Annotated in this window: 75 protein-coding genes, 1 tRNA gene and 1 pseudogene; 36 read left to right on the top strand and 41 right to left on the bottom strand. The window is 55.9% G+C overall.

Annotated elements, in window-relative coordinates:
- Window positions 1-354 precede the first annotated feature (354 nt).
- The 9 genes from yajC (at window position 355) to CGZ80_RS13755 (ending at window position 12,863) form a co-directional block, all read left to right on the top strand.
- Window positions 355-744 (top strand): preprotein translocase subunit YajC, encoded by a 390-nt coding sequence (yajC, locus tag CGZ80_RS13710; protein WP_094415312.1) that lies wholly within the window; start codon window positions 355-357, stop codon window positions 742-744.
- A gap of 120 nt (window positions 745-864) precedes the next feature.
- Window positions 865-3,981: a protein translocase subunit SecD gene (gene secD / locus CGZ80_RS13715; RefSeq protein ID WP_094415314.1), complete on the top strand. Its 3,117-nt coding sequence runs from the start codon at window positions 865-867 to the stop codon at window positions 3,979-3,981.
- A gap of 300 nt (window positions 3,982-4,281) precedes the next feature.
- Complete coding sequence (locus tag CGZ80_RS13720) at window positions 4,282-6,360, top strand: M28 family peptidase (protein ID WP_143543917.1); 2,079 nt, start codon at window positions 4,282-4,284, stop codon at window positions 6,358-6,360.
- Between the two features lie 181 nt (window positions 6,361-6,541).
- Window positions 6,542-7,174 carry an OmpH family outer membrane protein gene (locus tag CGZ80_RS13725; RefSeq protein ID WP_233148417.1) on the top strand — a complete coding sequence of 211 codons (633 nt, stop codon included), beginning with the start codon at window positions 6,542-6,544 and terminating at the stop codon, window positions 7,172-7,174.
- Window positions 7,175-7,387: 213 nt separating this feature from the next.
- Window positions 7,388-8,281: a UDP-3-O-acyl-N-acetylglucosamine deacetylase gene (lpxC, locus tag CGZ80_RS13730; protein WP_094415320.1), complete on the top strand. Its 894-nt coding sequence runs from the start codon at window positions 7,388-7,390 to the stop codon at window positions 8,279-8,281.
- Between the two features lie 325 nt (window positions 8,282-8,606).
- On the top strand, window positions 8,607-9,422 hold the full coding sequence (gene lpxA, locus CGZ80_RS13735; RefSeq protein ID WP_094415322.1) for an acyl-ACP--UDP-N-acetylglucosamine O-acyltransferase: 816 nt from the start codon (window positions 8,607-8,609) through the stop codon (window positions 9,420-9,422).
- Window positions 9,419-10,504 carry a Gfo/Idh/MocA family oxidoreductase gene (locus CGZ80_RS13740; RefSeq protein WP_094415324.1) on the top strand — a complete coding sequence of 362 codons (1,086 nt, stop codon included), beginning with the start codon at window positions 9,419-9,421 and terminating at the stop codon, window positions 10,502-10,504. The genes lpxA and CGZ80_RS13740 overlap by 4 nt, the downstream gene beginning before the upstream one ends.
- Before the next feature lie 300 nt (window positions 10,505-10,804).
- A complete protein-coding gene (locus CGZ80_RS13750; protein ID WP_094415328.1) occupies window positions 10,805-12,184 on the top strand; it encodes a lactate utilization protein B in 1,380 nt (459 codons plus the stop codon).
- Window positions 12,185-12,242: 58 nt separating this feature from the next.
- Entirely contained in the window at window positions 12,243-12,863 is a 621-nt protein-coding gene (locus CGZ80_RS13755; protein WP_094415330.1) for a lactate utilization protein C, read from the top strand.
- Window positions 12,864-12,867: 4 nt separating this feature from the next.
- On the opposite strand, the gene CGZ80_RS13760 is transcribed toward CGZ80_RS13755, so the two are convergent.
- Window positions 12,868-13,470: a hypothetical protein gene (locus tag CGZ80_RS13760; protein WP_094415332.1), complete on the bottom strand. Its 603-nt coding sequence runs from the start codon at window positions 13,468-13,470 to the stop codon at window positions 12,868-12,870.
- Window positions 13,471-14,167: 697 nt separating this feature from the next.
- Between CGZ80_RS13760 and CGZ80_RS13765 the strand changes: the two genes are divergently transcribed.
- Together CGZ80_RS13765 and CGZ80_RS13770 are read left to right on the top strand one after the other, a co-directional pair.
- A complete protein-coding gene (locus tag CGZ80_RS13765) occupies window positions 14,168-14,416 on the top strand; it encodes a hypothetical protein (RefSeq protein WP_143543918.1) in 249 nt (82 codons plus the stop codon).
- A 457-nt stretch (window positions 14,417-14,873) separates the two neighbouring features.
- Window positions 14,874-16,235 (top strand): methyl-accepting chemotaxis protein, encoded by a 1,362-nt coding sequence (locus tag CGZ80_RS13770; protein WP_094415336.1) that lies wholly within the window; start codon window positions 14,874-14,876, stop codon window positions 16,233-16,235.
- Between the two features lie 108 nt (window positions 16,236-16,343).
- Here CGZ80_RS13770 and CGZ80_RS13775 read toward each other — a convergent pair whose 3' ends face one another.
- From CGZ80_RS13775 to CGZ80_RS13820, 10 genes are all read right to left on the bottom strand, one after another.
- Window positions 16,344-16,730 carry a F0F1 ATP synthase subunit epsilon gene (locus CGZ80_RS13775; protein WP_094415338.1) on the bottom strand — a complete coding sequence of 129 codons (387 nt, stop codon included), beginning with the start codon at window positions 16,728-16,730 and terminating at the stop codon, window positions 16,344-16,346.
- Between the two features lie 3 nt (window positions 16,731-16,733).
- On the bottom strand, window positions 16,734-18,182 hold the full coding sequence (atpD, locus tag CGZ80_RS13780) for a F0F1 ATP synthase subunit beta (protein ID WP_094415340.1): 1,449 nt from the start codon (window positions 18,180-18,182) through the stop codon (window positions 16,734-16,736).
- 80 nt (window positions 18,183-18,262) lie between these two features.
- Window positions 18,263-19,150: an ATP synthase F1 subunit gamma gene (atpG, locus tag CGZ80_RS13785; protein ID WP_094415342.1), complete on the bottom strand. Its 888-nt coding sequence runs from the start codon at window positions 19,148-19,150 to the stop codon at window positions 18,263-18,265.
- A gap of 79 nt (window positions 19,151-19,229) precedes the next feature.
- Window positions 19,230-20,744: a F0F1 ATP synthase subunit alpha gene (atpA, locus tag CGZ80_RS13790; RefSeq protein WP_094415344.1), complete on the bottom strand. Its 1,515-nt coding sequence runs from the start codon at window positions 20,742-20,744 to the stop codon at window positions 19,230-19,232.
- An 82-nt stretch (window positions 20,745-20,826) separates the two neighbouring features.
- Window positions 20,827-21,453 carry an ATP synthase F1 subunit delta gene (atpH, locus tag CGZ80_RS13795; RefSeq protein ID WP_094415346.1) on the bottom strand — a complete coding sequence of 209 codons (627 nt, stop codon included), beginning with the start codon at window positions 21,451-21,453 and terminating at the stop codon, window positions 20,827-20,829.
- Window positions 21,454-21,513: 60 nt separating this feature from the next.
- Window positions 21,514-22,215, bottom strand: coding sequence for a F0F1 ATP synthase subunit B (gene atpF / locus CGZ80_RS13800; protein ID WP_094415348.1), 702 nt, complete (start codon window positions 22,213-22,215; stop codon window positions 21,514-21,516).
- 174 nt (window positions 22,216-22,389) lie between these two features.
- Window positions 22,390-22,632, bottom strand: coding sequence for an ATP synthase F0 subunit C (atpE, locus tag CGZ80_RS13805; protein WP_094415456.1), 243 nt, complete (start codon window positions 22,630-22,632; stop codon window positions 22,390-22,392).
- 88 nt (window positions 22,633-22,720) lie between these two features.
- Entirely contained in the window at window positions 22,721-23,758 is a 1,038-nt protein-coding gene (gene atpB / locus CGZ80_RS13810; RefSeq protein WP_094415350.1) for a F0F1 ATP synthase subunit A, read from the bottom strand.
- A complete protein-coding gene (locus tag CGZ80_RS13815) occupies window positions 23,755-24,276 on the bottom strand; it encodes a hypothetical protein (protein ID WP_146043095.1) in 522 nt (173 codons plus the stop codon). Before CGZ80_RS13815 ends, atpB begins: the two co-directional genes overlap by 4 nt.
- A gap of 102 nt (window positions 24,277-24,378) precedes the next feature.
- A complete protein-coding gene (locus CGZ80_RS13820; protein ID WP_103296694.1) occupies window positions 24,379-24,672 on the bottom strand; it encodes an AtpZ/AtpI family protein in 294 nt (97 codons plus the stop codon).
- A gap of 825 nt (window positions 24,673-25,497) precedes the next feature.
- Between CGZ80_RS13820 and CGZ80_RS13830 the strand changes: the two genes are divergently transcribed.
- Together CGZ80_RS13830 and CGZ80_RS13835 are read left to right on the top strand one after the other, a co-directional pair.
- Window positions 25,498-26,820, top strand: coding sequence for a DUF4912 domain-containing protein (locus tag CGZ80_RS13830; protein ID WP_094415358.1), 1,323 nt, complete (start codon window positions 25,498-25,500; stop codon window positions 26,818-26,820).
- 123 nt (window positions 26,821-26,943) lie between these two features.
- Window positions 26,944-27,750 carry a ThuA domain-containing protein gene (locus tag CGZ80_RS13835; RefSeq protein WP_233148418.1) on the top strand — a complete coding sequence of 269 codons (807 nt, stop codon included), beginning with the start codon at window positions 26,944-26,946 and terminating at the stop codon, window positions 27,748-27,750.
- Window positions 27,751-27,884: 134 nt separating this feature from the next.
- On the opposite strand, the gene CGZ80_RS13840 is transcribed toward CGZ80_RS13835, so the two are convergent.
- Entirely contained in the window at window positions 27,885-28,118 is a 234-nt protein-coding gene (locus tag CGZ80_RS13840) for a carbon storage regulator (RefSeq protein WP_094415360.1), read from the bottom strand.
- Window positions 28,119-28,617: 499 nt separating this feature from the next.
- On the opposite strand from CGZ80_RS13840, the gene CGZ80_RS13845 reads away from it, so the two are divergent.
- Window positions 28,618-29,355 carry a UvrB/UvrC motif-containing protein gene (locus CGZ80_RS13845; protein ID WP_094415362.1) on the top strand — a complete coding sequence of 246 codons (738 nt, stop codon included), beginning with the start codon at window positions 28,618-28,620 and terminating at the stop codon, window positions 29,353-29,355.
- An 80-nt stretch (window positions 29,356-29,435) separates the two neighbouring features.
- Here CGZ80_RS13845 and CGZ80_RS13850 read toward each other — a convergent pair whose 3' ends face one another.
- Together CGZ80_RS13850 and CGZ80_RS13855 are read right to left on the bottom strand one after the other, a co-directional pair.
- A complete protein-coding gene (locus CGZ80_RS13850; protein ID WP_094415364.1) occupies window positions 29,436-30,017 on the bottom strand; it encodes an RNA polymerase sigma factor in 582 nt (193 codons plus the stop codon).
- Window positions 30,014-30,220 carry a hypothetical protein gene (locus tag CGZ80_RS13855; RefSeq protein ID WP_094415366.1) on the bottom strand — a complete coding sequence of 69 codons (207 nt, stop codon included), beginning with the start codon at window positions 30,218-30,220 and terminating at the stop codon, window positions 30,014-30,016. The genes CGZ80_RS13850 and CGZ80_RS13855 overlap by 4 nt, the downstream gene beginning before the upstream one ends.
- A gap of 921 nt (window positions 30,221-31,141) precedes the next feature.
- Between CGZ80_RS13855 and CGZ80_RS13860 the strand changes: the two genes are divergently transcribed.
- The gene (locus CGZ80_RS13860; RefSeq protein WP_255407709.1) at window positions 31,142-32,050 is read left to right on the top strand and encodes a ComF family protein; all 909 of its coding nucleotides are present in this window, start codon (window positions 31,142-31,144) and stop codon (window positions 32,048-32,050) included.
- Between the two features lie 361 nt (window positions 32,051-32,411).
- Window positions 32,412-33,398 (top strand): DUF502 domain-containing protein, encoded by a 987-nt coding sequence (locus CGZ80_RS13870; RefSeq protein ID WP_094415370.1) that lies wholly within the window; start codon window positions 32,412-32,414, stop codon window positions 33,396-33,398.
- Window positions 33,399-33,401: 3 nt separating this feature from the next.
- Here CGZ80_RS13870 and CGZ80_RS13875 read toward each other — a convergent pair whose 3' ends face one another.
- A complete protein-coding gene (locus CGZ80_RS13875) occupies window positions 33,402-36,284 on the bottom strand; it encodes a hypothetical protein (protein ID WP_143543919.1) in 2,883 nt (960 codons plus the stop codon).
- Window positions 36,285-36,477: 193 nt separating this feature from the next.
- Between CGZ80_RS13875 and CGZ80_RS13880 the strand changes: the two genes are divergently transcribed.
- On the top strand, window positions 36,478-37,803 hold the full coding sequence (locus tag CGZ80_RS13880) for a PQQ-binding-like beta-propeller repeat protein (protein ID WP_094415374.1): 1,326 nt from the start codon (window positions 36,478-36,480) through the stop codon (window positions 37,801-37,803).
- 99 nt (window positions 37,804-37,902) lie between these two features.
- Here CGZ80_RS13880 and CGZ80_RS13885 read toward each other — a convergent pair whose 3' ends face one another.
- From CGZ80_RS13885 to CGZ80_RS13910, 6 genes are all read right to left on the bottom strand, one after another.
- Entirely contained in the window at window positions 37,903-39,072 is a 1,170-nt protein-coding gene (locus tag CGZ80_RS13885) for a cysteine desulfurase family protein (protein ID WP_094415376.1), read from the bottom strand.
- A gap of 13 nt (window positions 39,073-39,085) precedes the next feature.
- The gene (locus tag CGZ80_RS13890) at window positions 39,086-39,730 is read right to left on the bottom strand and encodes a phosphoesterase (RefSeq protein ID WP_094415378.1); all 645 of its coding nucleotides are present in this window, start codon (window positions 39,728-39,730) and stop codon (window positions 39,086-39,088) included.
- A 90-nt stretch (window positions 39,731-39,820) separates the two neighbouring features.
- On the bottom strand, window positions 39,821-41,206 hold the full coding sequence (locus CGZ80_RS13895; protein WP_233148419.1) for a PQQ-binding-like beta-propeller repeat protein: 1,386 nt from the start codon (window positions 41,204-41,206) through the stop codon (window positions 39,821-39,823).
- A gap of 96 nt (window positions 41,207-41,302) precedes the next feature.
- Window positions 41,303-43,234, bottom strand: a complete 1,932-nt coding sequence (locus CGZ80_RS13900; RefSeq protein WP_094415380.1) for a cation acetate symporter — start codon at window positions 43,232-43,234, stop codon at window positions 41,303-41,305.
- Window positions 43,231-43,494: a DUF485 domain-containing protein gene (locus tag CGZ80_RS13905; protein WP_094415382.1), complete on the bottom strand. Its 264-nt coding sequence runs from the start codon at window positions 43,492-43,494 to the stop codon at window positions 43,231-43,233. Before CGZ80_RS13905 ends, CGZ80_RS13900 begins: the two co-directional genes overlap by 4 nt.
- A gap of 191 nt (window positions 43,495-43,685) precedes the next feature.
- Window positions 43,686-44,501 carry an MBL fold metallo-hydrolase gene (locus CGZ80_RS13910; protein WP_094415464.1) on the bottom strand — a complete coding sequence of 272 codons (816 nt, stop codon included), beginning with the start codon at window positions 44,499-44,501 and terminating at the stop codon, window positions 43,686-43,688.
- A gap of 549 nt (window positions 44,502-45,050) precedes the next feature.
- On the opposite strand from CGZ80_RS13910, the gene CGZ80_RS13920 reads away from it, so the two are divergent.
- The 6 genes from CGZ80_RS13920 to CGZ80_RS13945 all read left to right on the top strand — a co-directional run bounded on the left by CGZ80_RS13920 (window position 45,051) and on the right by CGZ80_RS13945 (window position 48,165).
- Window positions 45,051-45,632, top strand: a complete 582-nt coding sequence (locus CGZ80_RS13920; RefSeq protein WP_094415386.1) for a 50S ribosomal protein L25 — start codon at window positions 45,051-45,053, stop codon at window positions 45,630-45,632.
- Window positions 45,633-45,656: 24 nt separating this feature from the next.
- Entirely contained in the window at window positions 45,657-46,235 is a 579-nt protein-coding gene (gene pth, locus CGZ80_RS13925; protein ID WP_094415388.1) for an aminoacyl-tRNA hydrolase, read from the top strand.
- Window positions 46,236-46,259: 24 nt separating this feature from the next.
- Window positions 46,260-46,658 carry a 30S ribosomal protein S6 gene (gene rpsF, locus CGZ80_RS13930; protein WP_094415390.1) on the top strand — a complete coding sequence of 133 codons (399 nt, stop codon included), beginning with the start codon at window positions 46,260-46,262 and terminating at the stop codon, window positions 46,656-46,658.
- 190 nt (window positions 46,659-46,848) lie between these two features.
- Entirely contained in the window at window positions 46,849-47,340 is a 492-nt protein-coding gene (ssb, locus tag CGZ80_RS13935; protein WP_094415392.1) for a single-stranded DNA-binding protein, read from the top strand.
- Window positions 47,341-47,420: 80 nt separating this feature from the next.
- Window positions 47,421-47,954 carry a 50S ribosomal protein L9 gene (rplI, locus tag CGZ80_RS13940; RefSeq protein ID WP_094415394.1) on the top strand — a complete coding sequence of 178 codons (534 nt, stop codon included), beginning with the start codon at window positions 47,421-47,423 and terminating at the stop codon, window positions 47,952-47,954.
- Between the two features lie 129 nt (window positions 47,955-48,083).
- Window positions 48,084-48,165, top strand: a tRNA-Leu gene (locus tag CGZ80_RS13945).
- Here CGZ80_RS13945 and CGZ80_RS27615 read toward each other — a convergent pair.
- The 4 genes from CGZ80_RS27615 to CGZ80_RS13965 form a co-directional block, all read right to left on the bottom strand.
- On the bottom strand, window positions 48,163-48,525 hold the full coding sequence (locus CGZ80_RS27615; protein ID WP_143543920.1) for a hypothetical protein: 363 nt from the start codon (window positions 48,523-48,525) through the stop codon (window positions 48,163-48,165). The two genes, CGZ80_RS13945 and CGZ80_RS27615, sit on opposite strands and share 3 nt — an antisense overlap.
- Before the next feature lie 482 nt (window positions 48,526-49,007).
- On the bottom strand, window positions 49,008-49,691 hold the full coding sequence (locus CGZ80_RS13955) for a nitroreductase family protein (RefSeq protein WP_094415398.1): 684 nt from the start codon (window positions 49,689-49,691) through the stop codon (window positions 49,008-49,010).
- A 104-nt stretch (window positions 49,692-49,795) separates the two neighbouring features.
- Window positions 49,796-50,287, bottom strand: coding sequence for an ExbD/TolR family protein (locus tag CGZ80_RS13960; RefSeq protein ID WP_094415400.1), 492 nt, complete (start codon window positions 50,285-50,287; stop codon window positions 49,796-49,798).
- Between the two features lie 21 nt (window positions 50,288-50,308).
- The gene (locus CGZ80_RS13965; RefSeq protein WP_094415402.1) at window positions 50,309-50,839 is read right to left on the bottom strand and encodes a hypothetical protein; all 531 of its coding nucleotides are present in this window, start codon (window positions 50,837-50,839) and stop codon (window positions 50,309-50,311) included.
- A 320-nt stretch (window positions 50,840-51,159) separates the two neighbouring features.
- Here CGZ80_RS13965 and CGZ80_RS13975 point away from each other — a divergent pair, with 320 nt between their 5' ends.
- The 3 genes from CGZ80_RS13975 to CGZ80_RS13985 are packed head-to-tail and all read left to right on the top strand — an operon-like array spanning window position 51,160 to window position 55,670.
- Entirely contained in the window at window positions 51,160-52,215 is a 1,056-nt protein-coding gene (locus CGZ80_RS13975) for a DUF1611 domain-containing protein (protein ID WP_094415406.1), read from the top strand.
- Window positions 52,212-53,273, top strand: a complete 1,062-nt coding sequence (locus tag CGZ80_RS13980; RefSeq protein WP_094415408.1) for a dipeptide epimerase — start codon at window positions 52,212-52,214, stop codon at window positions 53,271-53,273. The genes CGZ80_RS13975 and CGZ80_RS13980 overlap by 4 nt, the downstream gene beginning before the upstream one ends.
- 36 nt (window positions 53,274-53,309) lie before the next feature.
- Entirely contained in the window at window positions 53,310-55,670 is a 2,361-nt protein-coding gene (locus CGZ80_RS13985) for a serine hydrolase (protein ID WP_094415410.1), read from the top strand.
- Between the two features lie 91 nt (window positions 55,671-55,761).
- On the opposite strand, the gene CGZ80_RS13990 is transcribed toward CGZ80_RS13985, so the two are convergent.
- Both CGZ80_RS13990 and CGZ80_RS13995 read right to left on the bottom strand, forming a co-directional pair.
- On the bottom strand, window positions 55,762-57,216 hold the full coding sequence (locus CGZ80_RS13990) for a DUF1501 domain-containing protein (RefSeq protein WP_094415412.1): 1,455 nt from the start codon (window positions 57,214-57,216) through the stop codon (window positions 55,762-55,764).
- 3 nt (window positions 57,217-57,219) lie between these two features.
- Window positions 57,220-59,526, bottom strand: a complete 2,307-nt coding sequence (locus CGZ80_RS13995; protein ID WP_094415414.1) for a PSD1 and planctomycete cytochrome C domain-containing protein — start codon at window positions 59,524-59,526, stop codon at window positions 57,220-57,222.
- Between the two features lie 246 nt (window positions 59,527-59,772).
- On the opposite strand from CGZ80_RS13995, the gene CGZ80_RS14000 reads away from it, so the two are divergent.
- Window positions 59,773-60,453 (top strand): sulfite exporter TauE/SafE family protein, encoded by a 681-nt coding sequence (locus tag CGZ80_RS14000; RefSeq protein ID WP_094415416.1) that lies wholly within the window; start codon window positions 59,773-59,775, stop codon window positions 60,451-60,453.
- 34 nt (window positions 60,454-60,487) lie between these two features.
- Here CGZ80_RS14000 and CGZ80_RS14005 read toward each other — a convergent pair whose 3' ends face one another.
- The 3 genes from CGZ80_RS14005 to CGZ80_RS14015 all read right to left on the bottom strand — a co-directional run bounded on the left by CGZ80_RS14005 (window position 60,488) and on the right by CGZ80_RS14015 (window position 62,965).
- On the bottom strand, window positions 60,488-60,880 hold the full coding sequence (locus tag CGZ80_RS14005; RefSeq protein WP_094415418.1) for a VOC family protein: 393 nt from the start codon (window positions 60,878-60,880) through the stop codon (window positions 60,488-60,490).
- Between the two features lie 35 nt (window positions 60,881-60,915).
- The gene (locus CGZ80_RS14010; protein ID WP_094415420.1) at window positions 60,916-62,379 is read right to left on the bottom strand and encodes a multiheme c-type cytochrome; all 1,464 of its coding nucleotides are present in this window, start codon (window positions 62,377-62,379) and stop codon (window positions 60,916-60,918) included.
- A gap of 136 nt (window positions 62,380-62,515) precedes the next feature.
- Complete coding sequence (locus CGZ80_RS14015; protein WP_143543921.1) at window positions 62,516-62,965, bottom strand: hypothetical protein; 450 nt, start codon at window positions 62,963-62,965, stop codon at window positions 62,516-62,518.
- Window positions 62,966-63,041: 76 nt separating this feature from the next.
- Here CGZ80_RS14015 and CGZ80_RS14020 point away from each other — a divergent pair, with 76 nt between their 5' ends.
- The gene (locus CGZ80_RS14020) at window positions 63,042-63,794 is read left to right on the top strand and encodes a sulfite exporter TauE/SafE family protein (protein WP_094415426.1); all 753 of its coding nucleotides are present in this window, start codon (window positions 63,042-63,044) and stop codon (window positions 63,792-63,794) included.
- Between the two features lie 28 nt (window positions 63,795-63,822).
- Here CGZ80_RS14020 and CGZ80_RS14025 read toward each other — a convergent pair whose 3' ends face one another.
- Complete coding sequence (locus tag CGZ80_RS14025) at window positions 63,823-64,380, bottom strand: DUF4416 family protein (protein ID WP_094415427.1); 558 nt, start codon at window positions 64,378-64,380, stop codon at window positions 63,823-63,825.
- Window positions 64,381-64,451: 71 nt separating this feature from the next.
- Here CGZ80_RS14025 and CGZ80_RS14030 point away from each other — a divergent pair, with 71 nt between their 5' ends.
- From CGZ80_RS14030 to CGZ80_RS14040, 3 genes are all read left to right on the top strand, one after another.
- Window positions 64,452-65,561 carry a pyridoxal phosphate-dependent aminotransferase gene (locus tag CGZ80_RS14030; RefSeq protein WP_094415429.1) on the top strand — a complete coding sequence of 370 codons (1,110 nt, stop codon included), beginning with the start codon at window positions 64,452-64,454 and terminating at the stop codon, window positions 65,559-65,561.
- Between the two features lie 169 nt (window positions 65,562-65,730).
- Complete coding sequence (locus CGZ80_RS14035; protein WP_094415431.1) at window positions 65,731-66,960, top strand: cofactor-independent phosphoglycerate mutase; 1,230 nt, start codon at window positions 65,731-65,733, stop codon at window positions 66,958-66,960.
- A 73-nt stretch (window positions 66,961-67,033) separates the two neighbouring features.
- On the top strand, window positions 67,034-68,824 hold the full coding sequence (locus CGZ80_RS14040) for an aspartate kinase (protein WP_094415433.1): 1,791 nt from the start codon (window positions 67,034-67,036) through the stop codon (window positions 68,822-68,824).
- On the opposite strand, the gene surE is transcribed toward CGZ80_RS14040, so the two are convergent.
- From surE to CGZ80_RS14055, 3 genes are all read right to left on the bottom strand, one after another.
- Window positions 68,821-69,594, bottom strand: a complete 774-nt coding sequence (gene surE / locus CGZ80_RS14045) for a 5'/3'-nucleotidase SurE (RefSeq protein WP_094415435.1) — start codon at window positions 69,592-69,594, stop codon at window positions 68,821-68,823. The genes CGZ80_RS14040 and surE overlap by 4 nt on opposite strands.
- 74 nt (window positions 69,595-69,668) lie before the next feature.
- Window positions 69,669-70,826 carry a (E)-4-hydroxy-3-methylbut-2-enyl-diphosphate synthase gene (gene ispG, locus CGZ80_RS14050; RefSeq protein ID WP_198953693.1) on the bottom strand — a complete coding sequence of 386 codons (1,158 nt, stop codon included), beginning with the start codon at window positions 70,824-70,826 and terminating at the stop codon, window positions 69,669-69,671.
- 188 nt (window positions 70,827-71,014) lie between these two features.
- Entirely contained in the window at window positions 71,015-72,157 is a 1,143-nt protein-coding gene (locus tag CGZ80_RS14055) for a glycosyltransferase family 4 protein (RefSeq protein ID WP_094415439.1), read from the bottom strand.
- A gap of 653 nt (window positions 72,158-72,810) precedes the next feature.
- Here CGZ80_RS14055 and CGZ80_RS14060 point away from each other — a divergent pair.
- Entirely contained in the window at window positions 72,811-73,536 is a 726-nt protein-coding gene (locus tag CGZ80_RS14060) for a class I SAM-dependent methyltransferase (protein WP_094415441.1), read from the top strand.
- Window positions 73,537-73,580: 44 nt separating this feature from the next.
- Here the strand turns inward: CGZ80_RS14060 and CGZ80_RS14065 are convergent, their stop codons facing one another.
- From CGZ80_RS14065 to CGZ80_RS14080, 4 genes are all read right to left on the bottom strand, one after another.
- Window positions 73,581-75,374: a hypothetical protein gene (locus CGZ80_RS14065; RefSeq protein ID WP_233148420.1), complete on the bottom strand. Its 1,794-nt coding sequence runs from the start codon at window positions 75,372-75,374 to the stop codon at window positions 73,581-73,583.
- Window positions 75,361-76,257 (bottom strand): 3-deoxy-8-phosphooctulonate synthase, encoded by an 897-nt coding sequence (gene kdsA, locus CGZ80_RS14070; protein WP_094415468.1) that lies wholly within the window; start codon window positions 76,255-76,257, stop codon window positions 75,361-75,363. Before kdsA ends, CGZ80_RS14065 begins: the two co-directional genes overlap by 14 nt.
- A 90-nt stretch (window positions 76,258-76,347) precedes the next feature.
- Window positions 76,348-76,953: a lysophospholipid acyltransferase family protein gene (locus CGZ80_RS14075; RefSeq protein ID WP_094415443.1), complete on the bottom strand. Its 606-nt coding sequence runs from the start codon at window positions 76,951-76,953 to the stop codon at window positions 76,348-76,350.
- A gap of 61 nt (window positions 76,954-77,014) precedes the next feature.
- Window positions 77,015-78,169 carry a glycosyltransferase gene (locus tag CGZ80_RS14080; RefSeq protein ID WP_094415470.1) on the bottom strand — a complete coding sequence of 385 codons (1,155 nt, stop codon included), beginning with the start codon at window positions 78,167-78,169 and terminating at the stop codon, window positions 77,015-77,017.
- Window positions 78,170-78,517: 348 nt separating this feature from the next.
- On the opposite strand from CGZ80_RS14080, the gene CGZ80_RS14085 reads away from it, so the two are divergent.
- On the top strand, window positions 78,518-79,369 hold the full coding sequence (locus tag CGZ80_RS14085; protein ID WP_094415445.1) for a hypothetical protein: 852 nt from the start codon (window positions 78,518-78,520) through the stop codon (window positions 79,367-79,369).
- A 45-nt stretch (window positions 79,370-79,414) separates the two neighbouring features.
- Here the strand turns inward: CGZ80_RS14085 and CGZ80_RS14090 are convergent, their stop codons facing one another.
- Together CGZ80_RS14090 and CGZ80_RS14095 are read right to left on the bottom strand one after the other, a co-directional pair.
- On the bottom strand, window positions 79,415-80,434 hold the full coding sequence (locus tag CGZ80_RS14090) for a hypothetical protein (RefSeq protein ID WP_094415447.1): 1,020 nt from the start codon (window positions 80,432-80,434) through the stop codon (window positions 79,415-79,417).
- Complete coding sequence (locus CGZ80_RS14095) at window positions 80,404-83,115, bottom strand: protein kinase domain-containing protein (protein WP_143543922.1); 2,712 nt, start codon at window positions 83,113-83,115, stop codon at window positions 80,404-80,406. The genes CGZ80_RS14090 and CGZ80_RS14095 overlap by 31 nt, the downstream gene beginning before the upstream one ends.
- A 411-nt stretch (window positions 83,116-83,526) precedes the next feature.
- Here CGZ80_RS14095 and hemC point away from each other — a divergent pair, with 411 nt between their 5' ends.
- From hemC to CGZ80_RS14115, 3 genes are all read left to right on the top strand, one after another.
- Entirely contained in the window at window positions 83,527-84,453 is a 927-nt protein-coding gene (gene hemC, locus CGZ80_RS14105) for a hydroxymethylbilane synthase (protein WP_255407710.1), read from the top strand.
- 79 nt (window positions 84,454-84,532) lie between these two features.
- The gene (locus CGZ80_RS14110) at window positions 84,533-85,471 is read left to right on the top strand and encodes a sugar phosphate isomerase/epimerase family protein (RefSeq protein ID WP_094415472.1); all 939 of its coding nucleotides are present in this window, start codon (window positions 84,533-84,535) and stop codon (window positions 85,469-85,471) included.
- 450 nt (window positions 85,472-85,921) lie between these two features.
- On the top strand, window positions 85,922-86,239 hold the full coding sequence (locus CGZ80_RS14115; protein ID WP_198953692.1) for a hypothetical protein: 318 nt from the start codon (window positions 85,922-85,924) through the stop codon (window positions 86,237-86,239).
- A gap of 52 nt (window positions 86,240-86,291) precedes the next feature.
- Here CGZ80_RS14115 and CGZ80_RS14120 read toward each other — a convergent pair.
- Window positions 86,292-86,539 (bottom strand): annotated as a pseudogene (locus tag CGZ80_RS14120) (hypothetical protein); the annotation flags it as partial.

Here is an 86,539-nt window from a genome sequence, read left to right on the forward strand (position 1 = left end):
CAGACCCCGCATCGACAGGGACAGACCCCGCATCGACAGGGACAGACCCCGCCGGTGAGTTGCTATCAACACAGGTTGCGGGGTCTGTCCCCGCCAAGGTTCCTAGACGATTTGCTAGCTCGTCGGCTTGTGGGCTGCGGTATTGGCCCCACCAGCCTTGTCGCATCGCGCGCTCGATCGAGGCCTGGATCTCGGGCCAAAGGGGTGGCCAAGCGGGTAAATCGGAGTCGCAAGTGTAAAAGCCGTCAAACTTAGTGGTCGGCTGGGCTTGTGACCGTTTTTGCCCTTCCATATCATGCCGCACTTGTATTTTGCCCGCAAAGCTATCGAAATCTCCCCTCTCCGGTCCGGGTAGTGATCCAAGACGTCGTTGAATTCGTACCGAAACTGATGTTCATCGCCGAAGATGCAGTGGCTGCAGAAGACCAACCTCTGCTCATCCACATGCTGGAGGGGCCGTGGATTTTAGTCATTGGATTCGTCGCGATTTTCTATTTCACGTATGTGATGCCAGAAAAACGTCGCAAAGCGGAGGAAGTCAAACGCTTGGCAGCCATCACAAAGGGCAGTCGGGTTGTGACAGTCGGTGGCATACACGGGACGATCGTCAACGCGAGCCCTGAAAGCGACGTGCTGACGATGAAGCTTGACGAGAGCGGCAATGTACGGGTGAAGGTCAGTCGATGGGCTTTGACGGTTCTCGACGAAAAGAAAGCCAAGGACAGCGAGCCGTCCAAAGATTAAGTACTGAATTCCGAATGGTAGCCGGTGTTCGAGAAGGCAGGAGCCTGACGTCCCGGCGAGTTACACGACATATCTTGGGCCTCACGCCCATCAATTACACATCACTCTAGAACGCCTACTATGGAATCGTTAACTCTCGCCCAATCGCTGATTGCACAGGCTGAACAGCAACAAGGCGTTTCTTGGCAGCAATTGCTGTGGTTGGCTGGCGCCTTCGCCGTCATCATCGTGCCGTTCTTTGTGGGCGGATTTTTTGCCAAGGCGTTGAAATTGCCAAGCCACTCGGTGCGAATCGGGTTTGTGCTCCTTGCCGTCACCGCCAGCATCGCGGTACTGGTCAACCGCTTGCCAGGTCTCGGCGTTGACCTTCGCGGCGGAACGATCCTGGTTTACGAGATCGACCCCAGCAAATCGAATCCAGAAGCGGATGGCGCGAGCAAGGTTAAAAGCCAGGATTTGGTTGGCCCGCTGACCAAGCGGATTAACCCCGCCGGTACACGTGAAATCGTCATTCGCCCCTACGGCGATAGCCAAATCGAAATCATCATCCCCGAAGTCGATCAACGGGAAGTCGCGACGATTGAAGAAGTCCTGCAACAAGCAGGTATCTTGCGTTTTGCAATCGTGGCCAACCGAATCGACCATCAACGCCTGATCGATATGGCGACGGAGCAGGCATCGTCGAACGACCGTGCCGTCCGATTGAGCGAAGTGATTCTCAACGAAAACAATGAAGTCGTCGGCCGCTGGGCCGAAGTCGATCGCGAAACGTCGGCCAAAACCGATGTCAAACCATTGCGTGTTGATGTCGGAAACGCGATTGTCCGAAATCCACAAACCGGCGAACTGATCGACCTGCCCTCCAGCGTTCGTGGCATGGATGGCGAATTCAAACAAGCCCAGTGGATCGACGAGAACGGTCTGAACGGCTTGGAAGTTTTGATGGTCATTGACCCGGCTATCGACGTCAAAGGCGAAGACTTGGCCTTTGCGTCAACGACATTTGACGACAAAGGGGCTCCCGCGGTCGCGTTCAACTTGACCGAATCCGGCAGCCGCAAGTTCCGCGTCCTGACCACCGAGAACTCGCCCAAAGGCACACGCCAACGACAGCTCGGTATCGTCATGGATGACCGTTTGTTGTCCGCACCAAACATTTTGCAACCGATTAGCAAGTCGGGTCGCATCACCGGCAACTTCACCACCGAAGAAGTCCGCTCGCTCGTCGACATTCTGAAAGCCGGCCAATTGCCAGCCGCACTGACGAAGCAGCCGATCGCAAAGAACCAAATCGATGCGACCCTGGGTGCGGATACAATCCGCAAAGGCGTCTACGCGATTGGTACTTCGCTGATCCTGGTCCTGCTGTTCATTCTGTACTACTACCGATTCGCTGGCCTGATTGCCTGTATCGCCCTAATCATGAACTTGGCGATGATTTTGGCAACGATGGTCCTGATCAACCAACCGTTGACCTTGCCAGGTCTGGCCGGTTTGGTTCTGACCGTTGGTATGTCGGTTGACGCCAACGTCCTGATCTTTGAACGGATCCGCGAGGAGATCAACAAAGGCGCCAAGAATCGTATGGCGATCCGCAACGGTTTTGCCAAAGCAACGGTAACGATTGTTGACGCTAACTTGACGACGCTGTTTACCGCGATCGTCCTGTACGCCATCGGTACCGACCAAATCCGCGGCTTTGCCGTGACGTTGATCTTGGGCATCCTGTACTCGATGTTCACCGCAATTTACATGTCGCGGACATTCTTCGACATTGCCGAACGTCACAACAAATTGACCCTCAGCATGTCTGACTCGGTCAACTCGATCCGCAACGCGCTCGCTGGCGGCGGCATGTTCGACTTCATCGGCAAAGGCAAAATCGCTTTAGTCGTTTCGTCGATCCTGATTGTGATCGGTGTCGCTTCGCTGGTCGTCCGCGGAAAAGGCATCCTCGACATCGACTTCGCGGGTGGTTCCTCCGTTCAATTCCGCGTGGCGGAAACAACATCGACCGAAGAAATTCGTCGCATTGTCGGCGATGGAATCGGCGAACAGAACGGCAGCGCAGTCCAGTTCACGGTGAACGGCGTGAAGATGGACGAAGCCGAGCCGGGCACCGTGTTTAAAGTCGACTCTTCCATCGAGTCGGTCGACGAACTGCAATCACGCATTGTCGAATCGTTCGCCAGCAGCCCTGAAGCAAAGCTGGTTACCTATAACGTTACCGTCGTTGACGAAAGCAACTCGACCTCGGCACTTCCGAGTGACGACAATGGCGTGATGCTGACCGCAGCACAAGCCGACGAAAGCGATGCGGAGACAACCGGTGAAGAGGCCGCTCAAGGCGACGTCGCTTCGCAAACCGCCGTACGCCGAATCACCCTCGGTGTTGACGGTTCGGAATCTGCCGCAGCGATCAGCGAACCAGCCCTGATCCAACGCCTTAAACAAGCCAGCGAAGAACTGTCGATCCCATTGAACGATCGAGCGGTTGTCCTGCTTCCCGATGGCGAAGGCTCCGAAGACTGGAAGACCGGCTCAAGCGTTCCGTTCTCGAACTGGAAAATCACGTTGCCAATGGACGACCAAAAGGCCACTCAATTGATGGCTGCGGTTGAACAATCACTTGGTGACGAACCCATTTGGGTCAGCAGCAGCAGCGTCGGTGCACGCGTCGCCGGTCAAATGATCGGTCGTGCTTCGGTCGCGATGTTTGCCAGCCTGATGGTCATCATCCTTTACATCTGGTTCCGATTCCAACGTGTTATCTACGGCTTCGCAGCTGTGGCAGCGTTGATCCACGACGTCTTGATCACCTTGGGTGCGATCGCGATCAGCTTCTACGTCGCTGACGCTCTCAAATTCCTCTACGTCGACCAGTTCAAGATCAGCCTGACGGTCGTGGCAGCACTGCTGACGATCATCGGTTACTCACTGAACGATACGATCGTCGTGTTCGACCGAATCCGTGAAACGAAGGGTAAAGCACCACGTTTGACGGGCGAAATGATCAACACCAGCATCAACCAAACGCTCAGCCGTACCTTGCTGACTTCGATCACAACGCTGATCGTGGTTGTGCTGTTGTATGTGTTCGGTGGCGAAGGCATCCACGCGTTCGCATTCGCCTTGGTCGTTGGTGTTCTGGTCGGTACCTACAGTTCGGTCTTTGTCGCCAGCCCCATCCTGCTGTGGTTGGTGCAACGCGGCGAAGCAAAGACACAATCGAACTAGTCGTCGGTGATCGATCGGCGAAACTGACTGAAGCGTTCAACCGAACGCGCGCCGACCACTGAAAACTTCACTCGCACGGCCGAGTCTTCACACGAAGACTCGGCGTGTTGCGTTTACGATCCGCCATCGCAGAGGATTGAGGTCGGAAAAGTAGACCGGAACGAGGTTGTCGCACCTTCGATAGGTTCCTTTGCTCTCTCACTCGGTTATGCTTCGCCAGTTGCTATTTCGACACTCTTTCCGGTTCCCGATTTGAAGTTTGATTTCGGCGGGGGCGTTGTGACCAAGGTCGGTGAATCGATGTCTGTAATTTCGGCGTGCCATCGCGTCTCGTATCTGCTGTGTGTGATTGTCTCTTTTGGCGTTAACGCAGTCGCCCAAGATCAACTTGGCAACAACCGGCTTGCTGAACGTCGACTTACGGAACACGAAAGCGAAGCACTTCGCACGCACTTGCAAGAAGACATCGAGTTTCTCGCGTCGGATGACCTGCGTGGACGCAGTGTCACCGATGACTCCATCAACCAAGCACGCGACTACATCCAGACGCGCATGGAGAACATCGGATTGCAAATGGATCTGGCCGGCGGCGACGGCTTGCAACCGGTGGATATCGAAGTCGGCAGCCAAGTCCGCAGCGACGACGCCAATGCGCTTGTCCTGACAAATTTCGACGACACCGGCAAAACGGTTAGCGAGCGGGAGCTGAAACTCGGCGACGGAATGTCACCGCTGTCGGTCGGCAACGAACGGTCCATCGTGACTGCTCGATTGGTCTTTGCCGGATATGGCGTCACGAGCGACGAACACGAATACGATGACTATGCGAACATCGACGCCAAAGGCGCGATCGTCATGATGCTTCGTAAAGAGCCTGGGCCAGACGATCCGAACAGCCCTTTTGACGGCGTTCGCAATACGCAAAATGCGTTCTTTGCGATCAAGATTGAAAACGCGATCCGCCACGGCGCAACGGGCGTTCTGATCATTAATGATCCCGCGAGCGTCCAAAAAGCTATTGCCGACGAAGTCGAACGACGCGAACTAGAAGAACGCCGACTCGCAGAACTCGTCACTCTGCAAAATGAATTGCCGCCGGAAGCGGTCCGTAATCTTGCCGCAACCAAAGATAAAATCGAACGCACGAAGAGCCTGATCGAGTCCATCGGTCAGAATATCACGAAGGCGGAACGCGGCGTTTTGAATCTCGCTGACGCGGGTGTCCAAACGGACCGTTCGAAAGCGATCCCTGTCGCGTCCATCGCTCGTGATATCGTCGATGAACTGTTCCAAAACGCCGGTGAAGGATCATTGAACGACGTCGAACGTCAAATCAACGAGACGTATCAGCCGCACAGTTTTTCGATCCCCAGCGTTCGCGCCAAGCTGTCCGTCGACCTCAAACCGGCGGTGATTTCCAGCGACAATGTGATCGGCCACATCCCCGGAAAAGGTCCGCTTGCTAGCCAAACGATCGTTCTCGGGGGTCACTACGACCACGTCGGGATGGGCGGCTACGGCTCACTCGCTCCCGGCACCATCGCGGTGCACAACGGTGCTGATGACAATGCGAGCGGTACGGCGGCAATGCTTTCCTGCGCCGATCTGCTAGCAAAGAAACTAGAGACCAGCGACAACCACCGCGGTGTCGTGTTCATCGCGTTCACGGGCGAAGAGCGTGGATTGCTGGGCAGCCAATACTATGTGGAGCACCCGCAGCTTCCGATCGAGCGAACGACCGCGATGATTAACTTTGACATGGTCGGACGCCTTCGTGACAACGAATTGACGGTGTACGGAATTGGGACGGCGACCGGACTTGAGTCACTGGTCGACGAAGCGAATCAAGCGTTCCGATTCGATTTGTACAAAGTTGCTAGCGGCTATGGGCCGAGCGATCATCAGTCGTTTTACCGTGCAGGAGTACCGGTGCTGTTCTTTTTTACGGGGCTGCACAATGACTATCACCGGCCTTCTGACGATTTCGACAAAATCGATTTCGGTAACCTAGGCCGCATAACCGATATGGTTTCTAACGTGGCTTATCGCTTGGCGGTGATGCCCCGTCGTCCGGTGTATTCTGAAACTGACTCTCGCGTACAAATCCGTCGCCAAATGACGGCCTATTTGGGAGTCAGAGTTTCGTTGAAATCGGAAAGCGTTGAAGTTGTCGAGGTCACTCCGGAAGGTCCGGCGGCCAAGGCAGGGTTGGCGGTCGGCGATCAACTTCGCTCCGTTGGCAGAAAGGAAATCCGGACCACGGAAGATCTATTATCGTGGGTCCGCAACCATTCTGCGGGCGACACATTTGCGATCGAACTGGTCCGCGAAGGCACCTCAAAAACGCTGACGGGAAAGCTTGAAAAACGCCCTGAATAATGGGCTGATCAATCTTTACGCCGGATCGCCGGATTGCCACAATCGAAAAAATGTCACTGAAATCGGTCGACCGACCGGTGTAGCAAGGACACACCCGATCGTTCGCAGGCAATGGATGTCTGTGGGGTTGTGGTTCATGCGACAAAAAGGACGCGCGACTCAAAACGCAAGGAGAGCGAAAGTGCGAACCGTTCGCCACCAAGTCTATGGAATCGCCATCGGATTGGCTGCCGTGTTGGCACCCGGTCTCGTGGCCAATCAAGCTCAGGCGCAAAACACGGAACCGCATCGCATTGCGGTCGTCGATGTTGGCTACATCTTCAAATCCCACACCGGTATTCGCACGCAAGTCGCGAAAATCGAAGCTGATCTAAAAGCTTTCGATGCGGAATTGAAGGACAAACGCGAGCAACTTCGCGTGATGGCTGCCAAGCTAAAAGACCTTAGCCCTGGCACCCCCGATTACGCTGCTCTGGAAGAGCAAATCACCGACATGGATGCTAAGTTGCGATTGGAAATGAATCGCAAACGCAAAGAGTTGGCTGATGCCGAAGCGAAAATCTACTTTGACAACTACCAGCACATCGCTGAAGGCGTCAAGTTCCTGGCAGGTCACTACAAGATCAACCTCGTTCTGCGCTATAACAGCGAAGAGATGAAGGAAGGTGAAGGCCAGTCTGTTATCCGTGGCGTCATGAAAAACATCGTCTACCACGACGAGCAATTGGACATGACCCCAGGCGTGATGCAGTACCTGGACCGAGTGATCAAGACGCAAGTTGCCGGCAAGCCAGCCGCGACTTCGCCTCGCTAAGCAAATTCATAGTCGCAGGCCGCTGATTCAGCGGTCGCGTGGAAGTCACGGGGAGTGAGAGCTCGCCATCAAATGCACTCAAGGACGTGGTGCAGGGCGACCGCGAATCCATCGGAAGGACCCGATGGGCGACTTTTTTGATCCAACTGAAAGCGACGTGTCGGAAACGGCCGTCGCTTTTATTTTTCCATCATCCAAAGGGGAGGGCTCGAGATGAAGTTTTCTCGCAACCAACACACCATCGCATCGACCTGCGTTGTTTCCGGACGCGGCTATTGGTCCGCGAAAGAAGTTTCGGTGGTCATGCACCCCGCCCCTTTGGACACCGGAATCCGACTGGTCCGTTCAGACCTGCCTGGCAACCCGGGATGCGAAGCAACCGTAATCAATCGCAGCGATGCGAACTTACGAACCAATATCGAATCGGGTGACGCGTCGTTCCAGATGATCGAACACCTGATGGCTGCACTGTACGCTTTGGAAATCGACAACTGCATCGTTGAAATCGACGGCGAAGAACTGCCCGGACTCGACGGCAGCAGTAAACCTTATGTTGATGCGCTCTCACACGCCGGATTGATTGTCCAAGCCGCACAGCGAAAGCGTTTGGTCATTCAACAAGTCATCACACTACGCGAAGGATCGTCTTGGATTACCGCTTCGCCAGTCCCAACCGGCATCAGCCACTTCGGGTATCAACTCGCATTTGATTGTGACGGCCCGATCGCCGAGCAGTCGTATGGTTTTAGCTGCACGCCGATCAACTTCACCCGTGAAGTCGCACCGGCACGAACCTTCGTCACACTCGAACAAGCCAACGCTTTGCACCAACGTGGCGTTGCCCGACACGTTGGCTTCAATGAACTGTTGGTTTTCGGTGATGACGGACCAGTTGAGAACGAACTGAAATACCGCAACGAATGCGCACGTCACAAAGCACTGGACCTCGTCGGCGACTTGTCGCTGGTCGGTTGCGAGTTGGTTGGCAAGTTTATCTCGCACCGGGGCGGGCATAGCCTAAATGGACGCATGGCAAAAGCACTTTACGAACTTGCCGTCCAGCAACAGCGTTATGAAAGTGACTCGCGTCAAAAGCAAGCCGCTTGAAGTCGCCGCGATCGATCTTGGCAGACAGTTTTGATGCCGCATAAATAGAATTCAACTAAACAAACGCAGCGACGTGACAACGGACGCTGCGTTTTTGTTTGTTGGTGTTTCTGATTTGCTGCGACGTTGTTTCGCAGAGATCGACGGCTTGCCCGACAGTCTTGCCGAGCGTGAATCCGGTCGTTGGTGGGGTCAAGTGGAACGGAATTGATTTTCATCCAAAATCAATGCAAACCGATCTCGATTTCAAACCGAAGAATCCGTTACTGTCACTTTGCCCGTGCGGCTTAGATACCTTTCTTACCCTTTGAAATGACGTTTAGATATGAGCGTTGTCATCGCACCGACGGCCGTCGTGGATCCGAAAGCCCAACTGGGCAGCAACGTTCGCATCGGACATTTCTCGGTGATTGGGCCGGATGTTCTGATTGGCGACGGAACCGTGATTGACGAACACGCTGTGATCACCGCCCAGACCACGATCGGCGAAAACAATCGCATCTTCGCTGGCAGTATTATCGGCGGCGACCCACAAGACACCAGCTACAAGAACTCGCCGACGAAAGTCATTATCGGCGACAACAACATTTTCCGCGAACACTGCACGGTGAATCGCGCGACCGAAAAAGAAGACGGCATCACCGAAATCGGACATGACAATTACTTCATGGCCGGAACGCACGTCGCCCACGATTGCAAAGTCGGCGACCGTATCGTGATCGCCAACAACGGCATGCTTGGCGGACACGTCCGTGTTGGCAACGACGTCACCATCGCCGGCGGCGTTGGTGTGTCACACTTCGCCAGTATCGGACAGCTGAGCTTCGTCAGCGCGATGAGCCGAGTGCTGCACGACGTGCCTCCTTACACGATCGTCGATGGACAGCCGAGCAAACCCCGCGCGGTCAACACCATCGGACTGAAACGTCACGGTTACACCACCGAAGATGTCGAAGCTCTGACCCAAGCATTTCGTCTGCTTTACCGGGCACGCATCGGCATTGATAAGGCACGACAAGAAGTGTATTCCAATGGTCCGATTCGTCCCGTGATCAAGCACCTATTTGACTCTATCGATCGGTCCTGCTCCGGACGACATGGACGCGGACAAGACCAACGAGGAAAGAAGAAAGCGGCATGACAAGTTTGCGAGTTGCAGTTATCGGTGCCGGACATTTGGGCCGGATTCACAGCAAGTTGCTCGGCAGCGTTGATGGCGCCAAATTGGTCGCGATCAGCGATCCGATCGAAGAAGCCCGATCGCGTGCCGCCGAAATGTTCTCGGTGCCCGTGGTCGACGACTATCGCGAGTTAATCGATTCGATTGACGCCGCCGTCATCGCATCTCCGACCGACTCGCATGCTGAAATCGCGACCGACTTGCTCAAGGCTGGCAAGCATCTGTTTGTCGAGAAGCCGCTCGCTATCTCTTCGACCGACGCTGACCGGTTGGTGATGTTGGCCGCGTCAAAGCGACTGACACTGCAAGTTGGCCACGTCGAACGATTCAACCCCGCGTTCACCGCGCTCGGCAAACTTGGTGTCGATACCAAATACGTCGAAGCCGTTCGCGCGTCGCGTTTCCCAGGACGTTGCCTGGATGTCGGTGTCGTGATGGACCTGATGATCCACGACATTGACCTGGTGTGCTCGATGACCGAAGCCGCCGTCAAGCAAGTCAGTGCCAGCGGATTGGCCGTGGTCAGCGACCACGAAGATCTTGCCGAAGCCCGTATCGAATTCGAATGCGGCTTGGTTGCGAATCTCAAAGCGTCACGCATCAGCCCCACACCGGCTCGATCGATGCAAGTTTACGGGCCGAACGGTTTCGCAGAAATCGATTTCTCCGGCCCAGCACTGCACACCGTTCAAAGCAGCGAAGCGTTGATCGAGCGTGAGTTCGATCTCGAAGATGCTACCGACAATCCGCTCGGGTACGCCGACGAGTTGTTCAGCGATCACCTGCAACTCGGCACACAAAAACTGGAACCTCGAAACGCGATTCTGGATGAGCTGCACGACTTCGTCATCAGCATCCAATCCGGCATCGCCCCCACCGTCAGCGGCGCAGCAGGTGCTCGTGCGGTCGCGATTGCCGAACAGATTTTGGCTTCAATCGAAAGTCGTGCGTGGTACCCCAACGCGACACCCAGCGAAACCGGCTCGCTCGCGTCGGCACGCACTCGAATTGCGACGAAACCGCGTCTACGCAAGGTCGCCTAACCCGTTTCGCCGTTTCCAATCGATACAACGAATGCTTCGTCCAATCGGACGAAGCATTTTTTTTTGCACGATGCCTGTCGCAGAGACCAAGGATTCTTCGCACTCGCGAGGCACGACTGCCGATTCGAAGAGTTTCACCGGGGAGACGAGCAATAAGTTGCCTTTGCTGGTAAACTGGTTTGAGAAAATGCGTCGTCGCACTAAGGTTTCGCCCGCCCAGCAATCGCAATGAAGCTGGCGATTTCTCGATGCAGAACTCTCCCACCTGACAAAGCCCTACCGCTTCTCGCGAATTTCCAGATGCTGCCGATTGTTGAGCACCCGACTGCTGCAAAAGAGTTTGTCACCAACCCGGACCGTTCACGATGGCACGACCGTGCGTTGTGGTTCGTCCGCAGCAAACGTGACCTGCAAGCATCCTCGCTTCCCGAATGGGAATACCTCCGCGAAACCGCCTCGCAAATCAAAACGCATACGATCGCAAATCTTTCGCACTACCTCGAAGAATTCGAACGCAATGCGATCGCCGCTGGCGCAATCGTCCACTGGGCTGAGGACGCCGAACAACACAATCAAATCGTCCTCGAAATCCTTCAAAAGCATCGCACCAAACGGATCGTCAAAAGCAAGTCGATGCTGACCGAGGAGTGCGGGCTCAATCATTACTTAGAAGACAACGGGATCGACGTTGTCGACACTGACCTCGGCGAGCGTATCGTCCAACTTCGCAAAGAAACGCCCAGCCACATTGTCTTGCCTGCCATTCACATTAAGAAAGAAGAGGTCGGCGAGACGTTCCATGAACACCTTGGTACGGAAGAAGGTGCGTCCGATCCGAAGTACCTCACCGAAGCAGCACGCAATCACCTCCGTGACAAATTCCTGGCAGGCCAAATCGGTATCACGGGCGTGAACTTCGCGATTGCCGAAACCGGCGGGATCGTGGTTTGCACGAACGAAGGCAACGCTGACCTTGGAACGTCGATCCCCAAAGTCCACATCGCTTGCATGGGGATCGAAAAACTGGTCCCTCGGCAACGCGACTTGGGTGTGTTCACGCGGCTGTTGGCACGCTCGGCAACCGGACAGCCAATCACCAGTTACACCTCACACTTTATCGGTCCCAAGGACGACAACAGCGAATTGCATATCGTCCTTGTCGACAATGGTCGAACGCGACTGCGAGCGAGCGCGACGTTTCGCGCAGCGATGCACTGCATCCGCTGCGGCGCTTGCATGAATACTTGCCCAGTTTACCGACGCAGCGGCGGACACAGTTATCGTGCAACCGTTCCCGGTCCGATTGGCAGCGTGCTTTCGCCGACACGTGATCCGGATTCTTACAAGAGCTTGCCCTATGCATGCAGCCTGTGCGGTTCTTGCAGTGATGTCTGCCCGGTCAAGATTCCGCTGCATCACCAGCTACTCGCCTGGCGTGGCGAACTGGTTGGCAAAAAGCTCTTGCCCCTGGGTAAGCGGATGGCAATGAAGATGGCGTCCCATCTGTTTCGACATCCACGTTTGTTCTCCACCGCCGGCGCCATCGGACGTCGATCGCTGCGATTACTCCCGCGTTGGGCCACACACAACCGCTTCAATAAATGGACAGTCGCACGGGACTTGCCGAAACCTCCACAAGAAAGCTTTCGCAATTGGCACCGCCGGCATCGTGGCAGTTAACTCCTCTCGCCACTTGTCTTTTCCCACGCAAACCGTTCATCGCCTCGCAAGTCCCACCATGAGTTCAACGTCTTCTGCAAAACGTGCGATCTTGGATCGAATCAAAACGCAACCGGTCCAAGGACCACCGTTACCTGACGTTGATCCCAATGTGGTGATCAAATTTGATGACCCAATCGCAAAGTTTCAAGAGATGCTTGGAGCTGTCGGCGGACAAGCCCACATGGTCCAAACGCTGGGAGATGTTCACAGCACACTACAAACGCTGGAAGAGTTTGCTGACGCGAAGCAAATCGTATCGCTGGTTCCCGATGCCGTTCAAGGAACGGTTTCGACCGAAGCTGCCAGCGACCCGCTGGCCTATTCGAACTTGGACTGGAGTATCGTCGCGGGCGAATTCATGGTCGCTGAAAACGGTGCGATTTGGGTCAACGGGAACACGCTCCCGCATCGCGTGCTGCTGTTTATCGCTCAGTACCTTGCCATCGTGGTTCCGAGGAAACAGATCGTGGCCAACATGCATCAAGCCTACGAGCGAATCGAAGATTTTGGTGCGCGATTCGGCATCTTCGTTTCCGGGCCCAGTAAGACGGCCGATATTGAACAATCACTCGTCCTTGGTGCGCATGGCTGTCGCAAGTTGCAAGTCTTTATTGTCGATGACATGCCTTCGGCATAGACACTCAACCCGCCGCAGCTACGGGCTCTGCTTCTGGTTCTAAGTCGCTCGCTGGTTCCGAAGCCTCGGCCTCGACTGGGCCTGCGGCTTCTTCCATTGGCGGCTTGAACTTGGAAAAGATCTCTTCAAGCTCGAGAGATGATTTTCCTGTTGCGCTCGGACTGACCGTGTAGCGCGGCAGCTTCAATAGCTTGAACCAGAGTGCTGTTACCTTATCGGACAGGTGTTTTTGCATTGCAGAATCGACCTCGGAGTCGATTTCAAATTGGATTGCTCCCGTTTGCTTGTGGCAGGCCTTCCACCGCACCGATGCCCACGGAATCTGCTTTACACAAATCCGCCGGTCTAAAAAACCATGCTCGGAGAACTCCAAAACCGGTTCTTTCAGCAGGAATGTGCGTTTCGAAACCAAGCTCATATCGAGGGCAGACGCGAACAATCCTAGTCCGACCAATGTGACCAACAGCCCGATCACAATGGTTTTGGGGAGCAGCAAGGTCAGCCCAAAAATAGACAGTACCAGTGCGAGCACTCCCATCGTGCACCAAGCTGCAAGATAGATCGTCGCGTGCGATTTATTGACTTCGATTTGAACAGGTTCGCTCATAGATTGGTTCTCCAGTTGGCAAACAAGTCTGGGCCAACTCTCTCTGTCCGTCACGAAGATTCCACGCCCAATGGGGCTTGCCGAGCCGCCGCCGAAAACGGTTGCAACACTTGAAGGATTCTTAGCAGCTAGACGCCTGTTCGATTCCATTCGCACAGGGAAGCTATGCCGGAGAATGAAAACCGACAGCAGAGGGTTAATCCGACGTCGAATAACCTATGAATTCACAACGAGAACTTGCATTCACAATTTGGCTCGAAACGCACATCCAATGTTGCCTGAAAACAACAGTCGCTGAAACGTTTCGAAGTTGCCAAAAACGCTACCGCAACACAACAACTGCAGCCTAGCATCCACGTCTCCGGCAAGATCCGTTTTCGGTTGAACACAATCGGTTGCCTCTGGACAACCTCTTCTTAGCAAGTGGCGAGGCAACAGTTCCTTAGCGACTAATTCAACATCCGAAATCTTCGCTGGTCACTTCGAGACTTCAATCCTCGGTCGCGTCGTGATCGCGCCGCCGCGTGGAGATCATCCCGAATTCACGAATCGCTGCATGTTGTTGCACGGTATGTTTGAGTGCTACTCGAAAGGAGGAACGAAATTGGTGTGTTGAGACCTGAGATGCGAACGAGTGCTTCACCAAATCGCTTGAACGCTTCCATCAGAACTCGGCACATACTGTGACTTCTTGTAAATGGCCACCGCTACTCTTACAGAGGAGATTGCCATGATCACTCCCGTGAATTCGGTACTTGCAAGTTCGATCAATTTAAACCTGAACAATTACGCCAGTGCCTCCGAGAAGCTTGCAGACCCACAACGCTCTGAAGATGTCGATGCTGTCATCAAGATGAAGCGTTCCAAGCAAGCTGCCGAAGCAGCAATGGCTGCGATGGCACGTGTGAATGAAACAGCCGAACACTTACTTGACATTGTCGTCTGATTCTTCAACGCGTCCGTAACCCGTCCATCAACTTCCGCTTACCCTCAGCGATCTTCATCCGGCATCGATTGCCTCCGCAACCGCTCTAGCCTTTATTGGTGCTTGGCATCTTTCTGCCACAGCAACATCGGCTGGTTGAACGAGGCCTCGCCTTTGTCCATTTCACAACGATCGATTGCTTCATTTCATCTGAAGGTTATTCCGCATCCGCGAGTTTTTGAAAGTCGGCAGAACTGTCGGCAGATAACCGCGATCTATGGTTCAGCGGAATTTACCCGCATTGACAGTAACTTTACTGAAAATCGATGCATCTCTTTGACAGGTAGGGACATCAACAACCGTTGATGGCATTCATGCGGCGGCTAGGCATCTGCATTGTCCGCCGCATGATCCTTTAGGCGGCTACCAGCGAGAGACGAAACCAAAGCAAACGCTATTTGCCAACCGATATGGTCGTATGAAATACAACAATCTTTCGATGCGGACGAAGCTGTATCTAATGATCGGCCTCTACGCAGCCGGATTTCTCATATTCGGTGTCTGGTCGTATATGGCACTTTCCGCCTCTAAAGTCCACGGCCCTTTTTACAAACGGATCATCCAGGGCAAGGACTTGATCGCTGATGTGTTGCCGCCGCCAAACTACATTATCGAGTCGTATTTGAACGTTTTACGACTCGCTGATGCGATTGATCGACAAGCACCTGAAAGCGAAATCAAAACGATGCTTGCCAACGCGAAGATGCTTCAGGATGAATACGAAGTCCGCCAGGCTCACTGGGCCAGCGACCTTCCTGAGGGCGAATTAAAAACGACGATGATTGTCGACTCGCGAAAACCGGCCGAGCGTTTTTACCAGATTCGCAACCAACAGTTCATTCCCGCCTGCAAAGCACGGGACCTCGACCAAGTCAAATTGATTGCTCGCGGCCCATTAACCGAAAGCTACAACGAACATCGAGCTGCAATTGATCGCGTGGTTGAAATGGCCACAGCATGGCATCAAGCCGAAGAAGCGGACGTTGCAACGTTGGTCCAAAACCGAACGGTCGGTTCCATCGTGATGGTCGTTGTGATCTTGACCTTCGCGTGTGGTTTCGGCGGCTACACACTAATCAACACCGTCACACCGTTCCGGAAACAAGCTGACTCGACCCGAGTACTGGCACAGACTGTCAAGGATAATGTGAGCGAGCTAACCGGCGCGGTTCAACAACTGGAGTTCAGCATCCAAGAAATATCGGGCAACGCCAGCAACGCAGTCAGTGTTGTCCGCTCTGCTGTCGATGCGGCCGAATCGACCAGTGCGACTCTAGGCAAGCTTGGCGAAAGTAGTACCGAGATCGGCAAGGTGATCAAAACGATTAATTCGATTGCCGAGCAAACCAACCTGCTCGCGTTGAACGCGACCATCGAAGCGGCTCGTGCCGGCGAGGCCGGTAAAGGGTTCGCGGTTGTCGCCAACGAGGTAAAAGACTTGGCGATGGAAACGAGCCATGCGACCGAAGAGATTATCTCACGCATCGACTCAATTCGTACCGAGACTTTGGATGCGGTCAAATCGATCGAAAGCGTCTGCACCGTGATCGCGGAAATCAACTCAACACAGGAAGCCATCGCGGCCGCCGTTGAGCAACAATCGGCAATGACCCGCGAAATCTCTCATACGATCCTAACCGTCGCAAATGACACCGAATCAATCGCGACGGATGTACGGTCACTCGCTGAAGCTGCCAGCTCATTCGAGAGTGAAACTACGATGCCACAACGAGTCAGCAAGTTCTCATTGCCCTCGATGAACCCTGTCACGGCTAGCTAATCCCTGATACCGACGGGTCATCGAAAGACATCAAACGCAAAAAGCCCACCTGCATTCGGTGCAGGTGGGCTTTGCGATTGAAAGGTGCGTGGGGCATCCTTTGTTTGATTAACGGGCCGCTCGCAATTGCCCGCGTGCGCGACGAATCGCGGTTTCGCGAAGCTGAGCTTGCTCGGGAGTTCGGGCCGACATATCGAGCGCTTCCGCCAACGCTTTTTCGGCTTCACCGACGTCCAACAGATCGACAGGAATCGATCGGCTTGTCAGCAGGTTGACCGTGTTGCCTTCGACTTGGGCGAACCCACCGTCGACGAAAAAACGTTGCGGTCCGGCCGAGGTTTCAAGTTCCAATTTGCCATACCCCAGACGTCCGATCATCGGAGCTCGGTTGGGCAGAACGCCCAGCGAGCCGTCGAACATCGGCAACGTGACCGAAGTCGCTTCGGTATCGAGCTCGGTTCGTTCGGGGGTGACAACGATACAGCGAATCGCCATGGCTTACTTTTTCTCCATCTTCTTGGCTTGCGCCTCGGCTTGCTCGATCGAGCCAACATACATGAAGGCTTGCTCGGGCAGGTGATCCCACTTTCCGTCGCAGATTTCTTCGAAGCTGCGGATGGTGTCTTCCAGTGGGGTGATTTCGCCGGCTTTCCCGGTGAAGACTTCCGCGACCAAGAAGGGCTGCGAAAGGAATCGTTCGATACGACGAGCGCGGTGTACGACGGTCTTGTCATCTTCGCTCAATTCATCAACACCCAGAATCGCGATGATGTCTTGCAGTTCGCGGTAACGTTGCAAGATTGTCTGGACGCGGCGAGCGATCGTGTAGTGGCGATCACCGACATACTGTGGGTCAAGAATACGCGAGTTAGATGCCAGAGGATCGATCGCAGGATAAATACCCTTTTCCGAGATCGAACGCTCGAGATAGATAAACGCGTCAAGCTGACCGAACGCGGTCGCAGGGGCAGGGTCGGTCGGGTCGTCTGCAGGAACGTAGACGGCCTGAACCGATGTGATCGCACCTTTCTTGGTCGACGTAATACGTTCTTGCAACGCGCCCATTTCGGTCGCCAGAGTCGGCTGGTATCCCACTGCCGAAGGCATCCGTCCAAGAAGTGCAGACACTTCTGAACCGGCTTGCGAGAAGCGGAAAATGTTATCGACGAACAACAGGGTGTCCGCACCCGTGGTGTCACGGAAGAACTCGGCCATGGTCAGTGCCGACAGAGCGACGCGAAGACGCGACCCTGGTGGCTCATTCATCTGGCCGAAGACCATGCAGGTTTGCTCGATTACCTTACGGCCGGTTTGACCGATTTCGGTTTCTTGCATTTCCAACCAGAGGTCGGTGCCTTCACGCGTACGCTCACCAACACCGGCGAAGACCGAATAACCACCGTGGCTGCTAGCGATACGAGCGATCAACTCGGTCAAAATAACGGTTTTACCCAGACCGGCACCACCGAACAGACCCGCTTTACCACCACGAACGAATGGGGTCAAAAGGTCGACAACTTTGATACCGGTTTCGAACAGTTCGGTGTTCGTCGACAGTTCGTTGACCGGAGGAGCTTGACGGTGAATCGGCCAGTGGTCTTCAGCGGCAACTGGGCCACGGTTGTCGATTGGGTTACCGAGAACGTTGAAGACGCGTCCCAGGGTTTCTTTACCGACAGGAACCGAAACGGGGTTTCCGGTGTCGACGACGCTCATCCCACGCATCATGCCTTCGGTACTACCGAGAGCGATCGCACGGACACGTCCACCACCGAGGTGCTGTTGCACTTCACCGACCAAGTCAATGGTGACTCCCTTGTGCTCGCTCTTGATTTCCAGAGCGTTGTAAATCGCGGGGAGCTGGCCTTCGGGGAACTCGGCGTCGAATGTCGACCCGATGACCTGCGTGACTTTTCCGACGACGCGTGTTTCCGTTGCGGTGGACATGCTTTTCTTACTTCGGGTGTTGGATGTGTTGATGCGGTCGTCGGGACGACCGCTGTGATTGAATTGATTGGGGAGGGAGGTTAGTTTTCCAGAGCTTCAACGCCGCCGATGATTTCCATGATTTCACCGGTAATCTGGCTCTGACGGGCTCGGTTGTAGGTCATGGAAAGTTCTTTGATCATCTCGCCGGCGTTTTCGGTCGCACCCTTCATGGCGACCATTCGAGCGACTTGCTCGCTCACCGCCGCGTCCAAGAAGCACTTGAACAATCGAACCTTGAAGCTGGTCGGGACGACCTCTTCAAGAATGCTTTCGGCTGATGGCAAGAATTCATAGTCGACATTGCTGCCGCCCAATTCTTCTTCTGTCGACTCGTCACCAGCGAGTGATCCCAAGGGCAACAACGTCTCGACCATCGCGACCTGCTTCGACGTGCTGACGAACTTGGTGTAAACAACATCCAGACGATCGATTTCGCCGGTGATGTAGCGTGCCAAGTAAGAACTCGCGATCGCTTCGACTTCGTCGTACTTTGGCTGGTCTTCAAAGTTCAGGTGGCGTTCGTCAGTTGTGACACCGCGGAAACGCAACCCGTCAACACCACGCTTCCCACTGACGTCGACGGTGACGTTGGGAATCGTTTCCTTCATCTGGCGGATCTGGGGCATCGCCTCACGAAGCACTGCCGCGTTGTAGCCGCCGCACAATCCACGGTTGCTGGTCAGGACCAGAACCCGTGCACTCTTGATCTCGTCGCGCTGTTCCAACAACGGGTGTTTAACATCCAGACCGGCCGCAGCCAATCGCGAGACGATCTTCGTGATCTGATCGGTGTAAGCGGTCGCCGCCTGGGCTCGCTCCATCGCTTTCTTATAGCGAGCCGTTGCGATCAATTCCATCGTCCGCGTGATCTTGCGGATGTTCTTGATCGACTTGCGGCGTTTATCAAGCGCTCTTGCGTTGGCCATGAAACGTAAAAGGAATGGTGTTGTTCGTTGTTAAAACAATCGGATCCGGGGACCCGTCCGTGAAGCCGAAAGGCCCGAATTAGGCAGCGGGCTTGTAACCGGCTTTGAAGTCTTTGATTGCGGTTTCCAGCATTCCGACGACTTCTTCGGTCAAATCGCCGACTTCAACGATCTTGGTCAGCAAGCTGCTGTGCTTGTCATGGATGAACTGCAGGTAGTCTTTTTCCCACTGCTGAACCGTCTTGATTTCGACGTCATCCAAGAAGCCTTTGGTGCCGGCGTACAGCGAGCAAACCTGCTCGGCGACGGACAGCGGTTGGTACTGTGGCTGCTTGAGCAACTCGACCATGCGGTAACCGCGGTCCAGCTGAGCTTGGGTCGCGGGGTCCAGGTCGGTACCGAGTTGTGCGAACGCCTCCAAAGCACGGAAGGCTGCCAAGTCAAGACGCAGACCGCCGGCGACTTTCTTCATCGCTTTGATCTGAGCGTTACCGCCTACGCGAGAAACCGAGATACCGGGGTTCATCGCGGGGCGAACACCGGAGAAGAACAAGTCGGGTTGTACGTAGATCTGTCCGTCGGTGATCGAAATCACGTTGGTCGGGATATACGCCGAAACTTCGCCTTCGAGGGTTTCGATGATCGGCAAGCTGGTGATCGATCCGCCGCCCAGTTCATCAGACAGTTTGCTGGAACGTTCCAGCAGACGGCTGTGGCAGTAGAAAACGTCACCGGGGTAAGCTTCACGTCCTGGTGGACGACGCATCAGCAAGCTCATCTGACGATAAGCGGTCGCTTGCTTGCTCAAATCATCATAGACGACCAGTGCATGTCCGCCGTTGAACATAAAGTGCTCGGCCATCGCGGTACCGGCGTACGGTGCAATGTACTGCAACGGGGCAGGGGCACTCGCACCGGCGCTGATGACGGTGGTGTATTCCATCGCACCGTGTTTTTCCAAGACATCGACGACGCTCGCGACCGAGCTATCTTTCTGGCCGATCGCGATGTAGAAGCACTTAACGCCTTTGCCTTTTTGGTTCAGGATCGCGTCAATCGCGATGGCGGTTTTACCCGTTTTTCGGTCACCGATGACGAGTTCACGCTGGCCGCGTCCGATCGGAGTCATCGCGTCGATCGCTTTGATACCGGTCTGCATCGGCTCCATCACGGGCTGACGCTCGGCAACGCCGGTTGCGATGATTTCGACGGGACGAGTCACATCGGTTTGAACAGGACCTTTGCCGTCCAGTGGGTTACCGAGTGGGTCTAGAACGCGACCGACGACAGCGTCACCAGCGGGAACGCTCAATAGCGTACCGAGTGCTTTGACTTCTTCGCCTTCTTGGATGGTCAGGTAATCGCCGAGGATGATCACCCCGACGCTGTTTTCTTCCAAGTTAAATGCCAGACCGATCGAGCCGTTTTCGAACTCGACCATTTCACCGGCCATCACACCGGACAGCCCATAAACGCGAGCGATACCGTCACCGACTTCGAGGACCGAACCGACTTCGCGGACATCGATCTTGCTATCGAAGTTTTCGATCTCTTGCTGCAAGACCGTTGCGATTTCGTCGCTATTGAATTTCATGGCAATCTAGTGCGAATGTTAAAAAGGCTTTTGTATGGTTTGATCGCCACCGCTGGGGAACGCTGGGTGGCATCGTGAAGTGTTAATCAACTAGGTTCGCAAACTTCTCGGAGAGCTTTGCCGAGAAGCCTTGTTTTGCCCGCTTGCCGATCGAGTCGATTCGGCCAGCGACGCTGTTATCGAACACGGTGTCACCGACTCGGATCACCATGCCGCCGATCAGTTTTTGGTCGACAACCTCTTGCAGCCGGACTTGCTTGCCCAACTTGCCACCAAGGCTTTCGATGATCGAGGCACGAAGGGTGTCATCCAATGGCACAGCCGTTTTGACTTTGGCAAGCACACGACCGCTCATCTCGTCAAGCTTTTTCTGTGCACCATCGTAAACGGCACTGACGTAACCGAGACGTCCACGGGAGGCCATCACTTTGAGGAAGTTGACCAGCATCGGATCAAACTCGCCATCAAAGATTTTGGCGATGATTCGCTGCTTTTCTTCGACGTCGATTCGAGGCGAAGCGAACGCTGCCGCCAGCTTTGGGCTACCGGCCAAATATTCATTGACCAGGATGCCAAGTTGATCGACCACCTTTTCGGCGAGACCGGACTTGCTGGCCGCTGCCATCAGTGCCTGAGCGTAGGTTTTGCCCAACTGCTCGGCACCGGTGTCCATCACCGTTTCGTGTTCAACCGCTTGAGAATTTTCCATCGATGCTTCCAAACGTTAGCGACGCCACACGGTCGTGGCATCGCGATCAGTTTTCATTCTTCAGTTCTTACTTGGGATCTGATCGAGCGCGTTGCGGATCAAGTCCGCATGGTCGCTCGGTTGCAATTCACGACCGACGACTTGCTTGGCGACGCTCATCGCGACGGCCGAAGTTTGGTCGGCGATTTCCGCCAACGCAACTTTCTTGGCGGTCTCGATATCGGCTTGAGCACGTTCGCTTTGGCGAGCGGCTTCGGCTTTCGCTTCGTCGACAATTCGGGTGGCGTTTGACTGGGCGTCCTTGCGAGCATCAGCCAGAATCGTTTGAGCTTCGGCGGAGGCTTCGGCCACTTTCTTTTCGTAGTCTGCGAGAATTTGCTGAGCCTTCTCGTTGGCTTCCTGTGCCTGATGCAAGTCGCTGTGGATCTTGTCTTCGCGAGCCTTGAGGCCACCGAGGATGACCGGCCAAACGAACTTTGCCAGAATCAGGAATACGCCCAAGAAGATTGCCAGGTTGGCAACAGCAGCCCCCGGGTCGAACGACAAGATCGGAGGCATCTGGCTACTGTCGTGGCCACCGTGTCCGGCTTCGTCGTGTTCGCCTTCAGCGTCTGCGTGTACTTCATCACCCTCGACCGTGCCGTGGGTTTCGGTCGCCTGCGCCTGACCTGCTTCGGTTTCGTCAGCGGCGCTGGCAAAGTTGCTCGCGGGCACCGTCAAAACGAGAACGCAAGCGAGCAGCAAGGTTTTCAACATCGACATCAACTTACCTTGATGGGTGCATCAGGATCGGCCTGCGTGGGACAGCCGTCGGCACAATCATCACTGTACCGAGCGTCGTTTCACGCAATCCGGAATGGACGAAATGAACTGCGAGCCACACCGGTCTGGCCGAGAGTGATCCCATCGGCCGCCGAGAGACTCGCCAACGTCCACTTATTTCAGGAACATCAGAATCAGAGCGACAACGGTCACCCCTTCGATCAGAGCGGCCGAAATCAGCATCTGGGTGCTGATCGTTCCGCTCGCTTCAGGCTGACGTGCGATCGCTTCAACGGCGTTACCGCCAATTCGACCAATGCCCAAGCTGGCACCGATAATCGCCAAACCCATGGCCAGACCGACACCCATCGTGCCGAAACCTGCGTCCTGTGCCAACAACATTGCGAAGTCAATCATCTCTCGTTTCGCTCCTAGGAAGTCTTTCGTCGCCCGCACCGAGCGGGAAATCAAAAAAGGGGAAAGTCAAAGGGTTAAGTAAACAAAGTTATGCGTCAGCCAAACCGGCCAAGCGGGCCGGATCGGTAAACTTATCCAGGTCCATCTGAGCTTCGTCGCCCAGCGGATCATGTTCGTGTTCGTGGTCATGATCGTGGTGATCGTGCGATACCGTCGCGATGAACAACACCGTCAAGAAGGTGAAGATGAACGCTTGCAGCAAGCAGATGAAAAGCTCCAGCAAGGTCAACGCGATACAGCCGAGCACGACCGCGACCCAGACACCATAACCAAGCAACTGCGAGACGGAAGCGGCCGCGAAGACCAATCCCACAATTGCGGCGACAACCAAGTGACCCGCCATCATCGTGCCAAACAAACGCATGGCCAACACGACGCACTTGATAATCAAGCCCATCCATTCAAGGACGTACAGTGGCAACCCGATCCCATAGGACATCAACTTCGGTCCGTCCCAGCCGATCGGATTGAAGTGCGAGAAAAACGTCTTCGCACCTGTTTCATAAATACCGATGCCGACGATGGCAATGAAACTGCACATCGCCAACATGATGTTGAGCGAAAGGTTACCCGTCGCCGTTCCTCCCCAGTGACCAAAATGCGCGGCGTGGTCCGACATCGGCAACGCTCCCATGTGCAAACCGGCACCAAATGGGATCAGACCGAGGATGTTGGCGAACAAGATAAAGAAGAACACCGTCCAGACATACGGGATGTAGCGGTCGGTCTTTTCATGCAAGTTCGGACGGACGACTTCGTCACGAATGAACCAACAAATTGTCTCGAAAACTTGAGCCAACCGGCCCTTCGTTTGATAGGCGTCTAAGCCCTGGCCTTTGACGCGAACTTTCGTCGCGACATAAGCAAACACCAACATCACAGCGATCGCCGTAACGGCAGTCATCATCAGGTGGTTGGTGATGTAAAAGCTGTACTTGCCGTCTTCGATAAACAGCGCGGGGATATCCCCACCGCCAACATCAATCGTGAATAGCGGCTTCTCGTGCAACCGGTGGGGCACGACGTGCGAGATCGGATTATCGGCAGCGGCTAAAAACAGATTCATTGAACCGATGGATTGACTTTTGAGCGGGTGGAATCCGCGAACTTGTGACCTGGGCTTACCAGCGAATCACGCTTTGACAAGGCGTGGGCAAGCGTGATGACTTCTGTGGCCGTCAAACTGACGTACCAAATCAAGATCGCCGCGGCGATCTGTTCACCAGCGGCGGGCAATTGATACCTGCACAATGCCGCAAGTGCAACAGTCCCAACGAGACGAATCAGCACTCCGACGAAAAAACCTGTGGTGACAGGCGCAACGTTGTTCACAGCAGCCTCAACCGGTCGCTTACGGAACGCCTCAAGCAGCGCACCGGGAAGGCCCGCGGCCAACGCAATCAAGCCGCTACCGACACAAACCGCAACTAACAGTTCACCTGTTTCGGACGCTACCTGAAGGGCAGCGAGTGCGGTCATCCCGGCGCCACACAACCACGTCATCCCAACCGCAACCAACCCACGCAAGGAGATCATCCCTGCGAGGTGACTCGGCTCGATCGGTCGTGCAGTAACAGTGGCCAAAATGAACGTTCGCTTGATGAGATTTGAATGTGAACTTCTGAACGTGAATTTCTAACGCGACCTGGTCGCAATCGCTTCGCAGCACTCGTTTCGCGAGGCTTACTATTTGTCATGTCGCTGCTTGTCGCGCGGCGTCAACTGCTCGTCTGCTTGATCGGAGCGATGCCCCTCGACTCGAACCTCAACTTCACGTTGAGCCTTGGAGGTCTGGGTCGCCAACCGGATGAACCGAATCATCCCCAGCGAGAACCCGACAAGCCCTCCCATTGCGAGCCCCAGTGGACGTTCGGAACCAACGGCCCGGTCCACGACTGCTCCGATGCCACCAAACAGCGTTGCGACAAATGCCAGCTCCAAGCCAGCACCCGTCAGCCGCAACCAAGGCGCGGTTGACATTCGCGGTGACGAACCCACCCGCTGATCCGAGTCCGACAGGGCAGCTCGGCGATGTTCTTGATCCTTGCTCAATATTGACCTCGTACCAGAACAACGCGTTACGCCCGCACGCCTCGTGCGGGGCAGCTTCGTCGGGACAGAGTGTGACTAACTCGATCGAAAGAGATAGGAGGGGCGACCGTTAGCCGCAGTTTTTTGCACACCTGCGTACGCACACATCACGCCCGCTTTCGGCGGGATTGTCTTCCGGTTGAAGAGGCCTGATCGACCTCTCCCACGCCTCATCGCTGGCTGAGTTCGCAGAAACGCAATGATTTTCACAACAGGCAGTCCGTCTTTTCCGTTTAGGGGGTAAAAAAACATCTCCAAAAATTTTCCGACTGGAAACCCGCCCGCCTTAGCAGGACTAACTTGAAAAATCATCCCCGAACCGCAGGATTAAGCCAAACGGAGTCTAGAAGTTTTCCAAACGGCTGGCATAATGGTTGTGGTGTTGATTACTCCTTTAGAGGCTCCTGAGCGGCACGGTGACCCCGCCAAACCCCACTCTTTGGGACCAGTTGCACCCGATTCGGGAGAGCTGGTAGCAATCGACCAAGTTGGCCTGGAATATTTGCGTGTCATCAATTTGTGAACTGCGAGCGCCCCAATGCTGAGCAACGTCAGGACCTTTTCTGAAGTAGTTGACGGCTCTGGTACCTTGGCGTGCATCGCGTCTCGATCGCTCCTGCGGTCGTCGGCTACTCGTCGCTTCACAATCGGCACGTTTCAGCCAATCGCCCCCGCCCCAGCCGCATGACTAAATAAATATCCGGAGATAGAGCTTTGATCACGACTGCAGATCTCAAATCCCAGACACGTCGAGAGCTCGCCACCTTGGCCAAGAACTACGGCATCGAAGGCTGGCACGGGATGAGAAAAGACGAGTTGGTCGACGCGATTAGCAAGACGCAGCGACGACTCCGTCGCAAGGCCAACGCCGCTACCGGAGCCACCACCAAAACCAAGTCTGCGAAGTCCACCTCTCCGCGTTCACAATCTGCCAACGCACGCCCCAACGGCGCATCCGAAAAGAAACCCTCGCGTTCAGCTAGCCCTCGTACACCTGTACGCGAAAGCTCCCCAGCATCAACAACGGCTAAGCGTAGCCGTACGAAAACGAAAGCTCGCGGCGGCAGCGTGTCGCTGAACGACCGCCCACTTCCAGAAATGCGCGGCCCCAAAGTTTCCGCCAAAACTGCTCGCATTCGCGCCCAACTGCGCCGCCAGAAAGAACAAGCCGAACGCCACCGCGATCTCTCGACCGGAACACTGGTCGGCGGCGCGGCAATGCGAAACGGCTCTCACAAGTCCGCCGATCCACACCGCGACCGAATCGTCCTGATGGTCCGGGACTCGTACTGGTTGCAAGCGACCTGGGAAATCACCCGCGCTAGTGTCTCCCGCGCCGAATCATCGCTCGCCGAACGCTGGCACACCGCCACCCCCGTCCTGCGCGTCATGTCGGTTGAAGACGTTTCAAATAACTGCGCCGAAACCGTCCAACGCGATATCGCCATCCACGGCGGCGTTGATACCTGGTACATCGATGTCCAGGATCCGCCCTCGCGATTCCGGGTCGCCATCGGCTACCTCACCTCGGACGATCAATTCCACACGCTCTGCCGCAGCAACATTGTCGAAACGCCTAGCCCCGGCGATTGCGAACGCCTCGACGAACACTGGCAAGACATCGCTGACGACTACGAGCGGATCTATTCGCTGAGCGGCGGATATGACAGCGAGAACAGCGACCTGAAGGAGATCTTCGAAGAGCGTCTTCATCGGTCGATGCCTTCACGAAACGGCAACGCCACTTCGGCCGCCGACCCGACGCTACTTCGTCAATCAAAGCTGCCTTTCGAAGTCGACGCCGAGTTGATCGTCTTCGGCAAAACCTCAGCCGGATCGTCGGTCTCACTTGGCGGTCGCCCCGTCAAATTGCAAAACGACGGAACCTTTACCGTGCGGATGAAACTGCCCGACAAACGCCAAGTCTTGCCAGTGACCGCTGAAAGCCGTGACGGGATGCGTCAACGCACAACCGTCATCGCTGTTGAACGGAACACCAAAGTTCTTGAAGCGGTTGACGTCAAAGACGCGCTGTAAGCTTCACTCGCTGGCAATCCAGATCAGCCCCCGAAAACCGTGTATCATTGCAAGGCATCGGGGCGACAAAGAACCCAAAGTGGTCCTTTGTTGCCTCGGTGCCTTGTTGCTTTTTCCCACCCCATGAATGGCCCACGCCCAACGATGACCTTCAACCGACTCGCCAGCTTCGGCATGACCCTGTTGCTGACACTATCCGCGATTTTCACAGGCCCAGCACAAGCAGAAGAAACGCCCACGAAGGCAAGCGCCAAACCGATTCGCGTCCTTCTGATCACGAGCGGATGCTGCCACGACTACGACTTCCAAACCAAGCTTCTTCAGCTTGCGTTCGAAAAGCACGACGTCCCGGTTCAGTGGACTGTTGTTAACGAGGGCGGCAACGGCACCAAGGCCAAAATCGATTTCTACAAGGACTCAAGTTGGGCCAAGGATTTCGACGTCTGCATTCACAATGAATGCTTCGCCGACACAACAGACCCGGACTACATTCGCAGCATTACCAAACCACACCACGAAGGGCTCAATGCGGTCGTGATCCACTGTGCGATGCACACCTACCGCAGCGCTGACATCGATAACTGGCGGCAGTTGCTCGGTGTGACGAGCCGTCGCCACGACCACCGGAGTGCCTACAAAGTCAATGTGTCCAAGCCAGATCACCCGGCAATGAAATCTTTCCCCGACGGCCACACAATCGCGGACGACGAGCTGTACATCATCGAAAAGGTCTGGCCGTATACGACCGTTCTAGCGACGAGCACCAGCGAAGTCACTGGGAAAGACCACCCAGTCATCTGGACGAACGAATACGGCAAAGCACGAGTCTTCGGAACCACCTATGGTCACTCGAATTCAACCTTCGAGGACAAGGTGTTCTTGGACCTGATCGTTCAAGGAACGGTTTGGGCTGCTGGCCAGTCGAACTGATTGGCGCCTAGAAAAAAATGCAGCGATCGAAAGATTAGCAACAGGCGATGATCTGAAAATGCCCGAGTTGGGGGCGCAACGTTCACAGCGACTGTGAAAGCGAACGCGCCCCGACCAACTCGCGGGCGAATTTGCTATGCCTCCGCTCGACTTGCTACTGCGATTCGAGCATCGCCCATCGGGGCGGTATTCGGTGTCGCCTCGCTGCGATGCAGCTCGGCTTTGTTCAACTCGCCTCGAATGATTCGCACGTCCTTGGGGGCTTCGATGCCGATGGCGACGCGATTTCCAGAGATTCGGTTGATCGTCAAAACAACGTCATCGCCGATCATCAACTTCTCGCCAGCTTTGCGACTCAGTACCAACATGAGCTTTACTTCCTTGAATTCCTTGAGGAATAAATTTTTTGTCAAACGGTTTTGCCAGACCGGTACAAACCGTATGCCAATCCGGTAATAACTACACGCGATGTGGCCATGTTTAACAGCAGACTTGAGCCAAACCGGGAAAAAAGCTGAATTGCCAATTTGCCTTCCTGGTTTCACTTGCTAGCAATCTCAAGCTGAAACGCTCAACATGGAACCATCGTCGCGATTTGAGACACCCTAACTCTCTCGCTCACGACGATGCCTTGTTTATCCACCGGCCGTTGACACCACTGGTCCGGCGTCGATGACAGGGCAACACGGGGTCGATTCCCGAACGGCCGGCACCGAATAAGGCCGACGAAAGAGGGACGCGAAAGCAGACCAAAGGGTGGAAATATGCCGCGATTGAACGGGTTTCGCATGTCGTTCGACCGCACCTGGAGCGATGCTATACTCCTGCTGAGGCGTGCTTCGTGTCCCGCCGCACCAGATTGGACCGATGAAACGAACAATGCATCTAGACGACTTATTGAAGGACTGGGAGTTTGACCCGCACACGTTGAACGTGCGCATGGTCAAGGGGAACGATGGACGGGATGTCATACAGATGCGTGTCGATATGGGCATTTTGCAACTGGAAACCATCGCCAGGCCGGATGGCCAGGTAATCGAGGGATACCCGTCTTACCTGGAGTATCTGCAAGAAACGTTGCTGGCGACTCCGGAACTGGTATTGGATGAGGACCAGTGCATGGAAGTCGACCGCGAGTTCATGCAGTTCTATCACCGACGGATCTGCTGGCTGCGATTGCAGTACTACAATCGTGCGGTGATGGATGCTGACCACACACTTCGATTGATGGATGTCAGCGAACGGGTCAGTCCAGACGAGGATTGGACACGTTCACACGAACAGTACCGTCCGTTTGTACTATTCCACCGGACTCAGGCGGCGGCCTTAGGAGCCCTCGAGGACAACGAGTCGGGCGAAGAAGCGGTTCAGGCGATCAACATTGGCCTGGAAACCATCCGCGAATTCTTCACCAAACACGAAGCAGAAGAACACTTCGACGAAGACGAGTTGGTCGTACGGTTGGTCGAACTTCGTGAAACGCTGCGTAGTGAGTACGAAGTCGGACAAACTCTACGCGAGAAACTCAGCACTGCGGTTGAACAAGAGCAGTATGAGTTGGCGGCAAAACTGCGTGACGAGCTCAATCGCCGAGAGCTTGATTAGTGCGAAGCAACAAAAAAACGGCCGCATAGCCCGCGACAGCGAAGCCATGCGACCGTTCACTCGGTAGCAGCGAGCGGCGGTTAGACCGCTTGCAACAAATCGATTTCCTTTGCCAAACGCTTACGGGCGACGTGCAAACGACGCTTGATCGTCCCGATCGGAGCTTGGAATTCGTCGCTCATTTCAATCAACGTACGGCCGCGGAGGTAAAACGCGGTCAACGTTTCTTGATCAAGTGCTCCCAATCGGTCGATGCCGTTACGGATCGCTTGAGCTTGTTCGCGGCTTTCGGCGACTTCCTCAGGTGCGTCGTCGTTTGCACAAGTGGCTGCCAAGGTTTCCGGATCGCAAGCGACGGCCCCCCGATTTCGGGTCACGCGATTGATCGCCATGCGGTGCACGATCTGGCGCAACCATCCGCCGAATGCTTCTGGGACACGTAATTGGTCGATCTTCTGCATCGCTTGGATGAATACGTCCTGGGCGAGTTCGTCTGCTTCATCGGCATTACGAACTCGGCTCGTCGCCCCGGCAACGATCGCCGGTCGGTAACGATCAAACAGTTCGCCGAATGCGTCTCGGTCGCCGCCTTGAGCTCGCACAACGAGTTCGGCGACGGTCAATTCTCGAAGGTCAAATTGGATCTCAGTATTGATGTTCATTGCTCGGTTCCTTCCGATTCCTGACGGGAACACGGCGTCGTGATGCCGTACGGTTCCTGGGGAGTCAGCGAGATCGGTTTAGGCTTGGCGCCGTCGCCATGACAGGCGAGACCGACGTTCAAACCGCGTACGTGATCGGGATGAAGCAAGCCTGAGCGGGTGGGTGTGACTGGCATCGTTGCCAGACAAAACACGTCACGCATTCAGGGATCTGTATCAATCGCGTTTGCCGCGTGCCTGGTGAGATCGTGGACCACTGCGAGATCGTGAGTAACAGAACGATGCGAGACGCAAATTCTGATCTGACGACTGCGAACGGGCCACGACCGAGAGGCCTGGACACGCTTCGAAACCTAAAAAGGGTCGATCGTGTCCGGCCTACATCCGGGGCTCGGCAAAGCTAAATTTCGAGTTCAGCAGGACTGCTGGGGGCTCGCTTTAGCGATCTCTGCAGGGCAGAGATTGGTGGCCGAGGCCGGGTAGGCTGACTAGCCGTTTCAACAGTGAACGTTTCCGTTTACTGCCGGTGACTGTCGTCGCCGGTGTGGCTGTCGGTGGATTCCAGTTCCAGCCCCAATGACAATGCATTAGATGCATTTCTAGCTGGGAACCCGAATACATCCCGGGTGATACAGACGCCATACAGAGGGGGAGGTTGCCGACGCGTGCAAACGCAACAACGCTCTTGACCTCACGGACACCGGCAATAACCAGGCGACGTGCGACAACTGCGATGATTTGTTCAAAACGCATTTCAAACCTCCCGGCACCTTGTGGGGTGCGGCGTGGAGCAGAGTTATTAATTGGACATTCACGAACCCGCCTCGTCGGCGTCTTCGATCGACTCTGCAAATGGTCAATCAGAAGCCGCGTCCGCCACCGTGGCTGACGCCCGCCGACACAACGGGTAACATACCGCTGCGAAGTGGGCCACTTTGTGGTGGGTTCATTTACCTGCGATAACGGTACCGCAAGTGATCGGTAAAAGCCAGCGAAATTCGCCAGCCCTTCTTTGTAGATGATCGTACAGACTCGACCGTCTGTAAAAGGTTCGCCTGAATTTTTTCTTTTTTCCGACGCAGCGATTCGTTGCCGACGAAAATGCCTCTGGACGAGTGATGAAGATGCGACACCACCGTGCCTGGCAGCCCCTCGAAACGCTAATTTCCGGGGAATGGTGGCAGGACGCCCTCGGATTGTTGCTGCCGCCGACTTGCAAATTTTGCGACCAATGCGTCTGCGTGGGCAAAGACTTTTGCGACCGCTGCGAAAATTTTTTTCAGGCCAGCGAACAAATCATGCGAACCTCATGTGACCGCTGCGGGCGTCCAGGGGCCGCGGCAACAGCCGCTGAAAGCGGTCACTCGTCTAACCATTCTCCGCAGAGTACCGCGACCGACTCACCTCAAGTCGATTCGTCCTCACGATCGGACGCCCGAGAAATAGGCTGCTTGGCCTGCCGAGGGCAACGTCTGCAGTTTGATCGCTGCGTTGCCATGTGGACCTACCAAGACCTGATTCGAGACGTCGTTGTCGCCTCCAAATACGGCAGCCGACTACCGTTGGCAGACGCACTCGGCAGACGATTGGGATCTCTTTTAGAGCGTCAATTCTTACTCTCGCCCTGCCCGGAACTTCCCGACCTGGTCACATCGGTCCCGTCGCACGTCTTTCGGCGGATGGCCCGAGGCGTTGGTGGCAGTCGCATGATCGCTTTGGCGGCACACCAAACCCTGCATAAAACCTGGAACCAGTTGTCGTTTCGTGATTGTTTGACAACGACGCGGCGAATCCAAAAGCAAGCCTGGTTGGGTGAACACGAGCGTGCCGAAAATATCCGCGGTGCCTTTCGCGTGACGACACCGGGGTGGCGAAGTCGAAAACGCCCGTATTTGAGTGGCAAACATGTGTTGCTCGTCGACGACGTGATGACCACCGGTTCGACCGCAAACGAAATCGCAAAGACGCTCAAACAAGCCGGTGCGGAACGTGTCACCGTCGCTGTCCTTGCCCGCGCAGTCGGTTTGGCATGAACGAGACGCGAATGATCTCGGCTTCCAAAGTCGAATTCCAGTCGCCAAACTCAACTGCTGAACACAAATATCGTGCTCGGAAAATTTGCCGGTTTCACGCGCAGTGGGGGACTTGGAAAAATCAGCCGATTGCACGAAAAAGGCTCGATCCAAACAAAACGAATGCAAAGATGTTTGCGAATACGCCGATTGCGCCTAGGGTGAATAACGCACACACGCGGTGCGAGTACTTTTCGAATGGTCCCCTCCGTCAATCGAGGGCTGGAGATTTCGGACCCGAAACGCAAGCTGTAGCGTAGATTTTCCCAGCATTTATGCCCTCGTCAGCCATCTCGGGCTGAATTGATTTTCCAGGTCATCCGTGAACGAGAACTCACAAACTTCCCGATCCGCCCATTTTCGCAGCTTTATCTTCCGCGGCTTAGGCGTTGTCCTTCCACCGCTGTTGACGATTGTGGTGCTGATCTGGGCGTGGAACACGATCGAAAGCTACGTCCTGCGGCCGATGGAATCGACGGTTCGCAAGGGGGTCGTGTGGTACCAGGAAAGCTGGGGCCAAGGGGTTCTTGAAGAGATCCCAGCCAACGCGATCACTCAAGGCGACAATTCGTTCTCCTACGACGGAGTCCCGTATGTCCCAGGGCCAACCGGACGGAAGTACCTGCCGGCGTACGTTGTCGACACGGTTGACGAAAACGCCGATTACTTCGACACCAACTCGCCGCCGCTAAACTCTGCCAACGGATACTGGCATCGATACATCCAAGTCCAATGGATGCCCCGTCGCATTGTGATTCCGATCTTTTTGATCGTGTTCGTCACCGTGCTGTACTTTGTGGGCCGCTTGTTCACGTTCAGCCTCGGTCGCTGGTTCGTACGAGCCTTTGATGCGGCCATCCTGCGCATCCCCGTCGTCAACAAGGTTTACGGCAGCGTGAAGCAGGTCACTGACTTTGCATTTAGCGAACGTGAAATTGAATTCAATAACGTGGTCGCCGTGCAATATCCCAGCAAGGGCATCTGGTCGCTCGGTTTCGTTACCGGCAACAGCATCAAGCAACTCAGTGACGCGATGGGCGAACCGATGTTAAGCGTCCTGATGCCGACCAGCCCGATGCCGATGACAGGGTTCACCGTCACCGTCCGACGGAGCGACACCATTGATGTCGATATGACGGTGGACGAAGCGATCCAGTTTGTCGTCAGCTGCGGTGTGGTTGTACCGCCGAATCAACGTGTCATTCGAAACGCGGCCGGTGAAGAGGCTCGCCCCAAAGCCAAATACCGTGATGGGGCGGTCGTACTGCCAAGCAATTCGACTGCCGAAGGCGATCGTTCGACAGTCTGACAATTACGGCTTCGTCGCCGTTTGCGATTCCACAAGCTCGCGGTACTTTTCAATTTGCGTGTGCAAATGCCAGTCATCCGGATCGTCGATCAGGCATGCCGACTCGATAGCCAAAGCCTGACGATCATCACCTTGACGGTGAAGGACCTCTGCCAGCGTGTCGCGAAAAATCACGCTGTCCGGTTCCAACAGAACAGCTTGGCGGCTCAGTCGCATCGCGTCGTCTAAACGCTTGCCATTCATCGCCGCCGCCCAAGCAAAGTTGTTCAGCGCGGTCGCGTCAAAGGGATAGCTCGACGCGTAGTCGATACCGCGATCCATCAAACGATCCAACGCTTGCTCGGCAATTGTGGCCAGCCCGGCTTCACTTAACTCGGGCAACAACCGTTCGCCGAAATCAATATTCAAAGGGTCGAACTGTTCGATTTGTTCAATCGCGGCTTCGGCCAAACCGGCGTCCTTCGTCTCGATCGCGTGCTGCAGCTTCGTAATCCGAACGCTCAGCGGCATCGCGATAAACGTGCGTTCCAAATAGGGATCGTTGAGGATCCCGAGTACGGCCAAGTCACTCCATTTGACCACGTCTTGGGCATCGAGGCCGGACGCAGCGAAGGCTTGCTGGTCTTCTTCCTGCAAATCGCTTAATGCACTGACATACGAAACGGCAACACTGAATTGGTCAGGGGCATCGGCGCCGGCATAGCTGTTCTCGATCACGAGGTCCTGCAGCACTTCGAGCGCGATTTCGTTTTGCTCATAGTCATGCAGATACTCAGCGAGCTCATGACGGAGCTTTAGCGAAGGCGACATCGCCATCAAACGTATCTGCATCGCGAGATCCCCCGCTTGATCAACGTACCCAAGTCGCTTGGCTGCCAGCCATCGTCCCACAACGGATTTGGCAAAAGCCAATCCGTGATCAAGCGCGACCTGCGTGATAGCCGTTGATTGCTCAGCGATTTCGGTCCACAGATTAAATGATCGATCGAACTGTCCTTCACGATAAGCGGCTTCAGCCAAGCGAATTTTTGCGTCCAAATCACCTTGATTGGAGAGCATTAATTCGCCTTGGCGAGCTAGCTCCAAGTGCCCATGAACGGCGAACATCTGCAAGATTTCTTCGTTCAACGCAAATGACGGAAGCGGTATCTGACGACCTGAAAATCCACGTGTCGGACGAGCACTGCACAATCCCAAAAAGAGTCGCTCAAAGTCCGCCTCGGCATCAAATCCATCCGGCACATTGCCTTGCAGCAAAGCGAATGTCATTTGAAATCGCTCGTAATACGGCTGTCGCGGAAACATCTGCTGGACTTCTCCGGCGACAGCTGCGAACGTTTCGGATTCGACATTCAGAGCCTGCTCCACGACACCTCGCGTCGGTGCCCGTGTGCTGTGGTCATTCGGTTCCACAGCCAGCTTCGCCACCCAGTCAATTTGCTTTCCCCAACGCAGCTCCGTTAACGTCATGTCCAGCAACGAATGCCCGAGCGGCGTAACGATCAGATCCCGATGCTTCAGTCGACTGTAGAGATGAAACGCCGCATCCTTTTGCCCCATACGAATCAACATGCGAGCGAACGCATATAGCCGTTCGACCGAAGGAGCGAGTCGGCCGATGCCTTTGTTCGACAATTCCTGCTGGTCGACCAACGCGAAATCGATCCACTCATCAAGCTTCCAAGACATTTCCTGTGGGTCACAACCGGAATGCAAGATCGCTTGTTCGAAACGCGATGACGCGACAGAGATCTTGGCCGCATTGGCTTTGTCCGCCAGCGCCGCGACTTCGATCGCTTCATCAACTTGATCGTGCATTGCAAGGATTCGCCAACGCAGATCATTAACCCCCGTTGCCTCTTGATCTTCAGAATCCACAAGAAACGTTTTCGCTTCGTCAAACGCCGCTTTGTCGTCGCAACGATAGGCTGCGGCAAGCATCCAAACAGCTGCCTCGACACGGTCTTGAACGTCGAACGCGTCATTGAAGCTCTTGCGTTCGGACTGAAGCAACTGCTCCCAACGACCGAGGATCATCATCGCCATTCGACTGATCGTGGGGTCACCCGCTTGCTCGGCGAAGCTGATCGCTTGTTCTGGATCGTCATGCAGTGCCGCAAACAGAGAACGACAGATCAGCCGCTCGCTCGCAATCCAATTGTGAGCGCCTTCTGGCAAGCAACTTTCTTCATCAATTGGCCTTCCAAGATGTTGTTGCAATTCCCAGTGCGTTACCGCCATCTCGCGATCGATCGCGACCGCATTCACCAATGCGGCAAGGTCGGGCAGCGTGCCATTCTTGATCGCTGCGGAGGCATAGATCGGGAATCGTTCGAGAAGCGACCGAGCAACACGGCGTTTAATTTGTTCCCACTCGATCGTACCGGCGGACTCCTCGACTGCGACCAAGGCGGCGCCAAACTCGCCCCGATCCATCACCGCGGCAAGTGCGGCTGGACCATTTCCGTTGTGACTTGGCAATCCGCCTTCGTTCTCATCTGGCAAGATCCCGCTCCGCCATTGCCGCAAGATCCACTGCGCTCGCTCGGCCACTTCGGGGTCATCGTTTCGTGCCGCATCCTGGACGGCCTGCCGCGAGAGTGTTCGCTTGCGCCACATCTCCAACGTCGCCCGCTGGCGATCAGCGTAGCTGCCAGTCGCAAGCTCGCGTGGAACGAGCAGAGGACGGTCCTGCTTGGCTGCAGGGCCTTCGGCGGCGTCAGTTTGCGCCCATCCATTGGCAACGGGGCCGCAGAGAGGCATTGCGAACAAGGCAAACATTGCCGCTGTAATCCGGCCGCAGCTTGACTGCCGACCACGGGTTAAGTCACGTCGTTTGCCGGCGTCTTTTCCGAGGGTAACGACACGGTGAAGCAGCGTTTTCATTTTTCTCTGTTCGAACAACGGAATGTCCACTGCGGTGTTATCATTCGGGATGATTCATCATACCATAACGGCATCAACCCACCGACCGGTTGCTCAATTGCCCGCTCGACGCCGTGACCTTGCTTTCGGCATCCGCCCATGCGGATCTGCCAGCACGACCACGGCTAGCGAATCACATTGTAGGAATCCCGCCATGCGTCTCACCCGAATTCTTCCTTACGTCTTTTCTTGCCTCTGTTGTGCCTCGGTCTTGCACGCCGATCAACCCGCTTCCTGGCCGCAGTGGCGTGGCCCCCACCAAAATGGCGTCGCCGGCGAAGGCGATTATCCGGCCACTTGGTCCGAAACCGAAAACGTCCGCTGGAAGCAGACGATCGATGGCCGCGGCGGTAGCACCCCCGTCGTCGCGGACAACAAAGCATTCCTGACCTCCGGAATCGACGGCAAAAACGTCTTGCTCGCCTACGACCTGGTCGACGGTGGACAGTTGGTTTGGAAAGCCGACTTGGGTGAGGACACTAAAGGAAAACACAAAAAAGGTAGCGGTGCGAATCCCTCCGCCGTCACCGACGGACAACATGTGTTCGCGTATTACCGCAGTGGCGATTTGGGCTGCGTCGACATGAGCGGCAACGTCGTTTGGCAAGTCAACTTGCAAGACGAGTTCATCAAAGACTTGCTCTGGTGGGACCTCGGTTCGAGCCCAACGCTGATCAACGACTTGGTCGTCATCGCTGTCATGCAATCACCCGAAGAGAACGCCGCAAACGCCCCAAGTGACGTCAGTTACCTGGTCGCGTTCGATCGCAAGTCTGGCGAAAAGGTTTGGAAAGTCAGCCGTAACTTGGAAGCGCCTCGCGAAGCCGGCCAAAGCTACACCACGCCAATCGCGATCCCCGACCGCAACATGATCGCCGTAATGGGCGCTGACCACCTGACCATCCACTCCGCCAAAGATGGCAAGGAGCTCGGACGTGTCGGCGGATTCAACCCGGCCCAAGACCAATTTTTCCGCTCGATCGCGTCGCCAATCGTTAGCGGCGACATTGTCATCTGCCCATACTCGCGTGGTGAAACGATCACCGCTTGCCGCATCAGCGACGTGATCGCCGGAAAAGGCCGCGATAGCATCGTCTGGTTTCGCGACGACATCGGCAGCGACGTTCCCACACCAGCTGTCGACGGAAACACGGTGTACGTCACTGGTGATCGAGGCAGTCGCGGGAACGTGACCGCGGTCGACGTTCAAACCGGCGAGACCATTTGGGAATTCCAACTCGACAAATCGCGTGTCGACTTCAGCAGCTCTCCCTTGGTCGCAAACGATCACCTTTACGTCACCGCCGAAAATGCAACGACGTTTGTCCTTGGCCCGCTGAGTGCCACTGAACCGGCACTCGTCGCAACCAACGAAGTCAGCGACAACGACCAGTTCACCGTCTCCAGTTTAGTTCCGGTCAACGGCAACTCGCTGCTACTGCGCAGCCGCAATTCGCTGTACCTGTTCGGCAAACCCTAAACGCCGCCCAGAAAACCAAGCGATCAAGAAACGCAAAACGCCATTCGCACCAGCCGTGCGAATGGCGTTTTTCATTGCGACTCGACAAGCGACTTTGATTCAAACGCGAAGACGTCGATAGCTGTCGATCAATAACTGCGATGCGTGTGTGATTTCGGATTGCGTGTTGAACTTGCCAATCCCAAAACGAACACTGCGACGGGCTTCGCTTTCGCTTCGCCCCAGCCCCATGATCACGTGACTGGCATCGGCATCCACGCTGCTGCAGGCCGAACCGCTGCTGAACGCGACCTCGCGGCACGCCGCCATCCAAGCTTCACCTTCGATATCCGGCAGCATCAAATTCAGGTTCCCGGCCAACCGCTGCCCCGAATCCAACGCCAGCCCGTTCAACTCGATCCCATCAATCGCACCGGACAAGGTCGCGAAGAATTGGTTCCGCAATCCACGCACCGACGATTCTGTCGACGCAAGTTCTTCCACGGCGAAACCCAGCGCCGTTGCCATCGCGATCACGTTGGCAGGTGACATCGTTCCGCTGCGCAGGTTTCGTTGTTGGCCGCCGCCGACGAACAGCGGTTTCAGCCGGACACGACGACGCTCGGCACCGCCACCAAACGTCAACAGCCCGACGCCTTTGGGTCCGTAGAACTTGTGGGCGGACGCACTGACCAAGTCAACATCCGCCGCGTCAAGCTTCACTTCGATCCGACCGACCGCTTGCGTCGCATCACTGTGCAGCAATGAGCCGAACTGGTGCGTGATTTCGGCGATCTGGGCCATCGGCTGGATCACGCCGATCTCGTTGTTCGCCCAGTGGATTGAAACCAACGCGGTACCTTCGTCGACGACGCGGCTTAGCTCGTCCAAGTTGACCTGGCCGGCCAACTCATGTCCTTGCGGATGCACACCGATGAAGCTGACTCGATAACCGTCCCGCTGCAATCGCTTAGCCACATCCAAAATCGAAGGGTGTTCGATCGTTGAGGTAACGAAGTGCTTTCGTTTTTGACGCGGATGCCGACACACGCCATCAATCGCCAAGTTATTGCTCTCGGTCGCACCACTTGTCACCAGCAGGGTTTCCGAAGTAACGCCGAGCGTCATCGCGATCTGCTCCAGCGACGATTCGATCGCATCCGCCGCCTCGCGTCCCATCTCGTGCGACGTACTGTGCGGGTTGCCGAATTGCTCCACCAACCAAGTCATCATGGATTCGGCGACACGACGATCACAAGGCGTCGTCGCATGATTGTCGAGATAAATCAACGGGGCACCTTACTCAAGCGTTCGTTGCCGAATGTGGATTTGCCGATTGCGGATAAAGCGCGTCGAGCGCCAACTGACTCCACGTTTCCAACTGATCACGTTGCTGACGCAGTTCCGATACCGGCACAAAACCACCTTCGGCTAGATCGTCTTCGCGGCTCGACACCTTGGGCTCGGCAAGCCGAAACCGATGCACGACACCGAGGTGAACTTGGCCGACTTCGTTGGACGGGTCATAGATCAATCCTTCTTGGGTTTCGGTGTATTTCGATTCCAAGTGGATCTCTTCCTCTAGCTCCCGACGCATGCCAACTTGATACGCGTCTTCGCTGCCGCTTGCGTCTTCCTGGCTAATGTGTCCGCCAATCCCAATACTGCGTTTAGCGTGCAATCGTTTTTCGCCACCACCGCCTCCGCGAGTGTAAGTAAACACTTGCGGTTCGCCCGACTCCCCCTGCCACTCAAGGACAACATAAGGAATCAGTTGCTTGAAACTCGGGTCGACTTCCATCGCACCACGGGGCTGATATGACAACTGATCGCTGCTCAGAATTTTGTCCAAGTAACGCTCAATATCGGTCTCAAACCCCTCGAACGCTCCGATCGAGTCGATCACCGAAGCGGGGATAACAAGCACATGTTCTTCGTGGGCTGGCATAGCGTCGCGCTGAATAAATGGGTGTGACGGATGCGGCAAAGCCTATCACGATCGGATCGGGCGACGAAGTGGGTGGGCCCCCGCCGGAGATCACGCGTCGGGAAAGGCCAGGCACAAAACACGTCGATCGCCGCGAATCAGGACGCGATTGCCGATCACGACCGGGGCGGCCCAGCACGGAGGGGTTAGCTGATCGCTGAAGTCGAATTCGGCAATCTGCTCGAACTTCGTTGGTGTCGGACGGACGATTTGCAACTTCGCAAACTCGTCCATCACCATCAACAAGTCGCCGACCCGCGTCACCGAGCTGCGTCGTCGCCGCCCGTCTTCCCACATCACTTTGCCGGTTCCAAACTCCACACAACGAAAATCGCTGTCCGGGTTGTTGCGACCGCTGCAGCCATACAAGTACCCGTCGATTAACACGGGCGTCGACCAATGGCATCGCATCGCATGACCGCGCAGGCTGCCCGCCTCGTCATCACGCCAAATCACCGACGCTTCTTCCGAGGTTACGCCCAGCAACACACTGCCGACGTCGTAGCACTCGCTGATGAAGACTTGATTCTGATCGACGATCGGCATCATCGCGTTCACGCTTTCCAGCTTGTCGGCTCGGTGTGCGAACTTCCACAGCACCTTCCCGGCTTGCGGATCGACAGCCAACAAGTGATCCCGGCAGAACGCCAAAACGATCGTCTTGCCGTCGAGCCTCATTGTCCGTGGACTGCTATACCCCGCCAAATCCTCGCCGCATCGCCAGCGTTCTTTGCCATCGGCCAAATCAAACGCGACCAGCGCCGATCCGTTCGGGATCACTCGATCGAGTCGCCCCGGTGCGATCGATTGGTCTTCCGGTGGGCTGCCACCGACAGGCACGATCACCATGCCGTCAACGATCAACGGGGATGCGCCCACGCCAAAGAAGTTCTGCACGACGCCGTAAACTTGATTCGTCGCGACACTCCAAATTTCTTTGCCGTCAGTGCGTGCCCGACAAGTCAGTTCGCCATCGACGCCGAAGGTGACGATGCGATCCGCGTCGATCGCAGGCGTCCCTCGCGGACCACTTTCATAGCCATACAAGTCCGAATAATCGAATGGCTTTTCGACAGACCAGATCGGCTCGCCAGTCTTGAGGTCGATCGCACGCAAACGCTGCACACGCGGTCGACTTTCTCGTGGCGCGTCAAAGTGATAATAGATTTCGTCGGCAACGCTGCCCAAGCCGTATCCTTCGCCGACGGGTAACACCCAAGTGACTTGTGGCGATTGCGTCCAATCCGGGTTCGCCGCCGATGCCGGAGCTACACCGTCGAAGTGACTGCCCAGCAACCTTGGCCAAGCGACCTGCGTCCCCACCATGGGGATGTTTTCAGAGGCTGTCTCTGCGGGCGTGTTGCCTGTCGCCACACTTCCTGGGGGCGCACTGGCTGCTGCCGATGCGTCCGGTCGGTCGGATGCGGTCTGTGCCATGGTCGGCTCGTCGCGATGACAGCCGACAAACACAAGACAAACCAGCGCCAACGACAACCGAAACGAACCCATTGGACACAGCATCGCAAACACCAATCAATCAGTAGACAGTTCTGGGGAACCCGCAGGCTTCGTCAACAACGAAACCACCACCAAAGTGACAAACGCGAGCGGGATCGTAATGATCCCCGGTTGGCTGAACGGGGCGATCGCGGTTTCGGGGTCCCATCCATAAACGGATTTGTAAGTATCGCTGGACAGCAAGATCCAACCAAGCGAGCTGATCATGCCGACCATCACGCTTGCCACGATGCCTTGCTTGCTGGTGCCTTTCCAGAACAACAGCATCACAAGCGCCGGCAAGTTCGCACTGGCCGCAACACTGAACGCCCAGCCGACCAAGTACCCAACGTTCATTTCTTTGAACAAGATCCCGAGCACGATCGCGATCGCACCGACCACCACCGCAGACAGCTTGGCGATCCGGACCTTTTTATCCTCTGACAAGTTGATGCCCATCACGCCAACCAACAGGTCGTGCGCCACCGCGCCACTGCTTGCCAGAATCAACCCGCTGACCGTTCCCAAAACTGTCGTGAAGGCGATCGCAGAAATGATCGCGAACAGCCACGTGCTGATGCTGCGTGCAAGAAGCGGTGCGGCCATGTTGCTGTCGGTTAAATCCATCGAACCGCTCGTCATCGCGCCCAAGCCAATGTACAGCGTCAGCACATAGAAAAAGCCGATACTGGCGATTCCGACGATCGTGCTTTTACGCGCCGCCGCGCCGTCCTTTACTGTGTAGTACCGAATCAAGATGTGCGGCAACGATGCCGTGCCACAGAACAACGCCAACATCAGCGACAGAAAATTCAACTTGCCGATGATCGAATCGCCGCGAATCCCGGCGAACTTGGGGTGCTCCCCTGGCCGCAAAACCTCTTTGCCGTCTGTCAGCTTTTGGAAATGAACCGTGGTCTTGGTGCCGTCTGCATGCGTGACCGTTTTGTTACGCCACAACACCACACGACTGTCGTTCAGCGTCGTAAAGAAACTGACCAGACCTAGTCCGCCCGTTTCTTCTTTGCCCTCCGGTAAAACTTGAATCGTACCGACGGGTTGAATCTGTTTTTGACCTTCGTCGCGTCCTTTGGGTGCACCGTCAATCAGGATCGCATCGTCGGTTTTGCGAATCGCCTGAGCCTTCCGCAGCACGACCAGACCTTCGAGCCTCGCGGGCTGAACTTGGAACAAATCAAACCCGTGTCCATTCGCGTCCGCCAATCGAATCAAATCGGGATGCTCTTCCCAACCATCCTCGGCCGGAAGGACTTGGCGACCGTCGATGATTTCTGCCGACACGTCGGCTTCGGCCATCGGGCCGATCTCTTCGAACGCTTCGGGTTGTGCCTTGAATCCGCGCCCGAGCAACAAGAACACCAGGATCGCGCTAAAGATCACCAACAGCGAGCCTTTCAGGAACTGTACCCACGTTGTCGAAACCATCCCGGCAGTCACAACGATTGTGATCACCACGACACCCACCAGGACAACGCCGACCCAGTGTGGGAATCCCAGTAGCGGCTGGATCAACGAACCGGCACCGACCATCTGCGGGATCAAATAAAACACACTGACAACCAGCGTGCTGATCCCGGCGGCCGCTTTGATCCCGCGTGAATCAAACTTCGAATCCAACGCGTCAGCAAACGTAAATCGCCCCAATCGTTTCATCGGTTCGGCGATCACGAACAGCGCGACGATCCAACCGGCAAGAAACCCGATCGAATAAAGAAATCCGTCATAGCCGTACGACGCGATCATTCCACAAATGCCAAGGAATGACGCGGCGGACAAGTAGTCGCCGGCAAACGCGATCCCGTTGACTGCCCAAGGAATCTGGCCGTGTGCGGCGAAGTAACCTTCCGACGATTTGGCTTTCCGCCCCAGAAAGAAACTCAGGCCGACCGTGGCACCGACAAACCCAAAAAATACAAAGACCGCAACCCAAGAAGGATCGTAAATCACTCGCTGTCTCCCGACGTCCCGGTTGATTCGGTATCGCGTTTACAGAACGCGCCATAGATAAGAGCCATCACCAACGCGCCGATGATCAAACCGAAACCGTACACGATCGCAAGATTCAAGCCCGCCAAGACCGGACGTTCCATCACCGATGCGGCAAACGCACTCAGCAACACAAACCCCAGGTACAGCAGTAAGTAAATCGCGAACAGCCAAAGTCCCAAACGTGCGTTGTAACGACTGGCATCCGGCAGCGATGACATGGAAGCCTCAGGCAGGAAAGAGGGAGGTGGGATGACTTAAAGGTGGGCAACTCATTCAGGTGGGAGGCGTAATATACCAAATGCCATCATTGGCGTGTTGCTTTCCAGAAAAACAACGCGAGGCAAGAAGTGCCTGCCGTAGAGAGTACGCAGTCACGTAAGGGATACGGCGCGTCGCCCCCCATGGAGACCTATGACAAACAGACGTCGACCTGCATGCCGTCGTGTGCCATCTCGACGCCAGCGGGAAGGCTGGCGTTGGTCGCGTGAAACTCCAACTGGTGCCCGGTGTGTGTTAACAGCGTCCGCTGGGCGCCGACCTTTTTTGCAACGTCAATCGCTTCTTCCAGATTGAAGTGCGTCGGGTGCGGCTCATCACGAAGTGCGCCGACGACCAGCGTGCGAACGCCTTGCAACTTTTCGATCGACGAATCGGGGATGAAATTGGTGTCCGTGCAGTACGCAAAGTCGCCGATGCGATAGCCAAACACATGAAAGTGCGGCCCGTGCTTCATTGGGATCGGGGTGATCCGCTGGCCCAAAATCTCCAACGGACTTTCGTCGATACGATGCAGTTGCAATTTCGGCGTCGCGCCAGGGTGCGTGTCCTCACGCTCGGTGAAGGCATAACTGTATGCGGCGCGGATTTGCGTTTCGACGATTTCGGTGCAGTAAAGCGGGATGGCGTGACCAAGCCGAAATGGCATCAATCGCAAGTCATCCAAACCAAAGATATGGTCGGCATGTTCGTGCGTATAAAGAACGGAATGGACCAAGCGAATCCGCTCGCGAAGCAATTGCTGGCGTAGATCCGGCGGGGTATCGATCAGCAGCGTTCCTTGGGGAAGCCGAACGGTGATCGCACAGCGTGACCGACTGTTCTTCGGATCGCTACTTTGACAGACCTCGCAATCACACCCGATCGCCGGGACGCCGACACTCGTTCCCGTGCCAAGAAACGTCACCAGGGCAGTACCGGGATCACTGGTTTCTGGAACAAACGTCATCGCGGTCACTCACCAAAGCTGCCAAAACCAAGATTCGAGCCCGGCGGAACGGCACCCGGCACATGGGACAGAGTACGCAACCCGGTAACGCATGGATACGGGTCGGGAAAACCGTGATGCATCAACGCCCGAACTTCCAAAACGATGACGTCCCAATAAACTGTGCCGGTTGCAGCGGCTCCTACCGCCCAATCGAGCCACTAAATGGGGCGAATAAACGGTTTTACGGAACCTGCGGCGCAGCGAAAAGCGAAGGGCTTGGGAATTCTGACTGGACTTGGCGAATCGACCTTGACGAATGACGGCAATCTCCGTGCCGTTTGGGCTTGCAGAGAATCGCTAGCGTGACATACTTACCCGCTTCGCTGCGAGTTGCGGCGAATGTGAGGGCCCGGCCTGAGCCAAAATGAATGGTTCCCAAAGCCGACAGAGGACAGTATTTGTCCACGCCGGCGGACCACTTCAGCACAAACTGCACTCCACATGAGTCAGTCGCTCAGCTGTGGCATGGAATTAACAGAACAGATCAATTTGTCAGGGTGATCCGCGATGGCGGAAGTGGTACAGGTCCAAAAACGAGAAGGCAAGCTCGGCACCGCAGCTTCGCAACGGCTGCGCCAGTCCGGTCAAATTCCTGCCGTCTTGTACGGGCACAAGCAAGAAAACGAACACCTGTCGATCGATCGCAAGACCGTCGAGTCGATCTTGCGTCATCACAGCAAAATTGTCGAGCTGGAAGGTGCAGTTAAAGAAACAGCACTGGTCAGCGATCTGCAGTTCGATCCATTGGGCATCGAAGTTCTGCACATCGACCTGCAACGTGTCGACATGAACGAACGCGTCACGGTTACCGTGCCGATCCGTTTCAAAGGCGACCCAGCAGGCGGCAAGCAAGGCGGGATCGTCATCGAAAACGCTCACGAAGTCGAAGTCAGCTGCCCAGCCGTAGCGATCCCAGAATCGATTTCGCTGAACGTTACTCCCGTCAAAGCGGGTGAACACCGCAGCGCCGGCGATTTGACACTGCCCGAGAACGTCGAATTGGTCACCCCAGCCGACACCGTGGTCTTCCACATCGAGAAGCCTAAGGGCGCCAAAGCAGCGACCGACGCGGAAGAAGGCGACGAGTAATCTCGCCAGTTTGAGCAGGCTAAGATGAAGTTGATTGTTGGCTTGGGAAACCCAGGTCGAAAATACGAACTGACCCGACACAACGTCGGCTTCATCGTCGCTGACAAAGTCGCGGTACTCACCTCGGCCAGTGCGACAAAAACCAAATTCGAAGGCGAACTCTGCGAGTCGTCGATCGGAGGCGAGAAAGCGGCCATCCTGCAACCGCACACATTCATGAACGCCAGCGGACAAAGCGTCCGTAAAGCCATGGATTTTTATAAGCTGTCACTCGAGGACTTGCTGGTCGTTTGCGACGACCTCAATCTGCCGAGTGGCAAACTGAGATTGCGGCCATCCGGAAGTGCCGGAGGCCAGAATGGTTTGAAAGATATCATTCGGCATCTTGGCTCGGAATCGTTCCCACGATTACGAGTCGGGATTGGACGCCCTCCCGAAGGCTGGGCGGTGAACGACTACGTCTTGGGGAAATTCTCCAAGCAAGAACAAGAGACCTTCGAGGCTGCCACTACGCGAGCCGCTCATGCCACAATCAGCTTCGTCAACCACGGAGTCGGCCAAACCATGAGCGAATTCAACGCGGACCCGGCTGCACCGAAGTAACCTGAACAGTGAAAGAGTAACGTCGTGGCGAAAAACACTTACGAAACCTTGTGCATCCTGGATAGCAACCACTACGCACGGGACCCCGGTGGAGTCAGCAAGCAGATCGAAGACCTGATCACCGAAGCCGGTGGCAAGGTTGAAGTCAACCGCTTGTGGATGGAGCAAAAGCTCGCCTACCCAATCGAAGGACACCAAAAAGGCACCTACTGGTTGACCTACTTCGAAATGGAAGGCCGCGAAGTTCCTAAACTGGATCGCGCATTCCAACTTTGCGAGCCTGTCCTGCGTCAAATGACGATCAAACTGGACCCTCGCTTGGTTGAACCTATCCTGGCGAACGCTCGCGGAGCTTCTCCAGTCGCACCAAGCGGCGAAGCAGCAGCGGCTGGCGACAGCGACGATTCGTCCGACGACAACTAGTCATTTGAACGCTCGGTTCAACTGGGTAAACAGCGGCGAAATTTCGCATTTCGCCTTCCAATGACGCGTGAAACACGTTGTTGGCCCTGTTCATCCGTGAATTGATGCCTAAAATGGCCTGTTCGTTTTGCGGCCGATACGCCGGCGGCATGTTTCCTCGTCCAACTTCGCATGCACAACCAGGATCGAAATGGCAAGCTTCAATCGAGTCATTCTGGTCGGGAACCTGACACGCGATATTGAATTGCGGTACATCCCCAGCGGACAAGCCGTGTCCGACGTCACGATCGCGGTCAACGATCGACGAAAAACAGCAAGCGGCGATTGGGTCGAAGAAGCCTGTTTTGTCGACGTTACCCTTTGGGGACGCAACGCAGAAGTCGCCAGCGAGTACCTTTCCAAAGGTTCGCCGGTCTTGATCGAAGGTCGGCTCAAACTGGACCGCTGGGAAACCGATGGTCAAAAGAGAAGCAAACTGCGAGTCATTTGCGAAAAAATGCAAATGCTCGGAGGGAGGACGGGTGCCGGTGGTCCGGCCGGATCGTCCCGACAAAGCACGGCAGAATACGAAAGCGATTACGATTCGCCACCACCACAATATCAGCAACGCGGCGCTGGTGCCCGTGATGCACAACCGACCGGCGGCGGAGCCGGATACGAAGACCCGAATATTCCATTCTGATCCAACTCTACTGACCAGGCGACAACGCCCGGCTTTCGAGACCACAGAACATCCACCAACCCTCGCCCAGAAATAGAACGATGCCACGTCACGGACGCACCGTCAAACGACCCTTCAAACGGCTTCCCCAAGGTCCTAATGGCGGAATTCAACTGCTCCTCATTCACAATGTAGAGCACCTCGGAAAGCAAGGCGATATCGTCGAAGTCAAAGACGGCTTCGCACGAAACTACCTGCTGCCCCAGGGCATGGCGACGATTGCCACCGACCACCACAAACGCATGGTCGAGAAGCACCGCGAGAAATTGCGTGCGATCGAACTGGAAAAGCTGAAAAGCTACCGCGATTTGGCAGACGAACTGGGCAAGCAATCGATCACGATCGAAGCCAACGCCAACGACGAAGGCCACCTCTACGGCAGCGTCGGCCCGCACGAAATCGTCGGTGCCCTCAAGGAAGCTGGCTTCACCATGGCCAACGATCAAATCCGCCTCGACGGTCCACTCCGCGAATTGGGTCTGTACACGGTGAAAATTCACCTGCACAGCGAAGTCGACGCCAGCTTGAAAGTCTGGGTCGTCCCAACCGCGACCGAAGACGCTCCCACCGCGTAGTATTCGGTGACCACGAGCCGGTGCACACGCACGCCGGCTCACGCACCCTGCGATATCAATCGACGCATGTGAACCTGCCAGTCACATCACATGTCGTCGTAGTGCAGGTGCGTCAGTTAATTCGAACAAGGGGCTGTGGCGGAACTGGCAGACGCGCTGGATTTAGGTTCCAGTTTCTTCGGAAGTGCAGGTTCGACTCCTGTCAGCCCTATGGCCGTTTCCTGATAAGGGAAACGGCTTTTTTTATGCGCGGGGTTACCGATTTCTGATCGATACCGTGCGGAATTGCAGCCGTTCGATCACCTTGCGAACCACAACGTTCTCGCATCACCTTTGCCTTGTCGAGGTTCGATCTTCTTTCGGCCTGGGCGGCTTTGAAATCGTCAGCCTTCGTTCGCTTTTTCAGTTCATCGAGCGTTTGAGTACACCGCCGATGGCGCTCGACGCGATTTTGTGTGTCGAGGATCGATGGCGCACGATATTCGGACGTCGTCGACGTCTTTCGGCCAAAGGCCTGACACAGCGTTGCCTGCGGCAACGCCGTAGGAATTTGATTGGCCCAATCGGTCATTGGCCGAAGGTCAATTTCACCTACTAAACAACGCGAAACCTGCAGTGCCTGTGAACTGGCGCGTTGCCCCAGCCTATGGTGCTTATGGCCTTCGGCCAATTTGCTGCTGCGTCCTATGGCCGAAGGCCTCGCACACCGTAGCCTGCGGCAACGCCGTAGGATTTTGATTGGCCACATCGGTCATTGGCCGAAGGTCAATTTCACCTACTAAGCAACGCGAAACCTGCAGTGCCTGTGAACTGGGGCGTTTCCCCAGCCTATGGTACTCATGGCCTTCGGCCAATCTGCTGATGCGTCCTATGGCCGAAGGCCTCGCACACCGTAGCCTGCGGCAACGCCGTAGGAATTTGGTTGGCCACATCGGTCATTGGCCGAAGGTCAATTTCACCTACTAAGCAACGCGAAACCTGCAGTGCCTGTGAACTGGGGCGTTGCCTCAGCCTATGGTGCTTATGGCCTTCTGCCAATCTGCTGTAGCGTTACTACAGCTTCACCTGCTTGATCCAGCGGTCACTGCGACTGTCACGGTGCTTGCCAGGCTTGCGTTCGATCTCGGCTGACATGGTTTCGGGGTATTCGACGAAGACAACCGCCAACAGCTTTTCGTTCGAACCGATTCCGAATTGCTGCGAGACACTGGGTTGCTTGACCACGCCACCACTGGACCAATACGTTCCCATCCCAGCAGCAGTCAGCAACACAAGCAGGTTTTGCACCATCGCAGACGATGCCGCCAAGTGCTCGTCGTCGACATCGATTTGTTCAGGCTTTGCCGACGGTTGGTCACGAAACTGTGGCAACCATGTGATCAGGACGGCCGCACCGCAAGCGGCGAACATCGCCGGAAGCTTGCCCGCGGACTGTTCTGCACCGATCCATTCAGGCAATCGATTGGCGACGTCTCGGCAACCCGAATTCCAAATCACATGCGCCCGCCAAGGCTCGGCGATCGAGTCGATTGCGCGGTCATAGTGAAACGGAGCCATCCCGGCGACTCGCAAAGCGTCGAGCACCTGAGCATCACGGACCGAAGCGACCTCCGTCGCAATCGCGATCGGATCTGCCGGATCACCGAGCACCTTCAAGGTCTTGCGAGCAGCGATGACTTTTGCGACGCGGTCCAAATCGCTGGACTTGTTGGAAGCGGATTGATCTTGGGCAGACATTGTCGTCCAGTGGTGTGGGGCAGCGAGCGAAGTCGTCAATGTTGTTTTGCGACTTCATCTTTTCCCGACTGGCGAAATCCGGCAATCCCTCATCTCGGTAGCCCCTAGCCTGCCCAGTCCGTTACCTTGATTGCCGATTGAAAAATGCCAACGATACACCCCGCATCGATGACATCGACCAGTGACTGAAGCGGTGCGGATTCATGAGCTCGCACCATCAATCGCATCTCACTTGGCTGACTCGAAACGGCACTGCGCAGCGTCGTCACCAGAGCTTGCTTGCCAACAATTTCGCGTTGCCAACGCTCGGTAACAATCACCACTCCGCCGCGTGGATCGATTTCCGCGATGACTTCACGCAGCGTCTCGACAGGTTCCTGCACACGCTGGCTCGCCCGGTCTGATTGTTGACTTGGCATCGCCAACGCTTTTTGCAGACTGAACGCGGCCGTCACCATAAAGAAGATGAGCAACAAGAACGTGACATCAACCATGGGTGTCATGTCCAGTTCAGATGCAACCGCATTCGCATTGCTACGACGACGTGGTGACGTGTGATCGGTTGGCAGAATACCGCTTTCAATTCGTTGGATCATCGTCACCACATCCGTCAAAGGTTAATCGTTGCTATTGGTTGTTTGCGTCACGCTTGTTCCTTCGTCACTTGCGGCGACCATGATCGTCAGCATGCGTCCGTCTTTCGACAAACCCTGGATCCACATCGAATCACCTTGCTTGCTCACCGACTCTTCCTTCCAACCCTCCTTGGCTGCGGCGGCGGCATAGAAATCGATGACCTCTTGGAATCCGGCGGTGCTGTTGCCTTGAATGACAAAGGTGCCTTGGTCCTTGTTGGCGTGTGACATGTTTAGCTTCAGACCGTCAAAGACAGGAATGTCACTCGGCCAATCGGCAGGCACCTTCGCACTGGCACCGATCGCGTACTGTGCTTTCCCATCAACGCCGTCGACTTCGGCACTGAAACCGTCTTCGGTCAGGTCGAAATCGGCCGTACCGCCGTCCTTTTCCAATTCCGATTCGATTGCTTGCTCGGCCGCCTTCTTCGCGATCTTCCCACACCCGCTAACAAACAGCACGCTCGTGACAACGGCAACCGACACGCAACTGGACCACCACTGCATTTTCATTCCCAAACACTCCGACAATCTTGGTCTTGTGAATTGACAATCAATGACGACCGCTGTGGCTCCAGGCAGGGTGCGATTGAACAGCGGTCGTGATTTTCTAAACCGGCGGAGTGTAGCAATTTCCCGGCAAATTGTCCTTGCTCAGATTCACGGTTTGGACTCGAAATTTGCTGCCACGCACCGTGAAACCAACGCTTCACTAAGGAGGCGTCATCGTGGCGGCGATGCGAACGCATGGACTCTGCTAAAATTCGACTCTGCCAGAATTCACCCTGCCAAAATTCAATCATCAATCCATCACAGGCTTTCGGGAGTCCATCGTGTCGCAACCGGTTTCGCTAACGGGTTACCATCGAATCTTGTTATTGACCGACGGTTATTCGACGCCGTTCCTGGCCAAAACGGCAATTAGCATTTTGCGTTATCGAACGGACGACGTGATCGCGGTGTTTGATCACGAGCACTCCGGGACGGATTGTGGTGAGTTGTTCTCGACAGGGCACGGTATCCCCGTCGTGGACGTGATTCCGGAAGGCACCGACGCGATCTTTATCGGGATCGCACCGCCCGGCGGAAAGCTGCCGGCGACATGGCGTCCGGTGCTGATCGAAGCCTTAGCCAAAGGGATCGACATCATTTCAGGACTTCATGATTTTCTGTCAAACGATACCGAATTGGTCCGCCTGGCTGAACATCACGATTGCCGCCTGATCGATGTCCGTAAGAACGACGAGAAGGAAACGGCGACGGGACAGCCCTTCCGTGATGGATGCCTGCGAATTCATACCATCGGCCAAGACTGCACCGTAGGCAAAATGGTCGCGTCAATTGAGGTTCAGCGCGAGTTGGCGCGACGTGGCCATGACGCAAAATTTCTCGCCACCGGACAAACAGGAATCATGATTTCGGGTGAGGGAATCCCGATCGACTGTGTGGTTTCCGACTTTGTCAACGGCGCCGCAGAACGTCTGGTCCGGCGAAACGATGACCATGAGATCGTGCTGATCGAAGGACAGGGATGTTTGTCGCACCCCAGTTTTTCCGCCGTGACGCTCGGATTGCTGCACGGTTCGGCTCCGCAAGGGTTAATCTTTGTGTACGAAGTCGGCCGGACAGAGGTCAAAGGTTTGGACAACATCCCGCTCCGTTCACTGCGTCAACTGATTTCGGCGTATGAAACGGCAGCCGCGTTACGTCATCCCAGCCGTGTGATCGGGATCGCGATGAATGGTCGCAAAGTCAGCGATGAGGAAGCCGCCAAAGAAAAGGCGCGCGTCGAATCGGAATTCGGTTTGCCAACCTGTGATGTCTATCGCGACGGAGCCGGCGCACTCGCCGATGCCGTCGAGACCTTGCAAAAGGAACTGAGTCTGTGAAAGTTCAACTGCATCCTGTCGAGTTGCCGCTGGAATACGAGTTCACGATCGCTCGCGGTTCGATCAATGTCCAGCGTTCACTGATCGTCGAACTCGAACACGAAGGGGTGCATGGATTTGGTGAAGTCACCGAGAATCCCTATTACGGGCACACGATCGAATCGATGTCGGAATCGATTCAAAAGCAACTGCCCATGATCGAATCTAATACCTTCACCGCACCGGATCAGCTTTGGACACAGCTGTTTCCAAAGTTCAAAAAAGACCTGTTCGCGTTGTCGGCAATCGACCTCGCCGCGTACGACCTTGCCGGCAAACTGAGTGGACGATGGACGTACGAAATCCTTGATCTCTCCTGGGACCAAATCCCTGATTCCAGCTACACCATCGGCATCGATAGCATCGAAACGATGCTCGCCAAGTTAAACGCACACCCCGGCTGGAGCCACTACAAGATCAAGCTGGGGACCGACCATGATGTCGACATTATTCGGGCGCTGCGTGATCACAGCATCGCGACATTTCGGATCGACGCGAACTGCGGTTGGACCGCCAAACAAACCGTCAAGAATTCAGTCGCGTTAAAGGAACTGGGCGTCGAGTTTATCGAACAACCGTTGCCAGCGGACGCTTCGGACGACGACCATCAATTCGTCTACAAGAATGCGGCGCTTCCGATCGTCGCGGACGAGAGTTGCCAAGTCGAAGCGGACGTCGAACGCTGCGCCGGACGATTCCATGGTGTGAACGTCAAACTCTGTAAATGCGGTGGGCTGACTCCGGCCGTTCGGATGCTGAAGCAAGCGAAGTCACTCGGGCTAAAAACGATGGTCGGCTGCATGGTGGAAAGCTCCGTCGGAATCTCCGGCGCCGCGCAGTTAGCGCCGCTGCTCGACTATGCCGACCTGGACGGCGCAGTCCTGATCGCAAAAGACGTTGCCGAAGGCGTTGAGATCGATTGTGGCAAAATCAAGCTTAGCGGCCGATTCGGCAGCGGCATCGAATTCCTGACCGGCCCCAAACCCGGTGCTTGGGAAACTGTCGAAAGCGATGAGTAACTGACCTACGGCGCCTAACTCAGTGAGCAATCTTCAATGGTGTTGACCCGCATGCGATTCTATTGCTTCCTTTTAGTTGGCTTAGTTGCCGGACAAACAACGGCAGCGGCTGTTGACTACACGCCAGCTTTGGAACGGCTGCAATCGGCCGTCCGTCATGAGGTTGAACAAAAAGATCTGCCTGCGTTTTCGATCGCCTTGGTCGACGATGATCACGTCGTTTGGTCAGACGGTTTCGGTTTTCAGGACGCCGAACAGAAAACCGCAGCATCAGCAGACACGGTGTATCGCGTCGGATCGATTTCGAAGCTGTTTACCGACGTTGCGGTGATGCAATTGGTTGAAGCCGACAAGATCGACTTGGACGCACCGGTACAAACCTATGTCCCAACGTTCCAGCCAACCAATCCGTTCGGCGAAACGCAGACCTTGCGTCAAATGATGTCCCACCGATCCGGCTTGGTCCGTGAATCGCCGGTTGGAAATTACTTTGATCCCGAGGAACCGTCTCTCGCCGACACCGTCGCCAGCCTGAATCGAACCAGCTTAGTGTACGCGCCAAGTACACGGACGAAATACTCCAATGCCGCCGTCGCGGTGGTCGGCGCCGCACTGGAAAGTCGACTCGACCAATCACACCCCGACTACGTCCGGCAATCCATTCTCGAACCGCTCGGCATGACGTCCAGCAGCTTTGTGACTGGGCCCGAGATTGAATCGGACTTGGCAACCGGCTGGATGCGAACCTATGACGGACGTCGATTTGAGGCCTCTACGTTTTTATTGGGAACGGGCCCGGCCGGGAACCTCTATTCCAGTGTCACCGATCTGTCGAAGTTCATGGTCGTCCTGTTCGCAAACGGAAAGACCGACTCGGCCCAAATACTGACGGCGGAATCGCTTGCCGAAATGACTTCGCCGATTTTAGACGCGAAGGGCAACGCCACTGGCTTTGGTCTCGGATTTCACATCGACAAACTTGACGGGATGAAACGTGTCGGCCACGGCGGCGCGGTGTATGGCTTTTCGACTCAGCTTGAAGCTCTTCCCAACCGTAAACTGGGCGTCGTCGCGGCCTGTTCGCTGGACGGCACCAACGGAGTCGTCCAACGATTGACCGACTACGCCTTGCGTTTGATGGTGGCAGTCCAAGACGACCAGCCATTGCCAGACTATCGCAAAACGACGGCGATCCCGCCAAGTCGCGGAAAAACGTTGGTTGGACTCTATCAAGATCCCGACAACACAGACCGCTTTGCAAAGATCAACGAACTGGACGGCAATGTATGGATGCAACGTGGTACGTTCATGCATCAGTTGCGAGCCGACGCGACAAACGGCGTGATCATTGTCGACGACGAGATCGGTTTCGGAACCGAGGTTGAACTGGTCGATCAACAGCACTTACGCATCGGAGAAACAGTCTATCAGCGTCAATCAGATCAACCGCCGGCTCCAGCAACGGATTCTTGGAGAGGGCTGATCGGCGAATACGGATGGGACCACAACACACTCTACATCTTGGAAGAAAACGGCCAACTGTACGCGTTGATCGAATGGTTTTATTACTACCCGCTGACACCGATCAACGAGAACGAATTCGCGTTTCCCGACTATGGCTTGTACCACGGCGAAGGGCTGAAATTCGAGCGAGGTGGGGACGGAGTTGCGACCGAAGTCGTTGCCGCAGAGGTTTGTTTTCCGCGACGTGAAATCGGCACCAAAGACGGCGAGACGTTCAAAATCACGCCGGTCAAACCGATCGATCAACTTCGTGACGGGGCATTGGCAGCCTCGCCTCCGAATGAAACCGGCGATTTCTACCCAACCGATCTCGCTGAAGTCGTCGGACTTGATTCGAGCATTCATCTCGACATCCGTTACGCAACCACCAACAACTTCACCGGTGCGGTGTTCTACAAACAGCCGAAGGCGTTCATGCAACGTGACGCGGCGAAGGCGGTCGCACAGGCCAACGGCAAACTTAGCGAGCACGATCTCGGATTGCTGATCCACGATGCGTATCGCCCGTGGCATGTCACCAAGATGTTTTGGGACGCCACACCGGGCGAGTTCAAAGACTTTGTGGCCAACCCGGCCAACGGATCACGTCACAACCGTGGCTGCGCCGTCGACATCACACTGTACGATCTGAACAGCGGCGAACCGATTCAAATGGTCGCGGGATACGATGAGTTCTCGGCACGATCGTTCCCGCTTTATCCCGGCGGTACCTCACAACAACGTTGGTACCGTGACCACCTTCGCCGCACCATGGAATCAGTCGGCTTCACAGTGTACGAATTCGAGTGGTGGCACTTCGATTACCAAGATTGGAAAAAGTACCGCATCGGCAACGCCACCTTCGAAGAACTGCTCGGCGAGGCTTCCCAATAGGCAACTTGCATCCTAGCGGTCCTAGAAATGCGCGAGAGCAGAACGCGAGGTTCGCGGGAGCGAGAAGCGGCATTGGACAACGACCAAGCTGCTAAGCTTGGATGTCGCGGACAACGTTTCCGGCGACGTCGGTCAGACGGAAGTAACGTCCTTGGTATCGATAAGTCAATCGCTCGTGATCGAGCCCGAGTTGGCTGAGGATCGTCGCTTGCAAGTCGTGAACGTGGACCGGATTTTCGGTCACGTTCACGCTGTAGTCGTCCGTTGCACCATAGCTGTATCCGCGTTTGATTCCGCCGCCCGCCAGCCAATACGTGAAGCAACCGGGGTGGTGATCTCGTCCGTAAATCGAATCGGTTAGCTTGCCCTGACAATAGATCGTTCGTCCGAATTCACCGCCCCAGATCACCAGGGTATCTTCCAACATCCCACGTTGCTTCAAATCACGAAGCAAGGCAGCGGTCGCCTGGTCGGTGTCGTTGCACTGGGCGCGAACTTGCTTGGGAGTGTTGTTGTGTGCGTCCCAGCCACGATGGTACAGCTGAATGAACCGAACGCCACGTTCGGCCAAACGTCGGGCCAGCAAGCAGTTGTAGGCGTAGGTTCCAACCTTGGTCGCATCGTCGCCGTACATGGCCAACGTTTTCGCTGACTCGTCCGACAAATCGATCAGCTCGGGGACACTCATCTGCATTCGATACGCCAGTTCATACTGGGCGATACGCGTCACGATCGCTGGGTCGTTGAACTGGTCCGATCGCTGGCCATTCAATTCGGCCAGTGAATCCAGCATGCGTCGCCGCTGCTGCCGTGACACTCCGGCGGGGTCATACAGATCCAGAATCGGATCGCCTTGGCCACGAAACTTGACGCCTTGGTATCGCCCCGGCAAAAACCCGGATCCCCACAAGCGATCGTAAAGCGGCTGTCCTGTTTTGGCGGTACCGTTGGATGTCATTGCGACGAATGACGGCAAGTTCTCGTTTTCGCTGCCGAGACCATAGTCCACCCACGCCCCAAGACTGGGACGACCGGCGATGACAGATCCCGTTTGAAACAATGTCGCCGCGGGATCATGATTGATCGCTTCGGTGAACATGCTTTTGACCAGACAGATCTCGTCGACGACATTGGCAAGGTGCGGTAACGTCTCGCTGATCCATGCGCCGGATTCGCCATGCTGTTTGAACTTGAAGCGTGACGGGGCCACCGGAAACGAAGTTTGCCCCGACGTCATCGTCGTCTTGCGTTCGGCAGGGTAGACCGACGTTGGAACTTCCTGACCGAAGCGTTTCGCTAGCCCCGGTTTGTAATCGAACAAATCCATCTGCGACGGACCGCCCGACTGAAACAGATAGATCACTCGTTTGGCCGGAGGTGCTGCGGTCGTGATCGCGTCCGCCGGGTTCGGCTGATCCGATGCGATCTCAGCCGCCAAGCAGTCGGCATTCAATAGCGTCCCGAGTGCTGCCGATCCCAACCCCAGTGTTCCGGCAAGGAAACTCCGGCGATTCGACTCGGCTAGAAATCGTTTGAGTGGATCCATGATTCAATTCAGCGTGATCGATTCGTCGAGATTGAAGATGGTGTTGCAAACCAATGTCAACGCGGCCAACTGGGCTTTGGGAATCGAATCGTCACAGCAAGACTCGCCGATCGACAACAGTTTTTCGGCTGCGGCCGGATCGGCGGCGAACTCCGCACAATACGTTTCGAAATCCTCGCACAGCAGCGCGACTTCACCTTCACTCGGAAAACGTTTGATCGCAAAGACGAAGGCCCTCGTGATTTGCTCCCGTGGCGTATCGTGCAAAGCGATCGCTTTCGCCGCCAACTGCCGCGCCGCTTCGACAAAGGTCACGTTGTTCATCAACGTCAACGCTTGAAGCGGCGTTGTCGTCTGGTCCGACCTCACGATACAGGTTTCGCGAGCGGCGGCATTGAACGCCATCATCGTTGGCGGTGGCAGGGTCCGTCGCCAATAGGTATAGAGACTTCGCCGATACAGACTCGCACCGTCATCGCGTTTGTATTTTGAATTTGAAATGCTGCTCCAAATCCCGGGCGGCATGTACGGCTTGACCGAAGGACCGCCAAGGATAGGTTCCAGCAATCCGCTCGCTTGCAAGACACTGTCGCGAATCGCAAACGGGGACAATCGTTTCCTTGGACCGCGAGACAAAAAGCGATTTTCGGGGTCGGTTTCAAACGCCGCTGCTGTTGCGATCGACCGTTGGCGATACGTTGCGCTGGTGACAATCAACCGATGCATCGCTTTCATGTCCCAGCCCTGCCGAATGAACTCAGTCGCCAGCCAATCGAGCAGTTCCGGGTGGCTGGGCAAATCGCCTTGGATGCCAAAGTTTTCGCTAGTTTTGACAAGCCCGGTCCCAAAGAAGTGTTGCCAAAAGCGGTTCACGGTCACTCGCGACGTCAGCGGGTGTCGTGCGTCGGTCAGCCAATTCGCGAGTCCCAAGCGGTTCCGAGGCCATGCTTCATCCCAGTTCCCAATGGCCTCTGGAATAGCCGCCGTTTGTTCCTGTGAATGGTCGGGCTGGTCGTATTGGCCGCGACGCAACAGATAGGTTGTGCGTGGCTTGGGCAGTTCGTGCATCACCATGACCGTTTCCGGCGATCCGGCTTGCGGACGCGGCACGTTCCCTTGGACAATCCGAATCTCCATCGGATCGGGAACGACGAATGCCATTTCCTCGTCTGACAATGACGGCCAATTCTGTGGCACCGCGACAAACGGCGGGCTGTTGCCATCGTTGGGCCCCAATCCGGCTTCGTCGATCCCATTGAAGAACGCGAACAGCTTGTAGAACTCTGCCTGGGTGATCGGATCGTACTTGTGATCGTGGCAGCGAGCGCAGTTGATCGTCAGGCCCAGGAACATCGTTCCGGTGGTTTCGACACGGTCGGCAACATATTCGACCAACCATTCCTCCGGGATCGATCCCGCTTCGGAGTTGATGCGATGGTTGCGTTGAAATCCGGTCGCGACTTGCGTCATAAAATTTCGGTCCAGAATCAAGTCGCCGGCCAGTTGCTGCGTCACGAACTGATCAAATGGCAAATTCTGGTTGAGCGAATGGATCACCCAATCACGCCAGACCCACATGTAACGTAGGCGGTCATTCTGGTAGCCGTCGGTGTCGGCGAAGCGTGCGGCTTCCAACCAACCGACGGCCATGTGTTCGCCATAGCGCGGCGATTGCAATAAACGGTCAACGGCGCGTTCATAGGCATCTGGTGATTCGTCCAGAAGAAACCGTTGCAAGTCGTCTTCGCTGGGGGCCAACCCGGTCAAATCGAAACTGAAACGGCGTAGCAATGTTGCTTTGTCCGCTGCAGGCGATGGCTCGAGTTGCTCACGTTCCAAACGATCAAGCACAAATCGATCGATCGGGTTGATCGGCCAATCCGTTCGACTGACATCGGGGACACCGGGTCGCTTTGGAGGGACGAAGGCCCAGTGTCGATCGTCCTCTGGCCAGGGCGCGTCATCACTGGCCCAGTCGGTTAAAATTTGACGGTCGCTTGGACGAAGTGGCCGGTTCGCATTGGGCGGCGGCATCCGCAGTTCTGGATCGTCGCTGGTAAGTCGTGCGAGCAGTTCGCCGGACGAAAGCACGCCGGATGCCATCGCCGCATCCCTTTGATCGAACCGCAGGTCAGCAGCACGTGCGTCAGCGTCAGGCCCATGACAGTGATAACAAGCGTCTGACAGGATCGGACGGACTGTTGTGGCAAAGTCATACGCGAGAATCTGGTGGTTGAAAGCGAAAACGCCGACGGCCAATCCGATCGCAAGGCGGACAAATCTCGGCCACTGGTTCGTTCGAAATCGCATGACTTCGTTTCGGTGGGAAGCGATGATGTGAGGCGGGTCAGGTAACTTTCGCTGTCTCCGATTCTAGTCGATTGTCATGCCACAAGGGTGACATCCGAGTGACGGATTGCTGATCGTTGATATTGCCAAGCTCAGAAAAACAGCCGCAAAGTTGCCGAGGTGCTATTTTCAGCAGGCTTCGAAAGCCACACAATTCGCTTCAATCGAACGTCTTCTTGGTTTAACTTTTTGCCGGTACCTTGTTCCGTGGATAGTGAAGTTAGCTTGTTGGTTGTCACCGCGTTTTCCGTCGGCCTGCTGCATACGTTGATGGGCCCCGATCACTATGTTCCCTTTGTTGCGATGAGCAAAGCGAACGGCTGGTCGCTGCGGAAGACGTTCCTAATCACATCGATTTGCGGGATCGGACACGTTTTGGGATCCGTCGTGATTGGATCGATCGGCTTGGTCTTGGGCACCGCCGTGTTCCATCTGGAATCACTGGAATCGTTTCGCGGCGACGGGGCAGCGTGGCTATTGATTGGGTTCGGACTCGCGTATTTAACTTGGGCAGTTGCGCGGCTCATGCGCGGGATTCCACACACCCACGAACATCATAGCTTTGACCATTCCCATGGCGGGGAAAATGTCGACCAATCAACACGGTCGTCCGTCACCCCATGGGTGTTGTTTCTGATCTTCGTCTTTGGGCCTTGTGAAGTTTTGATCCCGTTGCTGATGTACCCGGCCGCGGAAGCCAACTTCGGTGCGGTGCTGTTGGTCGTTTCCTCATTCACTCTCGCGACGCTCGGCACGATGCTGACTGCGGTGATGGCGTTGACGTATGGACTGCGTCTGGTGAAGTTGCCACACCTGCACAGCTACAGCCATGCGACCGCAGCCATCGCAGTCATCGGCTGCGGAACACTCATGAAGGTCGGACTGTAGCGTCGGCTTGTTAGTCCTGTTGCTAGTCGTGTTGTTAGTCCTGACTGACCGGCTGGTGAAAGTAGTAACATAGCCCGTCGGGAGCGACGACGAAGAAAGCGTGTAGCTTCTTGCCATCACGTTCATCCGTTTTCATCTCGCTGACATTAACGCCGGCGGCTTCCAAGTCGCTGCGTAGTTGCTCGATCTCGCTGACCAGAATCGCTGCGCCGTCTTGCCCCGGATCTTTGCCGGTCATCGCAAAACCGATTTGAACCTGATCACGTTTCATCGTGACCGCAGGCTGCGGTTCGGCCGAACGGGCAATTTCCACCATGCCAAAGTGGTCGGCATACCATGCGGATGCGGCATCAATGTCCGTGACCGGCAAGGTACTAAGACACTCGAGATACGGGAACGCTTCGAGGAAAGTTGGTCGAGTCGACATTTGACACTTGCGCCTTGGTAAAGGATCTGATTTGCTTAACGACCTTGGGCAGTCTGCTTCAATTCGTTTAGGTAAGACTGCGTCGAAAGCGGATCGACACGAATCTTATGGTCACGCAGCGGAGGAAAGACATCACCGCTCGCAGTTTCGATCGACATGTTCTCGGTCGCCCGCTTGGGCATATGACAATCGATACAGTTCGAATCAATCGATTCCCCGATTCGTTCAAACATCCCGCAGTTTGAACGTTCATGACATTCCAAGCAACGCTGCGAAAAGGTGGCCATTTGCCCGCGTTGATTGCGATGGGGATCATGGCAATCAACACATGCCATCGAAGATTGCTTGAAACACTCGCTTTGTGATAGTCGTTCGAGCTGGTTGCTCGTGTGAACCCCGTTAGCACTCGTTTCGTTGCTATCCTGTGCGGCATAGTGATCCTCCAACGTGTCACCAGGCCGGAACTGAAAACCTTTCGGGTCAAGCAGTTCCCTTACCCCGGTGTGACACTGTCCACAGACCTGCATCTGCTGTTGACGGGTCAGCGCCGATGGGACCGTGATGTCATGCGGCTGTGACGAATCCGAATTGGCATGGTGGAAATCGACATGACTTTTTCCGGGGCCATGACACCGTTCGCACGAAACGCCCAAGATCAAGGAACTCGGCGTAAAGTGGGCGTCGTCTTGTCTCGCATCGGCGTACGTCGCATGACACTCTAAACACGCGGTATGAATCTCGCGGGCGAAGATGGCATCCCCATCGACGAAACCTGGGCTGTTGGCCCATTCATCCGGCTCCGTCAAAAACGACGCGTGTAGTTGGTAAAGCTTGTCGCCATGCCAGTAAAGATAGGACTCGCCGAGTAGGTTTGATCCGACGGTGATGTCAAACGGGACTTCGAACATCCAGTCAAAGAACTTCGCGCGTTGAAACGCTTTGCCATCGCGTTGAATCATCTCGAACGATACATCTTCGCTGTGCGTGAGCAGCGTATTATCCGGCGGCGTAAGAGCCCCCGCGATATTGTCCAGCGTCGCCGGCCGAGAGGTTCGATGGTGTGCCGTTTCGATGAACGACTGATAGATCGACTCGTGACACTCGCGGCAGGATTCGGCCCCCAGGAAGCCTGGATTTTGATGGACGGCCTCGACATCAGGTGCCGGATTTGGCAGATGCCCAGGCTGGAACGGAACCTCGACACCGACCTTGAACTTCTCGCGACCGACAAACCACGAATTCGTATCTGGCATCGGACGGGCAACCAAGTTTGCTGGGACCGGCTGACCACGCCCTTCTTCGGCAAGTTGCTCGATCTCCGTCGAGCTCAATCGTTTGTCAATTCGATCGAGTTCTTGTTGACTTTCACGCAACGTTTCTCGGCGCACCAAACGATCTAAGTCAGCCGGATCGGTTCCCCCGTTATTCGCTGTCAACCAATAACCGGCAACCAACAGAACGACGGCCAAACCGACAAATGCGAGAGCAGATTTCGACATGCAGCAGATGACACGTCAGAGGCAAAAAAGGGTGAACCAACAACGCACCATTGTACACGACAAGCTTCTTGTGCTTTCCTGCTCAAGTAGCGGTTCTTGTCAAAGATCCGACCCGTTCGATCCCAAGATCAATCAGCTACGCCGCACGACGTTGAAACAATACTTGTGTCTGGGGCGCGCTCGCGTGCCTTGCGTGCAGGTGTGACTTGATCGCTGACGCGTCTTTTCCACTGGCAAGCGCCAATGGGTTTTCTTGTGCGATGAGGTTCAGGAACCACGACGGCATTGGGAAGCCACGCTTGCGAGCGAGGTCGGCATAGAAAAAACGTTCGTTCGGTTCCAGTTGCCTGAGTTCGGCTTCGCTGAGCGGCTGATTCCCCGACAAGGCTTTGCGATAAAGTTGGAAATGAAACATCGTAAAGCTCGTAAATCCATCGTCAGGGACAAGGCTTGACCACATCTTACCTGTGGCCGCCAGCGTCGTGCCGGCGAAGGTTTCATCGGACCAGCCCCCCGGCGGATCAAGTGATTCCGTGACATTCACCGTGAAACAAGAGCGACCGGTACCACTCGTGCGGGCTGGCATGCCTGTGTTTCACGCCAGCGTTTCGTAGCCTTGTTGCTAGACTGTTCGCGTCTGCTTCCCTTGCCGAGAGAGTTTATTGGAAATCGCCACGTACGCACTATTGGCCACTGCCGGTTTTATCGCCGGAATCATCAACACAATTGCCGGGGGCGGTTCGTTCTTGACGTTGCCAGCGTTAATCTTTTTCGGCCTGGATCCCAAGATTGCGAACGGGACCAATCGCATTGCGGTGCTGTTTTCGAGCGGTTCCGCCGTCGCGACGTTTTACAAACACGGACACCTCGATCGCACCATGGCGTGGCGTCTGACTTGGCCGACGATGTTGGGCGTACCGGTTGGATCATTGGCAGCGGTGTACCTGCCGCCGAATGCGTTCGAGCCGGTCTTCGGTTTGATCTTCCTTGCGATGGCAGTGGTATTGGCGAAGAACCCGAAACGGATCGCAAAATCAATGACACCGGATCCGTCGTCCCATCGTTTCATCACGCCGGTGTTTTTTGCGATTGGGATCTATGTCGGATTCATCCAAGCCGGCATGGGAATTCTGGTCCTCTTGGCGATGAGTTGGACAACGGGTGGTGACCTGCTATCGGGCAACGCGATCAAGAATTGGGTCGCATTCCTAGTTACCCTGACCGCAACGGTCATGTTCGCAATTTACGGCATGATCGATTGGGTTCCCGGACTAGTCATGGCAGCCGGAAATTTGCTGGGCGGCTTCGCAGGTGCAAAGTTGGCGATCAAGAAAGGCAACCAGTTGATCTTTAAATTCCTGATCGTGGTGATGATCGCGACGGGAACCAAGTTGATCGTTTCGGCATTTTGGTAAAGGCAATGTTCAACGATCTGATTGGTGACTATTGCCGCTGACGAAAACCGGTCGAGTCGCGCAAGTGGTCACGCAATCGGTTGCGACAGTCCGTTGCGAATGCGGCGACATCGTCGGTTCGGTAATCCGGATACGTCCAGCGATGGTGTACCCAACGCTTGGCGGTATAGGTCAACGTGATCTCGCCAAAGATCCCATCACGAAGATAGACACGATGGTCGCGGTCTTTTGTAGTGGCGAGCACCAACTTTGCTTGCGTGATGTATCCCGGGTCAAGGTTTAGCGGACGCTCTTCGAACGTGAAGCGTTTCGCGAACTCGATTTCCAAGTCATTCGTCCACCGTTTCCAGTCCGCCATCGTGTCGGCGTCGATCGGGTCGCCATACGCGACAAGCACTTTTTTCAAGTCACCGCCCATCGCTTGGGTGTAGTAGCCACCGGCAATGAAGGGCAGCGGTTCACTTTGCAGTGAGATCGGCCCCCAACGATTGGCAATGCGTTCGATCGCTTCGTTGCGGACCTGTTCGTTGTGTGAAATCACTGCGCAAAAGCGAATCACCGGTTCGACGTAAAGCACCTCTGCCACAACGCTACTCTTGTGTAGAATTCCCAAACACTGAATCGACTATTCCTTTCACCGGCCAGCATAGCAAACCCATGCATCCTTGGATCGCCCAACGCACCACCACATTTGATGCCAGCGGAATTCGCAAAGTCTTTGACTTGGCGGCGAAGTTAAAGGATCCGATCAACCTGTCGATCGGACAACCGGATTTTGATGTCCCGGAATCGATCCAGGAAGCCGCCATCGAAGCGATCCGCAGCGGCAAGAACGCTTACTCGCCGACCCAAGGAATCGCACCCCTTCGTGAAGCGATCGCGAGTGAAGTGCAAGCGAAATACCCGAATCCCGATCGCGACGTGTTTGTTTCGAGCGGCACCAGCGGCGGGTTGATGTTGACGATGATGTCGATGATCGATCCCGGTGACGAAGTGATTTACCTGGATCCGTACTTCGTCATGTACCCGGCACTGCTGAAGATGTGTGGCGGCGTTCCGGTCCCCGTCGATTCGTATCCGACGTTTGAACTGGATCCCGACAAAATTGCAGCAGCTGTCACCGACAAGACCAAGATGATTTTGCTGAATAGTCCCGCCAACCCAACCGGCGTGACCGCAACCGCAGAGCAGCTCGAAGCGGTTGCCAAGTTGGCCGCCGACAAAGGCATCGCGCTTTTGAGCGACGAAATCTATTCACGGTTCCACTATGACGGCGAGTTCGTGTCGCCCGCACAGTTCAATCCGGACACGATCGTGATCGACGGGTTCAGCAAAAGCCACGCGATGACGGGCTGGCGTGTGGGGTACGTTCACGGCCCTCGCGAAATCATGGCCACGATGCTGAAGGTCCAGCAGTACTCGTTCGTCTGCTCGCCACAACCGGCACAGTGGGGTGCCCTTCGCGCGATGGAGGTTTCACTGGACGGTCACATCAATGACTACCGCCACAAACGCGACCTGATCTGCGATCTCCTGCAGGACGATTTTGAATTCACGCGGCCGGGCGGGGCGTTTTATCTATTCGCAAAAGCCCCCGGAAACGAAGGCGGCGAGGCATTCGTGCATCGAGCGATCGAACGTGGGCTGCTGATCATCCCCGGCAAGATTTTTAGCGACAAAGACACGCACTTCCGCATCAGCTTCGCCGCGACTGACGAAACGCTTCGCAAAGGTGCCGCAGTCTTGACAGAGTTGGCAAAGGGTTAGTCCCGATCCGCCACAAGCGGGACGCATCGACGGAACATCGTGTGACTGGAAACTGCGGAATCAAGGCCGTTTAACGCCCCTTCCGCATTTTCGGTCCGCGCGGGACACTAAGGGGCGATTCCTCTTTCGTCGAACTGGCTTGCGAGCCACCAACCCTGCAAATAGGCCCATGAAGTACGTCATCGTGATCCCGGATGGATGTGCGGACGAACCGATCGAAGCACTCGGTGGCAAAACGCCATTGCAAGCGGCAACGCTTCCCAACATGGACGCGATCGCGAAACGCGGCAGCCTTGCCCTCTCGAACAACACACCACCGCAGTATCCGGCCGGCAGCGAAGTCGCCAACCTGTGTTTGTTCGGCTACGACCCGGACCAATACTTCACCGGACGTGCTCCCCTGGAGGCCGCAGCGGGCGGAATCACGCTCGGCCCCCACGACTTTGCCGTCCGATGCAACTTGGTCACGATCGAAGACCAAGTGATGATCGACTTTACCGCCGATCACATCAGCACCGAAGAAGCGACGGAACTGTTGAACGCGGCCGGCGAAGCGTTGCTGGGCGACTATGGCGGACGTTTCGAATTCGTCCCCGGCGTCAGCTACCGCAACCTGCTGATTTATCGCGGCGACGCCAACACACCGGCACCATTTTCGGGCGAAACTCGCTCGCGGGCCCCGCACGACATCACCGATTTACCGATCACCGATGATTTCCCACGCGGCCCGGGAAGCGATCTGCTGGTCAAGCTGATGAACGGTTCGGCAGAGGTTTTCGCCGACCACCCGGTCAATCAAAAACGCGTTGCCGCCGGAAAACGTCCGGCGACCAACGTTTGGCTGTGGGGCCTTGGCGGCGCGCCGTCGATGCCGTCCTTCGAAGACCGCTTTGGTGTGAAAGGAGTCATGATCACGGCCGTCGATTTGCTACGTGGAATCGCCGCCCTAGCAGGGTGGCCGCGGATCGAAGTCGAAGGGGCTACCGGTTACCTGGACACCGACTATGCTGCGAAGGGTCAAGCGGCCTGCAAAGCACTCGACGAGTACGACTTGGTCTGCGTGCATATCGAAGCCCCCGATGAAGCCTCGCACGAGGGTCGTCACGACGCCAAGATCGAAGCCTTGCAACAGATCGACACGCATATTGTCGGCCCTCTTGTCGAAGCGTTGAATCGACACGGCGAACATCGCATCCTGGTCATGCCCGACCACCCAACGTATTGCAGCACCAAAAAACACACGCACGGGATGGTGCCGCTGGTCATGGCAGGTGACGGAATCGAACCGGACACCCAAACGACCTACGACGAAGTTGCCGCCGAAGCCGCGGGTACAAGATTCGAGAAGGGCTGGGACTTGATGGGCGAGTTCATCGCACCTGCCAAAGTCACTTCCTGATCGCTCGCGAAACAGCGACTCTGTTGGACGCTCCCCTCCCTCCACCAACCTCCCGTCTTTTTCAGTTATTTCGATGTCATTGATCGTTCAAAAATTCGGCGGCACCAGCGTTGCCGATGTCGAAAAAATCCGTGCCGCGGCTCGTAAAGCGATTCGAGCCCAACACCAAGGCCACCGGGTCGTGATGGTGGTCAGCGCGATGGGCAAGAACACCGATCGCTTGTTGGAATTGGCCGGCGAATTCGGCCCCAATCCGCCCGCGCGTGAAATGGACATGCTGTTGAGCACTGGGGAACAGGTCAGCGTTTCGTTGGTCGCAATGGCGATCGCTTCGCTGGGCAGCCGAGCGGTCAGCCTGACAGGTGGCCAAATCGGGCTGCACACCGACAGCAGCTTTAGCAAAGCCCGCATCCGGTCGATCTCCACCGAACGCATCGAAAAACTGCTCGACGACGGCAACATCGTCGTGGCAGCCGGTTTCCAAGGCATCGACGATGACTTGAACATCACCACGCTGGGCCGCGGCGGCAGTGACACCACTGCGGTTGCCCTCGCGGCTGTCTTGGGCGCCGACGCGTGCGAGATCTACACCGATGTCGATGGCGTCTACACCACCGACCCCCGCTTGCTTCCCGAAGCACGTCGTGTGGACGTGATCAGCTACGACGAAATGCTGGAACTGGCTAGCCTTGGGGCCAGCGTGATGCACAACCGCAGCATCGAGTTCGCCAAGAAATTCGGCGTCCCGATTCACGTCCGCAGCAGCTTCTCGGACTCGCAAGGAACGATGATCGTCGCCGAGCAAGAATCCGAATCGGCTCCTGTCAGCGGTGCCGCAATGACGCCCAACGAAGCTCGCGTGACGGTGCTCGGCGTTCCTGACGTTCCCGGCAAAAGCCTGCAAATATTCTCGGCAATTGCCGATCAGAAGATCGCCGTCGATATGGTCGTCCAGAACATTGGCGACGGGGGCAAAGCCGATGTTTCCTTCACCGTCCAACGCGGTGAACTCGCGGCAACACTGGCGGCGTTGCAACCGATCTTGCCAGCCATCGGCGCCGACGGAATCACCCACGACGACAGCCTGAGCAAGATCTCGGTCGTCGGCGCGAACATGGTCGACCAGGCAGGCGTTGCCAGCCAAATGTTCCGCGCACTTGCTGATGCCGGTGTGAACATCCACATGATCACCACCAGCGAGATCAAGATCAGCGCCCTGGTCAGCCGCGACCAAGCCTCCGAAGCACTCCGTGCGGTCCACCAATCGTTCGAACTGCACGTCTCGCCAAGCGATGCCAAATCTTGGACACAGATCAAGGCCGACCGCGAAGCCAAGGGCGTCGAAGTCGAAACGTTGGTCAGCCGACTTCGTGATGACGCCTTGGAAGCGCTGACGTTGACCGGGATTTCGTTGCTCGACGGTCAAGCACGCGTGACACTGTCCGGCGTCCCTGATCAGCCAGGCATTGCCGCTGACATGTTCGAGCGAATCGGTGCCGCTGGGATCTCCGTGGACATGATCGTCCAAGGCTACGATGGTGATGACGGATCAACGAGCGTCAGCTTTACCGTTGAAGAATCGGCTCTCGAATCCAGCCTGAAAGTCGCCAACGAAATCGCACAATCGCACGGCATGCGTGGCGTCCAAGGCGAATCGGGAATCGCGAAAGTGACCGTCAGCGGGATCGGCTTGCGAAGCCACACACACGTCGCGACGCTGTTGTTCCGCACGCTAAGCGACGCGAACATCAATGTCGAAATGATCGGCACCAGCGAACTTCAAGTGAACGCCGTGATCGACAGCAAGTCCGCCGAAACCGCAAAGTCCGGCTTGGAAAAAGTCTTCGCCGGTTCGCTGTCCTAGTCGACCGATGTTTCACCGCCCAAGCCAAAGTGGGGATCCACTTTGCTGAGCGTGATCGCTCCGGAAAAGCAATGATCAACGTCGCGCCCGTTCTCTCGAGGGCGGGCGTGAAAGTCCAGCTCAAAGTGAACGGTGCCGTCTTCGCCGACGACACCGGCACGGTCCAATGGTTTGCGGTCGACCGCACACTCAACACGAGGTGGGACCCAACCGGACTGGGGCTCGATCGCAGGAAGATTCACATTCCAAAGGGGCGCCGAAAGGCTCGGCACACGTTGATCGTATCCCTGTGCGACGTCTAGAAATTCGCCGATCGTTTGCTCCAACCACAACGGAGTGTGGTCCCAAAGCTTGGCAACGTCCGGGCGACGGTAATGCGAAATCGCCATCGCGGGAACCCCTTGCAAAGCGGCCTCACGCGCGGCGGCGAACGTGCCACTGACCAGCAGGTTGATCCCTAAATTTGCCCCCGCATTGACGCCGGAGAACACCACATCGGGTGCAAAGCTCATCGCTTGCAGCGCGACGCGAACACAGTCGACCGGGGTTCCGGCAACCGCATGCCAGCGAGGCGAAACTTCAGTCACCTGCAGGGGCCGTATCGATTCCAGGCTGTGACCACATTCGCTGCGGCAACGGTTTGGCGCGACCACCAGCACGTCGCATTGTTCTAGCGAACCTCGCGAGCGAAGCGTGTGTTGCAGACATTCCGAAAGCGCCTTCAGCCCCGGTGCGTCGACACCGTCATCGTTGGTCAGCAGAATCTTCACTACGCCAATCCTTTACTCGGTTTCCGTCAAAATCGACTGCTTGATGCTCAGGGCCATCAGGGCAAGGCAGACCATTACGCCTTGGCAGATTTGCTGGCGATCAGGGTGTCGAGTTCTTCTTGCAAACGCGGCAAGATTTCGTCGTAACCGAAGGCGCCCAGAGGTTCAGGGCCACGTTTCAAGTTGACTTTGGCCGGACCACACCACAACCCCAGATCCGCGTCATCGGTTTCGCCAGGGCCGTTGACTCGGCATCCCATCACGGCGATCGTGATGTCGTAATCCTTGGCGTACTCGGTCATCACTTTGACTTGTTGGGCCAAGTCGATGAAGGCTTCGTTTTCGACGCGCGAGCAGCTCGGGCAACTGATAATGTTGAGCGACTTTTCGTTTAGCTTCACGACCGAACGAACGCGTCCGGCATAGATGTCCTCGACGATTTGCCGTCCGGCATCGATTTCTTCCGGCTTGCGATCGTTTGGCAACGTCAGCGAAACTCGCACGGTGTCGCCGATCCCTTTGCCGATCAATTGCTCAAACGCGATCCGTGTTTTGATGATGCCTTCGGGTGGCATTCCGGCTTCGGTGACGCCGAGGTGTAGTGGCACGTCGGGTCGTGCGGCGGCAAAGCGTTTGTTGACCTCGATGACCTTTTGCGGGTCGCTGTCTTTTAGTGAAACGACGTAACGTGTGAAGCCGAGCGAATCGACGAAGTCACAGTGCTCGAGTGCACTTTCCAGCATCGGTGTGATCGAATCGCTGGGGTCGTATTGCTCTTTCTTTGCCGGATCAACGCTGCCGCAATTCACTCCAATCCGGATGGCGCAGTCATGCTCCATGGCTTGGTTGATGATAAAGCGAACCTTGTCCTGCCACGGTTTATCACGCTGGTGGTGATAGAGGTGACCGGGGTTGTAGCGAATCTTGTCGACGAAGGGCGCGACGTCTTCTGCCAAGCGGAAATTTTCTTGCAAGTCGACGGCCAAGTTCGCTTTCGTTTGGCGACGGATTTCGCCAAGCGCTTCGGCGTCCTTGGTGCTGTCAACGGCAACCCGGACAACGCCTGCACCGGCTGCACGATAGGCTTCGGCCTGCGCGACGGTTGCGTCGATGTCCTGCGTCTTGGTCGCCGTCATACTTTGGACGGCGATCGGATGAAAATCACCAACTGTGATGTCACCGATTTGAACAGGGCGGGTCGCGTTTCGTTTTATTTCCATGGTCGATTCAATCAGAGTTCTGACAGTTTTCAATTTCATCTGTCGTCTAGCACCCCGGCGGGGTAGCGGCGTGATGCCTTGCCGCTCAATGCCGAGCCGACATTGTAGGTCGTCAGGGCAGGATCGTCACCGCGTCGAAAGCCGTTCGTCGCAAAGTCTTCACGGGTCCTTGTCTTAAATGGATCCTCGGTCCTGCCGTCTCAAACGCGCTGGCGGAGCAGGGTACGGTAGAGCGCTTCATAGCGATCAACCATCCGATCAACCGTTAATTGCTGGCGAACAAAACTGCGGTTCGCTTCGCCCAAACGATTCCTCCGGTCAGCGTCGTCCAGCAATTCGCAAATACGCGTCGTCATCGCGTTACCATCTGCACGCGAAAAGGTCTGCATGAGGCTGCGTTCGGGCGGATGGTCGCCCGCCTGGCCAATCGCCGGAAAAAGCTCCGCAGTACCTTCGATGCGACTGCAAACGACGGCCTTGCCGACAGCCATCGCCTCCAAAACAACGTTGGCCATCCCTTCGTAGTGACTGGGCAGGACCAACAGCTCACTCGCCAACAGATACGGCACGATGTCAGACTGAAACGGCAATCGTCGCACACGACCGCGTCCTTCATGGGAAATCCAATCATCGATTTCGCTTTGCAGCGGTCCCTGGCCGATCAAAACGAGCCGAAGATCAGGATCGTGCGATGCCAACCGCTGCCATTGCTGCTGCAGTAACTCGATTCCTTTTTGGGGATGCATTCGCCCCACAAACAGCAGCACTCGACTGCTGGGCGGAAATCCAAGATCGCCCCAATCGAATGGGGTACATGTCTCGGGGTCGACTAACTCAGTGCCGTTTGGGATGACCGTCAAGCGACTGGGGGCGATCGAAAGCGTTTTGTTTGCAAAGTCTCGAACCGCATCGCTAACGCAGACCACATGGTCGATTCGGCGCAGAGCCTGTGATTCGATAAACGAACGCATCACGCGTTCTTCGGCGACCCGGATTCCGCCAACCACGCAAGGAATGCGGGCAATCCGGCCAGCGTAGGCTCCCAAGCAATTCGCATGAAACAAAAACGTCTGGCAAACATCCGCTTGGCGACTTCGGAGTTGTGCCGCTAGCCAACGTCCGGCGGCAAAGAATCGTCGGGCTGAATCACAGTTTCCAAACAGCACCGGGATCGATTGAGCCTCCAGTCGACTCTTCAAGGCCGCTTGCTGATCTACCGGAGCGGAGCCGATCGACAAGACGCGAGCGTCGTGGCCGCGTTGCTGCAATCCCAGCGCTAATCGAGTGATCGCCTTTTCGGCGCCACCAACGTTCAGCTCTGTGATGACCAAGTCGACTTTCATGCTCCCCCACTACGTATTGAGGCCCAAACAGGTTTTCCCTCAAGCCACACGCGTCCTCCCTGCAACCGCTCTAACCGCGCTCGTCCACGATTGCGTCGGAGTGAATCACGCCCAATGTTTCCTGAGTGAAGGACGCGGATAACCGAAAGTGAATTGCACGTTCTTGCGATCGCAACGAACGCCGCGTTTGCTTTTCCCGTGTCGAAGCTATCTGCGAAACCAATAGAAATTCAATGATCACCCCTCCTTGCCCTACGTCACAACCTGTGATGACAATCGAATCGGTTCACGGTTTGAAGGAAACCGTGTGGGTTGGCCCAACCGCCAATCACGATCACCCCCGAACGGTTGCAGCCGATCACCCAATGCGGTCGCGTGAAACTGCGATCGACAGGCAAGGTTGTCATACGAAGTCGACGTAATCGTTCATCGAATTGTATCGAAAACGTAATATATCGCTCGAATTCTGACCGTCGCCCCAACCGCTAAATTCGTGTAACTCGTGTTTAGCAAACGGCTTCCGTGCGGCGGCCGGCTGATTGGCGTGTGTTTGACGCGGTCGCGATTTTTGCAATGCTTACCCGGTGTGATCGTCCGAAGGAAACGTTGAGGCGAAACGTTTTCCGGCGTTCCCTATCGAAGAGCGATTGTTGATGAGCACCGTTACGCCAAGCGATAAAGATTCCAAACCCGGCGATTCCGATTCTAGCGGCAAGCAATGCGACACCAAGCCGCAGCGTCGCAGACGGTTGGGCGTCCCCCATGCCGCAAAGCTGTACCATAACTTGGTCCCCGCTTACCAAGCATTTTGGCCAGCCGTCGCGGGGCGAAATATCCGCATGGCGATCGGCCGGATGGAGATGGCTGCTGGCGCGAAGGTCCTCGAGGTCGGTGTCGGCACAGGGCTATCTCTGCCCAACTACCCGACGCATATCGACCTGACCGGGATCGATCTTTCCGAATCGATGCTGGCCGAAGCGGAAGCGATGATCGATCGCAATCGCTGGCAGCACGTCGATGTCCAAGCAATGAACGCTGAAAGCTTGGACTTTGAAGACAACCAGTTTGATGTTGTCACGTCGTTTCACACCGTCAGTGTCGTGTCCAACCCGACTCGCATGATGAGTGAGATCGTACGCGTCTGCCGCCCCGGCGGGCAAATCTTGATCATCAACCACTTCCGCAGCGACAACCCGCTGATCGCACGTGTTGTCGACTCCGCCGGCAACGTGACGCGGCGACTGGGTTGGCGTACCGATCTGGAACTGGAAACGATCATGAGCGAACTACCGATTCGCATCGAAGAACGCTACAAACCGAACCCGTTTTCGTTCTTTACGATCATGCGAGCGATCTGCAAACCAAACCAGATCAACTGACCGCGGGCACGGGGCCCGCTTTGCCGAACGATTGTTGGGCGATGCTACTCGTCGCCCTGTTGCTTGTCGACCAAGCGGGCTCGAATGCGATTGCCATGCTCCTGAGGGGCGTCTTCGCGTTTATACATTTCGATCGCTTCGTCGGTATGGCCGAGTTTTTCGTTCAAACGGGCCAGATTGTACCGGGCGGGATCGACCCAAATGGAAAGCTGCTCTTCATCGAGCACCCGATCCGCGATCCAACGCTCAGCGGTCTCCGTTCGGCCGTCGTCGCCTTGCAACAGACTTAGCCAATACGTCGCGGTACGCTTGCCCATACGCATCATCGCCTGGATCTGGGCGATCTGTCGATCGTATTCTTCCGCGTCCACGTTCAAGTCACTTCGTCGAATGCCGTAAGCAGTTTGCAGATCGACGTCGATCCGCAAGTCTTCGATCTCGAATTCGGGAGCACGCTGTTCCAAGTACATCGTGCGTGCGCCTTTGACGTTGGAGTCCTCCTCGTCAGCAAACTGCCCCAACAGGTGCAACCAGCGGCCTTGGGCGAGGCTCTTTGCGCTGTCAAAGTTTGCTTCCAACATTGCCCAGCGGGCGACGAACCAAAAATTAAAGATCGGATCGCGCTGGCCATACTCCATACAAATCGCTTGATAGATCTCCGCCTTCACGGCGACGTCCCACAACTTGGCACTGCTGATGCCAGTGACAGCATCAAAGTCCTCCGCCAATTGGTCTGGATCGACATAGACGTTCATACGCCGCATGCCCGTCAGTCCAGATTGCAACTGTTTCATGCGAGGGCTGACCGCGATTGGCGAAAGATTAAACAGCGCCGCGCACTGCTGGACATCGTTTTTAGAGAGCGGGTACGTGAACTCGTCGAGGCCCGCGATGCTAAGCCGACGCAGTACCAATTCGTCCAAGCGAGCTTGGGAAAGCGTTGCGATCCCCACTTGGCCGGGGCCTGGAACGAAGACACCCAATCGTGGCTCGAAAAGATAAATTTCGTCGCCAACCAGGACACCAACAAAGTAAGGCGTGACCGCTCCGGTTGACGAATCGATGGTGCCGATTACTGCTGCCGGAACGTTCGCTTGCCGGCAAAGCTGTGTAAACACCCCGGCACGTTGCAGTCCGTCGCCGGTACCGCGCATCACTGTCTGGTAATCGGTTTGGCGGTACCCAGGACCACGGAACTCCATCCCGAACGGAAACGTCGGACCAGGAGGTGCACCAATCACCGGCACATCAGGCTCGTAGGCCACGTTTCGAACAGTCCAATCAAACAAACGTGCTGCCGTCTTCAGCTGATCGACCTGTTCTTCGCTCAGTGACTTTGCCAGATCAGCGAACCAATCGCTCAGCAGCAATTCATCCATCTCAGCGGTGTCGACCCAACTGTAGAGCGAATGAAAGAGAAAGCAGTCACGAAGGTGATCCGCATCACCCGGCTGGAACGTGGTGTCGCCAACCAGCTTGTCGAGTTCCTTCGGGGGGAACAGTTCCGAAACTGACTTGAGCAATTTTGGGAGAGACGTTGCCGGTGCGGGCTGATTTTCACTCCACCGATTCAAGTGGTAAGCAACTTGTCGCCTCGCTTTTTTCGGATCCAGTTCGACGAACTGTTTCAGCAGCGCGAAGGTTTCCCCCAAGTGATCCTGTTGCGATCGCGCCTGCTGCTCGGCTTGGCGTTTGACTTGGATCTCACGCACCAATTGTGAATCATCGTTGCAGCCGGTCAGTGTCGCCAAACAGCACACGAACAGGGATGCTGCGGCAGCGACCAGACGCATCGAAGCCTTGGGCATCGATGACGGAGTTATTTTACGAAGTGCCATGAATGGGGCGGAAAGATTGAATCGTTTCGCGGATTGCCAGCAGCCTGTTGACCATCGCACCGAAATCAGCAAGGGGAACCATATTGGCTCCGTCACTGGGGGAGGATTCGGGTTCTGGGTGGGTCTCAAAAAAGACTGCGTCGATACCCACTGCTACGGCAGCCCGGGCCAATGGTTCGACCATTTCTCGGTTTCCGCCGGTGCTTCCCTGGCCTGATCCGGGCCGCTGAACACTGTGGGTGGCGTCGAACACCACCGGCACACCGAACGAACGCATGATCGGCAGCGATTGCATGTCGTTGACGAGACGCCCGTATCCAAAAAATGTCCCCCGTTCGCACAGCAGCACACCGCCACTGCCGGCCCCTTGTGCCTTTTGCACGACGTATCGCATGTCCTCAGGGGCCATGAACTGGCCCTTCTTGATATTAACCGGCTTACCGGTTTCGGCAGCAGCGACGACGAGGTCGGTTTGCCTGGCCAGGAACGCCGGGATCTGCAGCACATCACAAACCTGTGCGACCGCGGCAGCCTGTTCCGGCAGGTGGATATCGGTCGTCGTCGGCAGCCCAAATTCGCGGCCAATTTTTTCCAACATCGCCAAGCCCTCTTCGATCCCAGGCCCTCGGATGGCGGCGGCACTGGTCCGATTGGCTTTGTCAAACGACGCTTTGAAAACAACGTTGACCGAGGGGGAATCATTCAGCGAGGCCAACGTTTCAGCGATTTGCGACGAAATCGTATGATCCTGTAAAACGCACGGCCCAGCGATCAACATCAACGGCTGACCGTCACCGCATTGATAGGAACCGATCGAAACAGGCGTGACGGCTGGGATGCCGACGTTGGCCACTGAATCTGTAGTTGGGGTGTGTTCGCTCATGCGGTGCAGTTTCGGCGAAGACAGCATGCAACGCAATCGGACCAAACAAATCGCCAGGCCGACAAATCGCTTGGCCTGCGTTCACCCAGATCAATGCTCTTTCAAATCTGCGACCGCTTGGCGGGCCCGCTTCAAGAACGCTTGCTTGGGTTCGCCGGTTTCCAAAAAGATCGGCGCCCCAATCGTGATGCAGCTCAGCAGCGGCACGGGCAAGACTTCACCACGCGGCAGAATGCGATTGACGTTGTCGATATAAACGGGAACCAGTTCCAAATCGGGGCGTTTCTTGCCCATGTAGTACAAGCCGCTTTTGAACTGCCCCATCTCTTCGCCAGAACTTCGTCCTCCTTCAGGGAAGACGATCAGCGAATAGAGGTCGCCCATTTCTTCGAGCATCACATCGATCGGGCTACGATGGACCTTAATCTCTTTTCGATCGATCAGTAACGCATTGAAGCTGGCCGCCATGTGCGGCTTGATCCAACCAGAACTCCAATAGTCCTTGGCGGCAACAGGACGTGTGACTGCGCGAATTTCACGCGGCAACGCCGACCACAGCACCACCGCGTCCAAGTGGCTGGTGTGGTTTGCAAAATAGATGCGTTGGCACGTGTCCGGTTGGCAATCTACCCAACGGACCGTGAAGCCGCTGAACAGCTTCGCAAGCAGTACGATTACATGACTCGTCAATGTCATGGGCACAGTCTACTCGCACACGAATTGTGGTGGCAGTGGGGGCAGACCACCAAAAGGCATCCTAAGACGTCGCCTTTCGCTTGACGCCGACGCCCGATGACACACGCCTTGGTTTCCGCGCAACACGGTCATAGCTGGTGGTCATCAAATTCTGATACCCGCTGACCATGGACTGCAGCGACCCGCTATCGAGCACCAACTGGCGGCCTTCAATCCCCATCGCATGCCGCTGTGCCGGATCGAGCAACAGTTTTTCGATCGACGCGGCCATGGCATCAACATCTTCTGACGGGAACAGCCAACCGGTTTGCCCCGGGCGGATCGATTCGCTGACAGATCCAACATCCGTCGCGGCTACTGGGACTTCGCATGCGAGTGCTTCGAGTATCGATACCGGCGAAGCCTCGTTAAGCGAACACAACGTGAAGACATCCAACGCTGCGACCAGATTTGGGGTGTCGTGACGAGTTCCGAGTAAACGAATTCGCTCACGAACGCCAAGCTCGGTCGCCAACGATTCGATCGAATCGCGTTCGGGACCATCACCAACAATCAACCAATGCAAATCTGGGAAATGATGATGAAGCTTTGCAGCCGCTCGGACCAACAGACCGTGATTTTTTTCACTACGCAAAGCGGCAACAATTCCGACAAGCGGCGTATCGGATGCTAAACCGAGTTCGGCCCGAACGTCCAACCTTGCTTGGTGATCCGGTCGAAACCGTTCACAGTCAACTCCGTTTCGAATCACATGAACTTTGTGTTCGGGAAAACGCTCGAACTCATGCAGAAACTTTCCGTGTGAATCTGCGACGGCGATGAACGCGTCGGTGATCGGCGTCAACATCCGATTCAATCTTCCCACGCCATCTGGCCAACCGGTGCTGTGAAGTGCCGAGGCAATGACGGGAACGCCCGCCATAAATGCAGCTAATCGCCCCCAGAACATCTTGTCGCCGGCGCCGACGGTGATGACGACATCCGCGTGTCGCATTCGTTTGGCTAAGCGAAACGCAACCCGTGCATCCCATTTGCCACCGATCAAATTGCTGTAGAGCGGAAACTCTTCTGCGATTTGCTCACCCAGTGGACCGGGGTCTTTCAAACAGATCACCTCCGGGCGGACAACGGCTGGGTCAAACCGCCGAAGCATGTTGACCAACAGCGTCTCCGCACCGCCAACCGGCATGCTGGTGATGACAAACTGACACCGCATTGCACCGCGTTCGCGCCTTGGAGGAGTGGAACGCCAAAGTTGTCGAAATCGCATGGGAACGGACCGGAATGAATGTGAGACAAGCTGATACTAAAGCCTAGCTCACCGAGCCGAGGAGCTTGCCAATTCGGCCGTCATTCCGATTAACTTGTACAGACCCCGCCGAGGGGGCAGTCGGCTTCCAAAGTCACCGGAACTTGACGATCTGAATGCAATGTCGGTTGCCACCTTGAGCGAATCTGGCGGATTGCTACCGAAAAGTGAGGTTTTTGACCGAGTTGGACTTTCCGCAAAATTGACGCTTTTGTTAAAGCCAGCCTGAACCCTCTTCCTCAGCAGGCCTTCAAAATGCGTCGACACCTCAACTCGTCAAAACTTCCCGCCGCCGCGATCACGTGTTCCGCAGCGTTGCTGCTAGTTTGCGGTTGCCGAAACACGACGAACGCTCCGATCGGAACGTTTGGCCAAACGTCGACGCTCGCCCCTGTTCAAGGCGGAGTTCCGCTCTCACCCATCCAGCCGACATCCGGCGTCAGCGCATTTGGTTCCCCAACACGCGTCCCGCCCCCATCAACGGGTTCGTACAACGTCCCCGGCAACTACGGACCATCGACTGGCTACGCCCCTAACAATTCGACCTCGTCGCTGCCTTCCGGTGCGGCGTATGGACAAGCCGCATTGACTCGTGGCGTCACCGACCTGACGACCGCAGGCGGTACGGGTAACTACGACAATTCAATTCGCCAAACTGGCTGGATCTCTGATTCGCCGCTTCCACAACAAGCTCCGTCGAACCCTGCACCTTCGACAACACCGTCCCCCGATTCGATTCGCGCCGGTGGCATGCAAGTGATCGATCTCACCGGTTCGCCTTATCCGCCCGGATACGTCCCGCCACAGCAGCGCCCTGGTTACAACTATGGCGCGAGCTATCCGACATCGCTTCCGCAGCAGCCGCCGTACCCGAACGTTTTCAATCAGCATGACGTCGTCACGCAAGGGTACTCGAATGACTTGTCGGCAAACGCGCCGCTGGGGCAACCGACCAATTCAACGTTCGTTGCAAACACCAACGCCTTTGCCGGCCAAAACGCAATGAACAATTCAGCCCAACGACAAGCCTCGCTCCCGTCAACGGAACCGATCACCGACGACAGCGAATCGAACTTGTCCTGGCGGCGACCAACACCACGTTTCTAAATCTCTCCTGACGAACCGTTTTCACCACGGTTTCGAATCGCCCACCTAAGGCAACAACCGAACGTTGTCGATCCAGATTTTGACGTCGACCGGTGGATCGACCAAACCAAGATCGATAAAGCGGATTTGACTTCGGTTCAGACCGTTTTCTTCCAAGGCATCGAGTTGCTGTTTGTTGATCGTCCAGCGGAAAGGCTGGCCTGGCGACAGATTCTGGACAAACTTCGCTTCGCCAAACTGTCCCGATTGATCGACGATTTTTAAGACAGCGGTGACTTGATCGATTGCAGTATCAGGATCCAACAAGAGGTCCAATTGCAACTCGCTGTATTGTCGCCAGTCGTGAACCAATTCAATCAGCGTGACCGCCGGAAAGTGGCTGCGACGAAAGGTGACTTGGCCACTGTGTTCCCCAGCGGTGACATGCTCTGAACTAAGCACCAGTTCGCAATCACGACGATACCACCGTGACAACTCCGTTTCTGTTTCGAAGGACGCGAGCAGTGGAAACTGATACATGATGGCGAGGTCGTCGGACAGGTCGATCGCGGGGTGCACCCACGCGGCGGCTAAGAGCAAGAGTCCGCCGACGAACGCTGTTTTTGCGGCACCATTGCGTTGCGAGCGTCGAAGTTGAATCCCATGAAAAATCGCCAATGCCGCCGCGACGCCGAGCGAGTTTGCGATCGCATCATGCAACGCCATACTGCGTCCCATCTTCCACTGCGCAAGCTCCATGACGACGCCAAAGCTGCTCAGCGTGATCCAAACGACGGCCGTTCGAAAGATCAACTTGGAACCGTCAGCAGACGGTTGCTGCGCGAGACTAATTCGGCGCTGCCAAAACGTGATCCAAGCGAACGCGAGCGACCCGAACAACGGTGCATGGACCAAATCGCCGAGCGCACTCGCGGTGCGACCATGCAACGGAATGGGCACCAACAACGCCAAGATAACTGCCGCCAAGATGCAAGCGATCCGTTTGACGATCACGGCGTTTGACAGCCCAACTGACGGAGGATCAGTCGTTTCGGTCACTCGTTCGACGCCATCCAACGCATCCACTCCGGTTCATCCTTTAACGGCAATGTCGGTTCGGGGATCACTGCCAAACGCTTGCTCTCCGGCGTTCCGGGTGTTTGCGCGCGAACGGTTAGCAAGCCGTCAACATTTAGTTCGAATGCGATCATCCACGTGCGCCGGACTTGCCCATCAGCTTGGCGACTGACTTCAAATGTGAATCGTCCCAGTGAATGCCACGTCTCGCTATGGACGCCCGAAGATTCGACGACGGATAACGTCATTGACTCGCGTTCTTTTGCGATCGATAGTTTTCGATTGGTTCGCGCAGGCAGCTTTTCGCCGCGTTTAATGATCGGCAGGATTCGCCGTCTGCCATTGTTATCTTCGACCACGATACCGATCGATTGCCCGGCAACGCTCTTTGGCGGCACGAGAACATGAGTGCGTTGTGGCAATTCGGCTTCCAAACAAGCCGCCGCACCTCGCGCAACATCGCTACGGTCGGTCGCTCGAATCGGCAGGTCCTCGGGCAAGCGTTTCAACAATCGTTGACGCAAGGACTCGATTCTCAGTAGCGACCCCAAGGTAACAACGGAACTGATTTTCTTGGGATGTATACCGGTCACTTGGCAAACCTGATGCATGTCTTGCCGAATGCCATGAATCAAGTCCGTACATCGTTCCAGCCATCGTTCTCTGGAAACGGTAATCGAATAGGGTCGTTCGTCAGTTTCGACACTGACGGTGACATCAGGCAAAAGCAACAACGAATTCAACGCGCGTTCACAAGACATTTGCAGACGTGACGCGGTGACAGACTTTTTGCGCGGGTCGAATCCGTGGATCGTACGAAAACCTTCCGATGCGAGTTCCACCAAACGGTGCTGCCAAGTCAGCGTACCGTTGTGCCAGTGTCCAGCCGTTGCCAATTGTCGAAGCTGCGCGCCGTCGCGATCGATCAACGCGACCTCGGTTGCTTGACCGGACAAGCCAATAAACAACAGCGTCTCGCTGCCATTCAAATCGATCGGCATGTCTTCGTCTGACGCGTCAGTGTCTGCAGCCGCCAGCAGGGACTGGACCGCGGCTAAGCTGCGATCGACCAAGCGAACCGATTCAAGACCGGCCAACCGGCAAGCTTGCTTGATACTACGGCGATGGAACTGGTCATAGCTGGCGGGGACGCTGACCGCCGTCAGTTTGGGCCAATTGTCATCGGGATAACTGTTCCCGACGGCACGCCGAACCGACATCGCCATCAGGACCTCCGGGGGACATCGCCGTCCGGCGATTTCGCGTTCCACCAAGTCTTTGCCGATGTAAAGCGGCAAGCAATGCACGACGCGTCGCGGCATCGCCATCCGCATCTGATTCGCATCGACATCGTACAGCACGTCATCGTCGCCGTTGGCGATCGACATTCGCAGCAACGGTTGACCTTCGGCACCGGCAGACAAGTTGTGAATCCCGACGCCAGGGATTGCTTCGGCGGTCGCGATGTAAGTCATCCCCAAGTCGATCCCGAAGATTGGCACATTGCCAAGTGCGGTCGAACTGCCAGACAAGGTCGACGCATCCAGTGAGGATTGCCGCTGAACGAATTCGGAAAGCCATGCCGGGCTGTGTGATTCCTCGGCATAGGCGGCGAGATCTTCGATGACTTCGTCGAGTGAACCATAGCGCTCGCTCAGTTTCTTGGCCATCATCCTGCGAAGGATATTCGCAAACCCAAGATCAACGTCATCACGCAGCTGCATCAAATCCGGAACTTCGCCGTGACGATGCCCATAAACTTGATCGAGGTATTCACCTTGATAGGGCGGCTTGCTGGTCAACAAAAAGAACATCACCGCGCCGAGTGAATAGATATCACTGCGCGGGTCAACTTCGTCGGGCATCTCCAGCTGCTCGGGCGACATGTACGCAAGCGTTCCGACCAGTTTTCCTTTGCGTTTGTGAAAGGAATTCGGATCTTGCACCCGTCCGATTTCGCGGCCATCGTCGGACCACAAAACGTTGCTGATTTGTGCCAGCCCTAGGTCCAACAATTTGATTGTTCCGTCGTTGGCCCGGATCAAGTTGCCGGGTTTGACATCACGGTGAACAATCCCATTGCGGTGTGCGTGCAACAATCCCAAAGCGGCCTGGCGGATCACGGCTGCGGCCATGCCGGGTGTCAGCGGACCATTCTTTGACACGAACCGAGTCAACGTCATGCCTTCGACGTATTCCATCACCAAGAAATGGATGGAATCGTATTCGCCAGCATCAAACGCGGTCACGACATTGGGATGCATCACGCGAGAAGCGGCACGGACCTCATCGTAAAACCGCTCCACCGAAGCTGAATCCCGAATACGATCCCCGCGCAACATCTTGAGCGCGACAAGCCGTTGCATGCGGACATGCTCTGCTAAGTAAACCTGCCCCATCCCACCGGTACCGATCAGCTTCTTGATCCGATAGTCGCCAATCTGTTCGGGCAATTGCAGCGTCGCAACGTTTTTTGCGGCGGGCGGACCGGGTTCGTTTTGCCGAGCCCCTGAATCGACCAGCGACAGAGAGGCCACCGATTCGGCGGCATCGTCAAAGTCACGTGTCGCGCCGTCGGTAATCATCGCCGACATGTCTTGCGAAGACAGCCGCCAAGGCGCAGACGAATCACTCACAGGATTTTCGTCCAGCGATCCGTCGGAAACCGATTTGGAATGTTCAGAAGACACGGTCGTGTTTTTGCCCAATTCGTTTCGACCCCATCGGGGCCGAACCAATACCTTGGGAAGCGGAAAAAGCAGCACGTGTGCGGCTTCTATCCTTGTATGTTATTTCTATTCGGTCCAGTCCGTTTTCGCCCAGTTTATCGTGGCGGCGTTGATTAACGAGGCCAACGGAACACTTGGCGGATGCGGTGTAGCCGATTTCACGGCGGCATCGTCCGCTCACTGCCTGCTGTCGGGAAGCGTGTTTGGGCGGTAAGTTGGATGGCGCTTTTGAACCTACGCCTTGCCTAAGCGATGTGCCGCATCGGACGGTCGGGCCCACACCAAAACTCTCGCCCCCCTGCTGACGTTTTGCCAAACCCGGACCAACCGTCATTATCGTCACCGTCGACTTCCCCCTCGGACGAACGTGTTTTGCGGATCGCGACTCGTGAAAGCCCGCTCGCAATGTGGCAGGCCGAGCATGTCGCTGCGCTGTTGACCGAGTTGACCGTTCCGCCAAACATTGTCCCGATGGTCAGCAGCGGCGATGTCGACATGCGACCGATCGACGGAAAACGCTCCGTCGGTGTGTTCACCAAACGAATTCAACAAGCCTTGCTGGAAAACGAGGGCGACGTCGCGGTCCACTCGATGAAAGACTTGCCGACCGAGCAGCATCCGGATTTGATCATGATCGCCTCGCCCGATCGTGAAAACGTTAAGGACAGCTTGGTTTCGCCGCAATCGCACGATCTCGAATCGCTGCCCAAGGGAGCGAGAGTAGGCACCGGCAGCCGACGCCGCGCGGCGCAGCTATTGCGGGTCCGCCCAGACCTTGATGTCCAGCCGATCCGCGGCAACGTCCAAACACGATTGCAAAAAATGAACGATGGCGAATTCGACGCGATCGTATTGGCATCCGCAGGCATCGAACGACTCGGCATGAGCGACCTGCCTCGCGTCGAGCTTCCTTTAGACGTGATGCTTCCGGCGCCCGGCCAAGGGGCGCTGGCAATCGAGGTTCGGCGCAAGGACTCTTTGGCGATGGAAGTCGTCTCGGGAATTGACCGCCCAATCTCCAACGCCTGCACACTCGCCGAACGCACGCTGCTGTCGGAACTTCATGGCGGCTGCTTGGCACCGATCGCCGCCCTTGGCACGATCGACCAAAATGGAGAACTATCTCTGACTGCTCGTGTACTGTCGCTCGATGGTACCGTGTGCTTGGAAAGCTCAGCCAGTTCGGTGATCCGCTTGAATGACGATTCTTGGCCCGACACGGCCAAAGCACTTGGCAAACAGGTCAGCGAAGTGCTGCTGGAGCAAGGAGCACGTGCCCTGATCGACGCCGGGCGCTAACAGCAACTTTGGCACTGCCATTCGGGTTATGATCATGGGGAACGCCTACCTCGCTTCCCCACGATCCCCAGCCCTGAAGATGACACCTTCACACAACCAGTCTCGCCGCAAATTTTTCACTGCGGCTGGTGCACTCGCCACTGCCACCTGCGCAACCGCAGGCACCAATTTCGCAACCGCCACTGAACCGTTCCCGCGAACCGGTGGACCGCGTTTTCGCATCGGCCTCGCCGCATACTCTTTGCGAAACAGCTTTTCTTTTATGAAGGGCAAGCCGAAGAAGCCGACTGATCCGACCAAGGCGATCGACATGCCAGGCTTCCTCGACTACTGCGTCGAACAGGGCTTCGAGGCGGCCGAGCTGACAAGCTACTTTTTCAAACCGGATGCGGACGACAACTACTTTCTAGATCTAAAGCGGCAAGCGTTTCTAAAAGGCGTCACGATCTCGGGTACTGCAATTGGTAACAACTTTACGCGCGGCGCGGGCGATCGCCTGGATCAAGAGATCGCCGACGCGTTTGCCTGGATTGATCGTGCCGCAATTCTCGGCGCTCCACACATTCGCTTCTTCGCCGGAACGGGCAAAGAACTCGATGAACATCCTGAGCGTTTCGATGATGCCGTGTCAGCGATGAAACGCTGTGCCGACCATGCGGCCAAGCGTGGCATTTTTCTTGGCATTGAAAACCATGGAAACTTGAAAGCAGACCAACTGCTCGGATTGATCGAAGCGGTCGACCACCCTTGGGTCGGGATCAACTTGGACACCGGAAACTTCTTCACCGACGATCCCTATGGCGACTTGGAAAAGTGCGTTCCCTACGCGGTCAACGTTCAGGTAAAAGTCAGCATGCGGCGCCCAGACGGGACGCATTACCCGGCCGATCTGCCGCGCATCGGCAACCTGCTAAAGGATGCCGGATACCAGGGATTCGTGATTCTTGAGTACGAGGACGAATCCCCCTACGAGAACATCCCCGTAGCTGCGCAGCAGTTGCGTGAAGCACTGATGTAGCTGGCGCGATCGGGGCCGAAACGTCACACCGTTTCGTATTCGGAATGTCGGTCAGCGGACATTTTGCTCCCCCGGGGACACCTCAATCGGATCGACCGATACAGCCGGAATGGTTTGATGGGCGGCAAATTGAATTTCGCCGCATTTGATCAAGATGACGCGACGTCCGAGGCGGAATCGGACTAGTTTCTTGGTGTGCGAGGGACGCAAAGCAACGCGATCGTCACAACCAGATATTAAGCGTCCCCCCGTGCGAGGCGTGGTCGGTTCTTCGGAGCTGGCCTCGCCTTTTTTTATGCGCCGACGGGACGGCATTTCGGCGATGACCGAATGTGTCCGCCGAATTCTGATACTTCTTCTGCAAGCGACAACAAGAGCTTTCTCAAAGCCACCGCGTTCTCAAAACGCCTTTGTCGCGGAACTCAATTCAGGTTTCGAAGGAGAAGAACGATGAAGAATATTTTGCGTCGAGCGATGATCGATTCAGAGACGTTTGTCGTGGAACTGGAATATGCCGATGCCAAAGGCAACTTGACCCGACGGATCGTCAGTCCGATTCGCTTTGTCGGAAACGACCGCGTCCTAGCACTTTGCCTGTGCCGCGAAGAACCGCGACAGTTTTATCTATCACGCTGTTCCAACGTCCGCTTGCTGCCTGCGGTCGAAGTGATCATGCCAGTGCCCATGCAGCCGGTCGCCACATCAGCGGCCTTGGCGGGCGCAAACGCGGCCGGGGGAACAGCCGGGTTGGAAGTCTGCTTGGCCTAGTCAGCCAGTGCGCCCGTCTCAATCGCGAAGCTTTCAAAACGCACGACCGATTTTAAGCCGACTGGGCTCTCTCCGAGACCGCGTCTTCTTTTTCCCAGCGATGTCGTCCGGTAATCAGACGGGCAGACCGATCGCGTGTGAAGAACGCCCACCCCCATTGCACCAACACAAGGACTCGGTTGCGAAAACGGGTGATGTACATCAAGTGAATCAATAGCCAAATTGCCCAAGCGACGAAGCCGTGAAACTTGAACCGCCCGATAGTGCCGATCGCTTGCAACCGACCAAAACAACCAAACA

It is taken from the genome of Rhodopirellula sp. MGV (assembly GCF_002251265.1).
GTDB lineage: Bacteria > Planctomycetota > Planctomycetia > Pirellulales > Pirellulaceae > Stieleria > Stieleria baltica_A.

Excerpts from the sequence above, each read along its gene's own strand:
- secD (WP_094415314.1), top strand. The coding sequence starts at position 865 with ATGGAATCGTTAACTCTCGCCCAATCGCTGATTGCACAGGCTGAACAG.
- CGZ80_RS13720 (WP_143543917.1), top strand. The coding sequence starts at position 4,282 with ATGTCTGTAATTTCGGCGTGCCATCGCGTCTCGTATCTGCTGTGTGTG.
- lpxC (WP_094415320.1), top strand. The coding sequence starts at position 7,388 with ATGAAGTTTTCTCGCAACCAACACACCATCGCATCGACCTGCGTTGTT.
- lpxA (WP_094415322.1), top strand. The coding sequence starts at position 8,607 with ATGAGCGTTGTCATCGCACCGACGGCCGTCGTGGATCCGAAAGCCCAA.
- CGZ80_RS13740 (WP_094415324.1), top strand. The coding sequence starts at position 9,419 with ATGACAAGTTTGCGAGTTGCAGTTATCGGTGCCGGACATTTGGGCCGG.
- CGZ80_RS13750 (WP_094415328.1), top strand. The coding sequence starts at position 10,805 with ATGCTGCCGATTGTTGAGCACCCGACTGCTGCAAAAGAGTTTGTCACC.
- CGZ80_RS13755 (WP_094415330.1), top strand. The coding sequence starts at position 12,243 with ATGAGTTCAACGTCTTCTGCAAAACGTGCGATCTTGGATCGAATCAAA.
- CGZ80_RS13760 (WP_094415332.1), bottom strand. The coding sequence starts at position 13,470 with ATGAGCGAACCTGTTCAAATCGAAGTCAATAAATCGCACGCGACGATC.
- CGZ80_RS13765 (WP_143543918.1), top strand. The coding sequence starts at position 14,168 with ATGGCCACCGCTACTCTTACAGAGGAGATTGCCATGATCACTCCCGTG.
- CGZ80_RS13770 (WP_094415336.1), top strand. The coding sequence starts at position 14,874 with ATGAAATACAACAATCTTTCGATGCGGACGAAGCTGTATCTAATGATC.
- CGZ80_RS13775 (WP_094415338.1), bottom strand. The coding sequence starts at position 16,730 with ATGGCGATTCGCTGTATCGTTGTCACCCCCGAACGAACCGAGCTCGAT.
- atpD (WP_094415340.1), bottom strand. The coding sequence starts at position 18,182 with ATGTCCACCGCAACGGAAACACGCGTCGTCGGAAAAGTCACGCAGGTC.
- atpG (WP_094415342.1), bottom strand. The coding sequence starts at position 19,150 with ATGGCCAACGCAAGAGCGCTTGATAAACGCCGCAAGTCGATCAAGAAC.
- atpA (WP_094415344.1), bottom strand. The coding sequence starts at position 20,744 with ATGAAATTCAATAGCGACGAAATCGCAACGGTCTTGCAGCAAGAGATC.
- atpH (WP_094415346.1), bottom strand. The coding sequence starts at position 21,453 with ATGGAAAATTCTCAAGCGGTTGAACACGAAACGGTGATGGACACCGGT.
- atpF (WP_094415348.1), bottom strand. The coding sequence starts at position 22,215 with ATGTCGATGTTGAAAACCTTGCTGCTCGCTTGCGTTCTCGTTTTGACG.
- atpE (WP_094415456.1), bottom strand. The coding sequence starts at position 22,632 with ATGATTGACTTCGCAATGTTGTTGGCACAGGACGCAGGTTTCGGCACG.
- atpB (WP_094415350.1), bottom strand. The coding sequence starts at position 23,758 with ATGAATCTGTTTTTAGCCGCTGCCGATAATCCGATCTCGCACGTCGTG.
- CGZ80_RS13820 (WP_103296694.1), bottom strand. The coding sequence starts at position 24,672 with ATGTCAACCGCGCCTTGGTTGCGGCTGACGGGTGCTGGCTTGGAGCTG.
- CGZ80_RS13835 (WP_233148418.1), top strand. The coding sequence starts at position 26,944 with ATGAATGGCCCACGCCCAACGATGACCTTCAACCGACTCGCCAGCTTC.
- CGZ80_RS13840 (WP_094415360.1), bottom strand. The coding sequence starts at position 28,118 with ATGTTGGTACTGAGTCGCAAAGCTGGCGAGAAGTTGATGATCGGCGAT.
- CGZ80_RS13845 (WP_094415362.1), top strand. The coding sequence starts at position 28,618 with ATGAAACGAACAATGCATCTAGACGACTTATTGAAGGACTGGGAGTTT.
- CGZ80_RS13850 (WP_094415364.1), bottom strand. The coding sequence starts at position 30,017 with ATGAACATCAATACTGAGATCCAATTTGACCTTCGAGAATTGACCGTC.
- CGZ80_RS13855 (WP_094415366.1), bottom strand. The coding sequence starts at position 30,220 with ATGCGTGACGTGTTTTGTCTGGCAACGATGCCAGTCACACCCACCCGC.
- CGZ80_RS13860 (WP_255407709.1), top strand. The coding sequence starts at position 31,142 with ATGCGACACCACCGTGCCTGGCAGCCCCTCGAAACGCTAATTTCCGGG.
- CGZ80_RS13875 (WP_143543919.1), bottom strand. The coding sequence starts at position 36,284 with ATGAAAACGCTGCTTCACCGTGTCGTTACCCTCGGAAAAGACGCCGGC.
- CGZ80_RS13880 (WP_094415374.1), top strand. The coding sequence starts at position 36,478 with ATGCGTCTCACCCGAATTCTTCCTTACGTCTTTTCTTGCCTCTGTTGT.
- CGZ80_RS13890 (WP_094415378.1), bottom strand. The coding sequence starts at position 39,730 with ATGCCAGCCCACGAAGAACATGTGCTTGTTATCCCCGCTTCGGTGATC.
- CGZ80_RS13895 (WP_233148419.1), bottom strand. The coding sequence starts at position 41,206 with ATGGCACAGACCGCATCCGACCGACCGGACGCATCGGCAGCAGCCAGT.
- CGZ80_RS13905 (WP_094415382.1), bottom strand. The coding sequence starts at position 43,494 with ATGTCATCGCTGCCGGATGCCAGTCGTTACAACGCACGTTTGGGACTT.
- CGZ80_RS13910 (WP_094415464.1), bottom strand. The coding sequence starts at position 44,501 with ATGACGTTTGTTCCAGAAACCAGTGATCCCGGTACTGCCCTGGTGACG.
- CGZ80_RS13920 (WP_094415386.1), top strand. The coding sequence starts at position 45,051 with ATGGCGGAAGTGGTACAGGTCCAAAAACGAGAAGGCAAGCTCGGCACC.
- pth (WP_094415388.1), top strand. The coding sequence starts at position 45,657 with ATGAAGTTGATTGTTGGCTTGGGAAACCCAGGTCGAAAATACGAACTG.
- ssb (WP_094415392.1), top strand. The coding sequence starts at position 46,849 with ATGGCAAGCTTCAATCGAGTCATTCTGGTCGGGAACCTGACACGCGAT.
- rplI (WP_094415394.1), top strand. The coding sequence starts at position 47,421 with ATGCCACGTCACGGACGCACCGTCAAACGACCCTTCAAACGGCTTCCC.
- CGZ80_RS27615 (WP_143543920.1), bottom strand. The coding sequence starts at position 48,525 with ATGACCGATTGGGCCAATCAAATTCCTACGGCGTTGCCGCAGGCAACG.
- CGZ80_RS13955 (WP_094415398.1), bottom strand. The coding sequence starts at position 49,691 with ATGTCTGCCCAAGATCAATCCGCTTCCAACAAGTCCAGCGATTTGGAC.
- CGZ80_RS13960 (WP_094415400.1), bottom strand. The coding sequence starts at position 50,287 with ATGATCCAACGAATTGAAAGCGGTATTCTGCCAACCGATCACACGTCA.
- CGZ80_RS13965 (WP_094415402.1), bottom strand. The coding sequence starts at position 50,839 with ATGAAAATGCAGTGGTGGTCCAGTTGCGTGTCGGTTGCCGTTGTCACG.
- CGZ80_RS13985 (WP_094415410.1), top strand. The coding sequence starts at position 53,310 with ATGGTGTTGACCCGCATGCGATTCTATTGCTTCCTTTTAGTTGGCTTA.
- CGZ80_RS13990 (WP_094415412.1), bottom strand. The coding sequence starts at position 57,216 with ATGGATCCACTCAAACGATTTCTAGCCGAGTCGAATCGCCGGAGTTTC.
- CGZ80_RS13995 (WP_094415414.1), bottom strand. The coding sequence starts at position 59,526 with ATGCGATTTCGAACGAACCAGTGGCCGAGATTTGTCCGCCTTGCGATC.
- CGZ80_RS14005 (WP_094415418.1), bottom strand. The coding sequence starts at position 60,880 with ATGTCGACTCGACCAACTTTCCTCGAAGCGTTCCCGTATCTCGAGTGT.
- CGZ80_RS14010 (WP_094415420.1), bottom strand. The coding sequence starts at position 62,379 with ATGTCGAAATCTGCTCTCGCATTTGTCGGTTTGGCCGTCGTTCTGTTG.
- CGZ80_RS14015 (WP_143543921.1), bottom strand. The coding sequence starts at position 62,965 with ATGCCAGCCCGCACGAGTGGTACCGGTCGCTCTTGTTTCACGGTGAAT.
- CGZ80_RS14030 (WP_094415429.1), top strand. The coding sequence starts at position 64,452 with ATGCATCCTTGGATCGCCCAACGCACCACCACATTTGATGCCAGCGGA.
- CGZ80_RS14035 (WP_094415431.1), top strand. The coding sequence starts at position 65,731 with ATGAAGTACGTCATCGTGATCCCGGATGGATGTGCGGACGAACCGATC.
- CGZ80_RS14040 (WP_094415433.1), top strand. The coding sequence starts at position 67,034 with ATGTCATTGATCGTTCAAAAATTCGGCGGCACCAGCGTTGCCGATGTC.
- CGZ80_RS14055 (WP_094415439.1), bottom strand. The coding sequence starts at position 72,157 with ATGAAAGTCGACTTGGTCATCACAGAGCTGAACGTTGGTGGCGCCGAA.
- CGZ80_RS14060 (WP_094415441.1), top strand. The coding sequence starts at position 72,811 with ATGAGCACCGTTACGCCAAGCGATAAAGATTCCAAACCCGGCGATTCC.
- CGZ80_RS14065 (WP_233148420.1), bottom strand. The coding sequence starts at position 75,374 with ATGGCACTTCGTAAAATAACTCCGTCATCGATGCCCAAGGCTTCGATG.
- kdsA (WP_094415468.1), bottom strand. The coding sequence starts at position 76,257 with ATGAGCGAACACACCCCAACTACAGATTCAGTGGCCAACGTCGGCATC.
- CGZ80_RS14075 (WP_094415443.1), bottom strand. The coding sequence starts at position 76,953 with ATGACATTGACGAGTCATGTAATCGTACTGCTTGCGAAGCTGTTCAGC.
- CGZ80_RS14080 (WP_094415470.1), bottom strand. The coding sequence starts at position 78,169 with ATGCGGTGTCAGTTTGTCATCACCAGCATGCCGGTTGGCGGTGCGGAG.
- CGZ80_RS14085 (WP_094415445.1), top strand. The coding sequence starts at position 78,518 with ATGCGTCGACACCTCAACTCGTCAAAACTTCCCGCCGCCGCGATCACG.
- CGZ80_RS14110 (WP_094415472.1), top strand. The coding sequence starts at position 84,533 with ATGACACCTTCACACAACCAGTCTCGCCGCAAATTTTTCACTGCGGCT.
- CGZ80_RS14115 (WP_198953692.1), top strand. The coding sequence starts at position 85,922 with ATGAAGAATATTTTGCGTCGAGCGATGATCGATTCAGAGACGTTTGTC.